The following is a 115343-nucleotide window of genomic DNA, read 5'->3' on the forward strand; positions in this document are numbered from 1 at the left end:
TTGGCAATAAACAAACCCGGTTCATAATAGATAGATGTGTGTTTGTGAAAGTTTTTTTCAACCAAAGTCCGTTTATTATTGTCCCACGACTGCTGTATGAAAACCGAATCGCCCGGTGCGCGTGTTGCATCATAAGTGAACACCACTGAATTAGGAATTCCACTGGTAATGGGCTGGCTGCTAAACGAGAAATCTTCGGCATTTAACTGCGCTTCGCCTTTGTCAAATGCAAAAATACTGACTAACCCAACGATCAAAAGAAGAACAAAAATCCAGGCAAGTTTCATACGCGAAGCAGTCTTGCTGGTTGTTTTTCCGGTATCCAACGGATCCGGAGTCTTTTCCTGATCAGGTTTTTTTGTTTTTAGAAAATTTCGCCAATCCTCATAACCCGCAAATTTCGCCAGTGTATTCAGGGTCGTTACGCTCGGCAGATGGTTATATTCTGTCCTTCCCCAGATTCTTCGCAGCGTACTTACACTCAATGAAACGCCGGTGTCATCCAGAATAAGCTGGCTCAGATTTTCAAAATCGATGCTTTGCCAGCTTTCGGAAGCGCCCCAATCAAGCTTTTGCTCAATTTCTGTCTTACATTTTACAAGCTCGTTAACCTCGGATGTCATTGGTTTTCAGTATGATATAACTTGGTATAACTTGACCAGAATTTGAAAAGGAATATAATGGCCATCCGCTTAGGTTTGTCGTAGACAACTGTTGTCCTGTAAACTAAACCTGTACTATTAACAAATATCTGAAAGTATGAATAAAGTTACACATCTGTCACCTCGGAAAATTTTAGTCAAAATTTATCAAACCATATACCAAAGCCATGAAAACAGTACTGTCCATTGTGTTTAGCTTAATTTCTATTTCCGTTTTTGCACAAAAAAATAAGAAGCAAAATAGCGATCAAATCATTTCTGCTTTGACGATTCCCTTAACAGCCGAAAACTGGGATTTTCCGGAAGGAAAGGTGGAGTTTGCCGACTTTGATTCGCGGCCATCTATGAAGATTTCCGCGAACGGCGTGCAGTCGATCTTGAAGAACACAGAATTTGTTAATGGGACGATCGAATTTGATATGATTCCTAAGGACCCATATTTTGCGACCGTTTATTTTCGCTGGCAAACTCCGAAAGAAAATGAGTGTTTTTATCTCAGAACTGATCAAAGCAGGGACTCGACTGCGACAGATGCGGTTCAATATGCGCCGTCCGTTTCCGGAGTGAATTTATGGGATATGCTTGGTCATTTTCAGGGAAGCGCATATTTTTGGAAGGATGGCTGGAACCATGTGAAGATTGTTGTTTCGGGTTTTCAGATGCGCGCTTATGTCAACGACATGGTGCGTCCGGTCATCGAAGTGCCAAGACTTGAAGGTAATACTTCGAAAGGTACAATTGCTTTTGAGGGAGACTGTGTTGTTTCTAACGTGGTCATTAAAAAAGACCAAACTGAAAGTTTATCCCCGATGCCTGGTGCAGATCTGACGAATCATGACCCGCGTTATATTCGCACTTGGTATGTCAGCAAAACAATTGAAACACCGAAAGGAATCGATTTTAGTGCTGATTTGATGCCTAAACCAGAGGATTCCTGGGAGGTGATTAATTCAGAAAGAATGGGATTAATCAACCTGACCAGAAAATTCGGAGGGCATCAAGGTATGCGTAAGATCGTTTGGCTTAAAGTAAATGTTGAATCGAAAACGGCACAGAAGAAAAAGATAGCGCTTGGTTTCAGCGATGAGGTCTGGGTATTTTTAAACGGACGACACCTGTATGTTGACAAAAATTTATACGGTTCACCGATTATGAAGGAACCGGTCGGAAGATTGTCACTTGAAAATTCATCCTTTGAGATTCCGTTCAAAGAAGGGAAAAATGAGATTTTGATCGGCGTTGCTAATAGCTTTTACGGTTGGGGAATTGTTGCCAGACTGGAAAACATGAACGGTATTTCGATAATAAAGTAACGCGACAACCGGGATCAGAAATTCGAAACTGCTGCTTACAATCAGGTTTTAAAACGGCCTGACGGTAAGCAGCAGTTTTTTGTACTTTCAAGTCACGAGATACTTGCATGGAGTTGGATTGTCGTCTCTTAAATTATTTTGGTACAATTATTTCAGTTAGGCCAAATCAGTGGCAAGATTTCAAATCGTATTTTACCACCCGAAGTCATCGTCTAAATAAAATTCATGGGATCGTTTGAAAATAAAGTTGTTGTAGTAACCGGAGCTGGGAAAGGTATTGGGCGTAATGTTGCATTTGCTTATGCAAAAGAGGGTGCCAAACTTGCTGTTATTGACAGAAACACAGAAGACCTGGAAGAAACCGAAAATCTGATACGGCAAAGTGGAGGAGAAGTTTTTTCAAAAATCGTAGACCTCACACAGCCCAGCGACATCGTAGATGCTTTTGTCAAAATTAAATCAGCGTTCGGGGCGATCGATATATTGATTAATAATGCAGGGTTAGGAAAAAGTAAGTCTCCTTATGATCTGGATATTGATGATTGGGATTATGTGCTGAATACAAATCTCCGTGGAACATTCGTTTGCAGCAGAGAGGCGGCAAAAGTCATGAAGGAAAATGGGGGAGGTGCGATCATTAATATTTCTTCGACGAGAGCATTAATGTCCGAACCGAATACTGAAGCCTACGCAGCTTCGAAAGGTGGAATCCTTGCACTGACTCACGCGCTTGCTATTTCGCTTGGGCCCGATAAAATCATGGTCAATGCAATAAGTCCGGGCTGGATAGAAACGGGCGATTATAATGAACTAAAATCTGCTGATCATAAACAGCATCCGGCAGGGCGCGTTGGGAAGCCAGAAGATATTTCTAGGGCATGTTTATTTTTAACAAATACTGAAAATAATTTCATAACCGGAGCAAATTTCGTCATTGACGGAGGCATGACCAGGAAAATGATCTATGAAGAGTAACTACGGCCAGTAACTGCTATTAGCAAACGTAAGTCAAATTTTAAAACCTATTGTTGTGAAAAAGGGCGTTTACAGTTTGAGAGAGTACATTTTTGCAGTAAAAAGAAAAAACACGCAGGTTTCAAAATGAACCCGCGTGTCAAATTACACTTCATCAACAAACTAAAAACCAAATAAAACTACTACGAAAAAAATCGCTTGTCAAGTTTTTTTTGCTGTAGGAGGGGGATTCGAACCACCCACGGTGCGGTTAGCCGCGATACAAAATACTGTTGGTGGTCCACCCCAGTCGACTCTCGTCGGCATTATACCGTGTTTATCCCTGATTCACCACCCCCGAGACAGGAGGGCATGGCTGCCAATTTCATCACCCTACAATGTGATATTTTGTCGATTCCGGAATTTAAAATAAATTGTCGTCCCTGGAATGACAATGCAAAAGTAAGGTGTTAAATTTAAAATATAAAATTTTTGCATAAAAAAATCGAAAAATTTACGATATTTCTATAAATTGCTTAAAATCATTGCCAAAAACTCAACAAAAATCCTCTTTATGCAAAAATATTCAGATATTGACAGTACTGATTTGAGAATTCTATCGCTGCTGATCGAGAATGCGGCACTGCCGTATACCGAGATAGGAAAACGTGTGTTTGTGTCCGGCGGTACAGTTCATGTGCGTATGAAGAAGATGGAACAGCTCGGTATTGTCAAAGGGTCGCAATTGCTTATTGATCCGACAAAACTTGGGTGGGATATCAGTGCTTTCCTAGGTGTATATCTTGATAAAAGTTCTCTTTATGAGGAAGTTGCACAAGAGCTGGAACGTATTCCGGAGGTAGTAAATATCCACTATACAACCGGGATTTACAGCATATTTATCAAAATCGTTTGCAGGGATACTGGCCATTTACGAGAGATTCTTCACGACAAAATTCAAAAAGTCAACGGAATTCAGCGAACTGAGACCTTCATTTCGTTAGAAGAGCGTATTAACCGATCCATTCCGTTGACTGACGATTAAATTTTTTAAAAATTTCCAAATACTTCTCAAAAAAAGTCTTGCTTATTGTATATATAAAAAACTTATATATCTTTGTAAGGTAAAAACTGACTTATGGATACGAACACAACAAGTAACGAATACGTGCGTGGTACGCTTAAAACCATAGTTCTTAATTTGCTGGCTGAGGAAAAGCGTATGTATGGTTATGAAATTACACAAGAGGTTAAGGAGCGGACAGGCGGGGCGATTGCATTAACCTTTGGTGCGTTATATCCGGTTTTACATAAATTGGAACAGGAAGGACTGCTTGTGACTGAATCTGTGGAAGTTGATGGCCGCTTGCGTAAATATTATTCTTTAACGACGCCCGGAAACGAAGCCGCGCGGGCTAAAACGAATGATCTTGAACGTTTTGTGGATGCGATCCGTTTACTGCTTGCGCCGAAGATTATGGCAACAGAATAACTGGTCTGGCTAATAGTTTTTATAAAAATCCTGTAATACCCTAATCTCCTTTACAGATGAAACGCCTTCAAGAAAACCGGATAGAATTGCTTAGCAATTATTTGAAAAAGAATGGTTTGAGTCCGGAATTGCTTCCGGAGATTCTCGATCATTTGGCGTGCGAAGCAGAAGAAAGACTTTGGGATGGGGATTCGTTTGAGCGTGCTTTCAGCGGAATTGTTGAAACGGCTGATCCGGATACACTCCAAATATTGAGTGTTGAACATAATCATCTATTAGCCATGGAAAAAACATTGAACGACATCGTTTTTGAAGGAAGAAACAAATCCTACGGTGCTTATCAGCTCCGGAAAGGTTACAACAGCACCATGCAACGATCAGTATTGCTCGGTGTGACGTTCTTTTTACTTATTATGCTTCTGCCAAATCTGTATGCGAGGCTGGTCCCCGAACCTGAAATAGATGATATCGGATTTGAAGTAAAACTGACTACCGTAGACATCAAACCTGACGTCACACCTCCGCCGCCAGTGCCGGTAGAACCTCCAAAAGCAGAGCCTCAGCCAAGCACGAAAAAATTTGTTTCCTATGATGTTCTGCCAGACGATATGGTGATGGAGGAAGCTGTGCCGCCTACTATTGAGGACTTGCAGCACGCGTTACCCGGACAAGAAACGGTAGAGGGTATTTCTGATATCATGGACATCGCTCCACCAGCGGCCGAGGCCCCGGCGGGAAAAGGCAGGGTTATAGAAGCGAAAACTACTGAGGAAGAAACATTCATTGCTGTTGAGCAGGCGCCTGCCTATGCTGGTGGCAATGCTGCAATGGCGGAATTTTTAAGGAAAAACCTTAAGTACCCAACGCAAGCATCCAGAGCCAATATTCAGGGAAGAGTTTTTGTATCTTTTATTGTCGGCTCTGATGGGAAGATTGAAGACGTGCATACGCTGAAAGGAATTGGTTTTGGTTGCGATGAAGAAGCTGAACGCGTTATCAAGTTAATGCCAAACTGGAAGGCGGGAAGGCAATCAGGAAATCCTGTGCGGGTGCGTTTTAATTTGCCGATTGTATTTCAAATAGACTAAGTAAAGACCGTAAATAATTAATAATATATTGGAATAATTTTGAAGAATCCTCGCCATTTGCGGGGATTTTTTCGTTTTTTTGTAATTGAATGAATTCGGAAAAATAGATAATTAAGAACTTCAATAAACACGATTTGTTTACCTATGCAGATATTCATTAAGTAATGTACGCCATTGTTGATATAGAGACAACCGGAGGAGGAGGAAATGCACGTATCACTGAAATAGCTGTTTTTCGTCATAATGGAGTTGAAATTGTCGATTTCTTCCACTCCCTGATTAACCCCGAAATATTTATTCCCCCGTTCATTACCCGTCTTACCGGTATTGATAACCTGATGGTCCAGGATGCGCCGACATTTTCGGACGTTCAGGATTCAGTTCGGAAACTGACACGCGACGCCTGGTTCGTAGCGCATAATGCCAAGTTTGATCATGGATTTCTAAAAAAAGAATTTGCAGCACTCGATGAATATTTTCAGCGGGATTTACTTTGTACTGTTCAGCTGAGCAGGAAAATATTTCCTGGTCTGAAGTCTTACAGTTTGGGAAATCTTTGTGAAAGTCTGCAAATATTGATAGAAAATCGGCACCGTGCAGAAGGCGATGCGGCCGCGACTGTTAAACTTTTTGAATTGCTTTTACGAAATGACCTTCAAAAGCTGATTCCAATGGACTACGCACGAATTGTGTAATAATAGCTCACATATTTGTGGAATGATTTTTATAATAATAAGTGGCAAATGAATCAACCTAAATTATTATACGCATGAAAGCTTACATCAACTTCCTCATCGTCTTTTTCCTAATGATTGGCCTAACCAGCTGCGAACTTGCCGGTGGCATTTTTAAAGGCGGTATGTGGACAGGAGCAATACTTGTCATTGCGGTGATCGGATTAGTTATCTGGTTATTTACTAAAATGCTCGGCGGAAATAAAAGCTAGAAGAGATAAAAGATAGATATAGGGATAAAGCTGAGTCATAACGGCCGCTTTATCCTTTTTTAATTTACTGGCTGTAAGTTTGTTACTCTTTAATTGAATTAATATAATTGAAAAATGCAGTCATTACTTGGTTATCCGGATTCTCTCCTACATCTTTGCACTCCAAACAAGGGGGATTAGCTCATTTGGCTAGAGCGCTTCGCTGGCAGTGAAGAGGTGATCGGTTCGAATCCGATATTCTCCACCAATAGAATTCAGAAATTAATAGAGGCCTGCAAATCATGATTTGCAGGCCTCTTGTTTTGGATGAAACTTGAAAAATATCTGTTTCTAGTTATACAGGCATGAAACAAACCTGACCTTAATTACTAATAAAAAATTTGTCACCGGATGCTACCTTTAACTTAGCTAAGTAAAAGGATTTCGAATGGTATACTGTGTCAATTAATCTCTTCGCGTAACAAGAGGAGAGAAGTTTCGGATTATCGCCTAGTACGTAGCTATAATTAAATTCCTTTTTCGCGTTTTCAAGCTGTGCATACCTTGGCCGATAACCAATATACTTCATCTGGCCAAAATTTGCCTTTGCCGGTTGAGCAACTGCCCAGTAGTGGTAAAACCCGTTACCTTTTTCGAAAAGTATACCTACGTTTCCCTTTACATTTTCAAGAATGGGAATGATCTCCTTAAAATTTTCATAATCACCTGGATGACTAAGGAAATACATCTTCTCCTTACTTAGCTCAAAAACAGTTTCATACTTTTCATCGTTGTAGTATCCCAGAGAATCCAATGTTTTGAAAATAGCTTGTCGATCGTTTTCTTTCGGATTTGTTTTTAAAACAAAACAATTACTCTCATTGGCATTTGTTTCGTAAAAACTGCCTAATCTTAATTTTACACCTTGTTCCTGCTGTTCATTTTCAGGGCAAATTGCGACTGGAATATAATTAAGAAACTTCTTTGAATAGTATTTCAAAGGAAGCAGAGGCTTGCTGGGATTGCCCATAACATAGCCGAGCGATGCAATGATCAAGAAGACAGAAAGATAAACGGTGTTGCTTTTAAGCAAACGCTCAAATAAAATTCCTGATACAACACATCCCATTGCAAAAAATGGCATATGTGTTCTGGTGCTCCAAAGTTGAAAAACCATCATCGTACAAAAAATAACGAAGCCAATAAAGGCACAAAATGCAAGCCATTTTAAACGGGTTGCTCTGCTTGCGAAGAAAAGGGCTATAAATGAAGTGGTCAATATTATAAAATGGATGTTATTGGGTACCATATCTTCATGTACATCGAATCGTACGGTAAAAATGTCCATGCCGTACCGCTGATCGTTGACATTGAAACCAATAATTCCATGCGCTGTGGTAATCAACTTTTCAAGATATACGTTGTAATTATTGAAAGGAAGTCCGAGATGCAGGCTCAGGTTTTTAATAATCCCGGAAATGGTGGCAAGCAATGAAAAGTCTTCAACCGATAACTTTTCCACTTCCAGGCCATAACCTTCAACAGGGCTTAATACGTTGCCGAAAAACTGGTAATTTCTACTCATAAATGGTAAAAAAACCAATGTTAATATGAGCGTAAATAAGCCCAGTATTTTGATTGTTTGAGTAAACCCTAGTTTTCTAAAAAAGGTGATTCCAAAATAAATTGAAAACGGTAAAGCATACATCAATATAGTATACTTTGAAAATGCCCCGAAAGCCAGGGACAGAGCCATTGCAACCAGTGTTTCTGCGCGGGGGAACTCTATCGCATCATGGCCAAAGTAAATAAATGAAATAAAGAAAAAGCACGCTACATAATCTACCTGAACAGTGGTGCTTTCTAAAATACCAATAGGTAAAGTTAATAACAAAATGGCGCATAGCGTTTGTGCACGTGTAGATGCACCAAGTTTTTTGGCCAAAAGGGATACTCCAAAAATACTTCCTATTGAGGCAAAAAACTGAACAAAACCCGCGAACCCGTCGGATCCGGCTAATAAAAATGTGTGCATCACCAGATACTCTCCAAAGATATTATGATAGAGTTGCTGGATATGGCGGGTAGGGAAGTGGTCTACATTGCCATTTCCCAGCCACTCGATGATCCGGCTTAAATGATAACTGTGCGCATCGAAATTATTGGGAGGAACGATTGCAATAAGTAGCACCAACGGTACGACGTATAACACGGTACCAAGGTAAATAGGTATCCGTTGAACTAGTGACTTTTTTAACGATATCGAATGTAGGACATCAGTTAAAGCGTCTTTCCGAAAGTATCCATTTTTGTATGAGAAAAAGCAAAACAACAACTCGGCAAACACCATTGTTGTCCAGAAAATAGTGGCATTGCGTGGTGAAAGGCCATCGAATAAAGAGGATATTTCATTAAATAGAAATATCAATGATGATTGAACAAGCAGTGATAGCAAGAATGATCTTCGGAACGATCTATCTGTGTTAGAGAAGCGGTTCGGAATCTCTACAGCAAGAAAAATCAGAACAATAAGAAATATTGAAACGGGAATCAAAAAAACCAACATAAAATAACGGCAAAATAAATTCTGTATTAACTAATTATCCTATTCTCAAAGAATTAAATTGACAGGTATTTTGCCGTTTCTGTTTGCTGGTGAAGTCGTAAATAAATGGATTTGATAGGCGTAGATTTGTTTTCATAACATTGATATGAGGTGGTGGTGGTTATTTTGTAACCGGTAAATGTATTAATAAATGTTCCTTAAAAACAAATAGCCTGTGAGCCGGAAGCCTAAATCCGGCCGTTCAGATCATTTTCAGAGAGTAATAATCTTTCTGGATATAAAAAAATGTCATTTTTAATAACAAAACGAAGACGTTGGTTTTTTCAGGGAGGTACGCCAGCTAAGCAAAAAAATAGAAAAATTGACTAATTTTTTGGCTAACTATTTCAAATACAATTCATTCGCTTTTTGAAACGTTTGTTATAGTTTAGATTCGAGAATAATCAAATTACCGTTAACTAAGTAACCACCAAAATGTTTGAAAATCCTGGGTTATCTTAATCGAATCTGCCGATATTTTATTGAACACGTGTATGATATTATCGGTTACTTATTAATACTAGGCTATATTAACTGTTTAAATTTTTATTGTTTCAAAGCTCAAATAGTGTATGAGTATTTGATTGTAATCAATGGCTTTAATTACAAAAAACAGCTTTCGATGAAGAAATTTGTCAGATTGATACCTGTCCTATATTTGTGTATCCTGTCTTGCACAACAAATAGTAATGAAAGGGACGAGAAATTAATTAATCTTCCCATCACATATATCGAAGGATTTGGATCTTTTCCAGCAAATTATGCTGCTGCTGTTGCCGAGTATACGTTGGACGATCCGGGTGGAGAAGCTTGGGTAAAGACTTATAAAACTGTATCCGGAATACCAAAACTTTGGAAGAATGTAAAGAAGTGTATGGTACAAACCGATATCCGTCAGTTTGTGTATCAGAATTTTAATGAGGGAAACATTGACACCAGTTCATACATTTCTTTGCAAAAAAATTGGGAATGGAAACCAGATGAAAAACGGTTATCAAGGCTTCCTATCAGATGTTACATATATCTGATTCACGGCACAGATCAATTGGGAAAACTCAGTTTAATGATTGATACGAATAATAATCTTGATTTTACTGACGAAAAGCCTTTTTATCCTGAGATCGCCAGTCCAAACGACACCCTGCGGTATTATAAAAAAAGTTATGAAATTGAGTACGATAAAATACGAGATGGCCGTGTAGTCACTTCTCACATTCCTATGGTTATCAAATACCTGCCGCATCAACCAAAGAAATATCAAATTGCGTATGCATTTCCCAGGTACGCAAGTTCAGTGATAAAAATTGGAGATGAAGAAAAAACAATAGCACTTAACATAGGATTTACAGATCCTTCCGGCTATGACGTATCTGAGATTACCCCGATGGATAGCCTAAGAAAGGATAGAGGTTTTATCTTTAACAATGGAATTCAAATCGGTGAATTTCTTGATCTTAAGATTAACGGCAGCAAGAAAAGATTTCGAAATTTGGGGTACGATGAATACCATGGCGTTTTACGATTAAAAGGAGAAACAGTAGATAATGTCTATTCCACGCAAATAGGTTATAAAATTAAGCCTTTTACCGCAAAGGATTTTTCAGATGGACGCGCCGTTTCATTGCAAGATTACAAGGGAAAATATTTGTTCATTGATTTCTGGGCTACATGGTGCCAGCCATGCGTAGAGGAACTTCCGGAGCTAACGAAGTTATACGGGAATGTTAATAAAGACAGCATTGGCTTTGTAGGAATTGTCGGTGGAGACAGCAAACAAAGGCTGACGAAATTTTTACAAAAACATCCAATCGCATGGCCTCAGATTTATTCTGATAGTATAAATAAGCTAATTGAAACCTACAACATAGGCGGATATCCTTCTAATTTTCTTGTTTCATCCGATGGTACTATTCTGGACAAAAATATTCGGGGGAGCAAATTGCAAGCCAAACTAAGCAAACTGGGACTTTTGAAAGAATAGTGAATGGTCATGTAATAGTTGTTTATGAAAAATCGTATTTGGCTGAGACAAATCCTGTGGCCAATTCAAATCTGTAAAAAATCCTGTAAAATTGTGATTGTCAAGTTTTATCTAAATGTTCTGAAAGGAAGCTAAACAAAAAACTATCCATGATCTTGGTGAAGGTGTTTGGACACGAGATTCAACAGACATTCAGGCTTAAAATTTTTTATATTTATGATTATGGCATACTTTTCTAATACCTTCTCCTAAAAATGACAGAGCTATTTTTGACCAAGAAAAGTACTTTAAGTTGCTTACTTTCTTCATTTTTCTTCATAAATATACTTGCAGTGACAAGTGCTTGTAAGGATCAACAGTATCGGACTTCATCCGTTTATGGTCATATAAGTGATGAAGATGGAAATCCCGTAGATAGTATTGTAGTCACTTTACATGCATCGGAATTTATAAGGGAAAAGGAACTCGGTTCTGTGTTGTCAGACGAAAACGGTGATTATGAAATTACTGCTGATGTCCCCAACGGATATTCATACTTAAGTGTGAACAGTCCATTTGTAAAAAATCCAAAGTTTGTAGCCTTTTATCAGGGATTTAGCGCGATATACAAAAATGACGTTCAAACCAGTAATTGCTGTAATGCCACAGTTGGAGAAAGAACGAAGTACGACTTTAAGCTAATGCCCAAATAGAGTTTTGTAAACCAGTCGTCTTTCATAGAACTGTGGAAAATAATTGATTATTGCAGAGTTAGCTATGTTTGAGACAAAACCTTTGTTTGTAGAAGAATGTAGGAATATGTAAGTGAATTTCAAGTATTTATTGAAATTCGTGCGCCGGCGCGGGGTAAGTCTTCGCCCTTACCGCCAGGTAATCTAACATCTTCTGAAAATCCGTATTGGGAGAGATTGTGTCAGCCATCTGATGTAGTTCAGTTGTAGTCATAGCAACACCTATATCGTACCCACTTGTCATTTCTTGTCCGAAATATAACGCACCAGGATTTTGATAAAACATGAAGAACATACATTGGCCATCTGAAAGAACTTGTATGTCGTTATGTTTTCTTTGAAACCAGCTATCCTTAACCAATGCACTAAGTGCTTTTAAACCTTGCCCCGCGGCTCCTTTACAATTTTTTACGCGCAAGGTTTTTATATGGCTTGTATCAACAAGGTGCCAAAGGAAAGTAGCGAAAATAAATATGAAAAACCCGAGAATGAAACCTTTCAAGACATTCAAAATCATATGCTTTTTGTTTCCCGATGTAATTGATTATTATGCCCTGGTGAATAAACAAGGTAGCCGCAAAATATGTTTTAGAGGGACATATTTCTAAATATACGAAGAACACTCTTTGTAGCTATAAAAGAGCTTATTAAAACGATCGCTTATTTTAAAGTTCCTGTGTCTGACTTGGATTTAGCAAAATAGCATATTGATTTTTTTGAGTACTACGATCCCGAATGACAAAACGAAGGATATCAGTCGAAGAAGTTACTTGTTTTGAAATTCTGCAATTGTCACGCGATATCATCGCTTAGACTGAAATGATACAGATTTTAACTTAAAATCGAAAATGATTTTGACTAATATAACTTATTTATTAGTTTCAAAACTAATAAATAAGTTATATATTTAGCCCGTAGTTATGACAAAAATCGACGTCATTGTCTGAACCTAAATTTTCGTTGGCTATGATAAGGAATTACTTGAAAGTTGCCTGGCGTAGCATGTTGAAAAATAAAGCAGTTTCAATAATCATGATTTTTGGACTTGCCACTAGTATATCTGCTTTCCTGTTAATTATTCGGTACGTATTCTCTGAGTTTAGCTATGACGAATTTCATACCAATTCCCGCAATATCTATCGAATTCGGCTTGATGATTATAAGCAGGGCGTTCTGACGAATAGCAGCGTAATCAGCTACTATGCCGAAGCACCTGCCATAATGCAAACCTTTCCCGAAGTGGAGAATTTCGTGCGGCTGCACCGGGCAGATGGTATGATCAGTTACCGGAAACCTATGGGCGAAATGGTCAGCTATCATGAAAAAAATGCATTTTATGCCGACTCTTCTTTATTCAATGTGTTTTCATTCCCTTTGCTTAAAGGTGATGTCAATCAGGTGTTACGTCGTCCTGAGTCGGTTATGATTTCAGAAATGATGGCGAAAAAATATTTTGGTCAGGGAAATCCGATTGGAAAAACACTCCATTTAAGTTCAGATTGGCAGGGTGGTGACTACATAGTGGAAGGCATATTTGCTGATATTCCGGCAAATAGCCATTTGCATTTCGATTTTGTTTTTTCTATCCAAAACCTGCTCAAAAATCAACAGTTCGTCACCGGAGGCTGGTACTGGACTAATTTCTATACATATCTGCTTTTGAGACCGGGCACCGCGCCAAAAGCGTTAGAAGGACGACTGTCCGGTATTATCGAAAGGCATATTGGCAAGCAACTGAAGAAATACAAGATCAGACAAACATTTGTTTTACAACCCCTTAATATGATCCACCTCCATTCCCAAACGGCTTCAGAAGTTGAAGCAAACGGAAAAATTGTTATTGTTTATTTACTTATCCTTGTTGCGTTTCTTATTCTGGCTATTGGCTGGCTAAATTATATCAACTTATCCACGGCGCGAGGTATTGAACGAGCAAAAGAGGTAGGACTCCGCAAAGCGCTGGGATCTGATAAATCACAATTGATACAACAGTTTTTTGTCGAAGCATTGGGTATTAATCTTTTATCAGTACTGATTGGCATAGGTCTTTTTTTATTGACTCAGATCATCCTTAACGATTGGATTTGGGACACCGACGGTTTTTCAATGGTTCAAAAACCTATATTTTGGATCGTGTCCTTAATAGTAATTTGTATGGGTTTCTTTCTTTCCGGATTTTATCCCGCATTTATACTTTCTTCATTTAAACCAATTATAATTTTAAAAGGGTATTTGCCGAAACAAGCCGGCGGAGAATCGTTCCGTAAGCCCTTGGTGGTGTTTCAATTTGCTGTTTCGATTTTCTTGATCATTGCCACACTTGTCATTAATGAGCAGCTCAAATTCATGCAGACGCACGATTTAGGGATGAATATTGACCAGAAGCTCATCATTAAAGCTCCAAAAGTATTACGAACGGATAGCTTTACGAATGACGTTCGGTTTTTTAAAAATCGGATTTTAGGACATACAGGTGTACAGCAGGTGACGACTTCCTCGGAAGTTCCAGGCCAGGAAATTTTCTGGACGGACGAATGGCAACGGTTCCACGAGGCTGTCGCTGATTATAAATTGTGCAGTATGTTGGCTGTTGACGAAGATTTTATTCCAACCTATAAAATTAAGTTGCTGGCTGGAAGAAATTTCAATAAAGACTTAATTCTTGATAACGAATCGGTTATAATCAACGAAAGTGCGTTGAAGGCTTTTGGGTTCGCAACCGCTGAGGAGGCACTAAATCAGGAAATTGGCAACGTAATACCCAAAAAAATTGTCGGCGTCGTTAATGACTTCCATCAGCAATCTCTGAAAACGGCAAGTCGTCCAATTATTTTTCAGCATATACCCTGGAATAGTAGCTTTCTGACGATTTCACTCCGGGGCAACAATATCAGGGAATCACTAAGTTTGCTGCAAAAATCTTACGAGGAAGCATTTCCTGACAATGCTTTTGAGTTCTTTTTCTTAGATGATCATTTTCAACAACAATACAAATCAGACGAACGGATAGCTTCCCTGTTCAGCTGGTTTGCAGTTGTCGCCATTAGTATTGCATGCTTAGGTCTTTTGGGTCTGGCTATGTTCACGACTAAAAATCGAACAAAGGAGATTGGTATTCGAAAAGTGCTCGGAGCCAGCGTTGGTGGAGTTGTCATATTACTATGCAGAGATTTCCTTAGGCCAGTGGGTCTGGCTATAATCCTGGCTTCCCCTATTGCCTGGTACGCCATGACCTGGTGGTTAGAGGACTATGCTTATAAAACTGATATCAAGTGGTGGACATTTGCGGTAGCCGGTGGGCGCGCTTTGGGAATTGCCTTGATTACTGTAAGTTTTCAAAGTATCAGAGCTGCATTGATGAATCCAGTCAAAAGCTTACATAGCGAATAAGTTTTGGTTTTCCGTATGTTGCGCCAAATTGGAACGGATTATATCCTGAACGGTAGAAAATTAGCATCCTGCTACTACATTTTTTAATATCAAGAATATAGCTTATTTATGGTACTGCATACCATCATTACGCATCAAGACACAGTTTTATGAATTACTTTTTCACGATGCTGCTTTCCCCAGGCATGCATCGCGATAATCATGTCAGAAAGAGTTTCACTATAAGGAGTGAGTTCATACTCAACGGTGATAGGTCTAGTATCTTGTACCGTCCGGGTAACCAGATCATGCATTTCCAAATCTTTTAATTCCTTAGATAATACTCTTGGCGAGATGCCCGCTTCTCTTGAAAGTTCCCGGAATTTTAACTTGCCACCTCTTAAAATGGAGATCAATACAAGCTTCCATTTTCCGCCAACCACGTCCAGGGTGTCCTGGAGAGTGAGTTGTGCTACTTTACATTCCTGATTAGTTGCAGGTGTTAAACAATGAGTTTTTGTCGCCATAATATCCTTTTGGTTACCGGTATCCTATGAGTAACGAACAACAAAGCTTAGTTACAACCCTTGTAGTTTTGCACAGTTACAAAACTTAAAACTGTCAAAAAAAATTTAACGTTCATTCAAACTCATGACATCAACCATGCCCAATGATAATACGGCTCTTGCCGAACGCTTATTTAAAACCCACCTTGCAATGTTTACCAGCTCTGGGATGACTCAGGCGGATTATGGCAGCCTTTTTACAGAAGACGCTGTACAGGAATACCCATATGCGCCTGCCCCATTTTCCAAGTTGTTGCAGGGAAGAGATGTTATTGCTGCCTACATAACAAATGTGATCCACAGCGCCACTCAATGGAACTTCACTGACTTAACCTTTTCAGCGACTTCCAATCCAGATATAGTCTTTGTAGAATTTAAAGGAAGTGCACTGGTGACTGCAACAGGCAAAATATATTGTCAGATTTATATAGGTCGTATCACCTTAGAAGGAGAGCAAATAAAACACTATCGTGAATATTGGAATCCAAGTTGGATTTTAGATGCCTTCGTCGCCTGATTCCTGTTAATATTAAAAAGGCGGCTGATATCCGCCGAAACCGGCACGGCCTCCGTGCACGGTTTTCTTTGCATTTACCAGATTCAATCACAATGTACTTTTTACATTACTGATCGAATTTATGATTATTGATCAGAATTCTGGTTTTCATAGGGGCCTGTTTCCAATAACAGACTATCTTACAAGACAGGAATTATTTAATCAGATAGGTACCATTTGCCAGCCTTGAAACGTCTTGTCCGTTTTGGGTAACCTTGGAAACATTCGCCCAGCCATTGCATTTTCCGTTATTGATAAAAGTTTCCAACTTGATCTTTGTCAATACTTTGCCATTTAATTCGAGAGAAAATTCCGTGTCATTCAATCTACGGGAGTCTTGAATCAGCATCGAAGAAAAAAATACGTCACCCTCGATATCAAGATCTTCTACATATTTCTGTTGGTTATTTTCAAGATATGACACCTTTATCCTTGCAGCACTGTCCAAATCAGCTGGGTAAGTAAGCGTTCCATCCATTATTTGAAGTGCAATTTTCGGAGGCGGAGCCTGGCAATCCGGACTACCAATACAGCCGAAAAAGATGACGGGAAATAGAATCAGGCAGGAAAATAAAGTACTTCGGAGCAATGATAGCTTCATAATGTAGATATAATTTATTTATCCTTGGACACATCATTGAGCTGTAACGTTGCAATCACCATTCCAAAACCAAATTATAAGCAGCATTCTTTAATTTCTTTTTAGTTTAGCAACATACATTTTATAATAAATCAGACCTATGAGCCCGCTGACCAAACATAAGGCGCTCCACAGCAAGAAGTTCTCTCGGTTACCAAAAGAAATGGATATTATGAAAATTACTAAGCCGAGGGATTCCCAAATGACCGGCACACCAAGTTGGTCGGATGGCGCCATGACGACTGTTTCTATGTTTCTATTGGGATAAAAAAGTATTCTTAGGCGAGCATAATCCCACAATAACAACCATAAATTACCAAGCAGAATCAACCCGGTAACTATGGGAGTGCCTCGAAAATCCATTGAAACAGTTATAAAAAAAATATTTAAACTTATAGGAAGTGAAAGAATGGCACCTAATGTACTCCATCTCTGAGTAACTAGCAGCAATCCGGCCAGGACTTGTCCAAAGCCAATAAAACGCCACCAAAGACCAGTTCTAAAAAGAGTTTCAAAAAAGACATCTATTACCATCCCCTCGGTAGGAATCTGCATAGATCCTGCTGGAATAAATCTTTCTCCAATTAATTTCCCTAACCCGGAAAATATAAACGCTCCACCAATTAAATATCGTAGATAAATAGTGAAAATCTGAAATGTCTCCTTGTCTTTTAAGCGCTGTAAAGTAATCATTTTGATGAATTGAGTTACAGAATAAAATAGAGTATGATAATACAACTTTTTTTCTTTTGAATAGACTTACTGGCTTGTTTTGACAAACTCTGATTACTTATTCTCCAAAAAGAAAAACATTCCCTGAGATTCTCAAGGAATGTTTGAAACTACTTCCACAAATTGGTCCGACAGAATTTTCAGTCAGCGAATGCCAGTTCTGATTTTACTTTTTCGTAGAGAGAGGTAATGCGGTATACCATGTTAAGACAATCCTGTTGAGACATCTGATCTATCGTATTGATAAATGCATTAGCCTTCATTTGCCTGTTGTCATCAAAAGCCGGCCCTTGTTGCTTCAATTCTGACACGATATTTTCCCACTCAGGGTTTAAAGTATCAGAAAAATAATGGCCACCGATAACATTAAAATAACCTGCTTGTTGCTTCAAAATTTCCTTTGAAACTGTCGCATTGATGTTAAGGTTTGATACAAGTTTGGACAGTTCGACGTAGACAAAAATATTGGTCTTAGACATAGTAAATTTTAGGTAGAGGGGGGATAATAAGTTTATTTAAATGATGGCTTCTCAGCCATTCCGTTTAAACGTTAAATTTTTTCAGATCACTCATATTTCAGATTATCCTTTTTAATGCATGTTTAAGGACTGAATTGTTGTATTATGGTGATATCTAACCCTTGATAATACTGACCAGATATTTAATTTACTTTCGGTTATTAATTCACAAAAGTGATGCATTTAAAATGAACAAACCTGCCAGTTTACTTAACAAACCTGCCAACTTTCATGGCTGAATTTGTGATATGGCTCAAAGTTGTCATGCGAAAATTTCGAAATAGAGTTTCTTAAGGTAACTTTGGTTATCTAACCCTTCACTAGAAATTATATGGATCTTAATTTGTCGGATACAACCTTCGACCTTGAATATTTTTATGAATTATCGCCGGATTTGTTATGCGTTGCTGGTTATGATGGTTATTTCAAAAAAATAAACCCCGCGGTTTCCAAAACTTTGGGGTATACCAATGAAGAATTAATGTCAAGGCCAATAAACTCCTTTGTGCATCCGGACGATCGGACTATTACCCAGGACAAGAGAGAAAGCATCAAAAGAAATAACCCGCTTCTCAACTTTGAAAATAGATATTTGACGAAAAATAACGAAGTGGTATGGCTTTCGTGGACCTCTATGCCGATTGAAAGAGATCAGGTGGTATTTGCAATCGCTAAAAATATAACCTACCATAAAAAGTTAAACGAATTCAGGCGAATTTCTGACAGTTTGGGCTTATCGGTTGAGAGAAAGGAAATTATAAATGACGATCAGGCGATAATACAAAAGGAGGTAACTGCCAAGGATAATTTCTCCGGCATGTTATTGGCCAGTGAACCTTCTCCCGCGGATCTGATCTGGTTGCAGGAATTTGAAAACATTGTCAGAACATACATTGGAAAAGTTGACCTCAGCCTTAATCTGATTTGTAATGAACTGGGTGTCAGTGAGCGGGCATTATTCAGGCGCGTTAACAGAACAGTAGGGATTACGCCTAGCCGGCTCGTAAGAATTATAAGTTTACAAGTTGCCTTAGAGGCTATCAGAACAGGCAAATATCGAACAGTTTCAGAGATATCTGCCTTGGCGGGGTTTAATACACCTTCTTATTTTAGTAAAATTTTCGAAAAAATATATGGAATCGAATTATCGAAAATACTTAAATGACAGATTTATAGGTAACTAATTTACTATTATGTTCCATTCGCCTTCCCGGTAACACCATGTTTGATTTAATTAAAACGATTTATTTGCTTCTCTTTTTAGTGTTTACCAGCTGCGGACCGAATTATGATACAAAGTATTACAAAACGATTTCCCTGGATAAGCAAGATACCGCCTCACTGAAACTGATAATATCAGAACGGGGCTTTTACGGCAACTATCAAATTAAATACAAGGACAGAACAATTGATGATGGTACAATCGTAGGAAATATAATGGGCGATACATTGTTAGGGAAATATAGCTATCTATCGCGAGGCAACGCCAGATTAGTTGCACCTATTGCTTTCTTAAAAGTCGGTGAAAAATTAAAATTGGGTACTGGCATCGCGGGAACCTACATGGGTTTTCATGTTTATTCACGAGGAAGCATATCCTTTAATGACTCTTTATTCCAATTTAAACCTATCGAATATGAGGAATTTACGTCGATCGATCAGAGGCGTTAATTAGTTTAACGAGTTTATCATTGAAAATTAGGCATAAAAATTGAATCCGATATTCTCCACAGACGTGCTATCGGGGTTAAAAAAGCTGCCGGTGCTGGCTTTTCTCGTATTTTTCCATACAAATTATTTAATCATAAACTGGTTCGATTAACTGATATGAAGAGAATTACATCTACGTTAAAAAATTGTTAAGCTTTTATAAATCAACAGGATCAAGTTGTTCGCGATGTAGTTTTGCAGATTAACTACTCACAACATTATGTTTCAAAAAACTACAATCCCAGCGTGCTCGCTCTTGGTATTAATGGCCATAGGATGCACAGATCACTCTATTGAACAGCCCGGTTCTGAAAATCCTGCATCTTTTGGTGAGGTAGCTCAGATTGATCTGGGTGGGACGGCTGCCTCTGAAATCTCGGCATACGATCCGACAACGAAGAAACTTTTTACAGTCAACAACGAAGCGACCGCAATTGTGGACGTGCTTGATCTTTCTTCGTTTCCAACCATTAAAAAATTACCGTCTATCAACGTTTCTGCCCTTGGCGGCGTTGCAAATAGCGTTGCGGTTTCGGACGGAAAACTAGCCATTGCGCTTGAAGCGACTAACAAACAGCAAAATGGAAGTGTTATCGTCATTAATACAATCAGCCTTGCCCAAATCAAACAAGTTACAGTTGGTGCTTTACCTGATATGGTTACGTTTAGCCCTGATGGAAAGTATATCGTGACTGCCAATGAGGGTGAGCCTAATGCTGACTATACGGTTGATCCGGAAGGCTCTGTTTCAATCATCAACGTACAGGATAATTATAGCGTTAAAACACTCACTTTCGGTGGATTCGAAAGTTCTCTTACGCAGTTGGCCGCAAGTGGCTTTCGTATCTACGGTCCAAAAGCAACTTTCGCTCAGGATATTGAACCAGAATATGTTGCCATTTCAGAAAATTCTAAAAAGGCGTTTGTGACCTTGCAGGAAAATAACGGAATTGCAGAAGTTGATTTGGAAAGTGGCGTGATTCTGAAAATAAATCCGCTTGGAACAAAGGATTATAGCCTGGCGGCGAATGCGATTGATCCAAGCGACCGCGATAACAAAGTTGCTCTGGGACAGTGGCCTGTAAAATCATTTTTTCTGCCAGATGCGATCTCATATTTTTCTGTAAACGGAGCCGGATATTTGATTACTGCCAACGAAGGTGATGCCCGTGAATATTCATCTTTTGATGAGCAGGCGCGTGTAAGCTCTCTGAAACTAGACGCAACTGCATTTCCTAATGCCACTTCGCTTAAATTACCCGAAAATATTGGTCGTCTTCGTGTGACCAGCACTTTGGGTGATACGGACAAAGATGGTGACTATGACGTTTTGTACGGATTCGGCAGCCGCGGTTTCAGTATCTATAATGCAGCAACTGGTCAGTCGGTTTACGAATCAGGAAAAGGTTTGGAAGAGGAAGTGATCAAGGCAAATATATATGACGATGATCGCTCAGACGATAAAGGTGTAGAGCCAGAAGGTGTTACTGTTGGCTGGATGAATAATAAACCGGTTGCATTTGTAGCACTTGAACGTGTTGATGCCATCGCCGTATATGACGTAAGTAATCCTATGGCACCAAAGTTTCTTCAGATCATCAAAACCGGAGACGCGCCAGAAGGAATTTTGTTCATTGCCGCGGATAAAAGTCCAAATGGAAAAGCTTTACTTGTTTCTTCAAATGAAGGAGATGGAACAGTTAAATTTTATCAAACCAATTAATAACTACCGGTTTGATTATTTGGTATAGTGAAAAGAGAAATGCTTGTCACGGCTTTTTAGAGCCAGGCAAGCATTTCTCTTTTTTTGAAAGGAATTAATTTGAATTCATTCTTGCAAATACATTCTTTAAATCTTGCGAACCGGCGTTGGCCATTTGTTCGCTGAATCCAAAGGTCAGTTCATTTTTTTCCTCTTTCAATTGCTGAAAAACTGCATTTATAAAATCACTCACCGGAGGCGCAGTGTCGTGTAATCCTTTTCCTCCCAAATCCGTATTTAAAGCTGGCGGAATCATTTCGATCACCTCAATATTTTTTCCCTTTAGCTCTTGTCGGAGTGATAAAGTGAAAGAATGGAAAAAGGCTTTTGTAGCTGAATAAACGGGCACTTTTGTAAGCGGAACAAAGGCGAGGCCGGACGTTACGTTAATGATCGTATCCAGCGAATAAAGCTTGATAAACAAAGAAGTCAGGTGAAGCGGTGCCTGGATATTGGTATCAATCTCGCTTTTTGCCTTTTCAAAAAAGTCCGTGTCTGAAACAGACATCCACTGCTGGATACCTGCGTTGTTAATCAGCACATTCAAATCACTATGATTTTCCGAGATCCAGTCAAACAATTCCTGCCGTTCAGATTCTTCCGATAAGTCGCAAACTTTTGTGATGACGGAAGGATATTTTTGAGCTACTTCCTGTAAGACGGACTCACGTCTACCGCAGATAATAACCGTATTATTTTCAAGGAGAAATCGCTCCGTAAGTCCCAAACCGATTCCACTCGCCCCGCCGGTTATTAAAATTTTATTACCAGATAATTTCATAATAGTTTGTTTGAAGTTTAGACAACAAAGATGAAACTAATCCGACTTTTACTCGGCTGCATTTTAAAATATAAATTTGAAGTGCAACAGCCCTGTCAGCGATAGTGGTTTTTGCTCACTACAATTTAGCCTGGTCTATTGCTTTGTATATTTTCCAATCACCGTCAATTTTTTTCCAAATGTTAATATACTTTGCGGAGTTTTGAGTACCAGTTTTTGATGTCGAAGTGAAAATGCCGACTTCCATTGCAACATTTTCAGCTAACAACTCAACCGTTGTTGGTGTACTTTTTAGGTCAATGCCCGTTGATGCAACTTTTTCGTAAAATGGTTTCAATGCATTAATTCCAACCACTTCTTTTCCGTTTTGCAGAAATAAGACAGCATCTTTTGCGTGCATTTCCAGCACGAAACCAGGATCGCCATTTTTTATCGTTGTACGCATTTTCTCATACTTTTTAATAATGATTTGTTTTATATCTTCATTAGCGTTTGAACTTTCATATCTGCTAAACGATAGAAAAAATGTGCAAATCAGAACTGATAATACTATTGATTTCATCATATCCAGAATTTAATTAAATGAATTTCTGTACTCAATCGGTGTCAGATTGGTTTTACTTTTGAATAGTTTGCTAAAAGATTGTGAATACTCAAAACCCAACTGGTAAGCGATTTCACTTACCGTCAGATTAGTATTCGTTAAAATTTCTTTTGCCCTTTCAATCAATTTATTGTGTATGTGTTGCTGGGTATTTTGCCCTGTCAAACTACGCAACATATCGCTTAAATACGCTGATGAAACATAGAGTTCAGTCGCTAATTTTTCTACTGTTGGTACTGGTAAATCTGAATCGTCAGTAAAATATTCGGCTAATTTTTTTTCAAAGTTTGTAAGTAAATCGTTGGTTGCCATTTTTCTCGTAATGAATTGCCTGCTGTAAAAACGATTGCAATAACTTAAAAGCAATTCAAGGTTGGAGACGATTACATCCTGACTGAAATGATCTAATCTGGCGTTTATTTCTTTTTCTATATTATGAACAATTGCTTCAACTGTTTTTTCTTCTTCGTCTGAAAGATGTAATGCTTCGTTTACTTCGTAAGAAAAATATCCATAGTTTTTAATTGCTTTTCCTAATGGATATTGCCTGATTAAATCGGGGTGAAACAATAATGACCAACCATCATTGTTTCTATCTTCATCACTATCGACGCTAATTATTTGATTCGGGGCTATAAATGACATTGTACCATCATCAAAATCATAATGGTTTTTACCATATTTTAATTTCCCTTTAAAACTTCTTTTGATTGATATATTGTAAAAATCTAAAAGTAATTTTTGATGGGTAGGTTGACCATTATTCTTAATTTGGGAATGGTCAATAAGCGTTATTATCGGGTTTAATGGACTTGGTAACCCCATAAAAGCATGTAGCTCTTTTATGGAATCTATCTTTTTTATGTTTTGATCCATGTTTTTCATAAGCTGAAAATAAGCAGGCAGCTGTGATTTACTACCTGCTTATTATTTTTGAAATTAAGCATTTTGAAAATCAACTCCTGCACTTCTGTCCATCGTCATTATTTCTAAAACATTTCCAGGATATTCAACCGGGAGTTTGCTTACTTCATTCAACTGATTTAATTCCTCTGTTGTAAATGCAATATCAACAGATTTTAAGTTGTCTTGAAGCTGCTGTATTTTGGTAGCACCAATAATAAGACTGCTTACCACCGGCTGATGTAATAACCAGGCCAAAGCTAGCTGAGCAATAGAAACTTGCTTTTGTTCTGCCATTGGTGTAAGTACATCTAAAACATCATAAGCTCTTTCTTCGTGAAAAGGTGGAAACGGAAAAGCATTTAATCTGCCTTCTCCCTTTTGGCCATCTCTCTTATACTTGCCTGTAAGCAACCCACCACTTAGCGGACTCCAAACCATCATTCCTACTTTTTGGTCTTGCAGCATTGGTACAATTTCACGTTCTGCGTCTCTTACGTCCAATGAGTAATTGACTTGTAAAGAGGCAAATCTGTCTAAATGGTTGTATTGCGAATAAGCTAGTCCCTTCATCAATTGCCAGGCAGAAATATTGCTTGCACCAAAATACCTGATTTTCCCGCTTCTTACTAAATCGTCCAATGTTTTGATGGTTTCTTCAATGGGAGTTAATGGGTCGGCTGTGTGAATTTGGTAGAGGTCGATATAGTCTGTACCAAGCCTTTTCAAACTGCCTTCAACTTGTTGAATGATATGTTTTTTTGAAAGCCCCAAATCATTTTGTCCTTTACCCATAGTGCCTCTCACTTTGGTAGCCAAAACCAAGTCGTCCCTGTTGATAGAAAGATTTTTGATTGCTTGCCCGATCATTACTTCGGAAAGTCCTTCGGAATAAATGTTTGCCGTGTCAATGAAATTTACTCCTGCTTCAGTTACCGTTTTAATTTGTTCATCAACTGTATTTTGATCCAGATTGCCCATGTAGCCAAAGAACCCTTTTCCACCATAATTCATTGTTCCCAAACACAGCGTTGATACTTTCAATCCTGTATTTCCTAATATTTTGTACTTCATCATTTTTAATTTGATTGTGAAGTACAAAGGTGATCAGTTAATAAAATTGGCTTGTGTCCAAAATGTAGTTGTTTGTGTTCAAAATGAGGTTTGATGTTGTTTTTAGATCTATTTCGATTACCTAATTGATACAGATTTATGGAGGTTAGAAATTGGAAATTGGTACAAAACTCCTATAAAGAAATTGACCGTTTTCGGATTATACTGTTCACTTTCGGACATTTTTATTTTAACTAAACCCTCAATACTGCGTTTCAGAACAGATTGAAGATATTGGTATGAATGTTTTATACAAGGAACTATGTTATGCAATGTACCGGAATTATATTGTTACTTAACATACAATCTGTTAGCCATGAAACAAAATTTTAGTCGAATTCAAAATTACTTGCAATGATCAGGAACTACCTTAAAATCGCCTGGCGAAATCTTTTACGTAACCGAATTTTTTCTGCCATTAATATCGTCGGACTGGCTATCGGGCTGGCTTCGTGTATGCTGATCAGTTTGTATGTACTCGATGAATTAAGCTATGACCGTTTCAATGAAAAGGCGGATCAGATTGTCCGCGTCGTTTTCAAGGGAACAATGAACGGTGGCAAGATAAACGAGTCGCATGTCATGCCACCGACCGCGGGAGTTTTAAAAGCTGATTATCCCGAGGTAATAGAAGCCACGCGTCTTCGGCAGGCTGGCCGCCCGAAAGTGCTGATTGGAGACAAGCAGTATTCCGATGAAAATATGGCTTTTGTAGATGCTAACTTTTTTAAAGTTTTTACTTTACCCTTTACAAAAGGAAACGAAAAAAATGCGTTAACAGAACCAAATACGATTGTAATCACAGAAAACACGGCTGCTAAATATTTTGGAAACCAGGATCCGATTGGCAAGGTTTTGAACTTCAAGGGATCAGATATTCCCTACAAGGTAACGGGGGTAATTCAGGACGTTCCGGTTAATTCACACTTCCGGTATGAGCTTTTTGGTGCACTTAGCGGATTGGAAGAATCTCGATCTGATTCGTGGATGGTATCAGAATTTTTTACTTATCTTCTTTTGCAGAAGGGATATGACTATAAAAATCTGGAAGTTAAGTTGCCGCAGACCGTCGAAAAATACATGGGCCCACAGCTAAAAAAGGCGATGGGGATTTCCTTGACAGAATTTCGCAAGTCGGGCAATGACATAGGGCTTTATCTTCAGCCTTTGACTGATATCCATTTGTATGGCGACGCGGTTTATGATTTGAGTAACAGCGGTGATATCAAATACGTCTATATTTTTGGAGCAGTTGCAGTCATTATGCTCATCATTGCTTGCATCAATTTTATGAATTTATCAACAGCCGGCTCTTCTAAAAGGGCAAGAGAAGTGGGTGTGAGAAAAGTAATGGGCTCAGAAAAAAAGGAACTGGTTTTACAGTTTTTGCTTGAATCGGTTTTACTGACTTCTATTTCTCTGGTATTGGCGATCATTTTCGGTTTACTAGCACTGCCGCTTTTCAATGATTTGTCAGGCAAAGATTTGTCATTACAGCTTAAAGCGTTACCGCAGCTTATTCCTTACCTTTTGCTTTTTGGCTTGGCCATCGGACTTTTGGCAGGCAGTTATCCGGCATTTTTTCTCTCGTCCTTCAAACCAATTTCTGTTCTGAAAGGCAGATTCAACTTTGATAAAAAAAGTATCAGCTTGCGAAGCAGCCTGGTGGTCGTGCAGTTTTTTATTTCCATCACTTTGATGATCGGCACGACAGTGGTTTATCAGCAGCTCAAATACATCCAGAATAAAAAACTTGGTTACAACAAAGATCAGGTATTGGTTTTGGATACCTGGTCGCTGGGGAAAAATCAGGAGGCTTTTCATAATGAGCTTTTACGTGACCCAAATGTGGTCAGCGTGAGCGCTTCCGGCTTTCTTCCAGCCGGTCCGTCTAACAATAACAACTACATGGTTTTCCCTGACGGAAATAATACCACGCTGGTAAAAACGCTGCGTTATGAAGTTGATTACAATTACATTCCAACACTGGATATGGAAATGGCCTATGGACGTAATTTCTCGAAAGATTTTGGGAATGATTCTTCGGGCGTGATCATCAATGAAACTGCTGCCAACATGTTAGGTTGGAAGAATAATGCACTGGATCATTCTATCAGCAGGGCTAACAACCAAGGGACGGTTTCAACTTTTCGAGTTATCGGAGTCGTGAAAGATTTTCATTTCCAGTCACTTCGCGAGCGTATTACACCACTGGTTATGACACTCAGCGGAGGAGCGGGTACAATGATTGTTAAACTCAAAACGAAGGATGTGAAGGAGGTGCTCTCGAAAATGAAAATAACCTGGGATGGCTTCAAGCCGGAAAATCCTTTTGAATATACTTTTCTTGATGAGAGGTTTAATAACACTTATAAAGCAGAACAAAAGACCGGACAAATTCTAGGCGTATTTGCTGGGTTAACGATCTTAGTCGCCTGTCTTGGATTATTCGGGCTGGCCACTTTTACGGCCGAGCAACGCACAAGAGAAATAGGGGTACGCAAGGTTTTGGGCGCGTCTGTTTCTGGTATTGTGATGCTTCTGTCCAAAGATTTTATAAAACTGGTATGCATCGCCATCGTTGTCGCGATGCCGGTTGCCTGGTATGGTATGAACAAATGGTTGCAGGAGTTTGAGTACCGGATCGAGATTTCATGGTGGATGCTTTCCGTTGCAGGTATTCTCTCCATTGCCGTCGCTCTGTTTACCGTTTCTTTTCAGTCGGTAAAGGCGGCTTTGATGGATCCTGTAAAAAGTCTTCGGTCTGAATAGGTTAGAGGCTGTTCAGGATTTTGAATATTCTTTTTTATTAAATTTGTTTGCTAATATCTATAAATTAAATATTTAGCAAACAAATTTAGTGAAATAGTTGTCGGAGAGAATTGCAATAATGAAAAACCGAAAATTATATCAAATTTCTCTCGTCTAATTAATCTACCAACCCATTCAATTTTGCGAACGGATCGTGGTGCGGATCAGTATTCCATTCATATTCAGCACCATTAGCCACTTTCATTGCCGTTTCTCTTCCGAATAATTTATCAATCAATGCGAGCGCCATATCTGTTCCGGCAGAAATTCCGGAAGATGTAAAATATTTTCCATCCTCAACCCAGCGCGCCTGGGCAACCCACTTTACTTTTTCTCCCTGACTTGTTGCCCACTTGTATGATCTCTTATTTGTCGTGGCTTTTAGTCCATCGATCAACCCTGTTTTCGCAAGCACTGCGGAACCTGTGCAAATGGAGGCGACGTGTGGTGTAGCCTCAGCCATTGATTTGAATGAGGCAAGAAATGGAGCATTGTTAACCTCCCGGCGCGTGCCCATTCCTCCCGGTATCATCACAATATCCAGTTTTGGCGCATTATCAAAAGTGTAATCCACGGCCACAGCCGGTCCTGCGCTGCTTTTGATATTCCCGGCTTTTTCTCCGATCATGTAAATCGTCACTTTATCTTTCAGTGCGCCAAACATTTCCAGCGGCCCGAACGTATCAAGCAACTGGAATCCTTCAAAAACGACCATGCCAAGAATCATTTTTTTTTCGTCTGCCGACGAGTTGTTTTGTGAAGTTTTGGTCTCTGCCATACCGGTTAAGGGTAAAATTGATAATGCGGTCAGAGCTGTTCCAGTCGCCGCAGCGGACATAAAAGTGCGCCTTGACAAAAGCCTGGACTTGTCATTTTCTTGTGTAAAAAGGATTTTCATAGGAGTGATTGTTTGTGTATCTCTTCAATTTAACAAACAAAATCGGTTTTGGATGAAACATATTGGCAATAAACTTTACTGCTAATATGTTTAAAGCCTCATAACCCCAAAATGGTATAAACAGATCATTTTTCAAATTGGCTCAAATGTCAACGGGATTCTCATTGTCGTAGAAAATCCAGTTGGCATTTACTGTCATTTTCCTTCTACTCCCGGCTTCGTTTCTATCGCGGCTTTTCTGCGAAAAGTGGAAAATACCATTGGGTTTTTAGCTGGCCTTTCGTCACCGAGTAAAACGCCCCATTGTTTAAAGATTTCCGTCCGATCAAAAATAACTTTGAGCACTGCGATGATGGGCATAGACAAAAACATTCCCGAAACGCCCGCGATGCTACCGCCAATGACAACACCGAGAATTGAAAACAGCGCATTTATTTTCACTTTCGAACCTACAATACGTGGCATGAGGATGTTGTTATCCAGGAACTGAACTCCGGCAATTACACACAAAACGGTGACAATTGGCCACAGTTCGGTTGAGGATGTAAGCGTAAGTAAAACTCCGATCACATTGCCAATCAGCGCGCCGATGTAAGGAATCAGATTTAAAAATGAGAAAATTACGCCAATAAGTAACGCGTGTTTGATACCTATAACCATCAGAATTCCGCCTAAAAGAATTGTCATGTAAGTCACCTGAATCAGTAAACCTATCAGGTAACTTTTAATGATCGTTTCTGTTTCATAAATGGCCTCTTTCACTTTTGGATGATTGCTTTCGTTGAACCACATAAAAATGAATCGCAGAAGAATGTCTTTATAAAAAAGGATCAGGTAGATATAAATAGGCAGCAGACCGACAAAGACAAATAACGAGCTCAATGTCACAGCAACACCACTCATCTTTTTTCCTGCAAAACTTACTACCTCATTGGTGTATTTATTGATAAAATCTAACTGCTCCTTGGCAGAGTAATGGCTAATGCTCGATACCCAGTCGCTAAGTGATTTTAAATGAATACTGACATTGTTTTTAATTCGTGGAAAATCTTCAACCAGGTTACTGACCTGTGCGGAAAAAAACCAGACGATTCCTGCCAGAAAAATAACGAGCATTAATATAGGTAGGACGATTGCCAGCGCCTCAGGGAATTTATTCCTCTTCAAAAAACGAAAAACCGGGAGAAGTACCAGGCTAATGAAGAATGCCATAATCACCGGCATGATAATATCGCTGCCGATCACGAGGATAGTTCCGAGTAAAAAAAGGCCAAGTAATTCGATCGAGCGTTTGACAGTTAGAGGTATTTCATTCATTTGTAGATTTATTTAATTGGTGCAGGATTTGTTTTAATAAAATAAAAAAATATTAGTCAATCTGAAAGCCCGTTGCGAATGTAAAGTGGTTTGGCTCTTGTTCAGTTTTTCTCAAGACAGCTTAATTATTTTATGTTTTTTAACACAATAAAAGTGTACCATCAATAATTATCGGCTTTTTAGGAGCGAAAATCCAATTCAAAATAATTATTCAGGAACAATTCTTTTAGCGGCGCTGCAAACAAACTTTAATTCGATATGAAAACTATAAAAAACAGCATAGGACTTTTGGCAGTTGCAGCAATGTTGGTATGCGGTTCTTGCGCTCAGGAGAAAACTTCGGACTCAGACAGCGGATCAGATTCTCAAACAACGCCCAATGATAGTTCTGGAGCGGAAAGTAACAGAGCGCTCGGTGTTGATGGAGATAATCAAAATGATGTTCCGGGCTACCCGTCAAATCAGTCTAATCTAAACAGTGACTCAACGAGAATGTTGCACGATGTTGATACAACAAAAAATGGGGTGACAAAGGATAAGCCAAATAAGCATTTGTAAATGGTATTCCATTGATGGTTTAATAATTAAAGCTAGATTTTCATAAAAATACAAATCATGGAAAATGCAGGAAATACAATGCCATTAATATCCAAAAAAACGGCAATGTTCGCCGCGTTAGGTGTGGGGTTATTCGCTTTGGCGAAAGCTGTTTACAACGAAATGACGAAGTATGAACTGCGGGGAAAAGTTGTTCTGATTACCGGTGGCTCCCGGGGGCTTGGACTGGCGATGGCCCGGGAACTAGCGGCCAAAGGTGCGAGGATTGTGATTTGTGCAAGAAATGAAGATCAACTGGAAGACGCCAAGGAGGATTTGCTAAGAAGAGGAGCGGATGTTCTCGCACTCGAAGCCGACGTGACGATTCAGGACGATGTTAACCGAGTCATCCAGAGAATACTTAATCGGTTTGGTCAGCTGGATGTTGTCATTAACAATGCCGGAATGATGATGGTCGGCGCGGAAGATGTGATGGATGTGGAGGAGTATAAGAAAGTGATGGACAGCAATCTTTGGTCGGCATTGTACACGATTAAAGCGGCCTTGCCACAATTCCTGCAACAAGGGGAGGGAAGGATTGTCAATATCTGTTCCATAGGAGGGAAAATCGCGGTACCGCATATGCTCCCGTACAGCGTGAGTAAATTTGCGATGGTAGGTCTCTCGGAAGGTTTAGGAGCAGAATTGAAGAAGGATAATATTCATGTTACTACCGTTATTCCAAATCTGATGCGCACCGGAAGTCCTCGAAATGTTTCGGTAAAGGGCGATCATGGTGCTGAATATGAATGGTTTAAGCTGGCGGATTCCTTGCCTATACTTTCTCAGAACGCAGATGATGCAGCGAAGGAAATTATCCAGGCATTGGAAAATGGAGCAAATGAGGTTATTCTTACTCAAACTGCAAAGGTCGTTGTTGCCCTGCAAGGAGTTATCCCTGGCGGCATGACCTCCATTATGCAACTCGCAAATCGTTTTCTTCCAAAAAGTGGAAATGATCATGAAGTGAAAAGAGGCTTTGAGAGCGAGACCAAGTTATCGAAAAGCTGGCTTGCCTCTCTGACGGATGACGCCGCTGTGAAATTTAATGAAGTCTAAATTTTAATATCAGAAAAAAATCTCCGTCAATAAATGGCGGAGATTTTTTTGTTTATGTTATCTGGAAAATTTGGTTCTTTTTAATCGTGACCTACCGGTTTTTGTTGTTCATTCATCAAATGGGCCACCGTAGCGTCAGGCGTAATCGCTGTCATCGCCATCTGAACCTTATTCTTAAATCCTGAAATTACCTGATCTTTTCCAGCCATCAGTGCGTCATAACCGTCTCTTGCCACATCAGCCGGATCTGATAATGCATCTTTATCCTGAACTGCTTTACTGGCATTCATGTCAGCTTTGTTGAAAAAGTCAGTGTCGGTTGCACCTGGTAAAAGCGCTGTTACCGTAATATTTTCGTAATCTTTGAGCTCTTCTCTTATAGCCTCAGAAAATGAAAGCACATACGCTTTTGTTCCGTGATACACCGCCTGCCACGGGCCCGGTACTTTGCTCGCAATTGACGCCAGATTTAAGATTTTTCCTGAATTGCGCAGCAGCATATCTTGCAGAAATGACTTCGTAAGAATCGTTAACGCAGCGATATTCAGATCAATAATATTCAGCTCACGATTGATGTCCGTATCTTTGAATTCGCCATAAACACCCTGTCCGGCATTATTTACGAGCACTTCAATATTAATGTCGCGTCTTTTCACCTCGTCATACAAGGAAAAAGCTTCATCCCGGTTAAAGAGATCACGAACTATTGTGATCACATCAACCGAATCCGTTGCCAACTGACTTGCTGCCGCCGATAACTCTGCTTCATTTCTGCCCACGATGACTAAATTATATTGATCTTTCGCAAACAATTTTGCCAGTTCAAATCCTATTCCGCTCGTAGCTCCTGTGATCAAAGCATATTTTTGTGACGTTACCATATTTAATTTATTTAGATTAAATTGTTGATGATTTCGCCATGTCTTAAAAATGCTATGCCTGAAGTGTCCGATGTGCTATTTCAATTAGTCATTTACGCCGACAGACTTCCCAGCGCTTTGACCAATTTGTCGATATCACTCATTGTGTTATAAATATGTGGGGCAATGCGGATTCCTCCGGTTGGCGCCGTCGCGATGCCATGAAGCTCATATAATTTCTGCGCGACTTCCGAAGGTTTCTTTCCGGGCAGATTAATGTTCGTAATGCCCGCACTGAATTCGTCGGATATTGGTGTTATGAACGTAATAGATGGAATATTAGATTTAATCTGGTCTTTCAGATAGTTGTTCAAGCTGAAAATTCTTGCCTGAATCTGTTTTTTACCTATGGTTTGGTGAAATTTTACGGTATCCGAAATTCCGGCAAGTGTTGCATCATTGCGCTGGCCTAACGCACAATATTTTTCATCAACAGACAAGGTATCATCCTTCCAACCTACGCTGACTATGTTAGGCCACAATTTTGCCATATTTTCTTTTTTGACATACAAAATTCCGTTTTCCAGCGGGCCCATAAACCATTTATGCGTGCTGCCTGTATAAAAATCGCAGGCCATTGCTTTCAGGTCAAGATCGACTGCACCGAAGGATTGAGCTCCGTCTACAAGGGTAAGAACATTTTTATTTCGCGCCATTTCGCAGATCAGATTTGCTGGAAGGGCGATGCCGCTGGTGTTTGAGATATGTGAAAAGCCAATCAGTTTTGTCTTGGGCGTGATCGCATCGATGAATGGTTTGACAAGATCAGCAACGGATTGCGGATTGCCCGGAACACTGACTTTTACTACTGAAAAACCATATCGTTTCGCACGTTGCTCCCAGGCCAAACCGTTGGAAGGATGGTTTTGGTCCCAGAGAATGATCTCGTCGCCCGGTTTTAAATCAAAGCCGTTGACAATAATATTATTGCTTTCAGATGTATTTCGGGTGATTCCAATTTCGTCCGGACTAACTCCGGTAAACTGCGCCAAAGCTGATATCGCCAGTTTTCTGTCCTCGGTAAATTGTTTGCGATATTGAAATGAAACATCTTTTGACAATCCGGTCAGACTTTCAGATACTTTCAAATTAACCGGCGCAGGTGCCGGACAGAGATTCGCCGCATTAAGCATAATCAGATTGGAAGGAACGGCAAATTGCTTTTTAACCTGCTCCCAATATTTTTCATCAGGGGCAGAATGAGACGTAAGCTTCTGGATTTCATCTGGTTTCGTATAGGCGAAGGACGGAAACGCCAATGCTGCCAGCGAGCCTGCACCCAGATTTTTTAAAAAATTTCTCCGCTCTTTTTCAGTCGTAGTAGTGTTCAACATAGGATACGCTACAGGAGTGATGGTATTATTAAATCAAAAATTTGACTTATCCCTTAAAGTGCGGCGTAAAAGGAATGTATTTACAATATCTTAAATTCCTGTCAGAATTTGTTAATGGAGAGTGGATAATACTGCCAGTAATTTTTTTTTGTAAAAAAAAAAGCTTCCGTAAAACTTGTTCACAGAAGCTTTGTATTTTTTATTGAAAAACGTTATTTCCCTTCGTTGAAGAAAATAGCAAGGCCGTCTTTGCCAGCTACAATGATATCTTTCCTTCCGTTATTCCGGAGGTCGGCGACTGAGAAATAAATTCCTGCTCCCTTTCCCTCGCCATAAAGGCCGTAACTGATAAAGTTCTTGGTGAAAGATTCGCCATTCCATTTAAAATAATATAATCCCACCGGATCAAATTCTCCCGGATCATTCCCGTTATGCGCCCTGAAACGTTTGCCGGTTATCAACTCATTTTCTCCGTCATTATCAATATCAACCCAAGCCATTGTATGGTATTGCGACTGAAAAGGATCGATAGCATGTTTGACAAAACTGATCGATTTTCCATTTCGTTTTTGTTCATACCAGTCCAGCCCATACGTATGTCCTTGTCCGACGATAATATCATTTAAACCATCTTTATTAACGTCAGTCACGATAATGGGAACACTTGCGTCACCCAATTTGAAATCGGAGTGAAGTGTCCATGGCTTGGTTTTACGGTCTTCGGGAGCTTCCAGCCAGCCGTCAGCAACAATGAAATCACCTCGGCCGTCGCCGTTAATATCGCCAAATCCCAGACCATGACCGTGCGTATCCGCTACTTTGGTGGCTGTAAATTTTCCGGTTGCCTTCTTGTTTTGATCCCGGACCATGGTATAATAAACCAAAGGTAATTTAGGTGTATTGGGCACAATTTCTTCAAAACCGTCGCCATCGATATCCCAGGCGCGGGTCGTTTCAATATTTCCGGTTTCAAATAATTCATGTTCGGTCCACTCGCCGTTGGTTCCCGGATTTTCGCGCCAAAGGAGCTTTTTATTAAACCATCCGCCGGTGATATAATCCATTTTCCCATCGCCGTTCACATCATACGGAACCGTAGAAAAATCATCAAAGTATTCGCTGACGCGTTTGATCTGACCAATTAAATGTCTTTTTTGATATAACGGGCCTTCATACCAATAACTTCCCGAAACGATATCAGGTACTTTGTCTCCATTCACATCAAAAACTCCGGCAGATTCGGCGCTTTCCGATGCGATCATTTGTTTCCTGAAAAAGAGCTGTTTAAGTGCCTGTGCAGATAATTCCTGAGTAATAGTAAGGGCGAGAAAAAGAAGTATAAATTTCGTCATTTTATTTGTATCGAAAAATCGTTTTAGAGTCACAATCAAAAGCGATTTTTTGATATAAATACTTGATATAAAAATAATTTCAGAGAGATGTTTGTTTTGTCATTATAAGGATTGGCAATATTCCAGAAGCTTCACGATATCATTTTCTTTCAAAAAATCGGTGTTGTTGTCTTTTATGAAAGATGATATTTTAGTCCGATGGCCTGGAAATATTTTTATAAAATTAACCCGGTTCGCAGACGAAAATCTGAGGTTTTGATCAATCAAGTAATAGATGGACTTTTTTCGCAGCAGCAGTTTGTCATTTGTCTCTAACTTCTGCATCTCTCCATTACTGTTTGAAAAATGGGAATAACTTGAAATGGCCGAAGTTTCTGAATATTCGCTATAGCCGGCATATTTTTCATGACCCATGACCAGGAGCCTTTGTTGTTTTCCCAGTTTTACCTTTTCAAAATCTCTGATTGCCTGCACATGTCCGTGGCTGCGATCGAAGTAAAAAATATCGGAATTAATACTGATTTTTTTTACGTAATCATTGTCTCTGAGCAGTAGTGTGTCTTTTTGGGGTGTGATGAACTGAATTTCTCCATGAAAAAGGCTGTAATTCAGAGAAGCTATGGAAATTGTTCCATTTCTGAAATGCACTTTCCCTTCATAAAACTCATCGTACAGATACCGATCCCTCACCGGGACATTTTTAGTAATGTCAGAGCCATTTTTCAACTTCATCACCTTACTTGCGAGCTGTGCAGAGGTTGTTGTGCTGACTGTAAAAAGGAGAAATAGTAGAGATAGTAATTTCATCAGTCTGATCCGGATGGATGACGATCCAGACTGTGTAATATAACTATATGTACATCAAATTTAATGATTTCGTGTAAAAAAAATCTTCCCAGGTTTCGACAAAAAGGAAAAGTTAAGAGATGAAAGATGTCGTAATAAGTTCGTTTATGATGTTGATACATATAAATATTCAAACATTCAAACTTTTTATTCGTTTAAGCGTAATTCGATTAAGACATGATATTTTTCTTGAAAAAACTTGAATCAAAGCAATAAATGCGAGATTTTCTACACGTATGGTAGCAGTTCGTTTCGATTTCAGATTATTTTATTTATAAAATTTTATAAATAATACTAGGAAAACAAAATTTGTATTCTACCAGTGAGAACGAGCAGAAGAATGACCTTTGTGGAATTAAAAATGGTGGTTGTATACCGCCTCTCACACAAAAATAATATATGTATAAATTATCCACATCGATTGTTCTTTTCTTACTTTTCGCATTACTTGTAACAACTGAATCCCGGACCCTTGCCGAGGGAACGAAAGAAATCTCTCCAAGGTCAGGCAGTATTTCTGCACTGGTTTTAATGCCTGATCGAAATACTGGTTCTTACAAAGGTTCGCCTGATGATAACCGTATAAAATTCAACATAGCTTCCACTAACGAAAAATTCTACTACGGTTTTAACTGGCAGGAATATGGTTCTTCAACAGCAGTTGGAACGGATATGTACATCCGGATTTACACGCCAAATGGTACGCTTGCAGCCGGACCCATTCAATTACCTAACTCAGGAGACGGCTACATTTCCTCCTATACTCGTGCCGTGAACGGGCCAAACCTGGGCAACATGACGAATGGTTATGATGCAAAAGTTTTCGTTCCAACGGTTACTGGAGAACATTACATTGAAATTTATCGAAGTGCTGATAAAGGAAAAACGCAGGTTGCAGCGGCAGAAAATAATGATTCGAGAAGTAAATCGCCATATTTCGATCTTACGGTTGCAACATCTAATGGAGAAAAGAAGCCGGGAAGGGTTTTCTGTAAAAAATGGGGTTTTGTAGCAGTAAATTCAAATTTTGGCCCAGACGCTAACGCCTCGGCTTCTCCAACAATTTATTCTTACTCCACGGATGAAACGATTTTGAAAGTTACATTTGAATATGGCTTCAAGCCTATTGCTTATGATATCGCTTTGAATGATTATGGTGTTTCAAACAATGGAAACTGGCTTGAAGATCGTAAATCAATTAATTCGGCAGATTCGCCTGCCCTGGTAGGAGGTTACAAACTATTTCTTAACAGCCCGGAGCGCTCATTGTATCCGGTGACGCCAATCACATCATCGGCGCAATTCGCTTCTGTGCCGGTGACTGGTTGCGGTGGCGGTTTTGCCTTGCATTTTGTTATGCCGGCAGCAGGAGACGCACGTTTATTGCTTGACGTTAACGGAAAAGCAGGGTTCGACGAAGGTACTACGGACAGGATTATCGAAGTTCCGAATGCAAAAGCAGGAGATAACACAATTGCCTGGGATGGTAAAGATGGCTTGGGAAATATTGTAAAATCCGGTACCGCGATGTCGATCAGCGCGGTTTATCAGCGTGGCCGTTTTAACATCCCTATTTACGATGCAGAAATTAATGCAAACGGTTTTAATATTGAAACCATCGCACCGATTAGTCTTCCAAATAACAAGCTGTACTGGGACGACAGTGCTTTGAAAAATGTTGGAACAGGTAATTGTAACACAAATAACGCGCAGAACAATTACACCGGCGCAGGTTTGAACCGTACACTTTTGGGTTCACTTTCGCCGACACATGCATGGAATGGTGACGGAAATTTAAAGCTGACTTTACCAGCGCCGTCTGTGGGCGGTAATGACGACAATGGATTTCAGTGTGATGACTTTGGAAATGTTAGGGTGATCAATTCGTGGGGTTGGGCGCTTCAATCGTCTTCTTCCGCAACGACGCTGACTTTTGGATGTTTTTCATTGAGCGGAAACGTATTTCATGATGCCGACGGTTTGAAAAACAATTTGGTCAATCACACGGAAGCAGGAACTGGAACTAATGTTTCAGGCGTATTAAACGCAATATTGGTTGGTATGGACGGGAAAGTTGTAGCCTCTGTTCCTGTTGACGCTGATGGTAAGTATTCATTCAATAATATTATTGGTTATACTTTTGATGTCATTTTAAGCACTACACCCGGTGTAGTAGGCCAGGATGCGCCAGCGGCGCAGTTACCGACGGGCTGGATGAATACAGGCGAACAGGCTGGGGAAATTACGGGTACCGGGATTGATGCTGTAACGGATGGTAAAATCCGGATCACGGTAACTGGGAATACAACAGATATTAATTTCGGGATTGAACAGCCTCCGGTTGCTGACCCTAAGACCTACGTAGCGCCAAGTTCTGCATTTACTTCTAATCCGAATGGTTATCCTGCGATCTCAGGTTTTATGGCTGTGGCTGCAACTTCACTGGACGGCGGTTACCCGAATAAGGGCTCTTTGTCAGGAAGTGATGCAGAGGACTGTGCAAAGGCTGGAAGCTGCAACAATGCTAAAACTTTTGTGATAGAGTCGGTCAATGCGAATACCAGGGTATATTACAATTTTGGATCTGGCCCGGTTGAGCTTACGGCGGGCACAATTATTCCGGATTTTGATGTTACCAAAATTGTGATTTACGGACAATCTGGTTCAGGAACGAATGGCGATCCTTTCGGATTTACGTATGCGCTGACCGATGCAGCAGGTGTGAAAAGCGCACCGGCGACTTACAGTATAACAACGAATACCCCGCTTCCGGTTACGTTGATTTCTTTTGAAACCCAGAAAATCGAACAGAAAGCTGTAATAAACTGGATTACAAGCGAAGAAACAAACAGCGACTATTTTGAGGTTCAACGCAGTACGAATGGAAAATCGTGGTACGGTATTGGCAAAGTTGAGGCTGCGGGAGAAAGTAAGATCAGCCATACTTATAACTATACAGACAAACAACCGAAAACAGGTGAGAATCTTTATCGTCTGAAAATGGTAGATCGTGATGGTACTTTTGCTTACAGCAGAATCAATAGTTTGAATTTTGAATTTGGTTTCGAAACTTCAATTTATCCAAATCCGGTAAGTGATCAGCTGCACCTGAAAGCAACAGACTGGGCTCAGGTAAAAAGCATTACTATTTTCGATCTTAACGGAGCTAGTGTTTATACTTCTGGTGCAACGCCGTCAGATGTTATAGATGTGAAAAATTTGAACCCTGGAATGTATGTTATCCGAATTCTGCAAACAGATGGTTTGGCTGCTACCCATAAAATGGTTCGTCTTAAATAATCAACCCTTTTTTTATTTTGTAAAACAGCTTTCCGGATTTGGGAAGCTGTTTTTGCTGCTTAACGTTATATTTTATTATTCCGAAATGTTTAAACTTAGCATCCAGGCATTAGATCGATTTTAAATATATCTTTACAATTGAACCACCTTGTTGATATTTTTTTAATTCCTAAACATGAAAAAAATAGTTTCAATAATTCTTTGCTTAATAGGTTTCCAGTCAGCTATTTTCGCCCAAACGAGAGAGCGTCCGAACATTGTTTTTATATTTTCTGATGACCACGCTTATCAGGCGATTGGTGCTTATGGAAATAAGATCGCGAAAACGCCAAATATTGATCGCATTGCCAGAGAAGGGGCTTTACTTAAAAATAACCTGGTCACAAATTCCATTTGCGGACCAAGCCGCGCGACTTTACTCACCGGAAAATACAGCCATATCAATGGTTATAAAAATAATGACAGAACCAAATTCGATATTACGCAGCAACTATTTCCTGATCTGCTCCAAAAAGGTGGTTATCAAACGGCCTGGGTTGGGAAACTGCATTTAAACAGTCTGCCAACTGGATTCGATTACTGGAATATTTTGCCTGATCAGGGCGTTTATTATAATCCACAATTTATCACAGCGCCAAATGATACCATCAGAAAACAGGGCTATGTAGCTGATCTTATCACGGAAAGTTCCCTGGACTGGATCAATAAACGTGATGAGAAAAAACCATTTTTTCTGGTGGTTGGACAAAAATCAGTGCACCGGGAATGGTATCCTGACTTGCAGGATCTGGGTGCCTATGATCATATCGATTTTCCTTTGCCGGAAACTTTCTATGATGACTATACCGGAAGAGCCGCCGCAAAAGATCAGGACATGAGTATTGAAAAGACAATGCGTTTGAAAGAAGATTTAAAAGTGCATCTGGACTATGAGAAAGTGCCTGGCTATAAATTTTTTCCGGAAGAGAAAAAGAAAGTACTAAGAGATTATTACGACAAAATAACCAGGGAATTTGATGATAAAAAGTTGTCTGGAAAAGCGCTGACAGAATGGAAATACCAGCGTTATATCAAAGATTATCTGGCAACGGCCAATGGTCTGGATCGCAATATTGGAAAAATTCTGGATTATCTGGATAAGACGGGTTTGGCTACAAATACAGTGGTGATCTATGCTTCTGATCAGGGCTTTTACATGGGCGAGCATGGCTGGTTTGACAAGCGTTTTATTTATGAAGAGTCATTGAAAACGCCTTTCGTGATCCGTTATCCGGGCGTTATCAAACCAGGAACAAAGGTTGATCAACTTGTCTCAAATATCGACTGGGCGCCGACTGTTCTGGATCTGGCCGGCGCGAAAATCCCGGAAGCAATTCAGGGGAAATCGTTTCTTCCGTTGCTGGATAAAAATGCAAAAGCAAACGTTCCATGGCGTGAGGCTGCCTATTATCACTATTATGAATTTCCTGAACCTCACCATGTTTATCCGCATTTTGGTGTCAGAACGAAACGGTATAAGCTGGTAAGATTTTATGGTGGGATTGACACCTGGGAGTTGTTCGATCTTGAAAAAGATCCACGCGAAATCAGAAATATGTATGCAGAAAAGTCAAGTGAGGCAGTTGTGAAAGATCTTAAAAAACAACTGAAATCGCTGATTGTTCAGTATAGAGATTATGACGCACTAAAAATTTTAAATAGCGAAAAATAGCTTCGGCATTTGTTTATGACGGCTGATTAAATAAAAAATGAATATAATCAAAGAGGATCTGGCCACATGGACCAGATCCTCTTTGATTTATATCGTATTTTGAATTGATATGGTAAAAATTCAATATCGATTTTTATCCTGAATCGAGACCTGATTTTTAGACTTGCGTTTGATATGAAGTTTTCAGTCTCTTTTGCTTCTTAGATTTTCCCCATTTGCTCTTTCCCCACCAAACGTATGCGCCGGTTAAAGGCAGGGTGGCACAAATAAGACTTACAATAAAATAGATAATTTTTGTTGCGATGCCGCCGATAGCACCCACGTGTGTGGCATAATTTGTACGCCTGATCCAATCCGCCAGATTTAATTTGTCGATATGAACCTGAGATGAAGGAAGTTCAGCCAGTGTATACTGGTCAAGATAAACGTAACGCCAGGATCCATGATGCATGTCGGTACATAACTCAATGGGCTCTGAAGGTTCATCCGGGAAAGATATGATGATGGCGTCCTTGTTATAAATACCAATCTGGCTTATACCTTTTTTAAAGGCAAGATCAACATTTCTCATCCCGATATTAGGTATGATTTTGGTTGTATCCGAAGTTGAATTGACATACGGAGCCTGTGAATTTCCACCGGAACTTAGCCAGTAAATACCTTTTGAAACCCATGCAAAGCCCATAGCCAGGCCTGTGATCGTGATAACAAGTGCGACAATCAGGGAGTAGAAGCCAAGCACATTATGCAAATCGTAATTAATCCTTTTGAATTTCGCATTCCATTTAATTTTGAAACTTTTATCCCGGTTCGCTTTATTCCATCTTTTTGGCCACCATAACACCAACCCTGAAATAAGTAATATGAAAAATATCAGCGTGGCATATTCAACAATTTCAGCACCAATATTCAATTCTCCTCTTTTAGCTTCAACCCAAAGCGAGGTATGCCCGTCGAGAATAAAGTGAAAAAAATTCTCCTCGCTGACGATCCCAACAATTGACGCATTATAAGGATTAACGTAAACAGCCGAATCAGAATTCATGCTTAGCTTTGCCGTTCTGCCGTGTCCGTAGTACCATATACCGGTTATTTCTTTTCCCGGAAATGAGGGGGCAACTTTTTCCTTAATCACCGAAGGAAGCAAATAGGGTGCATTATCAGGTCGCTCTGCGTGAATCCAGGGCTGTGTGAAATATTCAAATTCCTGCTCAAAAACCAATATGCAGCCGGTCAATGCAACGATAAAAACGATAATGCCGGATGCGAGTCCCAGCCATAAATGAAGCCAGGCATTTATTTTTTTCAGAATTGTCATGGAGCAGGAGATTTTCAACCTGTCCGGATTTTGGCCGGCCAGGTTGTTTTATTATAGATATTTAGGCTTATCTCATTTTGTCAAGGCGAAGAACCCAGTCGTAACCGCCAACGATTTCAAGGCCGGTTTTCACTGTTTGCGCAGCGATGTCGTAGATATAGACATAATCTTTGCCGGTTTCAGCGTTGGTGATCATGAATACTTTTCCATCTTCAACAATAATATTCTGGATATAAGCATCGCCGTCAGCAGGAATCTCTGTCAGTTTCTTTGTGATTTTCCCGGTTTCAAGGTCCATTACCGCGAATACATAAATGTGCGTAGTACCAGTGATTGCAGGATCAATATATTTTAAAATCGCTTTTGTGCCGCCGATATACCAAAGTCCGACACCCTCATAACCCAGGGTCGACTGGTTCACTGTGTAACTTGCGTCCAGTTCAGTTGTTCCTTTTTTGATTCTGTAAATTGCAGATTGTCTGCCGGAAATGCTGCTCCATTCAACATTGGTAGCAAAATAGGTATTACCATTATCATCGACAAAAGATGAAGATAACCATAATTTGTTTGTACCCGGACCAGCCGATGTTGTACTTTCTAGCGTCTTTTCATATTTTAACGTTGCATAATCTACAACGCCGATGTAGGTTTTCTTCTGCCATGGATTCGGCCATTCGGCAGTATATCCAAACTGAAAAAATACTTTGCCGTTTGTGAACTCAATATTGCCAAGGCTGAAATCATTGAAGCCCGCCGGAACTGCCGGTGCATCCAAAACGCCGTTTGTCATTTTCAGTGTTTCAATATCTACCACCGAATAATGTACTTTATCCTGATCTCCGTTTGTTCCGATCAGAAAAAGAGTTTTGTCATTGATCCAGGTAAATCCGGAAACATCGGCCATGTGGGTATATGGCACTTCAAGGACGGTATTATAAAGTTCTTTTTCGTATTTGAACTTTGAAAAACGTCCGCTCGTGGTGTTGTAGTAATAATAATATCCTCCTTTTGTGATGATACCGTAGGCAGATTTTCCGGTAACTTCTGCGCCATGACCGGTCAGATCAATCGTGCCCTCAGTTAAGGAATTAGCGCCCAAAACATATTGCGTAGTATTCGGCCAGCTGCCAATTTGCAGCCAGACAGTATATTTTCCCTGCGTTTCTTCAACCGGATCGACAATTTCTTCATCGTCGTCGCTTGAACAGGAATTCAGCACAGGAATAAGTGCGAGAGCAAACAGAAATGTGTAGCGTCTGAAATTTTTAAACATGGTTATTTTATGGATTTTTATATGGTTCTGAGAAAAAAGAAAAATTGAACTTAGTGTATGAAATAGCGCAGTTTTACAGAAAATGCACGGCCGGGTTTCTGTAAACGAAAATTGTCAAACGCCAGATTATTTGTGAAATTCCTGCATTCAAGTGATACGTTGTATCTGCCATTGTTCCATGAATTGGAGATCGAAGCATTATGAATGTACTGGTCGGGAATGGTACTTTTCCCTGCCTTGTTACCGTACGCTTCCCAAGTCAGGTAAAACCAGTGGACATATTGCGTACTCAGGTTTAGCTGCATTCGGGATGCTTTTCCGAGGATATTATTCTGGCCGATACTAAAATCTCCGTTTGCAAAAAGCCAGGGCTGGTTTGGTATTTTATTTAGATAGGTTGCTTCGGGCGTTCCGCTGGTCACGCCAACCGGATATTTGGTATTATTGATCGCGTTTTGATAGCTGACATTTGCATTGAAGTACAAAAGGTCGCCGTAGTTGTATTTCACATCGCCTTCCAGGCCGGTAACTTTTACTTTTGACGTATTTTCAAAACGGCTTACGCTCGAATTTGATTTGTAAACTACTGCGTAAATGAAATCATTGGCATTTCGGTAGAACCAGGATCCTTCCACAAATAACTTGTGCTTATCAACCGTGATACCATAATAAGCGCCAACGTTTAAATTGTTGCTGGATTCCGGTTTCAGATCCAGATTGGCGATCACGGTATATCCGTTTCCGAACATTTCTCCAACTTCCTGCAAACGGTATGCTTTTTCGAAAGAAGCTTTGATGCCTAGATCCGGCAAAATTCTGAACCGGCTTGCGACGCCGTAACCCGTGTAAGTTTGCGAATCATTCGCCTGTGCATATTCGCCGGAAGCAGTAACCAGTCTCGATTGCTGAACGCCGATGTTATACATCTTTCCAAAAATCGTATTAGTCAGCCGGTCGTTCAAAAGATTTTGCTGATAAGCAGCGCCGATAATATTTTTTGAAAGAATACCCGGAATATCCGCCCGGTCGCTGATGAGCTCGTTGTAGTTTTCGTTTTTCAGATGATCAAATGTGTAGTTCAGATTGAATGAATGAACTTTTGATAAAGTGTAGCCCAAATTGGCACGAACAAAAGTTCTCGGACGGTTGATGTTGGTAATCGCTTTTGACCCGTTTATTTCAGCCAGACTCGTCTTAACCTTTGACCCATCCCAATAATATTTGTAACTGGACGTATCTGTGACTACATAATTATCTACCGATCTCGATGTAAAAACATTAGCGTTCAGTCCTTTAACAAAAAGATTATCTTTCCGGTAACGTGCCGATGCATTGTAAGCATGACCGTTTTTTGTGACAGCACCATATACCACATCCTGCCGGGTACCAGTTTGAATATCCTGTTCAGTGCCGGAGTAGGAGAAGCCAACGAAAAATACGTCCGCCCATTTTTTATTGATCACGCCAAGCTCAATCTGTCCCATGGCAGATTTATATTGATCATGAAAACGCCTGAAATCTTTGTTGACATATTTGTATTGCGCCTCATCCCAGATCTCCATACCACGCATGATATAGTTATTGTCAGAATAATTTCCGAAGGCACTTGCTTTGATAATCAACCCGTTGGCTGTGCTGTATTGTCCGTTCAGCGCAAGTCTGTGTGTATTAAAAGATCCGAAACTGTAACTGGCATCCAGATAATTATTGACATGTTGATTGGTTACAATATTCACAGCCCCTCCAAGCGCATCCGAGCCCAAACTCACCGGAACGACGCCCTTATAAACTTCCAAACGTTCAGCAAGGTTTACAGGAATATTGTTCAGCGACATCGTACTTCCCATCAGTTCAAGTGGCACGCCGTCGATAAAAAATTTCACAGCTTTTCCCGAAAGACCGTTGATGGAGAAATTGAAATCCGATCCCAATCCACCTTCTTCACGTACCCGCACACCGGCAGTTTTATTCAATACCTGGTTCAGATCCGCGGTAGTATTGGCAAATTTTTTCGTTTCAATCGCGTTGACCGTAAAAGCCTGTTCCTTTATTTCCTGCGTTTCATTTTTTCCATGAACCGTAACTTCGTCCATGTTCCGGGTATCGTTTTTTAGAAAAAAATCAACGGTATGCCCCTGCCCATTTTTTATAGTAATCGTTTTTGACTGCGTGATCTGTCCGACAGAAGAAGCGATAATTGTATAACTTCCCGGTTTTGAAACATCAATTTTATAGAAGCCTTCGGCGTCAGTAATCGTGCCAGAAGAAGTTCCTTTAATTGTCAAATTAACACCGGGAATTGAGTTTCCCTCCTCTGATTGTACTGTTCCTGAAATGGTTATCAAAGTCTGCGCATTGGCAACTGAGCCAAGCAAGACCAAACTTGTTAAGAAAATGGAGCGTAGAAGTCTGCCTGAATACATTGGGATAAATGTTCTGAATATGCGTTAAGCCGGAACAGTCGTGAACTTATTCCAACCTTTTCTTTTGAGAAGTAGCACAAGCAAATATTTTCCGAAGGTGGGAAACGAATATTTTTTTCGCAGATCTGGGAATCGTTTGAATTTCCTGTTTTGTTATTAATAAAAACAAAAAGCTGCCTGACCCAGAATCTTAAATCCCGAATCAGTCAGCTTTGTCTTCGTTTATGTTAATCTAATAGTTACGGCAGATCTTCATGTAATTTCTCAATCCGCAGAATATAATCGATATCATCCTTGATCTTCAGCCCTTTCGTCAGGGTGTCCTCTTTTGGGTTATAAATCCAGATGTAATTGCCGCTTTCAGAATTTATCGACAAATAGACCAATCTATTTTCAACCAAAACACACTGGCGCGAAGTCCCCTTGTCTAACGGAAGATCAAGCTTTTTAATCGTTTTTTTATTGAGGTCGAGTAGGTAAAATTCGATGTGTGGCACTTTGTAATGATCTTCAACACCTGTAAAAAGATCTTTTCTTTCACTTCGGATCATGGCTTTTCCATTGCCAATGTCCCAAAGGCCATAAGCATGATTTTTTATGGATTCGGAAATGTTCCAGTAAAAAGTGCTGTCCAGCTCATCGTCATTTTTTTTGATTCTATACAAAGAAGTTGGCTGGTCAGGGTTATTTCCAAGGGCAATTCCGGGGCACGCCAGCAAATAAAAATCACCTTTTTGATCAGTGAAAGTATTTGGTTGGGCAGTATTAGCACCGCCGGGATAGGTGGACCGACTATCTTTAATAGTTTTAATTGGCTTTAAACCGGGATAAGTCAGTCTATCGAAGTAAACCGTATCCGTTGTTTTGAAATGGGTTGGCGAAATTTCGTGGTAAGTATAACCCAAAAAAAGTTTGTTTTTTTTAAGCATTGAAAAACCAATCGACATCGAGTTGAATGGCGATTTTGGTAGTGAAACAGGTAAATTTCCCGTTTCCGCTTTCATCGTTTCCACATTGATACGGGCATAACTGAGCCTGGAAGTTTTGCGGTCGTAAGAAGCAAGAAAAACCGTATCCGAATGAACCCAATTGTAATTATCGAAATAACTCATGCCGGGCAACGCAACTGAATCAACCGGAGTATACTTATTTTTTATAACCGCATATTTCAGAAAAAAGTTAGTTTTCCTTTCCAGACGATAATAAAATCCGTCTTTCACAATGAGGTCATACCAGATTTGTTTCGGATAAGTGCGGGCTCCGCTTTTAACAGGATCAAGTTCTCCCGACGACAGGTCGTCAACCTGGTTTATGTATTCCCGGGAATCATCGGCCATCGTATAAATACTATACTTCTGACGCACAGATGTCTGTTTTTCAGAACAACTAAAAAGAAAGGTAAAAGACAGTAGAACGAAGATTTTTAACGTAGTCAGGTTGCCGTGGGCACGATTCATTTTGAAGAATATTTCAAATATTAAACTGATCCATAATCTGCCTTTTTACAATTGGCGGAAGTCCCATCAGCAGTTTTTCGTCCATCACAATCAACTCATTATCTTTATTATTCCGGTAATTCAGCGCAATGTATGTTTCACCCTTTTTGAAATTCATTTTCCCGGTGTTGTTTTTGTTTTCACCGCACACGTCGTTGAAGGAAAGCAGTACATCCTTTTTAGGGCTGATCAGTATGGCTCCACAAAAATCAATCAGGCCACTTTCGGAATTGATACTTGCGTTACTTTCCGGAGCGAGTGAAATGGTATAATCCACCGAGTGAATTTCTTTATTTACGGGTGCAGGTTTGCTTGCCAACCTTAAAACCGTGTCTTGCGTTTTATGTTTTAATAAAAAAAAGGAAATTATAAGTAAGATCGCAGCACTCGCAGCAGCAGAAATATAAACTGATCCTTTGCGGAATTTAAAAATCCTGTTTTCCGCAGAAGGTAATGCAGAAGATATATCTTGCCACATTTCAGCTTCTACTTTTTTTTTATTGAGGTCGTCAGGCAGAGAAATATCAAAATCGGTATCATCATCCAGAAGCCAGTTTTCAACCATAGCAGACTCTTCCGGAGAAGTTTTTCCCGATTGGTATTTTTCAATAAGCTCCTTACTAACCCTCATTTAAGCTGCTTTTCGTAACGCGCAGAAGTACTTTTTAGTAAAAGTAGCATATCTGATCGATTTACGAAGCAGACAATTGATAAAATCAATAGGAATATTCCGGAAGGTTGGATTTAAGAGAAGTTACGGCTTTTGAGATGTGATATTCGACCGCTCTCTCTGAAATTAAAAGGTCCGAGGCGATCTCTTTGTTGGACAGGCCTTGTTCGCGGCTCATCTTAAAAACCCTTCGACACTGGGAGGGGAGGTTTTCAATAAGGGAACTGATCCGCTCAGAAAGACTGCGTGCCATCACTTCATTTTCCGTGAAGTTCAACGAAGACGTTTGGCTGGCAATGATATTTTCAAGATGTTGTTCCCTGATTTTCTTATTACGGATAAACTCGAAAACCTTGAATTTTGCAGAGCGGACCAGATACCGTTCCACAGACTGATTAATTTCAAGCTCTTCCTTCCGCTCCCAGAGCGACTTAAAAATTTCCTGAACCATTCCTTTCGCAGATTCGGAATCACCCAGATTTGAATAACAAACGGTAAAGACTTTTTCCCAATACAGATTGTAGATTTCCTTAAAGGAATCTTCATCAATTCTGAAAGCGATTTTGTCGGGCGAAATGTAACTCATAGGTATGGAAAGTCCTTTGTAGACTAACGGCTCACAAATATAGTTTCTTATTTATATCTAGTCCAAATAATTAAACAATATTTTGGAAATAGATTCTTTTTGGGAAGAAATAAATTAAATCATAAATAATTTGCGTAGTCAAATGACTACATGTATATTCGTAGTCAAATAGCTACATAATGAATTTAAGAAGAGATGTATTTCAGGCGATTGCAGATCCGACGAGAAGAGCGATACTGATACTGGTTGCCTCGCAATCGATGACGGCAGGAGCGATCGCCTCAAACTTTGATACTGCCAGACCGACTGTGTCAAAACATTTGCAGATACTAACCGAGTGTGAATTGCTTCAGCAGCAGCAAAACGGACGGGAGGTTTATTACCAGATCAATGCAACGAAGATGAAAGAAGTAGCCGATTTTATTGAACCATTCCGCAATATGTGGGACGACAGGTTTAATAAACTTGAAGCCATCATGAAGCAGTATAAACCAGAAAAATAATAACATATGGAGCGGAAAACCAAAGTCGATGCCGAGGCGGGGAAACAGGAAATCCTGATTACCAGAGAATTTGATCTGCCTGTGGAGTTGCTTTTTAAGGCCTATGTCGAGCCGGAAATTGTCGAGCAATGGATGGGAACGAAAGTGTTGAAACTTGAAAGTGAAAAACATGGCAGCTACCAGTTTGAAACATCGGATCCGCAGGGGAATGTTGTGTTTCGTGCCAATGGCACCATTCCAGAGTTTATTGCTAATCAGAAAATTACCAGAACTTTTGAGATGGAGAACACACCATTTGCTGTGCAGCTTGAATTTCTGGAATTTGAAAAACTTACTGAAAATTCGAGTAAACTTATCATGCAGATTATTTACAGATCGGTTGTATTAAGAGATCTCATGTTGAAAATGCCTTTTGCGCAAGGACTGAATATGGCACATAACCGCTTGCAGGAAATTGTGAGTCAATTAAAATAATAGATCATGTCAAAGAGAAATAAAATTATCTATTGGGTCGCGACCCTCTGGCTTGCTTTGGGCATGTTGTCAACCGGCGCCGTTCAGCTGATTAAAATGGAAGAAGAGGTTGATATGATGGCGCACCTGGGTTATCCGCTTTATTTCCTCACAATTATTGGCGTTTGGAAAATACTCGGCGTCGTAGCGATACTTGTTCCGAAATTCCCTTTGGTCAAAGAATGGGCCTATGCAGGGTTCTTTTTTGCCATGTCAGGCGCAATATTTTCTCATCTTGCCGCTGGTGATAACGGAAAGAACTTTTTCGGTCCGTTATTATTATTGATTTTGACAGTAATATCCTGGTATTTCAGGCCTTTGGATAAAAAAACCGGTTTTATAAATCAATAAATGTCGTTGATATGACACTTCAAGAAACGCTTTCTCAGCTCGAAACGCTCGGCACTGAAAAAATGCGGGATTTTAATAAAAAACATGGTGTTGGCGATAACCAGTTCGGCGTGAAAATGGGCGATATAAGAGCATTGGCGAAAAAAATAAAGACCAATCATACGTTGGCTCTGGAACTTTGGAATACAGAAAATATTGATGCGCGCTTCTTAGCCATTCTGATTATAAATCCGAAAAAGCTTTCAATGGAGCAGCTTGCGACTATGGTTAAATCGGAAAAATTCACGCATGTTGCAGACTGGTTATATTCGTATGTAATAAAAGATTTTCCGGAGACGGAGTCCTTTCGTAAGGATTGGATGAATTCTGAAAACGTGATGGCCGCCAGGGCAGGATGGAGCCTGACAAGTGGCTGCGTGGCCAGAAACCCAGAGTTACTCGATTTGCCAGCGGTTCTTGACAGGATAGAAGAGGAAATGGCTGATGCCGCGCCGGAAGTTCAGTGGACTATGAATTCAACTTTGGCAAATATTGGCATCCGTTTTCCTGAACATCGCAGCCGTGCACTTGCAATAGGAGAGAAGCTGGGTATTTATCGAAACTATCCAGTATCAAAGGGTTGCACTTCGCCGTTTGCGCCGATATGGATCAATGAAATCGTTGGAAGGTCAAAAACACAAGTATCATGAAAAACAATAAAAAGGATCTATCGGCAGAACATTGCGATCAATTGTTTGGTATTCTAAAAACCCGTTTTGAAAAAAATGCAAAACGGCATGAAGGTCTGGAATGGGTAAAGGTGCAGGAAAAAATCGCTGCAAATCCGGATAAACTCTGGTCGTTGGATAAGATGGAAGAAACTGGTGGAGAGCCGGATGTGATCGGTTTTGATGAAAAAACGGGTGAATATATTTTTTGTGATTGTTCGACGGAAAGTCCTGGTGAGCGACGAAGTTTTTGCTATGATCTGGTGGCTCTCGAATCAAGAAAGGCGAATAAACCGGCCGCTAGTGTTGTAGAAATGGCGGAGGAAATGGGTATCGAACTTTTATCAGAAGAGCAATATCATCAATTACAGCAGATTGGAAATTTCGATTTGAAAACTTCGAGCTGGTTGAAAACGCCTCCTGAAATCAGAAAACTTGGCGGCGCTATTTTCGGCGACCGTCGGTTCGAAAGGGTTTTTATTTATCATAACGGCGCAGATTCTTACTACGCGGCGAGAGGATTTCGGGGTTTATTAAGAATTTAAAGTAACCCGATTATTGAAAACCGCTTCGACTGCGTGAAGCGGTTTTCAATAACAAGAGGTGTGAAAATTACTCCGGCTGCTCCAAATGTTTAATGATCGCAATAAGATCCTGATCTCCAAGTTTTTTCTCTGCCTGACGGAAAGATTCATACGCAGCCTCACCAAGCGGTGTGTTCAATCCCTGATCCAGTGCTAATCCAAGGTCTTTGCGAATGTGTTTCAGGTAAAATGCCGGCTCAAAATTATTATTCAGAATGGCTTCTCCTTTCGTTTTGGTATACAGATTTGCCAGCGCGCCGTTGTTAATGATTGTCAAAAAATCTTCAACCTTGATATTGTTTTTCTTTGCGAAAACGACTGCCTCTGCCAGGCCCTGTGTATAAAATCCAATCATCGAATTCACTGCCAGTTTAGCTGCGTTTCCTGCGCCCACTCCTCCGACAAGCAAGGTAAGTTTACCTAGTTTTTCAAATATCTCTTTTACCCTTTCATACACATTTTCCTCTCCACCCACCATGATAACCAACTGGGCAGTCTCAGCCTGTTTGACACTTCCTGAGACAGGAGCATCAAGGTAATGGTTGTCGTGGTTACTGCAAAGAATGGACATTTCCTTACTGATGGCAGAGGAGACGGTGCTCATATTGATGATGATTTTTCCACTTGTTTCTGCGCTCAGCAAACCGGCATCTCCGAGAAAAATATCATGGATCGCACGATCATCCGAGACCATCACGATCACAACATCCGACTGTTCAATCAAGGAAGCAGGCGAGGAGGCTGTCCGCGCGCCTTTTATAGTCAATTCATTTTCTTTATCCTTACTGCGGTTATAAACGGTCAGTGCATATTCCGCTTTGATAAGGTTATCTGACATCGGAACGCCCATTTTTCCTAAACCTATCCAACCTATTTTTGTCGTATTCATATCTGTTATTTCGTTTACAATGCGATCTTGCATAGGGATTGATTATTCATCTACCTGCAAAATGATTTTACTGATTATTTTTGTTCCTCAAAAACCAAACCAACACATTATACCCGCCACTCACAATAAATTATTGAAATTATGAGTCTGATCAAAGACATATATTCTCCCTCGTTTTACGACAAATTTGCTGACGTCCTTTCGGAAACTGTACCATCTTTTGATAAAGAAAAATTCCTGCAACTTATTTTCAATGAACATTTTAGGTCCATGGAGTGGAAGGAGCGTATGAAACATACCACAACGGTTTTCCATGAATTTATGCCAGGAGATTTTTCGAAAGCTGTCAAAATAATTCAGAAAGTAATATCCGGATTGAGGAAAAATAAATTTACCGATGACAATCTGGCTTTCATCTTTTTTCCTGATTATATAGAAGTTTACGGAATTGATGATCTGAAAACATCCGCAAACGCTTTTGAATTTATAACACAATTCATCAGCTGCGAATTTGCCGTGCGACCTTTTATTTTAAAATACGACGAGAAGATGCTGCGGTTTATGTACAACTGGTCTCAACATGAAAGTCCGAAGGTCCGTCGCCTCGCGAGTGAGGGAAGTCGTCCGCGATTGCCCTGGGCCATGGCGATACCGGCATTAAAGAAAAATCCAGAGGCTATTTTGGCCATACTCGAAAATCTGAAAAATGATCCTTCCGAATCTGTAAGAAGAAGTGTGGCCAACAGCCTGAATGATATTGCAAAAGATAATCCTCAGATCGTACTTGCCATAGCCGAAAAATGGAAATCAACGAGTAAAGAAACCGATGCGATTATCAAACATGGCAGCCGCACTTTGTTGAAGCAGGGACATTCAGAAATCCTCAGACATTTTGGTCTGGATAGTACAAATATTTTGATTAGTGATTTCAAAATTCTGACGCCAGAAGTGAAAATTGGCGAGAGTGTCGAATTCTCGTTTTCGGTTAAAAATGATACTGACGTGGCGCAGATTATCCGATTGGAATATGCGGTCTATTACTTCAAGTCGAATGGACAATTATCAAAAAAGGTTTTCAAAATCAGTGAGAGAGTTTTTCAATCACGCGAAACTACGCAGATTCACAGAAAACAATCTTTTCGTCTCATCACAACACGCAAGTTTTACATCGGGCAGCATAAGTTGTCAGTAATCGCAAACGGTAGCGAGAAGGTAGGAAATGTCTTTGAACTCGTTGATTAATAACGTTTAGAATTATTTATCCTTTGCTGTTTTGTTTATGTGCTGAGTTTCGGTTGTGAATAATAATCTAAATGTGCCAATCTGTTAACAGCGGCTTAACATTGTTGATGGTTTCGTGCGATATATTTGGCAAGCGTTAATCAATTGTCAATTCCGGTGAAATGCAGTTGATGTATTTACTCATTTTCTGCCGGCAATCTGCAAAGTATAAATATCAAAATGAATTCAAGGCGAGATTTTTTAAAGAAGGCAGCGCTTCTGTCTGGTACAGGCGCGATGGCAAATATGTTGCCAGCAGTGATTGAAAAGGCATTGGCAATCAACCCGGCATTGGGCAGCACGTTTTATGATGCAGAACACATCGTATTTCTGATGCAGGAAAACCGTTCATTCGACCACCAGTTGGGCACTTTACAAGGTGTTCGAGGATATAATGATCCACGGGCGATTTCACTGCCAGACAAAAATAAAGTTTGGTTGCAAACCAACAAGGAAGGCGAAACTTACGGGCCTTTTCAGTTGAACGTGAAAGATACCAAAGTGGCCTGGATGGGCTCAATCCCGCATGGATGGACAGATCAGACTGACGCCATGAATGGCGGGAAATATGATAAGTGGCTGGATGTCAAGAAAGCGCGGAACAAGGATTATGCAAAAATTCCATTGACAATGGGTTATTGCGACCGTAAGGATTTTCCATTTTACTATTCGCTGGCAGATGCTTTCACGGTATGCGACCACAATTTCTGTTCGAGTATAACGGGTACGCACCCTAACCGGCATTATTGGATGACTGGTACCGTTCGTGAGAAAAACGAGGTGGAGGCAGTGGCGCATTTGTGGAACAACAGTAACTATGAATATCCTGAATTGAGCTGGAAAACGTATCCGGAACGCTTGCAGGAAAACGGTGTTTCATGGAAAGTTTATCAGAATGAGCTGACCATGGGATATGGGTTGAAAGGAGAGGAAAGCGCGTGGCTGAGTAATTTTGGCACAAACGTTCTGGAATATTACAAGCAATACAACGTTCGTCTGCACGAAGGTGGAATCGCGAATTTGCAAACAAAAAAGGAAAATATTTTAAAGCAGATTTCCGATCTGGAAAAACAGCCTTCTGACGAGAAATCAGGACAGCGGCTTGCGGCAGCAAAAAAACTGCTGGGATTAATTGAAACCGCGCAATCAAGATTTACGACGGACACTTATAATAATCTTTCAGAGCAGGCGAAGGAATTGCACAATAAAGCATTTATTACGAATATCAACGACCAGTATTACCACGAACTGGAAGTATTGAAATATGACGACGGCGAGAATGAAAGGGAGCTAAAAGTGCCGAAAGGAGATGTTTTTCATCAATTTCGTGAAGATGTCAAAAACGGAACTTTGCCGACGGTTTCCTGGCTGATGCCGCCAGCTCACTTTTCGGATCATCCGGGACAGCCCTGGTTTGGGCCTTGGTATGTGAGTGAAGCGATGGAAATTTTGCTGCAAAATCCGGAAGTCTGGAAAAAGACGATATTCATTGTAACCTATGATGAAAACGACGGATATTTCGACCACATGGCTCCGTATGTAGTTCCGAATCCTTACAAAGAACACACTGGGAAAGTATCAAAAGGTATTGATCCTAAATTGGATTTCGCGACAAGAACCCAGCAGACGAACCCTTCTATGTCGGAAAGTAATATCCGGGAAGGTGCAATTGGCCTCGGTTACCGCGTTCCGATGATTGTTGCGTCACCCTGGTCCCGTGGAGGTTTTGTCAACTCAGAAGTTTTTGACCATACTTCATGTTTGCAATTCCTTGAAAATTTCCTGGAAAAGAAATTCAGTAAGAAAGTTAAGGAAGAAAATATCACGCAGTGGAGAAGGACAATTTGCGGCGATCTGACTTCTGTTTTCCGTCCTTACAATGGCGAAGAAATTACCAAACCTGAATTCTTGAACCGCAAACCGTTTATAGAAGGAATTCATCAGGCGAAATTCAAAGATGCACCTGCGAATTATAAACAGCTGACTGCCGAGGAAATTAAGCAGATTAATACCAATCATGCTGAGTCACCTTATTTTCCAAAACAGGAGAAAGGCGTTCGTTCGGCTTGTCCGCTGCCTTATGAGCTTTACGTGCACAATGTTTTCAACAAAGAAAAAAACAATGTTGCGCTTTCGTTCAGCGCTGGGAACAAGGTTTTTGGAAACAAGGCAACAGGTTCGCCTTTCCGTGTTTATGCTATGAACCCATACCAAAACGATTCATTAAAATCCTGGGATTATAGTGTCGCGGCTGGTGATGTTTTACAGGATGAGTATAAAATTGATGACTTTGAAAACGGTAATTACCATTTCAGGGTTTATGGGCCAAACGGATTTTTTAGGGAATTTATCGGAGATTCTAAAAATCCAATGCTTAAAATTAAGTGTACTTATGAATCAGCGCGTTTGAATCCGTCGCGGTTAACGGGAAATGTTGTGGTTACGATTACAAACCTTGATACAAAACCGCATACGTTATCAATCCTTGACAATAGTTACAAATCTGGTGCGCAAAATAAGTCTGTCGCTGCTGGTGGACAGGCTTCGATAACACTTAATCTCGCCAAAAACTTTAACTGGTATGATTTCAGTGTGAAAATAAAAGGAAACGAAAACTTTGAAGAACGTTTCGCCGGCCACGTTGAGACAGGTGTCGTTACGAAAACGGATCCGTTGATGGGTGGAATAGTGTAGCAAATCTGAAATAAAAATATAAAGAGCCGGTTGACGATAAGTCATCCGGCTTTTATATAATTCGGCAATAAAAGTTTTTATGATATTATTTTATCATAAACCAATACAAAATCTTTCGATCCCTGATCAAGTCATTTTTTTGCAACCTGCCATTTGCACAGCAACTAAAATATTGACTAAATTTGGTTTGAATTAAATGGAGAATAAATATAATATTGTCATTCGTGATCAGTTATTACATCTTTCAATATTTAAAGAATTTCGCCATTTTAATTTAAGCTTTTTGATAAACAAATATAATGACCGGACTGACAGATGAGAGGGAGTTGATGGATCGCTGCGCAGGCGGGGACAGGGATGCTTATGCCAGGTTATATAGTGGTTATTTGTCTGCCCTTTTGAAATATATTTATCTTTTTACAAAATCCAGAGAATTAAGCGAAGAGATCGTTCAGGACGTTTTTGTGAAAATTTGGGAGAAAAAAGAAGGACTGCTTGTGGTTCAGGGTTTTCAGGCTTATATTTTCAAAATCGCTAAAAATCATCTTCTCGACCATATCCGGAAGGAGCAATCGCAATCCCGTTTTTTTTCTCTGACAGCTCCGTTTTCAGAAGCTTGTGACGAACAGGCAGACGACGATCTGATTTATGGACAATATTATCAGCTTGCGCAAGACGCGATAAATCTGCTGCCGGAAAAAAGGAAGCAGGTTTTTGAAATGAAGACGAGAGAAGAATTATCGCTTGATGAGATTGCAGATCAGCTCGGTATTTCTAAATCAGTGGTAAAAAAACAACTTTACGCAGCAACAGGCTTTGTTAAAGATTATCTGAAAAGACATGGAGAAATAACAGCGGATATGGTAATATTCATGTATTTCTTTCTCCCTATTTAATTAATTCAAAAAAAAGTAAAAATAATTTCAATACTGAGGGGTTCTTTTCGAAGGTCAATCCGTCTTCTCAGTATATGGAAGAAAATTACTACGTCGAATTTCTTGAAAGGTATATCCAAAACCAGCATACGCCTGAGGAGCATGAGCTGTTTTTGAAATGGTTCAATTCCATTTCTTCTCAGCAGGCGCAACAGGTAGTGAATTACTATGCCCAAATCGCTGGACGTCAACCTGATTTTAGCCAGGTAGATGAAAATACATCCCTGATCAAAAATATTGAAGACCGCATCGACCAGATCGAAAATCCGGCTGGTGAAACTGAAACCAAGGTTTTCGGTTTATGGAGTTTTTTGCGAAGGTTTTCAGCTGCGGCGGTAATTGTGCTTATCGGTATTGGCAGTTATTATATTTTCCTAAACAAAACGCGCAAACCAGAAATAGCCAAACAACAAATCGAGACGAACGATGCGGCGCCGGGCGGAAATAAAGCGATGCTAACTTTATCTGACGGTTCAAAAATAAATCTGAATGAGGCAGATGCTGGACAGATTGCCAGCCAGTCGGGGATTAAAATTAATAAGGTTACCGACGGGCAATTGGTTTATGCAAAACAGGGAGCCAACATTTCAGCAGATATTGAAACAAATATCTTCAACCAGATCACCACACCCAAGGCAGGGCAATATCAGATCAATCTTTCCGACGGAACAAAGGTTTGGCTCAATTCACTTTCGTCCATCCGTTTTCCTGCTGTTTTTAATGGAGAAGAAAGAAAAGTAGAAATCACCGGGGAGGTTTATTTTGAAGTTGCTTCCTATCGCCGGGATAATCGGAAAATTCCGTTTTTAGTTGTTTGTAATAATCAGGTGATTGAAGTTTTGGGTACCCATTTCAACGTAAATTCTTATCGTGACGAAGCTGTTGTGAAAACCACGCTTCTTGAAGGAAGTGTCAAAGTGTATCCACTGCAAGGTTCGGCCGGGAAAGTTGGTCAATCGGTTAAATTAAAGCCTGGCGAACAGTCGATCGTAAAACAATCAAAATCAAATACATCGGGTATTGCGGTAGAAAAAGTTGACATCGAAAGTGCAATTGCCTGGCAAAAAGGTTTTTTCAAATTTAAGGATACTAATATTCAGGAGGTTATGCGGCAGCTTTCGCGGTGGTATGACCTGGATGTCGTTTACAACGGTCCTTTGCCTGAGGAGCAGTTTACGGGTTATGTATCAAAAAAGGTAGCAGTCTCCAATGTTCTCGCAATCCTTGAAGAAGGAGGTGGAGTGAAGTTCTCTGTGAAAGACAAAAAGGTCGAAGTAATGGCGGCTGAATAATCATTTAAAAAAAACAATTAATCCTTTATCCTACGAAAATGACAAACGACAGTTGAACTTTTTAGCTGCTGGATAACCAAAAAAACACTTCGGATTGGCGTCCGAAGTGTGATCATCTACACTGAACTCTTTGGCCGGAATCAGTATAGCAGATGTTAAGGTTATAGACAGCCACGATTTTTGCGAACCATAACATGTACAATCACCTAAACAATGTAAAAGTATGAAATATGCTTTACTTAATCAACGCGGGTATGCGCGCCTGATTCCACTCGGTTTACACAGAAGGGAACGGTTGCTGCCGGCAGGGCTAAAACTAAAAATTGCTAGAATCATGAAGCTGACAGCCTTTTTCTTTTTTGTGGCTTTTATGCAAGTCAGCGCTGGCGTATATTCTCAAACCGTTAGGCTGAATGAAAATAACAGCGGACTTGAAAAGGTTTTTAATGAGATCAGAAAACAGACCGGGTATAATTTCCTGTACAACAATAAGTTGTTGAAAAACACGCGTCCTGTTAATATCAAAGTTACCGGCGAAGAGCTGAAATCCGTTCTTGACCGGGTTTTTGAAAATCAGCCGCTGAGTTATTCGATTATTGATAAAACGATTGTTGTCAAAAAAAGAAAACTGACGGCAGAAAGTATCATACTTCCGGAGAGCTCACGCGAGAGTATGTCATCACCGGAGATTGCAAAGACGGATATTAACGGTGCCGGCTTGCTGACCAACCGTATTTCGGCCTACCAGACTGCGGCGATCGATATAACCGGAAAAGTCATTGACGACAAAGGTGAGCCATTGCCGGGCGTTAGTATCGTGATTAAAGGTTTGCCGCAGGGAACAACTACCAGCACGGATGGAAAATTCTCTCTGGCCGTTCCGGGCACAAGTTCGGTGCTTATTTTTTCTTTCGTAGGTTATGTCCCGAAGGAAGTTGTCGTCGGAAATAAAAGTGTGATCGATGTAACACTTCTGGTTGATACCAAAGCACTGGACGAGGTTGTGGTGGTTGGGTATGGTGAGATGAAAAGAGCTGATCTTACTACGGCGCAGACTTCCGTTTCTGCGAAAGATATTGGCAGAACTGTGAACACGACAATTGAACAGGCTATTCAGGGAAGAGCGGCCGGAGTTTACATTACGCAAAATTCAGGTCAGCCGGGTGGTGGTATTTCTGTTAATATTCGTGGGGTAAATTCAATCAGCGGAAGTAACGAGCCTTTGTATGTTGTTGATGGAGTTCAGATTCCGGGACAATCTGCCTCTTTCGGCGCACAAAGTTCTTCCAATCCGCTCGCTGGTTTAAATCCGGCAGATATTGAATCCATTGAGGTTTTACAAGGTCCGTCGGCCACCGCAATTTACGGTTCACGGGCAACCAACGGTGTATTAATCGTTACAACAAAACGTGGAAAAGCAGGTGATACAAAGATATCTTATGGTTATCAGTACAGCTTGCAAACAGCACCAGCACCGTTGAAAGTGATGAACTTGCAGCAATATGCACAAATGGTTGGTGAATATCATTTGCTTGCGGGCGGAGAAACACCACAGGAGTTTTTGGATCCGTCGCTGCTTGGCTCTGGTACTGATTGGCAAAAAGAATTATTCAAAAGCGCTCCGATGAACAAACATCAGTTGAGCCTGAGCGGCGGAACGGATAAAACCACCTATTATTTGTCGGGAGAGTATCTGAAACAGGATGGAGTGGCGCAGGGTTCTGGTTTTGATCGTTATGGTTTCCGGTTAAATCTTGATAATAAACCAAGAAAATGGGCTTCGATCGGAGCAAATTTAAGTTTTAACCAAACCAATGATAATCTTACAACCAGTCAAGAAAACATCATTGCAAGTGCATTGCAGTTGACGCCACAGGTTCCTGTAAGAAATATCGATGGCTCATGGGGCGGGGGCGACGAGAATAACGGAGCAAACCAGTTCGCGCCTGTGAATCCGATCGCGATTGCAAACCTGACAACGAATAAATTGGTCAGAAGACAATTTCTGGGTGGTCTTAATCTGGGTATTGAAATTGCAAAAGGCCTTAATTTTAGATCTTCTTTCAACACCAATCTCGGGTTCTCAAATTCAACTTATTATATTCCGACTTACGCCATTGGATGGGCCAGAAACGTAACGGCTAACCTTACGAACGGAAACGGAACGAACACCTATTGGAACTGGAACCAGCTTTTGGAATATACAAAAACATTCGGAAAGCATAGTATCAATGCCATGGTCAGCCATGAGGCCCAAGAGTCAAGTTATAAAAATGTGGGAGCCACTAGAACTGGTTTTCTAACCAATGATATTCTGGATTTGGCGGCTGGCGATGCATTAACTTCCAGCAATACAGGTGGTTCTGGCGACTGGGCGATGGAATCTTATCTGGGAAGGCTAAACTATAATTACGGCGACCGGTATATCATTATGGGTACTGTAAGAAGAGATGGCTCGGCGAATTTTGGTAAAGATAATAAGTGGGGTGTTTTTCCTTCTTTATCAGCGGCGTGGAGAGTTTCTCAGGAAGCATTCTTTCACGTACCTTTTATTAATGAACTGAAATTACGCTTTGAGACGGGTGTTACCGGAAATCAGGGAAGCGGTGGAATTTATTCGCCGATGGGTACTGGTGCAACGCCGACAACAACCGGTTTTCTTCCAACAAAATACAGCAATCCTGGTTTGAAATGGGAGGAAACAAAAACGAATAATTTCGGTATCAACATTGCCCTGCTGGATAACAGAATTCAGTTTGAACTGGATTATTATATCAAAAACACAGATAATCTGTTGATGGAAAAACCTTTGCCCTGGTATATGGGGACAAACGGACAAGGTGCCGTAGGATCGCCGACGGTAAACATTGGCGCACTTCAGAACAAGGGTTTTGGATTTACGATCAATACAACGAATATGAACCGTGGCGGTTTTAAATGGGAAACCAGTTTCAATATTTCGAGTTTTAAAACCAAAATTAAATCGTTCTATTCTGAAAGTGCTTTTGTTGATCGTACATCCTGGTGGTTACAGGATTGGACACAGCGCTCCGAAGTTGGAGAAGCTCCGTGGCTTTTCCGTGGATATATGGAGGAAGGTATTTTCCAAAATGTCGCAGAAATTGACGGAAGTGCGGTTCCTGTTGATAACAATGGAAACAGAATGCCGACAAACGTTGACAATATCTGGGTTGGAGACGTGAAGTTCCAGGATATCAATGGCGACGGGAAAATCACAGAAGCTGATCAAACTGTGATCGGTAATCCATGGCCGAAAATGTTTGCGGGTTTGACCAACACGTTTTCTTACAAAGGTTTTGATTTGAGCGTTCTGTTCACAAGTACGTACGGAAATGATATCTACAATTATCTGGGCAAATTGAATACCAACGCGAGTAATATTAATCTGAGCCGTAACCTGCTGGTTCATGCAATGGATTATGCGAAACCAATTACCAGCGCAAGCGGTGAGGTAACGTTATCAAATCCGGAAACTGACGTGGCGCGGATCTCAAACGGACCTAACGGAAACTTTACCCGCCATACCAACAAATGGGTTGAAGATGGTTCTTTTATTCGTCTTAAAAATGTTTCGCTGACTTACAATGTTCCTTCTGCATTTATGTCAAAACAGAAAATAGTAAGAGGAGCGAGGTTTACGGTTGGCGCGCAGAATGTTCTGACTTTCACAAAGTATACAGGCTTCGATCCGGAAGTTGGAGCTTATGTTTCAAGAGACTCAGGTCCGACGAACCAGGCGATAGGTCTGGATTATGGACGTTATCCGCTGACTCCCGTTTACACATTTAGTTTGGGTTTAGACTTCTAAAAACTGATTTACATGAAAAATTTCAAATATATATACCACTGGATTGCAGTCCTGATTCCTGCATTGGTGTTGTCGGCTTGCTCTGAAGATTTTCTGGAACGTCCTCCTAAGGACTCAATTGTTGATGCAAGTTTTTACCAGACCGATGACCAGGTGCTGGCTTCAACGGCGCTGCTTTACAGCAGAGTCTGGTTTGACTATAATGACAAAGCATCTTACAATATAGGTGATTTCAGAGCTGGAACTGCATTTTCTGCTTACAATGACCGGGGTAATGTTTTGTTCAATACAACAGGCAACACACCTGAAAATGGCGCTGCATGGAGATCCTTTTTTATTATTATTGGCCAGTCAAATCTTGCAATCAGCAACATCAATCAGTATGCCGGTGACGGTGTTTCCCCTACGATTAAGCGAATGGCTATTGCAGAAGCGCGATTTATGCGCGCCGTTGCTTATCGTTCTTTGGTAATGAACTGGGGCGCAGTTCCAATCATCGAGGATAATATCAAAATACTTTCTGATACTTCTGTTTCAAGAAACACACCGGAAAGCGTCTGGAAATTCATAACGAATGAGATGCGCGCCGTTGTTAATGATCTTCCCGAAACTCCAATTCGTACAGGGAGAATTACAAGATGGTCGGCGGAAGGAATGCTAGCCAGATTTTATTTGAACAGGTCAGGTGTAGAAGCCAAAGGGGCAGGCCAGAGAAACCAGGTCTTTCTGGACAGTGCCAAATATTACGCAGACAGAGTTATTACGAACAGCGGAGCCAGCCTGATGAGAAACTACGCAGACCTGTTTCTTTTTCCTTATGACAACAATGCGGAATCACTTTTTTCTTTGCAATGGGTTTACTCACCCGGGGCATACGGAACGCAAAATACCTCACCATCCTATCTGGCATACAGCGCTGATATAGCCAATGGCGACGGTTGGGGAGGAGATAAAAGTGCTACGTGGTGGATGATTTCCCAATATGAAGGAATCAAAGCGACAGCAACCGGTTTGCAGGGAAGAACGCTCGACCAGAGGTTAAAAGCAACTTTTATGCTTCCGGGGGCATCTTATCCTGAGATCTCACAGAGCATAACGGGCGGTGAACAAAGGCTTGTGTTCCCATTCACCGGAACGGACAATAACTTCCTGGCAATTAAAAAATACGTTACCGGAAAAGCCAAAGACGTTGGTGGACTATCAGCATTTCAAAATTATGGCAACGATACCTACATGATGCGTCTGGCAGAAATGTATCTTATTTATGCGGAAGCAGTTTTGGGAAATAATGAATCCACGACCGATCCAAAAGCGCTGGCTTATTTCAATACTGTGCATATGCGCGCTGGTTTGCCCGTTTTTGAAGATCCGCTGACTTTTGATGTGATTTTCAGGGAACGCCTGTGCGAATTTGCAATGGAGGGAATGGCCTGGTATGATCTGGTGAGTCTACATTATTACGATGCCGCAAAAGCTTATTCAATCCTGAACAGCCAGGATCGCGGAATTTTCTTCACTGCGCCTGATCAATTCCCGAATCCAACTTCCTGGACTTTTACCAAAACGAGCTGGGCTACGACGGAAAGGACAATTGTAGCTAATAGCGGTAATTTCCTTTTGCCCATCCCATCAGCCGAATTAAGTCAGGCGCCTAATTTGCAAAAACCTCCGGTGGATTATTACGGTAACTAAATTTTTGTGTTGCTCAAAACAGATATTCAAATGAAAAAAATATTTAGCAAGATCTTGTTTATGACCGTTCTGGCGGCATTAATTGGAATAAATTTTTCCTGTTCGGAAGATGAGGAACCCAGCGGCGGACAGCCAAGTATCAAGTATGTTCGTGTTACCAGACCAGAATCTTCGGATTCTTTACTGACTGGCGCGTTTCAGGGAAGTCTGATTGCAATTGTTGGAGAAAACCTGGCCGGGGCGCAGGAAATCTGGTTCAATGACCAGAAAGCGACTTTGACGCCAACATATGTCACCAGTAAGTCGATTCTTGTCAGCGTACCAAGTCTGGTGCCGGCAGATATTACCAACAAAATGAGGATTATTTTCGGAGGCGGACAAACTTTGGAGCACGATTTTGAAGTGCAAATCAGCGAACCGACTGTGTCCAGTATGAATAGCGAATATGTACCCGATGGAGCTGTGGCAACGATCAAGGGTGACTTTTTCTACGAACCCCTGACCGTTACTTTTCCGGGCGGAATCGTTGGTGAACTGGTTTCGGTAGAAGATCAAACCATCCAGGTTCGTGTTCCGGCAGGCGTAAATCCTGGTCAGATCACTGTAACGACTAAGTTTGGCGAAACGAAGTCTGACTTTTGGTTCAGAGATAACCGTAATATTTTCCTGAGCAGTGATCCGTTTACAGGATGGTGGAATGAGAAATACGTGGTTACAGACCCGGTTGAAGGTGATCCGGTTGCTATCAACGGAAATTATATCCGTGTTAAAGAAGCTATTGGAGGCTGGGCCTGGAAAGAAGTTGCGGGCGGACCGCCGGATGCTATGGGAGCAATCAGCAAAAATATTCCAGATGATGCGATTCTGAGACCTGCTGATTATAACCTTAAATTTGAGGTGAATACCAAGAAGCCTTACAATAATAACATGCTCAAAATTAACGTGGGCCTGAACGATTTTGTAACTGATGCGTACCAATGGGCACCCCCAATTGATACCAAAGGAGAATGGGTAACTATCGTGATTCCATTTGAAGAAGTTGCAGGAAGTTACGCAACTGCCGGCGTTAAAATGGCTGTCAATCCGAATGGATATTTCACCCGTTTACTTTTTCATGGAGGTGGCGATCTTGATGCTGATATAGCACTTGATAATTTCCGGGTAGTGCCTAAAGTTCTTAGAAAATAGCTTATAAAACATCTGACGATGAAAATAGATTTTAACAAGCGGTTCTTAACCGCATTATACCTGGTCCTGTTTTTCGGAATCCAGATTGCATGTAAAGATGACGACGTGACCACTTCCGAAGAGGTTCAGCTTTTAAGTTTCGGGCCTTCGGGAGTGATGCCGGGAGAAAATATCAGTTTCATTGGTAATAATCTGGAGAAAGTAACTGCGATCGAACTTACGGGTGCGAGTATACCAAGTTCAGCTTTTGTTACTCATACTGCCGAGCTGATCGTATTGACCGTTCCGAAGGAAACCGACGAAGGATTTGTGATACTAAAAACTGCTGCTGGGGATATTGTGTCAAAAACAATATTGAGTTTTGAAGTACCTGTAACCATTAAGTCTGTTACGGCAGCAGCGAGGCCGGGAGATAATATCACAATTACCGGAGAGTATATGAATTGGGTGAGAGAAGTCCGTTTTGCAGGAGACACGGCTGTGGTACAATTCGTGAGCCAAACAATGAATGAGCTGGTTGTGACAGTTCCGTTCGGAGCTGAGACCGGACCAATTCTCCTTGCGACCGGCGGAACAGAACCATTGTCTATTGAAAGTGAAACGGAGCTCGTTGTCGCGCTTCCTTCAATCACAGCGATGACTCCAAACCCCGCAGAACGAGAAAAGAATCTTGTAATTAAAGGCGCGGATTTGGATCTCGCCATGGGTGTATTATTCAACGGTTTGACGGCGCCAGTGACGGAATTTGTAAGTAAATCTACCAGTGAAATTGTTGTAGTTGTTCCCAAAACCGCGAGTAAGGGTTTGGTTTCGCTCGTTGCTTTTTCAGGTGTTAATGTTGCTTCTTCCGATACTTTGAGATTCATTAATGATGCGGTTGCCGCGACAAAATAGTAACGTTTTTTGTAAAAATTATTTGATAAAGACCGGGGGTTTCAACAAACCTCCGGTCTTTTGTTTTATAGCTCTTATTAAATGGATACTCGTTGGAATATGAGCAATGCAATATTTTTGTAATCATTGTTATACTTATATTTTGTTAATAAAACTTTTGCGGTGTATTAACTTTATAATAAATTATTAATATGTTTGCAGTAAATACCGAATAATATATTGTTTGTGATGATTTTTTGCGGTAAAATTTAACTGGCAATAAGTGTGTTAACCCGCGATCTACATAATGAAAAGGAGCTCCTTATACTCGCTGCACAAGCGGACGAGGGTGCATTCACTACGCTTTTTCATATGTATAAAAATAAACTCTACGGATACCTTTTTCGCCTTACAGAATCTGATACGCTATCGGAAGATATTGTCCAGGATGTATTTATGAAACTCTGGAACGACCGTCAGACTTTGTCATCCATTGATAATTTCGGTAGCTATCTTTTTAGAATGTCTAAAAATCACGCGATCAATTATTTTAAGCGAATGGCGCAAGAAACATTGATTATGGCAGAAATGTATGGACGGAATTCTTACGTACACAATGAAACACAGGATATTATTGCATTGAAAGATGTTGAAAAACTGTTGAACGAAATTCTGGAAAAACTTCCTGCACAGCAAAAAATCGTATACCACCTAAGCCGGGAAGAGGGACGAACACATGATGAAATTGCCAACCTGCTTAAAATTTCTCCCAACACGGTCAAGAACCATATCGTTCAGGCTATGTCGACCATCCGTACACAACTTCGAATTCATGCCGATATGATGCTTCTAGTCTCAATAATGTTTGCTTTGAAAAAATAAATCAGTTTTTTTCAATACTGACTAGTCCTTTCGTCTTTCTCATTTGTCTTTTATTTGGTTATATACCTATTGGGGTTTATTTCTATTCTGGTTATTTGTTTTATGCTGGAATAATCAATTGTAATGAAAGATTTTAACGTATAAAATGGAAGCGGAAAGGATTGAGTATCTGACTAAAAAATTCTTTGCTGGGAATTGCACGGAGGCCGAAAAGCTTGAACTCTCATCATGGATAAATCAAAATCCTAACGATGAACGAATTGCTTCGCTTCTGGAAATTTCCTGGCGGGATTTTGAACCCAAAATAGAAATGTCAGAGACATCCTCTGATCGAATACTTTCCAATATTTTTTCTCAAAATGAAGAAGCAGCATTTGACGATTTATCTTCTCGTCAAACCGAAACAAGATCATTATGGCCAAAAATAGCTGCGGCTGCCATACTGATACTTGGTTTTGGATTATATTTTTTAATAGGTTCACAGAAAGAGCAGAGGCTGGCGGCTGATTCTACTTCTAAAACCATCAACAGCGACTTGCCGCCGGGAGGAAATAAAGCAATTCTGACCTTGGGAGACGGCTCGAATATTGTTTTGGATAATGCTGGAAACGGCAATCTGGCAACGCAAGGAAATACGGATATCTTGAAATCCAAAAATGGAGAGCTGGTTTACAAGCATAACAACGCAGAGCAGGAGGCCATAGTTTTCAATTCTTTGACTACACCCAAAGGAGGGCAGTATCATATTGTTTTGCCAGATGGCTCAAAAGTCTGGCTGAATGCTGCTTCAAGTTTAAAATTTCCAACCGTTTTCAGAGGTAACGAAAGACGGGTTGAAATCACGGGCGAGGTTTATTTTGAAGTTGCACATAATCCGAAAATGCCTTTTATAGTAAAAGCTAACGACACCGAGGTCGCGGTTTTGGGAACGCATTTTAACGTGATGGCATATCCCGATGAGAAGTCTATGAGAACTACATTGTTGGAAGGTTCGGTAAAAGTGTCAAAAGGAGGGAAGTCGGCGCTGTTGACGCCCGGACAGCAGGCCAGGTTAAATTCTAATGGAATTAACGTTCTGAACAATGTCAATATCGAACAGGAAATGGCATGGAAAAATGGTTTTTTTCAGTTTGAAGATGATAATCTCGAAACGATTATGCGGCAGGTATCACGCTGGTATGATGTAGATGTTGCCTGCGAAGGTAACGTAAGCCGTGAACGTTTCAGCGGACGCTTGCCCCGAAATGCTAATATTTCAAAGGTTTTAAAAATTTTATCACTCAGCGGATTAAAATATAAAATAGAAGGAAAAACAATTACTGTAACTCCATAACCCAACGAATACTTATGACGAAATAGACACCTTTACTACAATCAGAAAACAGGTGTTGTCTCTATGCTTCAATGCAAAAAAAGAACGGGAACGTTGCAACCGTCCCGTTCAGAAGAGTCAGCACGTTCACAAATTATCTCAAACCGTTTAGTACAAACCCAACAACAAAAGTATGAATCACAACTCTTTAATCCAAAAGAGGCCAGGACTGTCGTATATAGGTGATAGGTTTCCCCGGCTTCTTTCAACCAGAACTATTTTGGTTATGAAAATGATCTTTATTTTTTCGCTGGCTTTTTGTATGCAGGTGAGTGCCAGCAGTTACTCACAAAAAATTACATTGGTGGCACAAAATGCGACACTGGAAAAAGTGCTTAAAGAAATCGAAAAGCAAAGTGGTTATTCTTTTTGGTACAAAACCGAGTTGATCCAGAAAGCTGAAAAGGTAAGTTTCACGATCCGGGAAAGTAGTCTGGAAAACGCGCTTGAAAAATGTTTTAAAAACCAGCCTTTTGAATATTCCATTGTTGATCAGACGGTCGTGTTGCAACCCAGGAAACAGACCAAGCTGATCGCGCCGGTTAAAGAAATTCTCGAACTGATCAAAGGTCGTGTGGTAGGTTCAGATGGAAAACCACTGATTGGGGTTACGGTCATCGTAAAGACAAGCAAACTTGGTACTACAACGGATACAGATGGAATTTTTTCGGTCAATGCGGCTGATACGGACGTGCTGGTTTTCTCCTATATCGGTTTTACTACGAAGGAAGTTTCAGTTGGGAAACAAAGTAATATTACTATCGCCATGGTCGAAAGCAACACCACGCTTAACGAAGTCGCGGTTGTAGGTTATGGTCAGCAGTCGCGAAAAAATCTTTCGAGTGCCGTGAGTACCATTAAAACGGAAGAATTGAACAGGGGAGCAATCACGGATGTAGGACAATTATTGCAGGGTAAAGTTCCCGGTTTGAACATTACCGCAAGCGGAGATCCGAACAAACCGGCGGCAGTTGTCATGCGCGGCGCATCAACGATAAATAGTGCGCAGGGACCATTTTATGTGATCGATGGCGTTCCGGGGGCAGATATTTCCACTATTGCACCAGACGATATTGCGTCGGTTGATGTTTTGAAAGATGCTGCGGCAACAGCGATATATGGGAACCGGGCGGCCAATGGCGTGATCATGGTCACCACGAAAAAGGGAAAACCAGGGCAAATGCAGATTTCTTACAATTCTTATGTAGGTATCGAAAAAGTATCGAATAAACTAGATATGATGAACGCGGCTGAACTGCGGTCATTTTTAGACAAGAACAGCATCGGTTTTTCTCCGGCAGATGACAAAGGCGCAAGCACAGACTGGCAATCAGCGATCCAGAAGAAAACAGCAGTTTCAACCAATCACAACCTTTCATTCAACGGTGGTGGCGAACATACAACTTACAGCGCTAGTTTGAATTTTGTGAAAAAAGACGGGGTACTGCTGAACAGCTCGTTGCAGCGATTTATTGGCCGTCTTGGTATCGAACAATTGGCTTTGAAAGATAAATTGAAATTCAGTTTTTCAGTTACCAATTCGCATAGCAGCGCGGACGACGTGCCGTACAGAAATACGGTTTTGCTTCAATCTGCTATGTACCTGCCTGTTTCGCCGATTAAAAATGAAGATGGAAGTTATTTTGAAAATTTCCAGAATACGAATTACTACAATCCTGTTGCGATGATGAACAACAGCGAAATGAATACCAAGACGAACAATCTGATCGGAAGTTTCAAAACGCAGGTTGAACTTCCTTTTGGACTTACTTATAATATCGACCTGTCTTACCTGAATTCCACCGCGTTGCAAGGTTCGTTTTATAACAAATATTTTACGTCCAATTACAACAACATGTACGACAATCCGGATCCGGGTGTTGGATTTCACTCGGTACAGGTTTTTGGGAGAAATGGTCAGGCGAGCAGAAGTTCTTACCAGAATACCAACAAAATTCTGGAAACGTATTTAACCTGGAACAAGGAGTTTGGAGACCATTCGATTAACGCAGTGGTCGGATATTCCTGGCAAAACAATAAAATCGGAGAGGGTTTTCAAGTAACGACCAGTAATTTACCAGTAGATAATATCAGCTACAACAACCTGGCGCTGAGTAATCCTTATGGAATTTCGGGTTACCAGATCAGTTTCGGGCCAGACGGTATTTACCAGGAAACACAGCTGATTTCAGATTTTGCGAGATTTAACTATAATTATAAAAGCAAATATCTCTTGCAGGGATCGATCCGGAGAGACGGAAGTTCAGTATTTGGTGAAAATAATCAGTGGGGATATTTCCCATCGGTAGGCGCGGCGTGGCGTATCAGCCAGGAATCTTTCATGGAAAGCCAGACCTTTTTCAGTGATTTGAAATTGAGAGCAAGTTATGGTGTAACAGGAAATGCAACGGGTTTTAATGCGTATACAGCACAGTTTATTTCGGGAAGTCTGGGAACTTACTATTACAATGGTGCACTAACCGGCGCATATGGCCCGACAAAATCTGAAAATCCGAATCTACAATGGGAGAAAACGGCAACGACAAATTTTGGCTTAGACTTCTCAGTGCTAGGAAACAAAATCAGCGGTTCGCTTGAATTGTATGATAAAAATACCACTGGCATGATTTACTCCTATACGGTTGACCCGATTCTGGTACCCTCAGGAAGCATTGTTGCTAACGGTGGAAGTGTTAATAACAAAGGGATCGAATTTAACCTGAGCGCAAAAGTTATTTCCAAAACAAAGTTTAACTGGACAACAAGCGTCAATCTTGCCCACAACCGAAACCTGATCACAAGTTTATCAAACCCATTATTTGCAGGAGGCGATTCAGTTCTTCTTTCCCGGCCGGAAGGTGGTGGGCAGTCAGGCAGATCTTTACAGATTTTGAAAGCCGGCAAGCCGCTCGGTCAGTTCTTTTCCTTTCAATATGCGGGTAAGAACGACAATGGCGTATCACAATTCCTGGCCGGTGACGGCAGTCTGACCACAACACCGATAGTTGGTAAAGATTATCACTATATGGGAAGTTCGCAGCCAAAGCTTTTGTTGGGATGGAATAACAATTTCAAATATGGCAATTTTGATATGAATGTCTTTATCAGAGGAGCTTTTGGAAACAAAATTTTCAATGCGACCCGTGCTGATCTGTTCAGACCAAATACAGCTCAGTATACCAATATTCTCAAAGACGCTGCTGATGAATCTGTGAAAGATATCAATGCATATTTCTATTCATCGAGATTTCTTGAAAACGGCAGTTTCGTCCGGTTTGACAATGCTACGCTAGGTTACAGTTTCAAAAAGTTAGGTCCTTTTGTGAAAAATCTGCGGATTTATACTTCTGTAAACAACCTTTTTGTCATCACAAAATACACAGGAGTTGATCCGGAAGTAAATCAGGGTGGGATTGCCCCAGGAGTAGATTACAATAATTTCTATCCTAAAACCCGCACGTTTTTGTTCGGACTGAACATTTCAATTTAATGCTAAAACTTGAAATCATGAAAAGATCATATATCAAAATATTATCGTCTGCTGTGCTGGCTGTTGTTATGGTTTCCTGCCATGACCTGGAAGTGCCGGTAACAACCGAGCTCACAACGGACGTTTTTCCAACATCTGCGGAACAATACATTTCTGCCTCAGGGCCTGCCTATGTTGCATTAAGAGGAAATTTCGGAGCGGAATATTTTCAGCAGCAATCATACACTACCGACGAAGGCATTATGCCTGCGAGAGGTGGAAACTGGTATGACGGTGGCCAGAACCAGACATTTCATTACCACAACTGGACGGTCGACAACAGTTACATCAATGGCAACTGGACCTGGATGTCTACAATTATCGGAGTTTCGAATCAAACCATTTCTATTCTCAGGTCAAAAATGCCGGATGGTCCGGCGAAACTAACCGGGCTTGCCGAGATTAAAATGGTGCGCGCATTTTCTTATTTCATGATGATGGATAATTATGGAAACGTACCGCTTGACTCGCTATACGGCGATTTTACCCCACGCACCAATACACCGCGTGCAGAGGTTTTCAATTTTATCGAAAAGGAAATCAATGATGCTTTGCCTTATTTAAGCGATGTTTCGGGCGTGCCTACTTACGGCAGAGCAAACAAATGGACGGCTTATGCTTTGTTGGCAAAAATGTACCTGAACGCGGAATATTACACAGGCACAAAACGCTATGACGATTGTATTGCGGCTTGTGACAAGATCATGAGTTCGGGGTTATATGCGCTGGAACCAAAGAGCAGTTATCTGAAAATGTTCTATCCTACAAATGGCCCGCAGATGAAGGAATTCATTTTTGCTATCCCGTATGACCCTGCGGCAACCAACACGTTTCCTTTCCGTTCGGTAAATAACCGATCAAGATATGACGTACCGAGAAGCGAAAATAAGAAATTTAGTCTTCCGTTCACGCCAGCCGGATGCGCGAGCACATTGCCGGAATTCTACGCAAATTTTAACGACAAAGACGATGTCAGAAACGGCCAATGGCTTACAGGCCTTCAATTCATGAACGACGGTGTAACTCCTGTGACCGTAACGACGACGAACATCGGTTATGATCAGTTTTACAAAGGCGACGGCCCGTCGGCGCCGTATACATATCAGGTAAATTTGACTCCACAAGTTATCCTGAGACAAGATGTTACTGCCTTTGATGCGGGAAACGATGAAATTGCATGGCACATGGGTTACAGGAATATCAAGTTTTACCCTGACGCAACTTCTTTGAACAGAAATCAGAATAATGATATTCCTATTTTCCGTTATTCCGATATTGTTCTCATGAAAGCCGAGGCAATTTTGCGAGGCGGAGCTGCGACACTCGGCCATACGCCTTTACTTTTGGTTAATCAGCTTCGTGCGGAAAGAACAACAGCTCCTGCTTTGGCAAGCGTTGATCTGGAATTTATTTACGCAGAAAGAGCGCGTGAGTTTGCATGGGAAGGCTGGCGCAGAAATGATATGATCCGCTTTGGAAAATATGAAGGAAAATGGGGTTTTAAAACAGATGCTGACGTAAATCACCGTATCTTCCCAATTCCGAGAGTCGCATTGCAGCTTAATCCGGTTTTAAAGCAAAATCCTGGTTACTGAGCATTTCTATATGTCTGTTCCTGAACCCTTAAATAGTTGATTTACAATTCAACGATTTTTAAAAATAGATTTATAGCGAAAATGGCATATCGACCACACTGGGCGGTATGCCATTTTTGAATTATAGAAAAGTAGAAAATCGCGTCGAAGACTTTGTTCACTAACACTATTGCCGATAATATATATGCGTTTACGATTAAAAACAATACATTTTAAAATGATTAGGTGCCGTATTGTCTTCATAGCCCTCCTGATCTTCGTCCTGACTTCCCCGAAGCTTTTTGCTCAGCAGGATTTAAAACTTTGGTACAGGCAACCGGCCAGAAACTGGAACGAAGCTTTGCCGATCGGCAATGGAAGAATAGGAGCGATGGTCTTTGGTGGGGTCAATGAAGAACTAATTCAGCTAAATGAAGAAACGCTTTGGTCTGGCGGACCGGTCAACCCGAATCCCAATCCGGGTGCGGTAAAATTTCTGCCTCAAATACGTAAGGCACTGGAAAACGAAGACTATAAACTTGCGGAGGAACTTACAAAAAACATGCAAGGGTTGTTTACAGAATCCTATGAGCCTCTCGGTGATCTGATGATCAGGCAGGATTTTGCAGGAACTCCGACAGCATATCGACGAGAACTTGATATATCGAATGCAACATCAATGACAACGTTTACCGTCGATGGTATAGAATACAGTCGCGAGATATTCATTTCAGCGCCTGATCAGCTGATGGTTATTAAATTAAAAGCAGGTAAAAAAGGTGCGCTAAACTTTTCGGCTTCGACAAAAAGTCAATTGATATATACAAACGTCAGTATTGCAAAAGATGAAGTGGCTATGAAAGGGCAGGCGCCCTCTCATACGGATCCAAATTACATTCAGACGATGGAAATTCCGGTGATCTATAACGATCCGTCCAGATGCAGAGGTATGCGGTTTGAGCTCCGGATGAAGGTAAAGGAATCTGATGGAGAAGTGACTTCTGACAGTTCGGGCTTGCACGTGCGTGATGCGAGTGAAGTGATTCTTTTAGTTTCTGCTGCTACAAGTTTTAATGGATTTGATAAATGTCCGGATAAGGAAGGGAAGGATGAAGTGAAGCTCGTTGAAGGTTATCTGAAATCGTCCGGCTCAAAAAGTTATGGCGCCCTGAAGAATGATCATGTTGCCGATTATCAGAAATATTATAACCGTGTAAACCTCGTTTTAAACGGCAATCCAAAGGTGGATCTGCCGATGGACGAGCGTTTGAAAAACTATACTGAGGGTGCAAAAGATCCGGGTCTGGAATCATTGTATTTTCAGTTTGGTCGTTATTTACTTATTTCCAGCTCTCGCCCGAACGGAGTACCAGCCAACTTACAGGGTATCTGGAGCCACGAAGTCCGGCCGCCTTGGAGTAGTAATTTTACGACGAATATCAATGCGCAGATGAACTACTGGATGGCAGAAACTGCAAATCTTTCAGAACTGCATACGCCTTTACTGGACATTATCAAGGACATGGAGGTGACCGGGAAAGAGACAGCGAAAAACTTTTATAACGCAAATGGTTGGGTCGTTCACCACAATTCTGATATCTGGGCAACTTCAAATCCGGTGGGTGGCAGTCCATCCTGGGCAAACTGGCCAATGGGAGGCGCCTGGCTTTGCCAGCATTTATGGGAGCATTATCAGTTTACGGGCAACAAAGAATTTCTATCAAAAACGGCTTATCCTTTGATGAAATCTGCGGCCTTGTTTTGCATTGATTGGCTTATCAAAGATAAAAATGGCAAACTTGTAACTGCGCCGTCAACAACACCTGAAAATATTTTCCTGACCGAAAAAGGTTTTAAAGGATCCGTTTCTGTGGCGACGACTATGGATATGTCCATTATCTGGGATTTATTTACAAACCTGATCGAGGCGTCTGAGCGCCTGGATAATGATGCTGATTTTAGAAAGATACTGATTGAGAAACGGAGCCAATTATTTCCTTTGCAGGTAGGAAAAAAAGGAAATCTTCAGGAATGGTCCAAGGATTGGGAAGACACCGAACCAGAGCACAGGCATATCTCACACTTGTTTGGACTATTTCCCGGACGGCAGATCTCGCCTCTAAAATCTCCGGTTTATGCCAATGCTGCCAGGCGAACCATGGAACTTCGCGGAGACGGAGGCACTGGATGGAGTAAAGGCTGGAAAATTAATATCTGGGCCAGGTTACTCGACGGGAATCATGCTTATAAATTGATTCGCGAACAATTGAAACTGACAGGTGTGGAGGGCACAAATTACGCTAACGGTGGTGGCACCTACCCCAATTTATTTGATGCACACCCGCCGTTTCAGATCGACGGAAATTTTGGTGGTACTTCGGGAATCACAGAGATGCTTATCCAAAGTCATGACGGGTTAATTAATTTTTTGCCGGCTATTCCCGATGATTGGGGAAGCGGTGAAGTGAAAGGTTTGAAAGCCCGAGGAGGTTTTGAGGTAGACGTTGCCTGGGCTAATCGCAAAATTACTTCGTTGATTATAAGATCAAAACTAGGAGGTAATTGCAGAATTGGTATACCCAACTCGTTAAAAGTATCGGGAAAAGGGAGATTAACGCCAGCAAAGGGAGAAAATAAAAATCCTTTTTTCAAAAGTATTCAACCAGTAGCAGCGGAAATGGTTTTAGTTAAAAAGGGAAGTCTTGCCGTTGATTTTGAAACTGAACCCGGAAAAGAGTATATCTTTAAAGCTGTCAAGTAATAGATAGGTTATTTTTTAAAGACAAAGAGGGCAGCGATATAAACCACTGCCCTCTTTGTCTTTAATTTTTTTATAAATCATATTTGACGTTTAAGATTCAATCACCCACATCCAGTTTTTCGGCCAGCAATCTGAATTGATCTTTTCATGTATAATCAGTTCATCGTTTACAAATTCATAACCTTTCAAACTTCCTCCCTGATTTTCTACATCTGATTTTGCAATGTTGTGAAGCTCAATCCAGGTTTCCGAAGCAATCTCGTCAGTGTCCAGGCATTTTAACGATTCCCACTTTGGGTTTTCAGAATTGTGCACATAACGCAGGACTAAATATTGAAGATAGGAATCACTGTTGAGCCCCATGACAGAGGGCTTTTTTTCAATAATTTTCATAATGCTAGAGATGGTTCATATTGGTGAGAAACATAGTAATTATAGAAAATCTTGTCAAAAAACCAAATTAGTTCTACCCCATCTTATTTACTGGTGATGAACCGCAACAAAATAATCCCGGTTAACAACATTCTGGTAGAAAGCATTAACCGGGATTATGGAGAAATTATCAGTCGGGATAATTAGATTTTAACACTACTGATGGATGGCTTTATAAGAACCATCTTCAATATCATTCAAGATGGAATCGTATTTTGGTTGCCAGCCTAGAAGCTTTTTCGCTTTGTCAGAGCTTACCAGGCTGTTCGAAGCGAAACCGAATGCCGCCGCATCTGGTCCCCATTTTGCGATAGCACTATCCAGTGTGATTGATTCAGTTTTTCCCTGAAAATTTAATAGTTTGCTGATACTTATTGCAATATCTTTTAAAGATGCATTTCCGTTCTCTGTGTAAAAACACGAGCCGGCAGAAGCCTTTTCGAGTGCTAGTACATACAGTTCGGCAAGATCTTCAATATGGATGTTTGACCATTTATTCTCGCCTTTTTCAATGTATATACCGGCCTGCTTTTCTTTCGCAATTTCGATCAGCATCGGTATCTGAATACTGTCCGGTTTGATACCAGTCCCTGTTCCGTAGATCATAGTTGGGACTAAAACAATCGTACGGATATTTTCCTTTGCGGCAGCCAGAATGTGATTATTTAGTGCCACCCGATGTAGTTTTTCCAATCTTGGCTCTACGGGAATGTCTTCTGAAAATACGAAATTGTTCAACTCTCCTTTCGCGTTGTCGCCAACCAGGCTTGATCCGGATGTAAAAATGAAAGTCTTGCCTGTGCCTTTTAATTCTTCCAGAAAAGTGATCACGGAATATACATCATCCGCGTCCGCTGTGTGGATAACCGCATCGGCATCAACAGCAGCTTTCCGTAAAATGGGCATGTCATGGATCGAGCCCATCACGGGTGTCATTCCTAATGCACTTAATTTTTCCGCATCCGCCTGTTTTCTGACTAATGCAGAAACACTGTAACCTTTTTTAAGAAGAAGAGTGGCAACAGATCCTCCGATATAACCTGTCGCCCCGGTGATGAAAACATTTTTTATTGACATGTTGATTGATTTTTAATTTTTAATAGTTTGCAGCGACGCCACAAAAATCTTTTCACAAAGTTGGGATGAAAAGTATTATCATAAAAATAAGTACTTTTATACCTTGGTATTATTTAAATGATAGTTACGAGATGGTGAATCTGGAATGGTACAGGACTTTCAAAGCTATTTACGCAACGGGCACCCTGACGGGTGCAGCGGAGACTTTATTTATTTCACAGCCTGGCGTGAGCCTTCATTTGAGTTCTCTGGAAAGTTACGTGGGTTATAAATTATTTGATCGGACAGCCAGAAAAATGATCCCGACAGAACGTGGAAAGGTATTCTATAATTTCATAATAGAGCCACTTACAAAACTTGAAGAAGCAGAAAAGAATTTTCAGAAAAGCACCGAAAAGCAAACACCGACCATCAGTGTCGGCATGTGTTTCGAAACTTTTCAGATTACTTTGGAGCAATATATTTCAACCTTGCCTTTCAACGTGATCATTCAGTTTGGCCAGTATCCCGAAATGCTCGACAATCTTGAAAAGGGTATCCTTGACCTTATCATCACGCCACAGAAGGGGACCAGCGTAGATATTGAACATGAAGCTTTTTCATCTGAAACCATTGTGTTGGTTGGTGGTAATGAAATTGATCACGAAAAACTTGATGAGATCCTGATGGAGAAAAATCCGGAAACTTTGGAAAAATGGCTGAAACAACAAAAATGGTATGGCACAACCGGAGACATGGAACATCTCCGGAAATTCTGGCAGCTCAATTTTAACAAATATCCCGATTTTCGTCCCAATTATATCGTCCCAAACCTAAACTCGATTGTCCGCTGCCTGACCAGTGGCATTGGCCTTGCTATTATTCCTGATTTTCTTTGCAAAAAGGAAGTTGACAACGGCCAGATAAAACTTTTGTGGGAAGGCAAAACTAAGTTGATCAATACTTTGTATTTCGGTACAAGGAAGAAAAACATGTATCACGAAGAAACTGATGTGATCAAGAAACTATTCAGGGAAGTGATGTGATTGAATTATTTTGATCATTTAAGAATTTATTTGATCATTTCACTTGCATTATATAAGATTTCGTTGTTACATTTACAGCATGAAAAAGCGAAGCACAATTTTTACAATTTCTTTCTGGTGGCGCAATACCCAACTCTGGTATTGTGAACGCTGGCTTTCCTGTTAGAATATTATTTTCTGATCTATATTAGGCTCTCTGTTCGCAGGGAGCCTTTTTTTTATTATCTAATCCTCAATAAATCATGTCTTATCAAGTTGACGAAAATGGATTTTACGGGCCTTATGGCGGAGCCTATGTGCCCGAAGTTTTGTATCCGAATGTGGAAGAGTTGAGATTGAATTATCAGGTCATTCTGGACGATCAGGATTTTCAAAAGGAGCTTTCCCGGTTATTGAGTTTGTATGCCGGACGCGCAACGCCCCTATATCCTTCTGGCTTTTTATCAGAGAAATACGGAGCCAATATTTTTCTGAAAAGGGAAGATCTTTGCCATTCCGGCTCACATAAAATCAACAATACGCTTGGGCAGGTTTTGGTAGCAAAGCGTCTCGGAAAAAGGCGTATTGTTGCAGAAACCGGTGCCGGATCACACGGCGTAGCAACTGCGATGGCCTGTGCATTGCTCAAATTGCCATGTGTTGTTTACATGGGGGAAGTGGATATGGTGAGACAAGCCCCGAATGTGGAGCGGATGAAACTTCTTGGAGCGGAAGTGATTCCTGCAAAAAGTGGAAGTAAAACTTTAAAGGATGCGACAAATGAGGCTTTTCGCGACTGGATTAATAACCCGGATGATACTTTTTATGTGATCGGTTCGGTGGTCGGGCCGCACCCTTATCCTGATATGGTGGCTAAGCTTCAATCCGTTATCAGTAAGGAACTGCTCGATCAGGTTCCATCGCTTACAGGGAAAAATTTTCCGGATTACGTTATCGCTTGTGTCGGAGGCGGGAGTAATGCGGCTGGTTCTTTTTATCATTTTCTGGATCATCCCGAGGTAAAACTGATCGCGGCCGAAGCAGCCGGGAAAGGTTTGGATTCAGGATTTTCAGCTGCGGCGAATTTGTTGGGAAAAGAAGGTATTCTGCACGGATCGAAGACGAAATTTATGCAAACTCCGGAAGGACAAGTTTTAGAAGCACACTCCGTATCCGCCGGTCTCGACTATCCGGGAATTGGTCCGTTACATGCTTATCTGCATGATTGCGAAAGAGTCAAATTTCTTCCGGTTACTGATGAAGAAGCGCTGGATGCCGGCATAATGTTAAGCAAAAACGAAGGGATTATTCCGGCGATCGAGTCGGCTCATGCGCTTGCAGCTCTCGAACAAATCCATTTCAAATTAACAGATGTCGTGGTGATATGTCTTTCTGGGCGGGGTGACAAAGACCTGGAAACCTACATTAATTATACTGCTGCTAAAAATTAATCCTATGAGCAATCTGACTGAAAACCGGCTTAGTAATATTTTTAAAAACAACAAGAAAAAGATAAGCATTTACCTCACGGCTGGTTATCCTAACCTGACAGATACGGTTAAATTACTTAAAATTCTGGAAAGTGCAGGTGTTGATTTTGTGGAAATCGGCATACCATTTTCGGACTCCGTTATGGACGGACCGGTTATATTAAACAGCCATAAAAAAGCGCTGGAAAACGGTATGACTCTGGATTTTCTTTTTTCGCAACTGGAAGTAATCCGGAAAAATATCTCCGTTCCGGTGGTTCTGATGGGATCTATGAATCCGGTTTATCAATATGGTTTTGAGAATTTTTGTAAAAAATGCGGTGACTTGGGTGTCGACGGACTGCTGCTGCCGGATCTTCCTTTGTTAGATTTCAAAAAGTACTATCAGGACTTCTATCAGCAAAATAATCTTGCACCGATTTTCATGATTTCCCCACAAACAAGCCCCACGAGGCTGGCAGCAATTGATGAAGCCGGAGCGGGTTTTTTATATGCGGTTTCAAGTAGTTCAACGACAGGCTCTTCAACTAAAATGGAAGATAATATCGGTTATTTCGAAAAGCTTGGAAATCTGAAATTGAAAAATCCGGTCGCAGTCGGGTTCAATATTAATACAAAAAATGATGTCCGGATCGTTCACCAATATGCTGACGCAGCTATTATTGGCTCTGCCTTTATCAAAGAAATTGAATACGAAATCGATGAAAGCCGGATCATTAAATTTATCAATGGACTAGAAAACTAAAATTTCAATCCGGTAAAGACGAGTACTGAATTATATCACCTAAGCTTTCTTTTTTGAAAGCGAAGACAGCCATAAATAACCCAATATTCCTGACAATAAAGAACCAATTAATATTGAAAACTTGGCTTCTGCCAGTATTAATTGAGCGCCGGGGAAGGATAATAAAGCGATGAAAACAGACATGGTGAAACCAATGCCTCCCAACATTCCGAGGCCTAAGATATGTTTCCATGATGCTTTTTTTGGAATTTGTCCGACCCCGGATTTTACTGCCAGCCAGGAAAAAAGAAAAATCCCAAGCGGTTTTCCTAAAACCAATCCGAGAATGATGCCCAGTCCGAGCATAGTGGTTAATCCACCGATCATTTCAGGTTGAAAAGTGATATTTGTATTTGATAACGCAAACAGCGGCATAATGATGAAATTCACCGGATTGACCAGAATATGTTCCAGTTTTTCGAGCGGAGATTCCTTGGCATCCGGCGTTGTAGGGATGGCAAAAGCCGTAAGAACGCCGGCGATGGTCGCGTGAACACCGGAGTGATGAATAAAATACCAGATAAATAATCCAGGGATAAGATACGCTGCCAGATTTTTAACTCCCGCTTTATTTAGCACTAGCAAGAATAAAAATATACCTGCGGCATATCCGAGATAGGCAAAATTTATGTCGGAGGAATAAAAAATGGCGATCACCAGAATAGCTATGAGATCGTCAACAATGGCCAAGGCTGCCAGGAAAATTTTCAGTGAGGCAGGTACTTTTTTGCCTAACATGGTGATGATGGCAATTGCAAAAGCGATATCGGTTGCCATGGGGATTCCCCAGCCGGCCTGTGTTTCCGTGCCTTTGTTCAGAAGGAAATAAATTGTTGCAGGAGCAATCACGCCACCCAAAGCGGCAAGAATGGGTAAAGATGCTTTTTTGAACGAAGATAGTTCTCCTTCAATAAGTTCACGTTTAATTTCGAGCCCTACCAGCAGGAAAAAAATCGCCATCAGGCCATCATTAATCCAGAGTAATGTTGAATATCGAAGGTGAATTGATGCAGTATTAAACCCGATTTCGGTAGCCAAAAGATTTTCAAACGATGGTCCAAGAGAGGTATTTGCTATTATCAGCGAAATGAAAACACAGGTGATCAGAATTATTCCGCCGATTGATCCTGACCTTAGAAATTCTTTGAAGGAATTAAGATTTATAAGTTTTGCCATACTACAAATCTAGCCTAAAATATTTCGGAAGAGAATAAAAAAGCAATAATTTGCGACTTGAAAAATTTGTCGCGTAGCAAATCTATGGTTGATTTTACATCTATTTCATATCTGGGAAATGGCAATTTGAAACAAAGAACGGCCTATGAAATCCTCACCAAATATGGGATAATGGATATTTTGCAAGACTTTGATCCCATCATTGTAGGTACGATTCCGATCGGGATCGATATTGATAGCAGCGATCTGGATATCATTTGTTTTTGGCAGGATCAGAATGTATTTAGACAAACACTCATTAAATATTTTGGGCGATTAGCAGATTTTTTAATCCGCGATGTTTGCATAAACAATCAGTCAACAACAGTTGCAAATTTTCGCATTGGCCACCTGGAATTTGAGATTTTTGGACAAAATGTTCCATCTAAAAGTCAGTTTGGATATCGCCATATGCTTGTAGAAAATAGATTGTTGGCGGAAAAGGGAGAGGATTTCAGAAAAGAAATTATTGTATTGAAACAACGGGGATATAAAACAGAACCAGCTTTTGCAAAAGTACTTGGAATGGAAGGAGATCCATACCCGGAACTTTTGAAACTGGAAATTTTGGATGCTTAGAAAGTCGAGGCAATTTGATGGGAAATAGAGATAATTCTAGTTATTTCTTTTTGCCATTTTCAGGAAACGACTAATCAGAAATACAGAGGCAAGCGTCAGACCGATAATCAAACCAAGCCAGATTCCCGGTGCTCCCATATTGAAATGAAAAGCGAGGAGGTAACCAGTAGGCAAGCCAATTACCCAATAAGCGATGGCTATCAAAATAGTTGGTGCCTTGACGTCTTTTATCCCACGCAAAAGTCCTGCGCTAATTGCCTGGGTGCTATCAGAAATCTGGAAAACAGCTGCAAAAAGTAATAAATAAGCGGCCAGGTCAAGAACCTGTGTGTTGTCATTAAACGCTTTTGGCAGCTGATACCGGAAAACGGCAAAAGCGATGGCGCAAAATGTTCCATAGATCAGCGCCGTGATCATGGTACTTTTTCCAATAACCGCAATCTTCAGGCAATTAGCCTGTCCCATCGCGTTACTAACCCGTATAGAACCCGCTTGTGCCAATCCCATAGAAACCATAAACGTAAATGACGCACTGCTCAACGCGATCTGGTGCGCTGCCTGCGCGACCGCACCGATTGTCCCAATAATGATTCCGGAAACAGCAAACGCACCGGCTTCCATACCAATCTGTAAGCTGCTTGGAACGCCTATATGCAGCAATTCACCCAGCGTTTTTGTACGAAGTTTCCACTGATTTTTACGAACGGCTATGTATTTGCTAAAAGTTTTATGTTTTAAAATCGTGATTGCGAGAGCTACAAATATGAATGAACGGGTGATCAGTGTGGCATAACCTGCACCAATCAATTCCAGGCGTGGAAAGCCCCAGTTACCATAAATCAGCAGCCAGTTTAGAAGAATATTCACCGGCATTCCCGCCAAAGAAAGCAACATCGCCGTTTTAGTAAATTCCAGCCCGTCTGTAAATTGTTTGAGCGTCATAAACAGCAGCATCGGAATGATAGACAAACCCATCAGCTGCATAAAAGGGAGCGCAAGTGTAACTACCTCAGGATCCTGGCCGAGGTGAAATAGTATATTTTTTCCAAAAACAAGCGTTAACGAAATCAGCAATGCAGTCAAAGCACAGAGGCAAAAACCATTGAACAAATAATGCGATACCTGTTGTGCATCGCGCTTACCGTGTGCAAGTGAAACCATCTGGGAAACTGAAATGGTCATACCTATCCCAATCACAAAAGGAATGTTCATTGTGTTGATCACCAGCGCCGCAGCGGCAAGCTGTTTGTAACTGATGGCGCCCACCATTGCCGTGTCAATCAGGTGCAATGCCATTTGGGCAAGTTCACCGATGATAATGGGCAATGCTAACCGTATTGTTTTTGAAGCTTCACTTTTCATAAAATTTGCAATCCACTCTTAAAAAGATGCAAAGTTATGGAAGTTTAAAATAAGGCAGGCAGTGAAACAAAAAGTAATTAAAATATAATCCAGAAGAGGTATTTCAAAAATTTTGAGGTTTATAATATTTGAATATGTTTTGATCATATCTTGAATAAAAACAATTTCTAAATTCTAGATTTCTTTGATTTACAGTGGTTTTATTTTTTGATGCTTCGATTATAAAAAAATACTTTTTATGGTTCAAGACCGGAGAGGTTTTGGGATAAGGCAACATTTCAGTACCATTCTGTCCAGGTAAGCAACGGTTTACGAAATGTGTTCGTCATTTCAGTATCTGCGAATTTTATCCACAGTTTTTTCACAGATCACACTGATTGATAGAGAATTCCACAGAAATGTAGTTTCTAACACTATGGTCGTATTAATTTGATTACTGGTATGATTGTTTACTTTCTAATGGAAATCGAACAAATGCTCGTAAATCTAATTCGCTATGTTACAACTACTTAAATATTCTGACGTTTTAGGACCTTATTTTTTCATGATCCTTGTTGTATTCACATTTGCCTGTGCAGTATGGCTGATTTCAGGATTGAGAAAAAGTTCAAGCAATAACGAATGGTTTGTGAAGCGTTCTGCAAACGATTATAAAAGAATTGTTATCCATTGATTCAGGGTTTTTTTGACGAAATCTTGAAATTTGTTTGAAGTAACCTAAGTGAATGTCTTCAGATTTATCTGAGTAGGAGTGTTCTGTAACTTATATTTTTTCATATCTACGAAAAGTTACAATTTTAGGTATTGTTGTATAGCGGCTCATCGTAGTCGCTTTTTTCATGTCTACCTACTGTGACAAGGGCATAAAAAAACATCCCTTAGGCAATACCTGGGGATGTCTGATTTTACTCAACGTTATGAGAACCATTTAACTGGTTTTCAGTCACAAAGCTAACTCATTTTTGCAAAATCACCAGCTTTTTTTGTAGAATGCAATTACGGAAAGGCTTAAAAATAAGTCAAATGAAGAAGAAACTTCGAAAATTTATATTGATACTTAATTAACTTTTAGAAGTAATTTTATAGTAGAAATTCGTGTAATTTATATTGTAGTACAGTTAATTGTAATAAGCATTTTTTGGTTTTTTGATGCGTCTGGTTCGTGATCGGTGAATGGGAAGAATTAACCGATATTTTTCTAAAATCTGCAACTACAAATAGTTCAAAATTCTTCGCGTGACCTTTTTGTAAAATATCGTAAAAATTTAACCAGAGGGCTCAATTTCCAACTTTTTATATTTTTAGAAAATATTTTAGAAAAAAATCAAAATTTCTCTGAAATAGTCAGTTTAATTCATTTTTACGGTCACTGCTTCGATGAATTTTTGAAGATCGCTCGTGGAATATCGGTCTTTTTTCAATTGTTCAAACTCTGTGTGAATTGGCAGCATTTTATTATATTTTGATAAGGAGCTGTTCGTATGGGATTTCAATTCTCTCCCTTTGTACTCGTGATATTCGTCCATACGGTCAACAAGATAGGACATCATGTAATAATGCATCCCGCCATTAACATCGAATCCTTCGAATTCGAGACTACCTAAGTCAAGCAATTCTTTGTCTTCATCATTTAGATACCGGATTGAATCGTTAATCCTGTTATACATTTTTAGAATATTTTCCACCTCTTGATACGTGCTGATAGGCACCTCTTCATAAAGTGTATTAAAAACTTTTTGGTAGAGCCCGGTGTAACCTTTTTCCAAGATCTCAATTCTCCTTTCATACAATACCTTTTCCTGCGCATCCCCAAAAATGGATAAGATTTTGCACTGATTAATCAATAATTGGCGATCCACGAGTGATATAGTCTCGGGTATCATATTATTTAGCTTTTCGTAATCCATTAAGAAGGTTGATAAATTATTAAAGAGTGGACGTATGTTGCAAAAGTAAATTGTTTTGGCTAATCCGGAAATACTGATGCGGATGCCTTAAAGGAATAATACATACATCTGATCGATGATATCAATGACTTGTGCCTGATGCTGGAAAAGGCAGGTTATAATGTCTGTGGGATTGCCGGATCCGTGGCTGAATCCCTGGAAATTATTGATCAGCAAAATCCGTTGCTGGTTTTGCTCGATATCCAGTTGAAAGGGAATTTGACGGGCATTGATCTGGCAAAACAGCTGAACGAACGAAATATCGCTTTTGTATACCTTTCGGCCAATTCAAATCAAAGCGTCTTGGAAGAAGCAAGAGCAACCCAGCCGTATGGTTTTTTAATCAAACCTTTTCGAGAAAAAGACGTCCTGATTAGTCTGGACATTGCGCGTTATCGTCATGAACATAGTCTGGAATCCAAGCTCAGAAGAGAAATTTTACTGCAAAATGTTTTAGAAGAAATTCTCGCAGATGACGTGGGTTGGGATAGTAAAATGTTGAAAATCGTGCGTGCATTTCAGGGAGTTATTCCTTTTGATTATCTGGCTGTCGGTACCAAAGAAAAAGGAGAAGTTCCGTATATCGGAGGAAGTTTTTTGAGAATCGGTTTTGATGAATATCAATTTATCGGTGTCGAAGAGTTTCTTGTCGTTTCCAGAATTAAAATGCACGAGCTTAAGAGATTGCAGGAAATAACACCTCCAACAGTGAGCGGTGCGTGGTATGATGAAATAAGCCTGAAAGAATTATGTATTAAAAATCCAGTCAAGGGTTTGATTGTCAAGACGTTTAATTTAAAATCTAATCTGGATATTCCACTGACTTTGACAGGCGGTGGAGTTTTTAATTTTTCGTTTTTCAGTCGCAGCCCTGCGATCTACACTGCGCAACATCTGGAACTGCTGACAAGCTTAAAACAATCGTTGGAAGCCGCTGCAAACGGGATGCTAAATTCGAAAGTTCATCATCTGTTGATGATGAATCCATCAGGACTCAATTTGGAAGAAAATCCAGGACAACTGCTTGATTTTGAAGGTGTCGTTGGAAATAATCATTTGCTATTATCCATTCTTGACGACATTGCGCAGGTCGCTCCTTTTGATACTTCGGTATTGATCCTGGGAGAAAGCGGCACTGGGAAGGAGCGCATTGCTTCTTCAGTGCACCACTTGTCACCCCGCAAAACGAAACCTTTCGTCAAGATTAATTGTGCCGCTTTGCCCGCCAACCTGATAGAATCTGAATTGTTTGGGCATGAGAAAGGTGCGTTTACAGGTGCTAGTGAACGAAGGATCGGAAAGTTTGAACAAGCGTCCGGTGGGACCATTTTTTTGGATGAAATTGGAGAAATGCCGCTCGACATGCAGGTTAAATTACTTCGTGTTTTGCAGGAAAAAGAAATAGAAAGAATTGGAGGTAAAACTTCGATTTATGTAAACGTCAGGATCATTGCAGCAACGAACCGAAATCTTGAAAAGGAGGTGGCCGAAGGACGTTTTCGCCTGGACCTTTATTATCGTCTCAACGTTTTTCCGGTTCAGCTTCCTCCGCTTCGTGACAGAAAAGATGATCTGGAAGCTTTGTCCAATTATTTTGTAAGGAAGTTCTGCACAAAAATGAATAAAAAACTACCGGAAATCTCCAAGCAAATGATGGCGGAATTTCATGCTTATCATTGGCCGGGAAACATCCGTGAGTTGGAAAATATTATTGAGCAATCGATCATCCTCGGAGACGGGCAGCCGGTTTTGACGTTGAAGCGATCGCTTGTTCCTAAGCCTGTTACACATAATTCAACCTACGTACAGCAGGCGAGGATAGCGTCATTTGATGATGTCAAAAAAATACAGCATCAAACCGAAAAAGAATATATCATATCTGTTTTGAAAAAAGTAAAAGGACGTATCCGGGGTGAGCATGGCGCAGCTAAAATCTTATCAATTAATCCGACAACACTTGAATCGAGGATAAACAAATTGGGCATAAAAAGAGAGGATTTTTCGTCCTGACGGCGATTGTAAAACTTAATTTTTATCCAAAAACTTTTACGAAATCTCTGATATTTTCAGAGATTTTTAGTGATCTCCGAAAATGTCAGAGAAGTTTGTCTTTATTTTTAATTCTGTTTTATGTTATAATGTGCTGTTAATTAGTTAGTTGTAAGTTTGTTTTATCTTTTCAACCGGTTAGGAGATTTTGGCATATTTATGGCGTAGTAAAGTGAGTAACTGATTACAAATGATTGGTTTCAAGATTCGATCTCTCACCAACAAAACGCTTCAATGATGACTAACAATTTTCAAAATTATCTTAACCCTGGTGTTCGTCTGAATAAGACGGTTGCGCCGCCGATGCGGCAATTGAAGACAGCGAGCAATCTGCCTTTTGAAATACAAACCATTGACTGGATGCGGGAGAATAAGTGGAAGGACGACGTTGTGCCTCAAAGACACAACTATTATATGATCATTTGGGTAAAGGAGGGTTCAGGCACTCACTTGATTGATCTGGAAAAATTTGAGATCGCCAATAATACCATTTACTGCCTCCGGCCAGGACAAATCCATTTATTTCATCCCGAAGAGCGCACGGAGGGATATGTGATCTCTTTTAATTCCGAGTTTTTATGTCTTCATGAGAATAATTTCGATCTGCTTTTGAATACCGGTTTGTTCAACAAATTTTCACATTCCCCTGCATTTTCTGTACATGAAGAAATGGAGCGGGAACTGGAACATGCTGCGCTGAAAATGAAAGAAGAATTTGATAATATGTTTTTGCTGCGCTCCGAAATTTTGAGAGTTTTCTTGAAAATTTTCCTGATTCATTTGACGCGTCAATATGAAAACCTCAATTATAGAACGACACAATCTAAAAATGTTGAACTAGCCAAGAAATTTCACTCGCTCCTGGAAAAGAATTTTACAAAGAAAAAAATGGTGACAGAATATGCAGAGGAATTAATTGTGACGCCTAATTATCTGAATGAGATTATAAAAAAGGTCTCCGGTTTTCCGGCAAGTCATCATATTCAGCAGCGTATTGTTCTGGAAGCGAAGAGACAGGCGGCTTATGCAGATTTAAGTATGAAGGAAATCGCTTACGATCTTGGTTTTGATGATATCGCCCATTTTAGCAAGTTTTTTAAAAATGTATCAGGCCGCAGTTACACCAATTTTAAGAAGGAAATTAACGGACAGCTAAGTTTTTAGGATGCGTTTTGGATAAATAATCCATGCTACTATCATGTTCCACTTCAACTTAAACATTTTGTTCAGTTAAATTCTTTGCTTTTGAATTAAAAATACAACAAAAGCCGGCTTTTAGACATTTCTTCAAAGCCTTTTATGAAATAAGTTTGCTTGCATGAATTCAAAACTTTTTTCTACCCTAATAATAAATACCTTCTACTTATGGCACAAGTTAAATGGATACTCGATCCGGCGCATAGCGAGATTTCATTCAAGGTGAAACACCTGATGATAAGCACAATTACGGGTTATTTCAAGAACTTCAATCTGGAAGTAACCACGGAGGATGAGGATTTTTCGACGGCTTCCAACATTATTTTTACCGCAGACATTGATTCAATTGACACAAAAAATGAGCAGCGGGATGCACATCTTAAATCTGCCGAGTTTTTCAACGGCGAAGAACATAGCCAGATCAAATTTGTCGGGACAGGTCTACATGTCGAGGATGAAGAAAGCAAATTGAAAGGGGAGCTGACCATTAAGGGCATTACGCACCATGTCAAAGTTAAAGTCGAGTTTGGAGGAATTGCAGTCGATCCGTACGGTCAGCGGAAAGCAGGATTTACTGTACAAGGAAAAATAAGCCGGGAAGACTTTGGGCTGATGTGGAATGCGGTCACCGAAGCAGGCAGCGTTGTAGTTGGTGACAAAGTAAAATTTTCGGGAGAAATTCAACTGATTAAACAGGAATAAACGCAAATATGGAATCTTATGCAGATATTTGAAGAAAGTAACCGGAGTTTGAAAACGTTAATTTCTAAACCAAATCTGCGCCTTAAATGAATTATGCTGTCATACTGGAAGAGGTTGAAAACTTTGTTAAATCAGGGAGTAACAGAGAGGATTCATCCGAATTACCATACCATAATCTCAGGCACACGGAAGATGTTGTCAACAGTGCCTTAAAACTCGCGAAATATTACAAGTTAGATGACAGGGATTTTTTTGTAGTTGTTTCGGCCGCCTGGTTTCATGATTGCGGCTATTACACCGGTGAAGCTTCCGGCCATGAACAAAGAGGTGCTGAAATCGCTGCGACTTTTTTGACAGAACTTACCGTTGAGCCGGAAATCATTATGGCTTTAAAAGGCTGTATCCTGGCAACGCATATTCCTCAATCTCCCAAAAATTTGCTGGAAGAAATAGTTTGCGATGCAGATTTATATCATTTGGGTACGGATGAATTTTCAGAAAATAGTAAGCTGCTACGCAAAGAAGCTGAGCTAAATTCCGGTGAGAAAATAGATAAGAATGCCTGGCGGATTAAGACGATTAAGTTCCTGGAATCTCATCAATACCATACCGATTTTTGTAGAAATTTTTTAGAAAGTGGAAAGCTGGAAAATCTGGAAAAACTGAAAAAGAAACTACTGAAAGAGGGAAGTTTAAAACCTGATCTGCCGACTATTGTACCGCAGAAAGAAAACTCTGGTGAGATTAAGAAAGTGGAAATAAAAGGAGCTGAGGAGGAAAATGAAAAGAGCAAAAAGATTAAAAATGACAGGCCGGATAAAGGTATCGAAACGATGTTCCGGATTAGTTCAGGGAATCACCAGCGGTTGAGTGATATGGCGGACAACAAAGCCAATATCATGATTACAACAAATTCGATTATTATTTCTGTTCTGCTGAGTGTCCTGCTTCGGAAGCTAGAAGATAATTCAAATTTAATTGTACCGACTTTAATGCTGCTTACGGTCTGCGTGACGACCATGGTTTTCTCCATTCTTTCCACACGGCCATCAGTCCCGCCCGGCACTTTTACGAAAGAAGACATTGAAAATAGAAAAGTAAATCTGCTCTTTTTTGGTAATTTTTATCGGATGACTTACGAAGATTTTGCAGGCGGTATGCAGGAGATGATGAACGATCGGGAGTTTTTATATGGCAGTCTGACCAAAGATGTTTACTCACAGGGCATTATTTTGGGGAGGAAATATCGCCTTTTACGCACCGGTTACAATATTTTTATGTTTGGCATCGTGATCTCCGTGATTGCTTTTGTGATCAGTTCATTGTTTCTCGGATCTTAATTTTCCTTACTAATGAGTGCTTATTTTTTTGCAGACCGGGATATCAGCTGGCTTTCTTTTAATGAACGGGTTTTGGAGGAGGCAGGAAAAGAATCTGTTCCGTTAAATGAAAGGATCAAATTTCTGTCAATATTTTCGTCAAATCTGGATGAATTTTACCGCGTCCGAATGCCCGCTCTTTTGGCGTTGAAAAAAATTGATAAAGAGAAAACCGGCCTGACGATATACAGAAAGGCGGTTCAGATCATTAATCGTCAACAGGAACAGTTTGGACAGATTTTTAATCAGGCCGTTTTGCCTGGGTTGACCAGCCATTGTTTTAAGTTAATTTACAATGAAAAAATTCCGGAGAGGTTAGAAGGTCAAACCAACTATTATTTTTTTACGCAAGTCGCTGGTTATTTGCAGCCAATCGCCATTAAGAAAAATACGGATTTTTTTCTTGAAAATAACCAGCTTTACCAGGCAGTTATTGTTCAGTATGCATCAAGCGACGAGCAGTTATTCCTGGTCAATATCCCGACAAATAACTTGCCGCGTTTTTACAAAATTTCGCAGGAAGACGGCGACTATATTGTTTTTTTGGAAGATGTAATTCGCCAGAATTTACAGCATCTCTTTCCGTCAGCGGTAATTATTGGTTCGTACAATATCAAAATTACCAGAGACGCGGAGTTGGATCTTCGTGATGAGTATGGAGACCTGGCGTCTAAAATTGAAAAACAGCTTCGGAAACGGGATTTTGGTTTTGCCACCAGATTCCTGTACGAGCCAGGTATGCCGTTAATGCATTTGCAGGAAATGATCGAGATTTTTAATCTTCAAAAGGCGTCGGTTGTTGAAGGCGGAAAACATCATAACCTAAAAGATCTGGCACAGCTTCCGGTCCCGAATGCTTCGCTTTCGTATAAGCCCTGGCCCGCTGTTCAGAGTATCAAATCTTCTGAAATTGACGAAACTTTATTTCGGTCAATCGAGAAAACAGACAGGATTGTCCATGCGCCTTATCAATCGTATGATACCATAATCCGTTTTTTCAACGAGGCTGCGATTGATACCTCTGTGGAGCGGATTTATACGACTATGTACCGGGTTGCCAGTGATTCCCGGATTGGTTATGCGCTGATCAGTGCTGCCAAAAATGGTAAAAAGGTTTCAGTTTTGGTTGAATTAAAAGCCCGTTTCGACGAGGCGAACAATATCCGGTGGGCAAAAAAAATGAAGGCTGCCGGGGTGAAAATTATTTATAGCAGCAACCTGCTGAAAGTTCATGCGAAGATTGCGTTGGTGAAAAGAAAGAATCAGAGCGCCCCTTACCTTGGACTTTTGGCGACAGGTAATTTGAATGAAAGCACCGCCCGGTTCTACACAGATCACATTTTGCTGACCGCCTATCAGCCCATATTGGCCGAGATGGAAGCACTTTTTGATTTTTTGAGAAAACGAAAAGGCAAAGCAACGCAGCATATTCTTTTCCAGCATTTGCTTGTCGCGCAGTTCAATTTGCAGACACGCTTTTTGGAATTGATCGACAGAGAGATTGAAAATGCCAAACGTGGCTTGGCGGCTTCCATCACAATAAAATTGAATAATCTGGAAGAAGAGGTTTTGATATCGAAGCTCTACGATGCTTCGAATGCCGGTGTGAAAATCAATCTTATTGTCCGCAGTATTTGCCGGTTGATTCCGGGAATTCCCGGCCAGAGCGAAAATATTACAGTGAAAAGAATCGTAGACCGGTATCTGGAACATGGCCGGATTTTTCTTTTCCATAACAATGGAAAAGACGAAGTATATATGGGATCGGCTGATTGGATGAACCGGAATATCTATCGAAGAATTGAAGTTTGTTTTCCGATCTATGATGATGTTATAAGAAAGCAGATGATTGACCTTCTTGCCATTCAGTGGAAGGATAACGTACAGGCAGTTTTGATTGATAAGGATCTGAATAATGTTTCGCTGAAAAACGAAGGGGTGGAGCAGATACGGTCTCAGGAGGCGATTTATGAATTACTATCCGCTGAAAATAAATAAAACAGACAGTTTTGTCTGTTTTAAAATGTTAGAAATGTCAGGCCAGAAAATTATATTCCGGATTTTGTTCGTTTTCAGCCTTCTGGGTATGGGATGTAATTCCGATGGGAACAAATCAAATACTCCCAAAGAATACGATCTATCCCGGCCAGAAACTTTTAATATGCCGGAAAGCCTCAAAGAAATTTCCGGAATTGCTTTTAACAAAGGAAAAGGCAACGTCGTATATACAGTTCAGGACGAAGAAGGGAAAGTTTTTCGCCTGAACTGGCAAAATCAAAAACATAATCAAACTAAATTCTCTGGAAAAGGTGATTATGAAGATATAACTTTGGTCAGAGAGCAAGTTGTTATCTTAGAAAGCAATGGGAGTTTATTCACATTCCCTGTATCCGAAGCTCAGTTTGTAGAAACAGGTAAATCAATGGAATGGAAGAATTTATTGCCGAAAGGTGAGTATGAAAGCATATTTGGAGACGAAGCGACCGGAAAAATTTACGTTTTGTGTAAAGCTTGTTCAGTTGATAATCCTGAAAAAAAAGTGTCTGGTTACATTTTGAGCGTTGGAAATACGATTGAAAAAACAGGAAATGTTTCATTGAATGTGGATGAGATAAAAGCACTGGGAGTAAAGGTAAAGCGAGGTTTTCAACCGTCCGCTTTGGCGAAAAATCCGGTTTCAGGAGACTGGTATATACTTTCAAGCCTGAATAAAACTTTGATCGTGGTAGACAAAAATTGGAAATCAAAACTAGCTTATCCCCTGAGCAGCAATAACTTCAATCAGCCTGAGGGGATTGCCTTTGATCAATCAGGAAATCTTTATATCTCCAACGAAGGAGATGATATGAAGGATGGGAACATCTTAAAATTTAAAAGATTGACGAAGTAATTATCGTCAACCGTATTTCGGGTTTCATTCGCTCTTCGTCAGGCCGAGCTGGGATGGTTATATGCTTATGGATTTACTGTTTATAAACGCATCGTGTTTTTAAATCGTCGTTATGAAAATAAAACTACTTTTCCTGATCGGCATTTTGGGGCTAGTGCTGGTTTCCTCCTGTGCCTCCTATAAAAAGAATCAATACGTGAAAGATGCGGCCGGCTGGAAAAACGAAAGTCCTGATCCGGGGTTGAAATTAACACATACGATGTACCTGATTGGAAATGCGGGAGACGATTCGCCGACTTCTCATTCTCCTGTTTTAAAATATTTAAAAACAAAATTACCAACAGAGTCCGCGAAAAGTTCTATCCTGTTTCTGGGGGATAATATTTACGAAAAAGGGATGCCGCCGAAGGAAGATTCTGTTGAAAGAAGGGAGGCTGAATACCGGATTAATTCGGAATTAGAGACGCTTGAAAATTTCAAAGGAAGACCAATATTTCTGCCGGGAAATCGCGATTGGAAAGGCTGGGGGTTGAAAGGCTTAAAACGAGAAGAGAATTATATTGAAAATTATCTTAACAGTCGCCGAGGCAAAACTGACATAGATGATTTTGAAAACTATTTCATTCCTGATGATGGCTGTTCCGGTCCGGAGGTGGTTGAGCTGAACGACCAGGTTGTGGTTTTGGTGGTTGATTCTCAATGGTGGCTGACCGATTGGGATAAGGAACCGACCATTAATGATGGCTGCGATGTAAAAAACCGCGCAACATTTAAGTTTGTTTTTGAAAATCTTGTCCGAAAATATAAGAACAAAAATGTCGTGATAGCGCTGCATCATCCGCCTTATTCTTACGGCGAACATGGTGGAAATTTTACCGTTAAACAACACATTTTTCCCTTAACAGCCGTTAATAAAAATTTATATATCCCATTGCCAGTTTTAGGGAGTTTGGCTGCCCTGTTACGAAGCAGTATCGGACCAAAACAGGATGTCTCAAATCCGTATTACAAAGATATGAAGGCAGGAATGATGGCTGGTGTGCGCAAAAACGGCAGTTTTATTTTTGCAAGCGCTCATGAAAATGCTTTGCAGTTAATCGAAAACGAATCGCAGAAATTTATTGTAAGCGGAAGTGGTTCCAGAACGGCGCCAGTCAAACTTGGAAAGGGTTCGCAGTTCGCCTCCGCGGCTTTGGGATACAGTACCTTGGCTTTTTATGAAAATGGAGAATCTTGGGTTCAGTTTTGGGAAGTCGATGGAGATGCCTCTAATGCAGAAATGGTTTTTCAGAAGAAAATCAAAGGTAAACTGACAGAAGCAAAAGATGATTCTCCACCCGTTTTTACAGAGTATAATCTTCACAAAGATTCTATTGATAAACCGATCCTGGCAAGCACAGTAAAAAGCGTTAACAAGGGTCATAACTTCCTTTTCGGATCACACAACCGGGCACTTTACCAGGAAATCTACCCATTCCCGGTACTTGACCTGGCGACATATCAGGGCGGTTTGACGCCTGTAAAACAGGGTGGGGGAAATCAGACAAATTCGCTTCGTCTGAGCGATTCTTCGGGTAAGGAATATGTTCTTCGTGGTATGACCAAAGATGTGAGTCGGTTATTGCCTTTTCCTTTTAATAAAATGACTGCTGCAAAGTACATCGCGGAAGATAATTTCCTTTCTACACATCCGTTTGCGCCGCTAGCGATTCCTCCCTTAGCCGATGCTATTCAGGTTTATCATACCAACCCCCAATTATTCTATGTGCCATCACAACCAGCTTTGGGTGTTTTTAACCCGATTTTTGGGGGTAGTATGAGCTTATTCGAAGAACGGCCTGATGGAAAACGTTGGAAAAACGACGCATTTTTTGGTAACACCGATAAGATCGTGGGTACACCTGAACTCATGGAGAATATTCTCAAAGACGGAAGGTATAAGGTAGATGAGGAGTGGGCACTGCGAACCCGGTTACTCGATTTTATCATCGGCGACTGGGACCGGCATGATGATCAATGGACATGGTCGTCGATTAAACAGGAAGATGGTGTCACTTTGTACCGGCCGATTCCACGTGATCGCGATCAGGCTTTTTCGAGATACGACGGCTTATTTACGTCAATCGCGAAGCTGACAACAATGCCATTTTTAAGGCAGCTCCAAACCTATCAGCCGGAAATCAAAAGCATGAAATGGACAAGCTGGAGTGCGCGGCTTTTTGATCGGACGTTCTTGACTGAACTTGATTGGGAACAGTGGGAAAAGCAGGTAAAATATATTCAGTCAAATCTAACGGATCAGGTTATTGAAAGTGCTTTTACATCATGGCCGGATAAGGCACGAAACCTTTCGGCCCCGTGGATTATCAAAAGCATCAAAACGAGGCGTGATAATCTATTAAAAATCGCGAGCGAGCATTATGCCTTTGTAAGTAAATCAGTTGATATTTTAGGAACCGAGGAGCGTGAAAGATTTGAAATTGAAAGGATGGATGACGATCATACCCGCGTTACGATTCATGAAATATCGAAAAAAGGAGAAGAGAAACGGCTTGAATATCAAAGAATATTTGACCACCAGATAACCAAAACCATCAATATTTATGGCAACGGGAATGATGATGAATTTATCACGAAAGGATCTTCTACAAAAGGCATTAAAATTCGGTTGATTGGTGGTACGGGTAGGGATAAATTTATAGATAGCTCGGCAGTGCGAGACGGATTAAAGAAGACGATTGTCTATGATGACCTTGCTGAAAACGTAGTGATTGAAGGCAAAGAAACTCAGGACAAGCGGACAGGTTTATACCGGTATAATGTTTATGATCGCCGGGGAACGGGAAGTGATTACAACATAAACATGCCGATTCCGATTGTTGGTTACAACCCTGATGACGGTTTTTTGATAGGCGGAAGTTTGACGATGATCCGTTATGGTTTCAAAAAAGAGCCCTATGCTTCGATCCAGCATATTGGCGGAAGTTTTTCTTTTGGAACAAAGGCATTAAAAATAAATTATACAGGCGATTTTATAAATGCTTTCAAGAGCTTTGATTTTTATCTGGATGCCTTCTTCCACGGTCCATCCTATGCTTTTAATTATTCCGGCTTAGGAAATGACAGCCAGCGTCCTGTCGATGATCCGAATTTTTATCGTGTGCGCCAGAAAGCCATTCATATTTATCCTGCTATTAAAAAACGGTTGGGTTTAAACGGGTTTGTCGCGCTCGGGCCATCACTGGAAGTTTCAAAAATTCAACAGACGGCTGGCCGGTACCTCACCACAACAGATGGTGATCTTGACAAAAGTGAAATATTTGATACCAAATATTTTGGCGGTGTCCAGGCCAGGTTTGATTTCAACAATGTCGATAATATTTTTTCACCTCATTCCGGAATCCGTTTTCATACCGATCTGAACTGGACGCGGAATTTGAAAGAAGATAATAATTTCACTGCTTTACGGGCGCAGCTGGCTTTTTACAAAAGTTTGGACAAAAAGGAAAGGTTTGTCGTTGCGTCGCAGATCGGTACGGGTTTAAATTTTGGCTCCGGTTACGAGTTTTTCCAAATGCCGACACTGGGCGGAAATCAGGATAGTCAGGGATTGCGCGGTTATCGAACCCAGCGGTTTTACGGAAAAAGCAGCCTTTGGCACAGTACTGACCTTCGCATCAAAGTCAACAGCAGTTATAATGAAACCCTTCCTTTCACCTTCGGAGTATTTGGCGGATTCGACTACGGTCGTGTTTGGCTGAAAGAATATCCGTCCGAGAACTGGCATTATGATTATGGAGGAGGTGTCTGGTTTTCACCCGTTGACATTGCGACGTTATCACTCGGTGCATTTTTTCCAAAAGAAAAAACAGAAGAATCGCCAAGAATCATGCTGCGTCTCGGTTTCTGGTTTTAAACTATCCAGCGTTTTAATAGATAGTTCTGCGAATTATAAATATTTTTCTGAAACAAAAACAGGCCGCAGAAGAGAAATTCCTGCGACCTGTTTAACTATTATTTAACCACAATAATCAAAGCTTAATTTCGCCAGCCTCCGCCAAGTGATCGGTAAAGATCAACGTTTGCAGCAAGCTGCGCACGCTTAATCGCTACCAATTCCAGCTCACTTTGAAGTACGTTGCTCTGTGCGGTAATCACTTCAAGATAATTGGCCATACCACTTTGGAAAAGCATTTTAGAGTTTGATATCGCTTGCTGCAACGTCCTTACCCGCGCGTCAGCGATGGTTTGCTGTTCTTTTAGTTTTTCAATTTTTACCAATGCATCGGATACTTCACCAACTGCATACAATACCGTCTGTCTGAATTCGATCACCGTTCTTTCGCGTTCTAATTTCGAAACTTCAAACTGCGTTTTTAGCTGATTCCGTTGAAACAAAGGCTGGGTAAGTCCGCCTGCCGCGGCACCAAACAAAGAAGCCGGAATGTTAAACCAGTTTGAAGCCTTGAAAGAATTGATGCCGCCTGATGCTGTAATCGTAAGAGCCGGGTACATATTGGCTTTTGCTATTCCAACGTTGGCGTTGGCCACATCCAGGGCAAGTTCTGATCGCCGGATATCCGGGCGACGGTTTAGAATTGATGTCGGGACACCAGTTGCCAACGTTTCAGGGAATGAAACCTGATCAAGTTTAAAATTTCTTTCCGTCCTTCCAGGTAAATCTCCCGCAAGTATGCTCAGCGCATTTTCCTGCAATGTTATTGCTTGTTGCAATTCAGGAATCAGTTTTGCGGCTGTCAGTTTTTGCGCTTCTGCTTGCTGAATGGCAAGCGACGTTACCTGTCCGGAAGTAAACTGGAATCCAAAAATTCTTAGGGTACTATCACTTAAAGCCAGATTCTTTTCAGCGATACCAAGCTGTGCGTCGAGCATCAGCAGGTTGTAGAAACCCTGGGAAACCATAGCAACCAAATTGGTCTGAATTGCATTTTTTACTTCAATTGTCTGAAGATATTCTGCCAGTGCCCGACCATTTCTGTTCTTAATTTTTCCCCATATATCAGCTTCCCAGGATAGGCCGACACTGGCCGTGAAATCTTCAATATGTGTTGTGTTCAAAAATGAACTGGCACTTAATCCATTTAAACTGTTATCAGAAGGGCGGTTCGAACCGGCACTGATTTGCAGCCTGGCATCCGGGAAATAAGCCCATTTCGTTTGCTTGAACAAAAGCTGCGATGCTTCAATATTTTTAAGCGCAATCTGCATATCATAGTTCTTCGCGATCGCGCTGTCAAGCAATTTTTGAAGCGAAGCATCTGTGAAAAAGCTATCCAACGGTAAATCTGCAATGCTTGCAGTATCTGCTGTGGCGACCGCATTTCTGAAAGTTTCAGGTAATGCAGCCTTCGGTGTTTCTACGTTTTTTGAGATCTTACATGCTGCCAAGACAGTTAGCAAGACAAAAAACGTGAGTATATTGATGTACTTTTTCATAATATAATTTAAATAGCTTCCGCCAATTCGCCGACTTCGTTTTTGACAACGGCAACAGGTTTTCCTGTCACCATTTCCTGTAGATATTGGAAGACGATAAACAGAACAGGAATGATAAATAATCCAAGAACAACGCCTGTGATCATACCACCCGCTGCTCCTATACTGATTGAATGATTACCCTGAGCGGATGGGCCGGTTGCGGTCATCATGGGAATAAGTCCAACGATAAACGCTAACGAGGTCATGATGATCGGACGAAGACGCAGTTTTGCAGCTTCGAGGGAAGCAAATAATAACGATTTTCCTGCTTTTCTTCGCTGCACCGCAAACTCTACGATCAAAATTGCATTTTTCGCTAACAAGCCGATTAGCATGATCAGCGCAACCTGTACATAAATGTTGTTTTCAATTCCTGTCAAACCAATCGCTGCAAACACACCGAAAATTCCGGTTGGGATGGATAAAATAACGGCGAATGGAAGGATGTAACTTTCATACTGAGCCGAAAGAAGGAAATACACGAAAACCAGACAAAGCATGAATACAACAACCGACTGGCCACCTGACGAGATTTCCTCCTTGGTCATACCCGAAAATTCATACTTAAATCCGTTGGGTAGATTCTTTGCAGCAACTTCTTCAACTGCCTTGATCGCGTCCCCCGAACTGAACCCGGGTTTTGCTATTGCATTGATACCAATCGAGTTGAAAAGATTATAGCGGGAAGCATTTTCAGGACCATATACGCGCTTCATTTTCACAAGCGTATTAATCGGAACCATTTGCCCCAACCGGTTTTTGACAAGCACTCCGTCCATGGAAGCCGGATCCGCCCTATCTGCGACATTTGCCTGAACCATAACACGGTAATATTTACCGAAACGGTTAAAGTCTGATGCCTGAGCACTACCAAAATAGGCTTGCATGGTTTGCAAAATATCTTTCACATTGACGCTTAGCTGTTCTGCTTTCACTTCGTCAACTTCCATTTCAAGCTGTGGATAATCGGCTCTGAAAGCTGTAAATGCTACTGCGATTTCAGGGCGTTTCATTAATTCACCGATAAAACCATTGGCCACGCCGCTGAATTTATCCAATGTTCCTCCATTTCTATCCTGCAAAACAAAGTCAAGACCGTCGACATTACTGAACCCGGGAACGGTAGGGAAGGTAAAGACGAAGAAATTTGCTCCCTTGATCGCTCCGAGTTTTTGGCGGACTTCGTTCATTATTCCGTTGATGTCTTTAACCGAACCACGTTCTTTGGCAGGTTTTAGCAAGACGAAAGCAACGGCTGATGATGGGCTGGAAGACTGCGTAAGAATATTAAATCCCGAAAGCCCCATCAAAGTTTGTTTCGATTCCATCGATCCAAGAATGGTTTCTGCTCTGTGAACAACTTCTGTTGTACGTTCCAGCGAAGCACCAACTGGCATCGATAATGAAATTGCAATAAATCCCTGATCCTCAGAAGGTATAAAGCCGGTTTTCGTTTTAGTGACCATATAACCTGTCGCGATTGTAACCAAAGCCAATGCACCCAGACTTAGCCATCTGTAATGGATCAGGAAACGAAGACTGCTTACATAACGGTTTGTCAGTTTATCAAACGAAGCGTTGAAACCCATGAAGAATTTCTCTTTGAAGCTCTTTTTGACATACACTCCATTTTCATGATGTTTGTGTTCTTTCAGGAAAATGGCGCATAAGGCAGGACTCAATGTCAACGCATTAACAGCTGAAATCACAATTGCGATAGCCAGTGTAAAGGCAAACTGACGATAAAAAACACCGGTCGAACCTTCAAGGAAACCAACGGGAAGGAATACGGCAGACATGATCAAGGTGATCGAGATAATTGCGCCAGTGATTTCACTCATTGCAGAGGCAGTGGCTGCCTTCGGCGGCAATCCTTTTTTCTCCATTTTTAAATGAACGGCCTCGACGACTACAATGGCATCATCGACGACAATTCCTATGGCTAATACCAAAGCGAAAAGGGTAAGCAGGTTGATCGAGAAGCCGAAAAGGGACATGAAAAAGAATGTTCCCAAAATGGCAACCGGTACTGCAATCGCAGGGATAAGGGTTGAGCGGAAATCTTGCAGGAAAATATAAACCACAATGAAAACCAGGATAAATGCTTCAAGCAAAGTATGTTGAACCTGCTCTATGGACTGATCCAGAGAATCCTTGGTGTTATACAAAATCAGATATTTCATTCCTTTCGGGAAATCTTTTTCCGCTTTTTTCATCAGATCCTGAATCGCAATCTGAATTTCATTGGCGTTGGATCCGGCAAGCTGCATCGTCGCAATGTTCACACCTTGTTTGCCATTTACGCGGGTAAAATTCCCGTAAGTATAAGAGCCGAACTCAACTTTTGCGACATCTTTCAGCCTCAAAATCGAACCATCTGCATTCGAGCGGATGATGATATTTTCGTATTCCTCAGGCTTGTTCAGCTTTCCTTTATACTTAATTACGTATTCGAAAGATTCCTGGCTGTTTTCGCCGAATTTCCCCGGTGCAGCTTCCAGGTTTTTGTCTCTTATTGCGGCAATTACGTCATTTGGCGTCAGGTTGTAGGTCGCCAATTGGCTAGGTTTCAGCCAGACACGCATCGAATAATCTTTATTTCCGCCAAAAATTATCGACTGACCGACTCCTTTAATCCTTTTGATCTCTGGAATAATATTGATCTGCGCATAGTTTGCGAGAAATGTCTGGTCATAAAGTGCTTCGTTTTCTGAATACAGGTCAACCACCATAAGCAAACTATTTTGCTGTTTGGCTGTTGTTACACCTGCCTGAACAACCTCCGCCGGCAACTGGCTTGTCGCCTGAGAGACACGGTTTTGAACATTGACCGCCGCCTGATCCGGGTCGGTACCTAGTTTGAAATAAACGGTGATCACCAAAGATCCGTCATTACTGGCGGTTGAGCTCATATAGCTCATGTTTTCAACTCCATTAATTGATTCTTCAAGCGAAGGAGCAACAGAGCGAAGAACGGTTTCTGCATTCGCGCCAGGGTAATTTGCAATAACCTGAACCGCCGGTGGTGCAATATCGGGGAACTGTTGCAGGGGTAAATTGGTCAGACCAAGTATCCCAAGTATCACCAGCAAAACGGAGATAACAGTAGCTAAGACAGGTCTGTCTATGAATTTCTTAAACATAAAGATTCAATTTGGGTGTTTTTATTAATTCTGAGCAATCACCGGTTTAGGTTTTTCCGGTGTGATTACAGTGCCTTCTTGCAGGATGTCAAGTCCTGCCGATACGATTCGGTCACCAGCTTTGACGCCATCTTTGATCAGGTAATTGTTACCACTTTTGCCAATGATCGTGATCGGTAATTTTTTCACTTTATTACCTTCCCCTACTGCATATACGAAGACTTTATCTTGCAGTTCCAGCGTAGCAGATTGAGGTACAAGCACAGCGGATTCATGCTGAAGGCTAAGTCTTACTTTTCCTGTATTTCCTGAACGGAGAAGTCCCTGAGCGTTGGCAAAAGTTGCGCGTAAAGTGATCGCCCCGGTGTTCTTGTCAAACTGTCCGTCGATCATGTCGACTTTTCCTTGTTTTGGATAGACCGTCTGGTCAGCAAGCAGCAATGATATGGGTTCAAGCTTTTTCAATTTGTCATTCAGCGTTGCGCCATCATATTGTGCTTTGAACTTAATAAAATCAGCTTCTCCAAGTGAAAAATAAACGTGCACTTCCTGTACATCTGAAAGCTGCGTCAATGGTTCAACGTCCGCGCGCGAAACCAGGCTTCCGTTTTTCTTAGGCAATCGTCCAATAAAACCACTCACAGGCGCTTTAATCGTGGTATACCCAACATTAATCTGCGCAGATCCAACAACAGCTTTTGCTTGTTCTGCATTTGCAATTGCCACTGCATTGGCCGCTTTGGCTGCTTTTAGTTGAAAATCGGAGATCACTTTGTTTTCAACCAGCGGTGTTAATTTGTCAATTTCAAGCTGTGAATTAATGATTGAAGCCTGTGCGGCACTCAAATTTGCTTTCGCGTTGTTCAATTGTTCGCGGTATGGATTGTCGTTGATCTTGAACAAAGGCTGACCAGCTTTAACATACGCACCTTCGTCTACAAAAACCTTGTCAAGGTATCCATCCACTTGCGGGCGAATTTCAACATTTACTTTTCCTTCAATAGAAGCTGGATATTCCTGGTAGGTTGTTGCCTGTCCCGATGTGATTTCCACAACCGGTAGAGTTGGTGGTGGCGGAGTTGTTGGTGCCTCCTGTTTTTGCGCGCATCCGTATAACAGGACAGCAACGCCTAAAATTAGATTTTTCATGAAAGTGTTATTAATTGTAATTAAGAGATGAAAACTTCAGATTCTGTTTTCTTAACATTTGCGGTGGTGAACCTATAATGCTTATTTTGGAACGATCGTTCAAAAATTATATGATTTTCTTATAAAATGTTTAAAAGTTGCCTCCCTTTGCTTATTTAAGCGTTTTTAAGTTAAAAAAATGAAATTTATTTACTTAAAAATTGGTGATTTGAAATTCGGATTTCAAAGATGTTTCACACCAATTCTGATCGCCTTCAGGCCTTTTACGCCTTGCAAGTCTTCCAGTTCCAGATATTCGAGGTCGTCATTCAGTAAGCCCATTTGCTGAAGATCATTGATATAGTCTAGATATTCTTCAGCCTCGCTGTCGCTAAAATATACCAATGCGATTTTTCCTGGTTGGGTCAGGCGCTCGCCGGTCTCTCGCACAAGCGCTTTGTCGATCCGTTTTTTGATAATTTCATACCGGATATTGTAAGCACCTTCTACATCGAATCTTCTTTCATCATTTCTGAAATTGATGTTGATCGGGTTTGAATGAATAAATATCAGTTGCGTGGTTTTCAGCGGACGAGGCAAGTGGGGCAGGAGCTTTTCAGTAAGCCTGGTAATTTCGGCCATTGACGTTAGCTGCCACAAGCGCAGATTTTTTAGATATACGGTATCAAATGGTTTTTCAGGCGCCATCGACTGCCCGATGTACATGTCATACTCAATGCCATCCGTTCTGAATTTTTCAAAGTAAAACGGATAAGCGGATTTCAGCGCTTTCTGAGCGTTGTCAATATAATTTGAAATTGACGTGTTTATCTGTTGCAGGGACGATTCCAGCTTTCGTCTGTTTTCAAAAACCAGACCTTCGGTTTCTGAAAGTGCTTGAAAATAGAAATCCACAATATCTTTTGTCACTGGATATTCTTCCCGGATTTTTAAAAGATAAGGATTAACCTCGGCAGCCAAAAACCGGTTAAGTGCAAGCTCATCTTCTGAGGAAAGATACCCGTTTATTTCACTCGCCCATCGATCACATGCACAAACAAATGTCTCGGTTGTCTCCAATTCAATCATTTTTTTGACCGAATGAAAAGTGTTTCCAAGGAGTGACAGCTGATTTTTAATATCTTCACGAACGGCACGATTTCTTTCAAAAGTCGAATTTCTGATATCGATTGCTCCATACAAAGGATACACTTTTTCAAACGTAACGGTCTCGATTTCAGCATTGGGTGAGCTCATACTGGTTTCAAGAAAATTCCATGCAGCCTCATTGAATTTCCATTGAACAGAAGGCTGCAAAGGCGTAAATTTTTCTCGAATAATATTCTCGATTTTTGCATTGAATTCATCCGTGCTATATTTTAGCAACTGTGCAATCAGCGGCAATGCCGTTTGGATTCTGGAAAATAATGCATCGTCAAGCGTGATCTCATGTTTTGAAAAAACCTCCAGAATTCCCGCCACTTTGCTATTGTGAAAAACGGGAACAAACGCGAATGAAGTTATCTCTGCCGATTTCAAAATATTAAGTAAAGGCTCCTCCAATACCTGCTGATCATTGATATGGTTGAAAACAGCTGTCTGCGGATTCGTATAATATTTATTAATCAGTTGATTAAATCCTTCCTCGGTTACGCCAAATTTTTTCGCCGCATCCACAATCATACTTTGCGAACATTCCGCATTTGCAAACACGTATTTGCCATTGATCTGATAGGAGGGAATCAAGCCAAAATCAATACGATCGTCTCCGGCCAGTGTTTTCAATGCCTGAATGATTGAATCGTTCGACTCCGTTTCGTAATTATGGTTAACCAGAGCTTCTTTAATAATCTCGGTCGCTCGTTGAATCGTGACATCCAGCAATGTTATCACTGAAAAACCTTCAAAGCGAAAACGGTTTAGCGGGAGAATATTTTCAAGAATTGTGGTATCAGCACCCTTCTGAAGATAAGGCTCAATCGTTTTGTAATCCAATGCCGGCAACTTCCCGTTCAGCTGAATATCAATAAACCGCGTATCCGTATTGATGTTATAAAACTTTGGCAGATTTGTGACTACGTCGGTATACTCAAACAAAATTTCGTTCTTGATGAGCGAAGGAATATTGTAGAGCCTTTCCAAAATCAGCCGGTACATAAACTGGATTTGCTGCGTTTTATAATGTTGTACCGGACTAAGGTTTATAGCCTGACCGGCAGCCGTTTTATTAGCCAAAAACTTATAAAATCCATCGGTACTAAAAAATATCTTATCAGGGACGGGAGTGCTCAACGCCCAGAAATGCTCTTTTTCATTCGTTGCTAACGGTGTCAGGATCATATAAACGAGTTCCATCAGCTCTTTGTACCGCGCAGAATCCCCGGTTAAAACGTTTGTCCGATTACCTTTTATTTCGTTTTCAAACTTATCAATTACGAACCTGTAAAATTCAGATTTGACCGATGGTTCGTCTTTTAGCATGTTTTTCAAGTGTGCAACAAATGGCTTGAACGACAAAACAGATTCCGTTAGAGCAGGCCGGAAATCATTGTTTTTGATTTCGAGCATTCCTTTTAGAGAATTTGAGTCGATATTTGATTTTGCCAGGTACATGTCCTCTCAAATGGTACTGTTACACTAAATAATTACTTATTAAACTAATCTTGTTGCCACCGATATTTGCCCTATAACGACATGTTCAGAAAAGCATTTTTTGCCGGATTTACTAGATAATCGATATTATTGAATGATCGTTCCAGATGTGTACCTTAATATTGAAAAAAGATTATTTTTCTTTGTTTTGTTCTATTTAAAATAAATTAACGCTCAAAAATTGCGCTACATGCGTAAAAATAAGTGATTTTTGTAACCTATGGTTATAATTAGAATACTACCATAAAAGATCAGCACCGATGGTTTCATTCCGTAAACAGAATATTTTCAGGCGCACTCACCAGCTGAAATAAATAGATATATTTCCAACATTGTGACCATACAATCCTTTTGCATAAGCCATAGTTGGTTTCTGCGTGTACGAGATTCCAAAAGCGCCGGACGATAATGAAAATCCATAATCGATGCTGCCGACAAACTGATTATTTTCTGCACTGTAAGGTGATTTTGTTTCGCGTGATATCTGTGCATTTTTATCCAATTCTCCATGTATCAGCGCATTAGAGGCTACGAAGGTGATTTTTGGTTTCATGAAAAAATAAACATGCATCTTTCCTGGATTTGCCAGGTTACTGTATTGGCTGATGAATCCATTGAAATAGGAAGAGAATTTTCCGATGCGGATTAAAGGATATATTGCGACTGAATTCGTCAGCGTACCAGCAGAAATTTGCGTACCGCCAATAATTTCTATCACTTTTCCACTGGATGCTAGTTGCTTTTCAGCCGTGAAATTGACATTAAATAGTGCTTTTGTATTAATCTGATTTTTCCAGCCCATTGGCGTTTCATCGTTGATAACCTGATGGATCCAAACCTGCGTTTGTCTCGCAAAAGAAGCCGGCCCACGCACACCGAACAGAATTTCAGTCTGCAAATCAAACTTTTTTTCGCTGTTATAGGATGCCAGTGAATGCGTTACGAAAAGTGCACCTGAGTAAGGATAGTCGTTTGCCTGAAAGTCAGGAATGGTCAGGTTGCTCGGCGTAACCATCATTTGCATGACGGACCAGCCATAGATATCGCGGCTGTTTTTTCCGGCTTTGGGCATGAGTTGGTCAATCAGAGGCGAAGGTTTTTTTTGAATATAAAACAAATCCAAACGGACGCCATTTGTATAAGCTCTGTCTGTTCCGGCTCCACGAATATTCAAGAAATCGTTGTCCTCATAAAACCGGAAAAGGTGATTTGCTTCCGAAGATTGTGCGTAAGTCAAAGTTGAATTTATGACGCCTGGCAGTAATGTGAAAATTGTGAAAAGTAGTTTTTTTTTCATTGCAAGAGGGGGAAATGTATTTGCGTTTTTGCTTTGGCGGGAAGGATTGACCTGTGTCGGTAAAGACGATCGATAATTTTGAGGAAATTTTGAGCCGGTTTGTAGGCACGATCATATAAGCGTAAGCTCAGGCAGTTGCGCCTCCTTCCGATAGTAATATCACGAATTGTAATAAAGTCGATTATTATAGATGTAATAAATTCAGGCTTCCCAACGGACCGCCGAATTGCTGCATTCTGCCTCCATTTGCAAGATTTCCGAGATCAACAGGTGCGAAACCTATTCTCTTGACAACTTCCGAAAATTCCCTTTTAGCATACCGGTCATTACCAGAAATAAATACCACTCGTTTTCCGTGTTCATGTTCGGGATATTTTTCCAGCACTTTATAGCATAATGTGTTAAATGCCTTAACCAGCCTGGCTCCTGGGACAAGTTCAGCAACCAATTCGCTGGAAGTTTTTTCGCCGGTATAAACAAAATTATTAACGTCTTCGAGGCTGAAATTTGGATTTGTGGCATCCACAACGATCCGGCCCTCCCAGGGCGGAAGATTGGAAAGTGCCTGCGGAAGCTGATTCCAGTGAACGGCCAGTATTACAATTTTAGCCCTTGCAACTTCCTCAGTCGTCGCCGCCTGCACATTAGCACCCAGGGCAGTCACGATGGAATTCAGGGAATGGGGGCCTCTGCTGTTACACATCATTACTTTGTAACCAGTACTAACAAGCTGCCGGGCGAAAGCTCTTGCCATCTTCCCGGCTCCGATAATTCCAATGGTCATATATTCGATTTTTATAACGTTTGCTGAGTTATGCTGGATGTTGATTGCCATTATCAGAAAGTACAAATTTGCCTATTATGCTATCCCGAAAAAATGGATTGATAAAGGTTTGTATTGTATAAATGATTGCATGTTTTGAATGAACAATTATCCTGTCGGCGATGGCTTGTTTATACGTTCCGTCAGAACCTTTCCCGTATCCGGATCCATAACTTTAAGTTCGATATAGACCACATTTGGCGCCAGTTTGGAACCTCCATTGATATGGACAAAAATTCTTTTCAATACATATTCTTTCTGGTTTACGTGAATGAAAACACGGTAACGATTCCGAATATCCCGACGTAAATACATCGTTGAGCCAGTGAAAGCGACTGATTTCAATTCAAATTCACCTTCTCCAATAGGCGTTACTTTTAAGCCATAGGCAAACTTATTCTGGATGTAACTTAGTTCCTTTACCGTTCCGCCTTCATGAAATCTTATCCAGAAAGCACGTACAGGATTGCTGTTATCAAGCTTGCCATCTTTGTCCAGATTAAGTTGATAACAAATCGTATTGGAATTGGGATCCCGCTGAATGTAAAAAAGCAGATTTGGAATATTAGGTACTGGCAGCGTGTCTTGCGAAGAAATCGTTGGCTCAATGGCGCTTATAACTTCTGAGCTCGCCAGTAAAAATAGCATGAAGATGAAGTGTTTTTTCATTTCGTTTGTATATAAAAACTTAGATAAACGGGTTAATCGATAAACTCAAATCTTAGCCTCAAAGGGAAGAAATTTGCGCGATTAACAGATTTACCTGCATCAAGAATATCCCCAAAAGCGTTTTCGGAAATTTGTAAGTTGTCTGCATTGGTTGTAGTTTAAAAGGCGTTGTTGACTGCCGATCTATAACGATTCCTATATTGCTGCAATGCAAGCGGCTGATACGATAGGATCTATTGCCTTGAACATATTATGAACAATCATGCATTAGATTTCGTACATATCTGCACCAGCCGCTACGTCATCCAGTTAAGCTCCCACCAGCTAGGAGCAATCTGTTTTCTTGTTTAGAGGAGGTTTACTTATTCTTTAATGGGATGATCAGCAACCTGAATTTTGATTGAAACAGAATCAAATAATTGATAAAAAATTATTTATCAGGCAATTATCTCACTGAAAAAACAAAAGTACCTTAACATTGAAAATTTGACAGTTGATATACCGGAGAACTTGTTATACAATTCATTAGCTTTTTAACACCGCCTCTTCAACCAATTTTACCAATTGGATTTCGGCATGGAACCTGACTTCTTCACCAATCAACAAACTTCCCAGATTTGCCATCGTGGTTGCATTTAAATCAAAATGCTTTCGGTTGATTTTTCCCTGAGCAGAGAATGCTACTCTTGTCAATCCGTCTGGTTCAATGGTCTTTCCTCCAAACTCGATTGTAAGTTCAATGGGCTTTGTAATATCTTTGATCGTAAGAGTTCCGAGAAGAATGTCATCTTCAACAGCATCAAGATATTTCTTACCTACAAATTTTAATAGCGGATATCTGGATGAATCAAAGAAACCTGCTGATTTTAGATAATTGTCGCGTTGGTTGTCACAGGTATCCACCGAGTCCGTTTGTGCTATAAAAACAATGTTGTGAAATTTTGTAAAATCATCGTCTTCTGTGGCAATTTCCAGCTTGATTTTTTTAAAATAGCCGGTGATGTTTTGAAGCAACAGATGTGTCGTATTGAATAGCACCTCACTGCTTTCAGCGTCCGCAATCCATTTTGTTCTTGCCATCGGGTAAATAGTGTTAGGGGTGTGCCAAAGTTTTTTACTATGACAAATATCCCAATTTGCAAACCGGCATGAAATGGCTATAAGATGGCTAATGATGTACAATTTCTCGTTTTCTCAAACCTATATCTGGTGTTAACTCAGGCGAAAACTTTACTGCCGTTTACTGTTGAAGGAATAACTTTGAAATACGGTAGGTTGACAAAAACGTCTAAATTTGAACTAAAACAAGAGTTTTTGTAGTACTTCTGGTGAAAAATAGAAAACATTCTACAAGAATATCAAAAACATTCTATATGATTTGAAAAGTAACCTTTGTAGCTTTGTCGTGTTCTTATATACAATTATGTATTAATGTACACAATTTCCGTTCCCGGCTTCGGGTTGGTAATATAAAAACGTTGAGTGTAATGCATAAGACCTGCTATGATTCACAGCAGGTCTTCTTTTTTTTATCGTTTTCGGACAAGAAAATTTAAAGAGATTATAAATTCTGCTGTCATCAAACTCAGAAAATAGGAGTTGTTTTCCTTACGTCAGGCACGAAATACCTTGCATAATCCTCTGCGAATTGATCGAAATTTCTCGGTTCTTTTCCTATTGCTTCCATAACTCCGGATCTAATTTGTGAGGCCTCTCCGGCTTTGTAGTGCGCATAATCTTCCACCAAACCTTCCGCCTGCCATTTTGGAAAGCCGACCTGTAACAATGTATCGATTAACATCTCGGGCGTGATATCAATAAATTTAACTGTCCGGCCTGTTTTGTTTGAAAGTTTTTCAGCAAGTTCCGTATGCGTAAGCGACTCCGGACCGGTAAGATTGTATATTTTTTCCTCGTGTCCGGATATCGTCAGCGTTTCCATTGCGACGGCCGCAATGTCCCGGATATCTATCAGACTTATTCGCGAATCACCAATAGCTCCATAAAATTCACCTTTGTTAATAATCGTATCCTGAAATCCAAGCAATCCTTGCATGAATAAGTTCGGTCTTAAAAAAGTGTAAGCAATACCCGATTCTTTGATCAGCTTTTCAACCACTGCGTGATAGCGAAGAAAACGAACAGGGGATTCCAGATCTGCGGCCCATTGTGATAGCTTAACAATGTGTTTCAGCCCTGTCGATTTCGCGACTTCCACGAAAGAACTTTGCTGTTTTTCAGCAAGCTCAGAGGAGTTGGTAAGTAAAAAAGCCTTCTCAATTCCAAGTAGCGCATTTCCCAATGAAATCGGGTCATTAAAATCTCCCTCGACAAGTTCTGCGCCGGGCAGGCGGGCCAATTCTTTTGCTTGGTCAACGGATCGTACTAACGCACGGAGTTTAATTCCGTTTTCTGACAAAAGTTTGGTAAGTTCTTTTCCGATATTTCCTGTTGCTCCGGTGATCAGGATTTTAGGGGATGGTTTAGCTGACATGAGATAAAAGTTTTTTCTGAATAATTTATTTCTGTTACAAATGTACCCGCGACTTATTTTTAAAAATTGTAAGAAAACGAAACAACATCCAAAACCTGATCGCCGGATGCTTTGACCTTACTTTCTTCGTAGTTTTGTTGTAGAAAATAATATCGGATAAATGGATTCTATCGGTACACATATCGATGTTGGCGCACCGCTTAATGACGTGGTATCTCATTTGTATTGCATCCGGACGCCTGAAAATTTTGATACGTTCGTACAGCATCTGTCTCCGAATCTGCAAATGATGTTGATTTTTAATTTTGGAAAACCTGTTCGTGTCTCATTCGGTGATGGGATTTTTCAGGAACAGCTTATGGAAAAAATGGCTGTGATCGGGCCGCTCCGTAAAATGTTTAATTATGAAGTTCTTCCTGGCACCAGCCTGATTGCTGTGGTATTTAATGGCGACGGGTTTTATCGTTTGTTTCAATTGCCGGTCGATAGTCTTGATGGGGAAACCATTATGGATCCGGATCTGCTTTTGGGCATTTCGGGGTTTGAACTATTATGGGAAGAGCTTGATAAATTAAAGGAACTGGAACAAAAAGTTGACTTATTAAAGGAATACGGGCTATCCTTTATTCAAAACACGGATGACGCAAGTGTTCCGTTATTAAATGGAATTGGATATTTTCAGCAGGAATCTGTGCAACCCGTACGCGCGATCGCCATGGATTCTGATTTGTCGGAGCGCACCATTCAATTAAGGTTCAAAAAATATCTCGGCTATTCGCCGAAAGAACTTTTACGTTTTATCCGTTTTAAAAAGGTCATCAATCAAATCCTGCAAAATGAAAATAGACAGGTAGATTGGTATGGCCTTATCGAAGAATTTGGTTACCACGATCAAAGCCATTTGATCAAGGATTTTCATCATTACCTTGGAACAACACCTCAGAAATTCGTAAAAGATATTGTCGGGAAAGAATTCTGTGTCAGCAAGGTGGGGAGATATTATTCGTAGGTAGTATCAAAATGTTTTGATTCCACCTTTATAATCTTGTTATTGACCATTTGTCCCACGTATTTTCGATTATGGCAATTTTCCAGGTATTCAAAAGCACCACTAAAAATCAATATTATTATCTATTAAAAGCTACCGGTAATTCACAGCTTATACTTTCTTGTGATGGCTTTTCTTCAAAACAAATGTGTCTGGACGGGATTGAATACGTAAGGAAAAATGCGGTAGAGGATGAAAGTTTCAAGCGTCAGGACAGTTATCTGAGTTTCACCTTTACTATTGAGAATGACAGTCAGCAGACGGTGGCAAAAAGTGAAAACTATACCTCAGAACCGCCACGCGAGCAAATTATTGAATTGATTAAAAAAGATGCCGGCTCGGCCATTATTCAGGATTTAACCTGAGCGTTTTTTTAATGTCTACTGAAATTGACAACAAGATTGTATCGGCAGGCCACAGCTTTCCCTTTTATTTTTCCCGGAATCCATCCCGGCATATTGTTTACCAGACGGACGGCTTCGGTATCAAACGCTGGAACTTCCGGCTTTAAAACCTGGACATCTTCAATCTTGCCGTTTTCAGTTATAATAAAAGTGACAAAAACGCGTCGCTCAATTCCTTCCTTCAAAGCTTCTTTCGGATACCGTAAATTTTTGCGAAGATATTCCCGGAGGGCACCTGCCTCACCGCGGAACCGGGGATGTTCTTCTGCGATGGTATAGACAGTTCGTTCTGGCGTGGAAACCGAATCCGACTGCGCCTGAGCTGAGAAACAGCAGAAACAGAATAGCCAAAAAACTAATTTAATCGCGGACATATCACAGATGAGTTTAATTTCAGGTACCAGCAAGCTGTTTCAATATTAATACAACCTAAAACTTAAATTGCTACCGAAAAGTAAAATCCTGTCCGGTCATAAAATCAAAAAGTCGGAAGCGATAACTCCCGACTTTTTGATTTAAGTTATTTTAACCTGAAAAAGGATATTAGAAAGTATAAGTGAAGTTAGCCAACAAAGCCCGTGGTGTCTGAGGAGCAATAGTTGACCAACCTTTGTAATATTCTTTATCAAACGCATTGTTCAGTTTAAGACCAATACGATAATTATCTGCTTGATAAAACAATGAAGCATTCGCGATGGTATAGGCTGGCAGAATAAATTCTCCGGTAGATGCGTAGTTTATTGCAAAACGCTCACTGGCTCCATTGCAACCTGCTCCGATACCAAAACCTTTTAAATTTCCGGCAGGTACTTCATAGTTTGCCCAAACATTATAAAGTGTTTTCGAGCCGGCTTCAAGAGGTCTTGTGTTCAGAATGTCAAGATTGTCGGATTTGGTAACCTTGCTTTCGTTATTGCTAAATCCGGCTCTGATATTCAGGCAGTTCACAGGGTTGGCATTTACTTCAATTTCAAAGCCTTTGCTGTATACTTCGCCACCCTGGATTTTGTTGAAAGGCGAGGCCGGATCGGTGATCACCTGGTCTGTGACCTTGATATCGTAATAACTTATTGTTGCATTTAATTTATTCTTGATCAGGTTGGTTTTAATTCCAAATTCTATCTGATTTGCCTGCTCAGGTCTGAATGATTTGAAGGTCTGCGGGCCGTCTGCCGGGTTTCCCACAAGCGAAGGAGCTACGTTGGTAAATCCATTTTGGTAGTTTGCAAAAACCGATATTTTATCGACAACCGGCTGGAACATAATTCCAAATTTTGGTGACAATGTCGTCTGATTGTAATCATCATCGGATGTTGCGATACTACCCTGGTTGTCAAAATGGTCAAGACGAAGACCAACCATGACTGATAAATTATTTGTAATGTTCAGAACGTCGGAGGCATACGCGCTGTAAATGTTATATTTTGATTTCGAATTGGATACGGGTTGCGAAGCTAAAACAGCGTCAACTGCTGCGGTGGAAAGTGGATAGGTCCTCGTTTCTAGTGAATCCGCGGTAAACGGATCGTCACCATTCGCACCGCCTTGCGGCGTTACGTTTCCATAAAAAGCATAACCTGTTCCATTACTTGTTGAAACGGCAGAAAAATAATCGAGGCCTAATACAACTCTGTTTCTCAATTTACCCACTTTAAAATCCCCGATGAAGTTTTGCTGAATATCCGACGTGCCGGTATATTCATTCTGCTTGTTCA

At 40.6% G+C, this 115343-nt stretch carries 91 protein-coding genes and 1 tRNA gene (2 of these 92 only partly in view); 52 read left to right on the forward strand and 40 right to left on the reverse strand.

The window, feature by feature from the left end:
* Positions 1-623, reverse strand: partial view of a hypothetical protein gene (locus tag L0657_RS06030; protein ID WP_235149516.1) — the start only. 643 nt of this gene lie to the left of the window's left edge; 623 of the gene's 1266 nt are visible here — the first part of the coding sequence; the start codon lies at positions 621-623; its stop codon lies off the left edge, out of view.
* Between the two features lie 206 nt (positions 624-829).
* Between L0657_RS06030 and L0657_RS06035 the strand changes: the two genes are divergently transcribed.
* The 8 genes from L0657_RS06035 (at position 830) to L0657_RS06070 (ending at position 6702) form a co-directional block, all read left to right on the forward strand.
* On the forward strand, positions 830-1975 hold the full coding sequence (locus tag L0657_RS06035) for a hypothetical protein (RefSeq protein WP_235149517.1): 1146 nt from the start codon (positions 830-832) through the stop codon (positions 1973-1975).
* Positions 1976-2200: 225 nt separating this feature from the next.
* Complete coding sequence (locus L0657_RS06040) at positions 2201-2950, forward strand: SDR family NAD(P)-dependent oxidoreductase (protein WP_235149518.1); 750 nt, start codon at positions 2201-2203, stop codon at positions 2948-2950.
* Positions 2951-3503: 553 nt separating this feature from the next.
* A complete protein-coding gene (locus L0657_RS06045) occupies positions 3504-3974 on the forward strand; it encodes an Lrp/AsnC ligand binding domain-containing protein (RefSeq protein WP_235149519.1) in 471 nt (156 codons plus the stop codon).
* 93 nt (positions 3975-4067) lie between these two features.
* Positions 4068-4421 (forward strand): PadR family transcriptional regulator, encoded by a 354-nt coding sequence (locus L0657_RS06050; protein WP_235149520.1) that lies wholly within the window; start codon positions 4068-4070, stop codon positions 4419-4421.
* Positions 4422-4477: 56 nt separating this feature from the next.
* Entirely contained in the window at positions 4478-5509 is a 1032-nt protein-coding gene (locus L0657_RS06055; RefSeq protein ID WP_235149521.1) for an energy transducer TonB, read from the forward strand.
* Between the two features lie 164 nt (positions 5510-5673).
* Positions 5674-6204: a PolC-type DNA polymerase III gene (locus L0657_RS06060; RefSeq protein ID WP_235149522.1), complete on the forward strand. Its 531-nt coding sequence runs from the start codon at positions 5674-5676 to the stop codon at positions 6202-6204.
* 74 nt (positions 6205-6278) lie between these two features.
* The gene (locus L0657_RS06065) at positions 6279-6455 is read left to right on the forward strand and encodes a hypothetical protein (RefSeq protein WP_235149523.1); all 177 of its coding nucleotides are present in this window, start codon (positions 6279-6281) and stop codon (positions 6453-6455) included.
* Between the two features lie 170 nt (positions 6456-6625).
* Positions 6626-6702, forward strand: a tRNA-Ala gene (locus L0657_RS06070).
* A 114-nt stretch (positions 6703-6816) separates the two neighbouring features.
* On the opposite strand, the gene L0657_RS06075 is transcribed toward L0657_RS06070, so the two are convergent.
* Complete coding sequence (locus tag L0657_RS06075) at positions 6817-8646, reverse strand: glycosyltransferase family 39 protein (protein ID WP_235149524.1); 1830 nt, start codon at positions 8644-8646, stop codon at positions 6817-6819.
* 1015 nt (positions 8647-9661) lie between these two features.
* On the opposite strand from L0657_RS06075, the gene L0657_RS06080 reads away from it, so the two are divergent.
* Both L0657_RS06080 and L0657_RS06085 read left to right on the forward strand, forming a co-directional pair.
* A complete protein-coding gene (locus L0657_RS06080) occupies positions 9662-11020 on the forward strand; it encodes a TlpA disulfide reductase family protein (protein WP_235149525.1) in 1359 nt (452 codons plus the stop codon).
* Between the two features lie 254 nt (positions 11021-11274).
* Entirely contained in the window at positions 11275-11712 is a 438-nt protein-coding gene (locus L0657_RS06085; protein WP_235149526.1) for a carboxypeptidase-like regulatory domain-containing protein, read from the forward strand.
* Between the two features lie 127 nt (positions 11713-11839).
* On the opposite strand, the gene L0657_RS06090 is transcribed toward L0657_RS06085, so the two are convergent.
* Positions 11840-12268 carry a hypothetical protein gene (locus tag L0657_RS06090; protein WP_235149527.1) on the reverse strand — a complete coding sequence of 143 codons (429 nt, stop codon included), beginning with the start codon at positions 12266-12268 and terminating at the stop codon, positions 11840-11842.
* Between the two features lie 449 nt (positions 12269-12717).
* Here L0657_RS06090 and L0657_RS06095 point away from each other — a divergent pair, with 449 nt between their 5' ends.
* Positions 12718-15141, forward strand: coding sequence for an ABC transporter permease (locus L0657_RS06095; protein WP_235149528.1), 2424 nt, complete (start codon positions 12718-12720; stop codon positions 15139-15141).
* A 134-nt stretch (positions 15142-15275) separates the two neighbouring features.
* Here L0657_RS06095 and L0657_RS06100 read toward each other — a convergent pair whose 3' ends face one another.
* Positions 15276-15647, reverse strand: coding sequence for a helix-turn-helix domain-containing protein (locus L0657_RS06100; RefSeq protein WP_235149529.1), 372 nt, complete (start codon positions 15645-15647; stop codon positions 15276-15278).
* 124 nt (positions 15648-15771) lie between these two features.
* On the opposite strand from L0657_RS06100, the gene L0657_RS06105 reads away from it, so the two are divergent.
* On the forward strand, positions 15772-16203 hold the full coding sequence (locus L0657_RS06105) for a nuclear transport factor 2 family protein (protein ID WP_235149530.1): 432 nt from the start codon (positions 15772-15774) through the stop codon (positions 16201-16203).
* Between the two features lie 193 nt (positions 16204-16396).
* On the opposite strand, the gene L0657_RS06110 is transcribed toward L0657_RS06105, so the two are convergent.
* The 3 genes from L0657_RS06110 to L0657_RS06120 all read right to left on the reverse strand — a co-directional run bounded on the left by L0657_RS06110 (position 16397) and on the right by L0657_RS06120 (position 18093).
* Positions 16397-16843: a hypothetical protein gene (locus L0657_RS06110; protein ID WP_235149531.1), complete on the reverse strand. Its 447-nt coding sequence runs from the start codon at positions 16841-16843 to the stop codon at positions 16397-16399.
* 90 nt (positions 16844-16933) lie between these two features.
* On the reverse strand, positions 16934-17575 hold the full coding sequence (locus L0657_RS06115; RefSeq protein ID WP_235149532.1) for a DoxX family membrane protein: 642 nt from the start codon (positions 17573-17575) through the stop codon (positions 16934-16936).
* Between the two features lie 179 nt (positions 17576-17754).
* Complete coding sequence (locus L0657_RS06120; protein WP_235149533.1) at positions 17755-18093, reverse strand: hypothetical protein; 339 nt, start codon at positions 18091-18093, stop codon at positions 17755-17757.
* A 370-nt stretch (positions 18094-18463) separates the two neighbouring features.
* Between L0657_RS06120 and L0657_RS06125 the strand changes: the two genes are divergently transcribed.
* The 3 genes from L0657_RS06125 (at position 18464) to L0657_RS06135 (ending at position 21565) form a co-directional block, all read left to right on the forward strand.
* Positions 18464-19297 carry a PAS domain S-box protein gene (locus L0657_RS06125; protein ID WP_235149534.1) on the forward strand — a complete coding sequence of 278 codons (834 nt, stop codon included), beginning with the start codon at positions 18464-18466 and terminating at the stop codon, positions 19295-19297.
* 56 nt (positions 19298-19353) lie between these two features.
* Entirely contained in the window at positions 19354-19803 is a 450-nt protein-coding gene (locus L0657_RS06130; protein ID WP_235149535.1) for a hypothetical protein, read from the forward strand.
* 259 nt (positions 19804-20062) lie between these two features.
* Positions 20063-21565: a choice-of-anchor I family protein gene (locus L0657_RS06135; RefSeq protein WP_235149536.1), complete on the forward strand. Its 1503-nt coding sequence runs from the start codon at positions 20063-20065 to the stop codon at positions 21563-21565.
* 94 nt (positions 21566-21659) lie between these two features.
* Here L0657_RS06135 and L0657_RS06140 read toward each other — a convergent pair whose 3' ends face one another.
* The 4 genes from L0657_RS06140 to L0657_RS06155 form a co-directional block, all read right to left on the reverse strand.
* Entirely contained in the window at positions 21660-22385 is a 726-nt protein-coding gene (locus tag L0657_RS06140; protein WP_235149537.1) for an SDR family oxidoreductase, read from the reverse strand.
* A gap of 118 nt (positions 22386-22503) precedes the next feature.
* On the reverse strand, positions 22504-22950 hold the full coding sequence (locus L0657_RS06145; protein ID WP_235149538.1) for a nuclear transport factor 2 family protein: 447 nt from the start codon (positions 22948-22950) through the stop codon (positions 22504-22506).
* A gap of 9 nt (positions 22951-22959) precedes the next feature.
* Positions 22960-23865: an AraC family transcriptional regulator gene (locus L0657_RS06150; protein WP_235149539.1), complete on the reverse strand. Its 906-nt coding sequence runs from the start codon at positions 23863-23865 to the stop codon at positions 22960-22962.
* Between the two features lie 63 nt (positions 23866-23928).
* Positions 23929-24969, reverse strand: coding sequence for an aldo/keto reductase (locus tag L0657_RS06155; RefSeq protein WP_310588262.1), 1041 nt, complete (start codon positions 24967-24969; stop codon positions 23929-23931).
* Between the two features lie 390 nt (positions 24970-25359).
* On the opposite strand from L0657_RS06155, the gene L0657_RS06160 reads away from it, so the two are divergent.
* A complete protein-coding gene (locus L0657_RS06160; protein WP_235149540.1) occupies positions 25360-27777 on the forward strand; it encodes an ABC transporter permease in 2418 nt (805 codons plus the stop codon).
* Positions 27778-27934: 157 nt separating this feature from the next.
* Here L0657_RS06160 and L0657_RS06165 read toward each other — a convergent pair whose 3' ends face one another.
* Both L0657_RS06165 and L0657_RS06170 read right to left on the reverse strand, forming a co-directional pair.
* Positions 27935-28714: a DJ-1/PfpI family protein gene (locus L0657_RS06165; protein ID WP_235149541.1), complete on the reverse strand. Its 780-nt coding sequence runs from the start codon at positions 28712-28714 to the stop codon at positions 27935-27937.
* Positions 28715-28909: 195 nt separating this feature from the next.
* A complete protein-coding gene (locus L0657_RS06170; RefSeq protein WP_235149542.1) occupies positions 28910-30031 on the reverse strand; it encodes an AI-2E family transporter in 1122 nt (373 codons plus the stop codon).
* 258 nt (positions 30032-30289) lie between these two features.
* Between L0657_RS06170 and L0657_RS06175 the strand changes: the two genes are divergently transcribed.
* Positions 30290-30589: a hypothetical protein gene (locus L0657_RS06175; protein WP_235149543.1), complete on the forward strand. Its 300-nt coding sequence runs from the start codon at positions 30290-30292 to the stop codon at positions 30587-30589.
* 57 nt (positions 30590-30646) lie between these two features.
* Entirely contained in the window at positions 30647-31687 is a 1041-nt protein-coding gene (locus L0657_RS06180; RefSeq protein ID WP_235149544.1) for an SDR family oxidoreductase, read from the forward strand.
* 80 nt (positions 31688-31767) lie between these two features.
* Here L0657_RS06180 and L0657_RS06185 read toward each other — a convergent pair whose 3' ends face one another.
* From L0657_RS06185 to L0657_RS06200, 4 genes are all read right to left on the reverse strand, one after another.
* Complete coding sequence (locus L0657_RS06185) at positions 31768-32568, reverse strand: SDR family oxidoreductase (RefSeq protein ID WP_235149545.1); 801 nt, start codon at positions 32566-32568, stop codon at positions 31768-31770.
* Between the two features lie 92 nt (positions 32569-32660).
* Positions 32661-33941 (reverse strand): aminotransferase class V-fold PLP-dependent enzyme, encoded by a 1281-nt coding sequence (locus L0657_RS06190; protein WP_235149546.1) that lies wholly within the window; start codon positions 33939-33941, stop codon positions 32661-32663.
* Between the two features lie 212 nt (positions 33942-34153).
* Complete coding sequence (locus L0657_RS06195) at positions 34154-35293, reverse strand: VCBS repeat-containing protein (protein ID WP_235149547.1); 1140 nt, start codon at positions 35291-35293, stop codon at positions 34154-34156.
* Positions 35294-35395: 102 nt separating this feature from the next.
* Positions 35396-36100 carry a hypothetical protein gene (locus tag L0657_RS06200; RefSeq protein WP_235149548.1) on the reverse strand — a complete coding sequence of 235 codons (705 nt, stop codon included), beginning with the start codon at positions 36098-36100 and terminating at the stop codon, positions 35396-35398.
* A 438-nt stretch (positions 36101-36538) separates the two neighbouring features.
* Between L0657_RS06200 and L0657_RS06205 the strand changes: the two genes are divergently transcribed.
* Together L0657_RS06205 and L0657_RS06210 are read left to right on the forward strand one after the other, a co-directional pair.
* Positions 36539-39439 carry a T9SS type A sorting domain-containing protein gene (locus L0657_RS06205; RefSeq protein WP_235149549.1) on the forward strand — a complete coding sequence of 967 codons (2901 nt, stop codon included), beginning with the start codon at positions 36539-36541 and terminating at the stop codon, positions 39437-39439.
* 175 nt (positions 39440-39614) lie between these two features.
* A complete protein-coding gene (locus L0657_RS06210; protein ID WP_235149550.1) occupies positions 39615-41150 on the forward strand; it encodes a sulfatase in 1536 nt (511 codons plus the stop codon).
* A 157-nt stretch (positions 41151-41307) separates the two neighbouring features.
* On the opposite strand, the gene L0657_RS06215 is transcribed toward L0657_RS06210, so the two are convergent.
* From L0657_RS06215 to L0657_RS06240, 6 genes are all read right to left on the reverse strand, one after another.
* Complete coding sequence (locus L0657_RS06215; RefSeq protein WP_235149551.1) at positions 41308-42468, reverse strand: PepSY domain-containing protein; 1161 nt, start codon at positions 42466-42468, stop codon at positions 41308-41310.
* Positions 42469-42535: 67 nt separating this feature from the next.
* Entirely contained in the window at positions 42536-43741 is a 1206-nt protein-coding gene (locus tag L0657_RS06220) for a DUF4374 domain-containing protein (RefSeq protein ID WP_235149552.1), read from the reverse strand.
* Positions 43742-43791: 50 nt separating this feature from the next.
* Positions 43792-46164 carry a TonB-dependent receptor gene (locus L0657_RS06225; RefSeq protein WP_235149553.1) on the reverse strand — a complete coding sequence of 791 codons (2373 nt, stop codon included), beginning with the start codon at positions 46162-46164 and terminating at the stop codon, positions 43792-43794.
* A 239-nt stretch (positions 46165-46403) separates the two neighbouring features.
* Positions 46404-47621: a hypothetical protein gene (locus L0657_RS06230; RefSeq protein WP_235149554.1), complete on the reverse strand. Its 1218-nt coding sequence runs from the start codon at positions 47619-47621 to the stop codon at positions 46404-46406.
* Between the two features lie 13 nt (positions 47622-47634).
* The gene (locus L0657_RS06235; RefSeq protein WP_235149555.1) at positions 47635-48291 is read right to left on the reverse strand and encodes a hypothetical protein; all 657 of its coding nucleotides are present in this window, start codon (positions 48289-48291) and stop codon (positions 47635-47637) included.
* Between the two features lie 85 nt (positions 48292-48376).
* Positions 48377-48916, reverse strand: a complete 540-nt coding sequence (locus L0657_RS06240) for an RNA polymerase sigma-70 factor (protein WP_235149556.1) — start codon at positions 48914-48916, stop codon at positions 48377-48379.
* Between the two features lie 179 nt (positions 48917-49095).
* Between L0657_RS06240 and L0657_RS06245 the strand changes: the two genes are divergently transcribed.
* From L0657_RS06245 to L0657_RS06265, 5 genes are read left to right on the forward strand one after another with little or no spacing between them, the layout of a single operon-like run.
* Positions 49096-49419, forward strand: a complete 324-nt coding sequence (locus L0657_RS06245) for a helix-turn-helix transcriptional regulator (RefSeq protein WP_235149557.1) — start codon at positions 49096-49098, stop codon at positions 49417-49419.
* 6 nt (positions 49420-49425) lie between these two features.
* Complete coding sequence (locus L0657_RS06250) at positions 49426-49893, forward strand: SRPBCC domain-containing protein (RefSeq protein WP_235149558.1); 468 nt, start codon at positions 49426-49428, stop codon at positions 49891-49893.
* Positions 49894-49899: 6 nt separating this feature from the next.
* Positions 49900-50283, forward strand: coding sequence for a DoxX family protein (locus L0657_RS06255; protein ID WP_235149559.1), 384 nt, complete (start codon positions 49900-49902; stop codon positions 50281-50283).
* A gap of 11 nt (positions 50284-50294) precedes the next feature.
* Positions 50295-50972: a DNA alkylation repair protein gene (locus L0657_RS06260; protein WP_235149560.1), complete on the forward strand. Its 678-nt coding sequence runs from the start codon at positions 50295-50297 to the stop codon at positions 50970-50972.
* Positions 50969-51535, forward strand: coding sequence for a DUF4256 domain-containing protein (locus L0657_RS06265; RefSeq protein WP_235149561.1), 567 nt, complete (start codon positions 50969-50971; stop codon positions 51533-51535). The genes L0657_RS06260 and L0657_RS06265 overlap by 4 nt, the downstream gene beginning before the upstream one ends.
* Positions 51536-51602: 67 nt before the next feature.
* On the opposite strand, the gene L0657_RS06270 is transcribed toward L0657_RS06265, so the two are convergent.
* A complete protein-coding gene (locus tag L0657_RS06270; protein ID WP_235149562.1) occupies positions 51603-52496 on the reverse strand; it encodes an NAD(P)-dependent oxidoreductase in 894 nt (297 codons plus the stop codon).
* A gap of 108 nt (positions 52497-52604) precedes the next feature.
* On the opposite strand from L0657_RS06270, the gene L0657_RS06275 reads away from it, so the two are divergent.
* The 13 genes from L0657_RS06275 (at position 52605) to L0657_RS06335 (ending at position 76365) form a co-directional block, all read left to right on the forward strand.
* Positions 52605-53705, forward strand: coding sequence for a DNA alkylation repair protein (locus tag L0657_RS06275; RefSeq protein WP_235149563.1), 1101 nt, complete (start codon positions 52605-52607; stop codon positions 53703-53705).
* Positions 53706-53924: 219 nt separating this feature from the next.
* Positions 53925-56438, forward strand: a complete 2514-nt coding sequence (locus tag L0657_RS06280) for a phosphocholine-specific phospholipase C (protein WP_235149564.1) — start codon at positions 53925-53927, stop codon at positions 56436-56438.
* Between the two features lie 299 nt (positions 56439-56737).
* Positions 56738-57334, forward strand: coding sequence for an RNA polymerase sigma factor (locus L0657_RS06285; RefSeq protein ID WP_235149565.1), 597 nt, complete (start codon positions 56738-56740; stop codon positions 57332-57334).
* A 74-nt stretch (positions 57335-57408) separates the two neighbouring features.
* Positions 57409-58665: a FecR family protein gene (locus L0657_RS06290; RefSeq protein ID WP_235149566.1), complete on the forward strand. Its 1257-nt coding sequence runs from the start codon at positions 57409-57411 to the stop codon at positions 58663-58665.
* 223 nt (positions 58666-58888) lie between these two features.
* On the forward strand, positions 58889-62494 hold the full coding sequence (locus tag L0657_RS06295) for a TonB-dependent receptor (protein ID WP_235149567.1): 3606 nt from the start codon (positions 58889-58891) through the stop codon (positions 62492-62494).
* 12 nt (positions 62495-62506) lie between these two features.
* A complete protein-coding gene (locus L0657_RS06300; RefSeq protein ID WP_235149568.1) occupies positions 62507-64186 on the forward strand; it encodes a RagB/SusD family nutrient uptake outer membrane protein in 1680 nt (559 codons plus the stop codon).
* A gap of 30 nt (positions 64187-64216) precedes the next feature.
* Positions 64217-65374 (forward strand): glycan-binding surface protein, encoded by a 1158-nt coding sequence (locus L0657_RS06305; protein WP_235149569.1) that lies wholly within the window; start codon positions 64217-64219, stop codon positions 65372-65374.
* A gap of 18 nt (positions 65375-65392) precedes the next feature.
* Positions 65393-66268: an IPT/TIG domain-containing protein gene (locus tag L0657_RS06310; RefSeq protein WP_235149570.1), complete on the forward strand. Its 876-nt coding sequence runs from the start codon at positions 65393-65395 to the stop codon at positions 66266-66268.
* A 264-nt stretch (positions 66269-66532) separates the two neighbouring features.
* Positions 66533-67129 carry an RNA polymerase sigma-70 factor gene (locus L0657_RS06315; protein WP_235149571.1) on the forward strand — a complete coding sequence of 199 codons (597 nt, stop codon included), beginning with the start codon at positions 66533-66535 and terminating at the stop codon, positions 67127-67129.
* Positions 67130-67274: 145 nt separating this feature from the next.
* Positions 67275-68462, forward strand: coding sequence for a FecR family protein (locus L0657_RS06320; RefSeq protein WP_235149572.1), 1188 nt, complete (start codon positions 67275-67277; stop codon positions 68460-68462).
* A 265-nt stretch (positions 68463-68727) separates the two neighbouring features.
* Positions 68728-71991 (forward strand): TonB-dependent receptor, encoded by a 3264-nt coding sequence (locus L0657_RS06325; RefSeq protein ID WP_235149573.1) that lies wholly within the window; start codon positions 68728-68730, stop codon positions 71989-71991.
* 17 nt (positions 71992-72008) lie between these two features.
* The gene (locus L0657_RS06330; protein WP_235149574.1) at positions 72009-73625 is read left to right on the forward strand and encodes a RagB/SusD family nutrient uptake outer membrane protein; all 1617 of its coding nucleotides are present in this window, start codon (positions 72009-72011) and stop codon (positions 73623-73625) included.
* A 217-nt stretch (positions 73626-73842) separates the two neighbouring features.
* Positions 73843-76365 carry a glycosyl hydrolase family 95 catalytic domain-containing protein gene (locus tag L0657_RS06335; RefSeq protein ID WP_235149575.1) on the forward strand — a complete coding sequence of 841 codons (2523 nt, stop codon included), beginning with the start codon at positions 73843-73845 and terminating at the stop codon, positions 76363-76365.
* A 90-nt stretch (positions 76366-76455) separates the two neighbouring features.
* Here L0657_RS06335 and L0657_RS06340 read toward each other — a convergent pair whose 3' ends face one another.
* Together L0657_RS06340 and L0657_RS06345 are read right to left on the reverse strand one after the other, a co-directional pair.
* Complete coding sequence (locus L0657_RS06340; protein ID WP_235149576.1) at positions 76456-76758, reverse strand: hypothetical protein; 303 nt, start codon at positions 76756-76758, stop codon at positions 76456-76458.
* A gap of 195 nt (positions 76759-76953) precedes the next feature.
* A complete protein-coding gene (locus tag L0657_RS06345) occupies positions 76954-77874 on the reverse strand; it encodes an NAD-dependent epimerase/dehydratase family protein (protein ID WP_235149577.1) in 921 nt (306 codons plus the stop codon).
* Between the two features lie 65 nt (positions 77875-77939).
* On the opposite strand from L0657_RS06345, the gene L0657_RS06350 reads away from it, so the two are divergent.
* The 3 genes from L0657_RS06350 (at position 77940) to trpA (ending at position 81113) form a co-directional block, all read left to right on the forward strand.
* Positions 77940-78899, forward strand: coding sequence for a LysR family transcriptional regulator (locus tag L0657_RS06350; RefSeq protein ID WP_235149578.1), 960 nt, complete (start codon positions 77940-77942; stop codon positions 78897-78899).
* Positions 78900-79141: 242 nt separating this feature from the next.
* On the forward strand, positions 79142-80329 hold the full coding sequence (gene trpB / locus L0657_RS06355; RefSeq protein WP_235149579.1) for a tryptophan synthase subunit beta: 1188 nt from the start codon (positions 79142-79144) through the stop codon (positions 80327-80329).
* A 4-nt stretch (positions 80330-80333) separates the two neighbouring features.
* Positions 80334-81113 carry a tryptophan synthase subunit alpha gene (gene trpA / locus L0657_RS06360; RefSeq protein ID WP_235149580.1) on the forward strand — a complete coding sequence of 260 codons (780 nt, stop codon included), beginning with the start codon at positions 80334-80336 and terminating at the stop codon, positions 81111-81113.
* A 39-nt stretch (positions 81114-81152) separates the two neighbouring features.
* On the opposite strand, the gene nhaA is transcribed toward trpA, so the two are convergent.
* A complete protein-coding gene (nhaA, locus tag L0657_RS06365; RefSeq protein ID WP_235149581.1) occupies positions 81153-82328 on the reverse strand; it encodes a Na+/H+ antiporter NhaA in 1176 nt (391 codons plus the stop codon).
* A gap of 84 nt (positions 82329-82412) precedes the next feature.
* Between nhaA and L0657_RS06370 the strand changes: the two genes are divergently transcribed.
* Positions 82413-82946: a DUF4269 domain-containing protein gene (locus L0657_RS06370; RefSeq protein ID WP_235149582.1), complete on the forward strand. Its 534-nt coding sequence runs from the start codon at positions 82413-82415 to the stop codon at positions 82944-82946.
* Positions 82947-82982: 36 nt separating this feature from the next.
* On the opposite strand, the gene L0657_RS06375 is transcribed toward L0657_RS06370, so the two are convergent.
* On the reverse strand, positions 82983-84308 hold the full coding sequence (locus L0657_RS06375; protein ID WP_235149583.1) for an MATE family efflux transporter: 1326 nt from the start codon (positions 84306-84308) through the stop codon (positions 82983-82985).
* Between the two features lie 496 nt (positions 84309-84804).
* Here L0657_RS06375 and L0657_RS06380 point away from each other — a divergent pair, with 496 nt between their 5' ends.
* Positions 84805-84981, forward strand: a complete 177-nt coding sequence (locus tag L0657_RS06380) for a hypothetical protein (RefSeq protein ID WP_235149584.1) — start codon at positions 84805-84807, stop codon at positions 84979-84981.
* 676 nt (positions 84982-85657) lie between these two features.
* Here the strand turns inward: L0657_RS06380 and L0657_RS06385 are convergent.
* Positions 85658-86215: a YfbU family protein gene (locus tag L0657_RS06385; protein WP_235149585.1), complete on the reverse strand. Its 558-nt coding sequence runs from the start codon at positions 86213-86215 to the stop codon at positions 85658-85660.
* Between the two features lie 138 nt (positions 86216-86353).
* Here L0657_RS06385 and L0657_RS06390 point away from each other — a divergent pair, with 138 nt between their 5' ends.
* From L0657_RS06390 to L0657_RS06420, 7 genes are all read left to right on the forward strand, one after another.
* Positions 86354-88264, forward strand: a complete 1911-nt coding sequence (locus L0657_RS06390) for a sigma 54-interacting transcriptional regulator (RefSeq protein ID WP_235149586.1) — start codon at positions 86354-86356, stop codon at positions 88262-88264.
* Between the two features lie 273 nt (positions 88265-88537).
* Complete coding sequence (locus tag L0657_RS06395; protein WP_235149587.1) at positions 88538-89467, forward strand: helix-turn-helix transcriptional regulator; 930 nt, start codon at positions 88538-88540, stop codon at positions 89465-89467.
* Between the two features lie 201 nt (positions 89468-89668).
* Positions 89669-90202 carry a YceI family protein gene (locus tag L0657_RS06400; protein WP_235149588.1) on the forward strand — a complete coding sequence of 178 codons (534 nt, stop codon included), beginning with the start codon at positions 89669-89671 and terminating at the stop codon, positions 90200-90202.
* Between the two features lie 86 nt (positions 90203-90288).
* Positions 90289-91542 carry a Pycsar system effector family protein gene (locus L0657_RS06405; RefSeq protein WP_235149589.1) on the forward strand — a complete coding sequence of 418 codons (1254 nt, stop codon included), beginning with the start codon at positions 90289-90291 and terminating at the stop codon, positions 91540-91542.
* A 12-nt stretch (positions 91543-91554) separates the two neighbouring features.
* Entirely contained in the window at positions 91555-93579 is a 2025-nt protein-coding gene (ppk1, locus tag L0657_RS06410) for a polyphosphate kinase 1 (protein ID WP_235149590.1), read from the forward strand.
* 34 nt (positions 93580-93613) lie between these two features.
* A complete protein-coding gene (locus L0657_RS06415; RefSeq protein WP_235149591.1) occupies positions 93614-94471 on the forward strand; it encodes an SdiA-regulated domain-containing protein in 858 nt (285 codons plus the stop codon).
* Positions 94472-94583: 112 nt separating this feature from the next.
* Positions 94584-98387 (forward strand): metallophosphoesterase, encoded by a 3804-nt coding sequence (locus L0657_RS06420; RefSeq protein ID WP_235149592.1) that lies wholly within the window; start codon positions 94584-94586, stop codon positions 98385-98387.
* A 122-nt stretch (positions 98388-98509) separates the two neighbouring features.
* Here the strand turns inward: L0657_RS06420 and L0657_RS06425 are convergent, their stop codons facing one another.
* The 9 genes from L0657_RS06425 to L0657_RS06465 form a co-directional block, all read right to left on the reverse strand.
* Positions 98510-99928: a TolC family protein gene (locus L0657_RS06425; RefSeq protein WP_235149593.1), complete on the reverse strand. Its 1419-nt coding sequence runs from the start codon at positions 99926-99928 to the stop codon at positions 98510-98512.
* Positions 99929-99936: 8 nt separating this feature from the next.
* Positions 99937-103113, reverse strand: a complete 3177-nt coding sequence (locus L0657_RS06430) for an efflux RND transporter permease subunit (protein WP_235149594.1) — start codon at positions 103111-103113, stop codon at positions 99937-99939.
* Positions 103114-103137: 24 nt separating this feature from the next.
* Positions 103138-104262 (reverse strand): efflux RND transporter periplasmic adaptor subunit, encoded by a 1125-nt coding sequence (locus L0657_RS06435; protein WP_235149595.1) that lies wholly within the window; start codon positions 104260-104262, stop codon positions 103138-103140.
* Positions 104263-104484: 222 nt separating this feature from the next.
* On the reverse strand, positions 104485-106809 hold the full coding sequence (locus tag L0657_RS06440; RefSeq protein ID WP_235149596.1) for a GAF domain-containing protein: 2325 nt from the start codon (positions 106807-106809) through the stop codon (positions 104485-104487).
* A gap of 382 nt (positions 106810-107191) precedes the next feature.
* Positions 107192-108190, reverse strand: a complete 999-nt coding sequence (locus L0657_RS06445; RefSeq protein WP_235149597.1) for a lipid A deacylase LpxR family protein — start codon at positions 108188-108190, stop codon at positions 107192-107194.
* A gap of 184 nt (positions 108191-108374) precedes the next feature.
* On the reverse strand, positions 108375-109025 hold the full coding sequence (locus tag L0657_RS06450; RefSeq protein ID WP_235149598.1) for an NADPH-dependent F420 reductase: 651 nt from the start codon (positions 109023-109025) through the stop codon (positions 108375-108377).
* A gap of 96 nt (positions 109026-109121) precedes the next feature.
* On the reverse strand, positions 109122-109682 hold the full coding sequence (locus tag L0657_RS06455; RefSeq protein WP_235149599.1) for a DUF4833 domain-containing protein: 561 nt from the start codon (positions 109680-109682) through the stop codon (positions 109122-109124).
* Between the two features lie 525 nt (positions 109683-110207).
* Complete coding sequence (locus L0657_RS06460) at positions 110208-110762, reverse strand: YceI family protein (RefSeq protein ID WP_235149600.1); 555 nt, start codon at positions 110760-110762, stop codon at positions 110208-110210.
* A 505-nt stretch (positions 110763-111267) separates the two neighbouring features.
* Positions 111268-112176, reverse strand: a complete 909-nt coding sequence (locus tag L0657_RS06465) for an SDR family oxidoreductase (protein ID WP_235149601.1) — start codon at positions 112174-112176, stop codon at positions 111268-111270.
* 160 nt (positions 112177-112336) lie between these two features.
* On the opposite strand from L0657_RS06465, the gene L0657_RS06470 reads away from it, so the two are divergent.
* Together L0657_RS06470 and L0657_RS06475 are read left to right on the forward strand one after the other, a co-directional pair.
* The gene (locus tag L0657_RS06470) at positions 112337-113185 is read left to right on the forward strand and encodes a helix-turn-helix domain-containing protein (RefSeq protein ID WP_235149602.1); all 849 of its coding nucleotides are present in this window, start codon (positions 112337-112339) and stop codon (positions 113183-113185) included.
* 71 nt (positions 113186-113256) lie between these two features.
* Positions 113257-113589, forward strand: coding sequence for a YegP family protein (locus L0657_RS06475; RefSeq protein WP_235149603.1), 333 nt, complete (start codon positions 113257-113259; stop codon positions 113587-113589).
* Between the two features lie 8 nt (positions 113590-113597).
* Here L0657_RS06475 and L0657_RS06480 read toward each other — a convergent pair whose 3' ends face one another.
* Both L0657_RS06480 and L0657_RS06485 read right to left on the reverse strand, forming a co-directional pair.
* Positions 113598-114002, reverse strand: a complete 405-nt coding sequence (locus L0657_RS06480) for an energy transducer TonB (RefSeq protein WP_235149604.1) — start codon at positions 114000-114002, stop codon at positions 113598-113600.
* A 169-nt stretch (positions 114003-114171) separates the two neighbouring features.
* On the reverse strand, positions 114172-115343 hold the 3' end of the coding sequence (locus L0657_RS06485; protein ID WP_235149605.1) for a TonB-dependent receptor. It continues 1252 nt past the right edge of the window; 1172 of the gene's 2424 nt are visible here — the last part of the coding sequence; its start codon lies beyond the right edge, outside the window; it ends in the stop codon at positions 114172-114174.

It is taken from the genome of Dyadobacter sp. CY345 (assembly GCF_021502725.1).
GTDB lineage: Bacteria > Bacteroidota > Bacteroidia > Cytophagales > Spirosomataceae > Dyadobacter.

Bases quoted from the DNA above. Each gene is read 5' to 3' on its own strand.
- L0657_RS06135 (WP_235149536.1), top strand. From the start codon at position 20,063: ATGTTTCAAAAAACTACAATCCCAGCGTGCTCGCTCTTGGTATTAATG.
- L0657_RS06465 (WP_235149601.1), bottom strand. From the start codon at position 112,176: ATGTCAGCTAAACCATCCCCTAAAATCCTGATCACCGGAGCAACAGGA.
- L0657_RS06105 (WP_235149530.1), top strand. From the start codon at position 15,772: ATGACATCAACCATGCCCAATGATAATACGGCTCTTGCCGAACGCTTA.
- L0657_RS06125 (WP_235149534.1), top strand. From the start codon at position 18,464: ATGGATCTTAATTTGTCGGATACAACCTTCGACCTTGAATATTTTTAT.
- L0657_RS06390 (WP_235149586.1), top strand. From the start codon at position 86,354: ATGCTGGAAAAGGCAGGTTATAATGTCTGTGGGATTGCCGGATCCGTG.
- L0657_RS06060 (WP_235149522.1), top strand. From the start codon at position 5,674: ATGTACGCCATTGTTGATATAGAGACAACCGGAGGAGGAGGAAATGCA.
- L0657_RS06450 (WP_235149598.1), bottom strand. From the start codon at position 109,025: ATGGCAATCAACATCCAGCATAACTCAGCAAACGTTATAAAAATCGAA.
- L0657_RS06445 (WP_235149597.1), bottom strand. From the start codon at position 108,190: ATGAAAAAAAAACTACTTTTCACAATTTTCACATTACTGCCAGGCGTC.
- L0657_RS06260 (WP_235149560.1), top strand. From the start codon at position 50,295: ATGACACTTCAAGAAACGCTTTCTCAGCTCGAAACGCTCGGCACTGAA.
- L0657_RS06165 (WP_235149541.1), bottom strand. From the start codon at position 28,714: ATGAAAATCCTTTTTACACAAGAAAATGACAAGTCCAGGCTTTTGTCA.
- L0657_RS06345 (WP_235149577.1), bottom strand. From the start codon at position 77,874: ATGTCAATAAAAAATGTTTTCATCACCGGGGCGACAGGTTATATCGGA.
- L0657_RS06050 (WP_235149520.1), top strand. From the start codon at position 4,068: ATGGATACGAACACAACAAGTAACGAATACGTGCGTGGTACGCTTAAA.
- L0657_RS06160 (WP_235149540.1), top strand. From the start codon at position 25,360: ATGATCAGGAACTACCTTAAAATCGCCTGGCGAAATCTTTTACGTAAC.
- L0657_RS06210 (WP_235149550.1), top strand. From the start codon at position 39,615: ATGAAAAAAATAGTTTCAATAATTCTTTGCTTAATAGGTTTCCAGTCA.
- L0657_RS06335 (WP_235149575.1), top strand. From the start codon at position 73,843: ATGATTAGGTGCCGTATTGTCTTCATAGCCCTCCTGATCTTCGTCCTG.
- L0657_RS06040 (WP_235149518.1), top strand. From the start codon at position 2,201: ATGGGATCGTTTGAAAATAAAGTTGTTGTAGTAACCGGAGCTGGGAAA.
- L0657_RS06120 (WP_235149533.1), bottom strand. From the start codon at position 18,093: ATGTCTAAGACCAATATTTTTGTCTACGTCGAACTGTCCAAACTTGTA.
- L0657_RS06245 (WP_235149557.1), top strand. From the start codon at position 49,096: ATGAATTTAAGAAGAGATGTATTTCAGGCGATTGCAGATCCGACGAGA.
- L0657_RS06035 (WP_235149517.1), top strand. From the start codon at position 830: ATGAAAACAGTACTGTCCATTGTGTTTAGCTTAATTTCTATTTCCGTT.
- L0657_RS06130 (WP_235149535.1), top strand. From the start codon at position 19,354: ATGTTTGATTTAATTAAAACGATTTATTTGCTTCTCTTTTTAGTGTTT.
- L0657_RS06375 (WP_235149583.1), bottom strand. From the start codon at position 84,308: ATGAAAAGTGAAGCTTCAAAAACAATACGGTTAGCATTGCCCATTATC.
- L0657_RS06215 (WP_235149551.1), bottom strand. From the start codon at position 42,468: ATGACAATTCTGAAAAAAATAAATGCCTGGCTTCATTTATGGCTGGGA.
- L0657_RS06290 (WP_235149566.1), top strand. From the start codon at position 57,409: ATGGAAGAAAATTACTACGTCGAATTTCTTGAAAGGTATATCCAAAAC.
- L0657_RS06415 (WP_235149591.1), top strand. From the start codon at position 93,614: ATGTCAGGCCAGAAAATTATATTCCGGATTTTGTTCGTTTTCAGCCTT.
- L0657_RS06205 (WP_235149549.1), top strand. From the start codon at position 36,539: ATGTATAAATTATCCACATCGATTGTTCTTTTCTTACTTTTCGCATTA.
- L0657_RS06370 (WP_235149582.1), top strand. From the start codon at position 82,413: ATGGTTGATTTTACATCTATTTCATATCTGGGAAATGGCAATTTGAAA.
- L0657_RS06425 (WP_235149593.1), bottom strand. From the start codon at position 99,928: ATGAAAAAGTACATCAATATACTCACGTTTTTTGTCTTGCTAACTGTC.
- L0657_RS06240 (WP_235149556.1), bottom strand. From the start codon at position 48,916: ATGAGTTACATTTCGCCCGACAAAATCGCTTTCAGAATTGATGAAGAT.
- L0657_RS06180 (WP_235149544.1), top strand. From the start codon at position 30,647: ATGGAAAATGCAGGAAATACAATGCCATTAATATCCAAAAAAACGGCA.
- L0657_RS06430 (WP_235149594.1), bottom strand. From the start codon at position 103,113: ATGTTTAAGAAATTCATAGACAGACCTGTCTTAGCTACTGTTATCTCC.
- L0657_RS06470 (WP_235149602.1), top strand. From the start codon at position 112,337: ATGGATTCTATCGGTACACATATCGATGTTGGCGCACCGCTTAATGAC.
- L0657_RS06285 (WP_235149565.1), top strand. From the start codon at position 56,738: ATGACCGGACTGACAGATGAGAGGGAGTTGATGGATCGCTGCGCAGGC.
- L0657_RS06420 (WP_235149592.1), top strand. From the start codon at position 94,584: ATGAAAATAAAACTACTTTTCCTGATCGGCATTTTGGGGCTAGTGCTG.
- L0657_RS06115 (WP_235149532.1), bottom strand. From the start codon at position 17,575: ATGATTACTTTACAGCGCTTAAAAGACAAGGAGACATTTCAGATTTTC.
- trpB (WP_235149579.1), top strand. From the start codon at position 79,142: ATGTCTTATCAAGTTGACGAAAATGGATTTTACGGGCCTTATGGCGGA.
- L0657_RS06320 (WP_235149572.1), top strand. From the start codon at position 67,275: ATGGAAGCGGAAAGGATTGAGTATCTGACTAAAAAATTCTTTGCTGGG.
- L0657_RS06250 (WP_235149558.1), top strand. From the start codon at position 49,426: ATGGAGCGGAAAACCAAAGTCGATGCCGAGGCGGGGAAACAGGAAATC.
- L0657_RS06255 (WP_235149559.1), top strand. From the start codon at position 49,900: ATGTCAAAGAGAAATAAAATTATCTATTGGGTCGCGACCCTCTGGCTT.
- ppk1 (WP_235149590.1), top strand. From the start codon at position 91,555: ATGAGTGCTTATTTTTTTGCAGACCGGGATATCAGCTGGCTTTCTTTT.
- L0657_RS06270 (WP_235149562.1), bottom strand. From the start codon at position 52,496: ATGCAAGATCGCATTGTAAACGAAATAACAGATATGAATACGACAAAA.
- L0657_RS06100 (WP_235149529.1), bottom strand. From the start codon at position 15,647: ATGGCGACAAAAACTCATTGTTTAACACCTGCAACTAATCAGGAATGT.
- L0657_RS06265 (WP_235149561.1), top strand. From the start codon at position 50,969: ATGAAAAACAATAAAAAGGATCTATCGGCAGAACATTGCGATCAATTG.
- L0657_RS06395 (WP_235149587.1), top strand. From the start codon at position 88,538: ATGATGACTAACAATTTTCAAAATTATCTTAACCCTGGTGTTCGTCTG.
- L0657_RS06190 (WP_235149546.1), bottom strand. From the start codon at position 33,941: ATGTTGAACACTACTACGACTGAAAAAGAGCGGAGAAATTTTTTAAAA.
- L0657_RS06095 (WP_235149528.1), top strand. From the start codon at position 12,718: ATGATAAGGAATTACTTGAAAGTTGCCTGGCGTAGCATGTTGAAAAAT.
- L0657_RS06295 (WP_235149567.1), top strand. From the start codon at position 58,889: ATGAAATATGCTTTACTTAATCAACGCGGGTATGCGCGCCTGATTCCA.
- L0657_RS06175 (WP_235149543.1), top strand. From the start codon at position 30,290: ATGAAAACTATAAAAAACAGCATAGGACTTTTGGCAGTTGCAGCAATG.
- L0657_RS06155 (WP_310588262.1), bottom strand. From the start codon at position 24,969: ATGATGAAGTACAAAATATTAGGAAATACAGGATTGAAAGTATCAACG.
- L0657_RS06455 (WP_235149599.1), bottom strand. From the start codon at position 109,682: ATGAAAAAACACTTCATCTTCATGCTATTTTTACTGGCGAGCTCAGAA.
- L0657_RS06280 (WP_235149564.1), top strand. From the start codon at position 53,925: ATGAATTCAAGGCGAGATTTTTTAAAGAAGGCAGCGCTTCTGTCTGGT.
- L0657_RS06435 (WP_235149595.1), bottom strand. From the start codon at position 104,262: ATGAAAAATCTAATTTTAGGCGTTGCTGTCCTGTTATACGGATGCGCG.
- L0657_RS06150 (WP_235149539.1), bottom strand. From the start codon at position 23,865: ATGGATCAAAACATAAAAAAGATAGATTCCATAAAAGAGCTACATGCT.
- L0657_RS06330 (WP_235149574.1), top strand. From the start codon at position 72,009: ATGAAAAGATCATATATCAAAATATTATCGTCTGCTGTGCTGGCTGTT.
- L0657_RS06305 (WP_235149569.1), top strand. From the start codon at position 64,217: ATGAAAAAAATATTTAGCAAGATCTTGTTTATGACCGTTCTGGCGGCA.
- L0657_RS06380 (WP_235149584.1), top strand. From the start codon at position 84,805: ATGTTACAACTACTTAAATATTCTGACGTTTTAGGACCTTATTTTTTC.
- L0657_RS06225 (WP_235149553.1), bottom strand. From the start codon at position 46,164: ATGTATTCAGGCAGACTTCTACGCTCCATTTTCTTAACAAGTTTGGTC.
- L0657_RS06325 (WP_235149573.1), top strand. From the start codon at position 68,728: ATGAAAATGATCTTTATTTTTTCGCTGGCTTTTTGTATGCAGGTGAGT.
- L0657_RS06385 (WP_235149585.1), bottom strand. From the start codon at position 86,215: ATGGATTACGAAAAGCTAAATAATATGATACCCGAGACTATATCACTC.
- L0657_RS06310 (WP_235149570.1), top strand. From the start codon at position 65,393: ATGAAAATAGATTTTAACAAGCGGTTCTTAACCGCATTATACCTGGTC.
- L0657_RS06475 (WP_235149603.1), top strand. From the start codon at position 113,257: ATGGCAATTTTCCAGGTATTCAAAAGCACCACTAAAAATCAATATTAT.
- L0657_RS06170 (WP_235149542.1), bottom strand. From the start codon at position 30,031: ATGAATGAAATACCTCTAACTGTCAAACGCTCGATCGAATTACTTGGC.
- L0657_RS06185 (WP_235149545.1), bottom strand. From the start codon at position 32,568: ATGGTAACGTCACAAAAATATGCTTTGATCACAGGAGCTACGAGCGGA.
- nhaA (WP_235149581.1), bottom strand. From the start codon at position 82,328: ATGGCAAAACTTATAAATCTTAATTCCTTCAAAGAATTTCTAAGGTCA.
- L0657_RS06140 (WP_235149537.1), bottom strand. From the start codon at position 22,385: ATGAAATTATCTGGTAATAAAATTTTAATAACCGGCGGGGCGAGTGGA.
- L0657_RS06195 (WP_235149547.1), bottom strand. From the start codon at position 35,293: ATGACGAAATTTATACTTCTTTTTCTCGCCCTTACTATTACTCAGGAA.
- L0657_RS06065 (WP_235149523.1), top strand. From the start codon at position 6,279: ATGAAAGCTTACATCAACTTCCTCATCGTCTTTTTCCTAATGATTGGC.
- L0657_RS06230 (WP_235149554.1), bottom strand. From the start codon at position 47,621: ATGAATCGTGCCCACGGCAACCTGACTACGTTAAAAATCTTCGTTCTA.
- L0657_RS06405 (WP_235149589.1), top strand. From the start codon at position 90,289: ATGAATTATGCTGTCATACTGGAAGAGGTTGAAAACTTTGTTAAATCA.
- L0657_RS06055 (WP_235149521.1), top strand. From the start codon at position 4,478: ATGAAACGCCTTCAAGAAAACCGGATAGAATTGCTTAGCAATTATTTG.
- L0657_RS06350 (WP_235149578.1), top strand. From the start codon at position 77,940: ATGAAAAGTATTATCATAAAAATAAGTACTTTTATACCTTGGTATTAT.
- L0657_RS06400 (WP_235149588.1), top strand. From the start codon at position 89,669: ATGGCACAAGTTAAATGGATACTCGATCCGGCGCATAGCGAGATTTCA.
- L0657_RS06480 (WP_235149604.1), bottom strand. From the start codon at position 114,002: ATGTCCGCGATTAAATTAGTTTTTTGGCTATTCTGTTTCTGCTGTTTC.
- L0657_RS06235 (WP_235149555.1), bottom strand. From the start codon at position 48,291: ATGAGGGTTAGTAAGGAGCTTATTGAAAAATACCAATCGGGAAAAACT.
- L0657_RS06300 (WP_235149568.1), top strand. From the start codon at position 62,507: ATGAAAAATTTCAAATATATATACCACTGGATTGCAGTCCTGATTCCT.
- L0657_RS06460 (WP_235149600.1), bottom strand. From the start codon at position 110,762: ATGGCAAGAACAAAATGGATTGCGGACGCTGAAAGCAGTGAGGTGCTA.
- L0657_RS06275 (WP_235149563.1), top strand. From the start codon at position 52,605: ATGAGTCTGATCAAAGACATATATTCTCCCTCGTTTTACGACAAATTT.
- trpA (WP_235149580.1), top strand. From the start codon at position 80,334: ATGAGCAATCTGACTGAAAACCGGCTTAGTAATATTTTTAAAAACAAC.
- L0657_RS06085 (WP_235149526.1), top strand. From the start codon at position 11,275: ATGACAGAGCTATTTTTGACCAAGAAAAGTACTTTAAGTTGCTTACTT.
- L0657_RS06145 (WP_235149538.1), bottom strand. From the start codon at position 22,950: ATGATGAAATCAATAGTATTATCAGTTCTGATTTGCACATTTTTTCTA.
- L0657_RS06110 (WP_235149531.1), bottom strand. From the start codon at position 16,843: ATGAAGCTATCATTGCTCCGAAGTACTTTATTTTCCTGCCTGATTCTA.
- L0657_RS06045 (WP_235149519.1), top strand. From the start codon at position 3,504: ATGCAAAAATATTCAGATATTGACAGTACTGATTTGAGAATTCTATCG.
- L0657_RS06220 (WP_235149552.1), bottom strand. From the start codon at position 43,741: ATGTTTAAAAATTTCAGACGCTACACATTTCTGTTTGCTCTCGCACTT.
- L0657_RS06440 (WP_235149596.1), bottom strand. From the start codon at position 106,809: ATGCTCGAAATCAAAAACAATGATTTCCGGCCTGCTCTAACGGAATCT.
- L0657_RS06080 (WP_235149525.1), top strand. From the start codon at position 9,662: ATGAAGAAATTTGTCAGATTGATACCTGTCCTATATTTGTGTATCCTG.
- L0657_RS06090 (WP_235149527.1), bottom strand. From the start codon at position 12,268: ATGATTTTGAATGTCTTGAAAGGTTTCATTCTCGGGTTTTTCATATTT.
- L0657_RS06340 (WP_235149576.1), bottom strand. From the start codon at position 76,758: ATGAAAATTATTGAAAAAAAGCCCTCTGTCATGGGGCTCAACAGTGAT.
- L0657_RS06200 (WP_235149548.1), bottom strand. From the start codon at position 36,100: ATGAAATTACTATCTCTACTATTTCTCCTTTTTACAGTCAGCACAACA.